General features: G+C 32.5%; 72 protein-coding genes (1 of these 72 running past the window's edge). 32 read left to right on the top strand and 40 right to left on the bottom strand.

Translation table 11 applies throughout. The features are described from left to right. Nucleotides 1-92 precede the first annotated feature (92 nt). The 6 genes from C1X07_RS17415 to C1X07_RS25400 all read left to right on the top strand — a co-directional run bounded on the left by C1X07_RS17415 (nt 93) and on the right by C1X07_RS25400 (nt 3535). Nucleotides 93-476 (top strand): hypothetical protein, encoded by a 384-nt coding sequence (locus C1X07_RS17415; protein ID WP_128755313.1) that lies wholly within the window; start codon nt 93-95, stop codon nt 474-476. Nucleotides 477-655: 179 nt separating this feature from the next. Continuing rightward, entirely contained in the window at nt 656-964 is a 309-nt protein-coding gene (locus C1X07_RS17410) for a hypothetical protein (protein WP_103071305.1), read from the top strand. A gap of 101 nt (nt 965-1065) precedes the next feature. Further along, nucleotides 1066-1593 carry a hypothetical protein gene (locus C1X07_RS17405; RefSeq protein ID WP_128755312.1) on the top strand — a complete coding sequence of 176 codons (528 nt, stop codon included), beginning with the start codon at nt 1066-1068 and terminating at the stop codon, nt 1591-1593. Nucleotides 1594-1825: 232 nt separating this feature from the next. Next, nucleotides 1826-2443: a hypothetical protein gene (locus C1X07_RS17400; RefSeq protein WP_103071303.1), complete on the top strand. Its 618-nt coding sequence runs from the start codon at nt 1826-1828 to the stop codon at nt 2441-2443. A gap of 248 nt (nt 2444-2691) precedes the next feature. Further along, nucleotides 2692-3315 (top strand): hypothetical protein, encoded by a 624-nt coding sequence (locus tag C1X07_RS17395; protein WP_103071302.1) that lies wholly within the window; start codon nt 2692-2694, stop codon nt 3313-3315. Nucleotides 3316-3403: 88 nt separating this feature from the next. Next, nucleotides 3404-3535 (top strand): hypothetical protein, encoded by a 132-nt coding sequence (locus C1X07_RS25400; protein ID WP_262494919.1) that lies wholly within the window; start codon nt 3404-3406, stop codon nt 3533-3535. A gap of 105 nt (nt 3536-3640) precedes the next feature. Here C1X07_RS25400 and fucP read toward each other — a convergent pair whose 3' ends face one another. The 11 genes from fucP to C1X07_RS17340 form a co-directional block, all read right to left on the bottom strand. After that, entirely contained in the window at nt 3641-4981 is a 1341-nt protein-coding gene (gene fucP, locus C1X07_RS17390) for an L-fucose:H+ symporter permease (protein WP_103071301.1), read from the bottom strand. 57 nt (nt 4982-5038) lie between these two features. Next, nucleotides 5039-7390, bottom strand: coding sequence for a GH92 family glycosyl hydrolase (locus tag C1X07_RS17385; RefSeq protein WP_103071300.1), 2352 nt, complete (start codon nt 7388-7390; stop codon nt 5039-5041). Between the two features lie 378 nt (nt 7391-7768). Next, entirely contained in the window at nt 7769-8155 is a 387-nt protein-coding gene (locus tag C1X07_RS17380; RefSeq protein WP_103071299.1) for a hypothetical protein, read from the bottom strand. 134 nt (nt 8156-8289) lie between these two features. Further along, nucleotides 8290-8682 (bottom strand): hypothetical protein, encoded by a 393-nt coding sequence (locus tag C1X07_RS17375; RefSeq protein WP_103071298.1) that lies wholly within the window; start codon nt 8680-8682, stop codon nt 8290-8292. Nucleotides 8683-8832: 150 nt separating this feature from the next. Continuing rightward, nucleotides 8833-9264 carry a nuclear transport factor 2 family protein gene (locus C1X07_RS17370; protein ID WP_103071297.1) on the bottom strand — a complete coding sequence of 144 codons (432 nt, stop codon included), beginning with the start codon at nt 9262-9264 and terminating at the stop codon, nt 8833-8835. Nucleotides 9265-9542: 278 nt separating this feature from the next. Next, on the bottom strand, nt 9543-10790 hold the full coding sequence (locus C1X07_RS17365; protein WP_103071296.1) for a DUF3570 domain-containing protein: 1248 nt from the start codon (nt 10788-10790) through the stop codon (nt 9543-9545). Nucleotides 10791-10844: 54 nt separating this feature from the next. Further along, nucleotides 10845-11054: a DUF4266 domain-containing protein gene (locus tag C1X07_RS17360; RefSeq protein WP_103071295.1), complete on the bottom strand. Its 210-nt coding sequence runs from the start codon at nt 11052-11054 to the stop codon at nt 10845-10847. Between the two features lie 27 nt (nt 11055-11081). After that, entirely contained in the window at nt 11082-11978 is an 897-nt protein-coding gene (locus C1X07_RS17355) for an FAD:protein FMN transferase (RefSeq protein ID WP_103071294.1), read from the bottom strand. Between the two features lie 88 nt (nt 11979-12066). Next, complete coding sequence (locus C1X07_RS17350) at nt 12067-12507, bottom strand: thioredoxin family protein (RefSeq protein ID WP_103071293.1); 441 nt, start codon at nt 12505-12507, stop codon at nt 12067-12069. 506 nt (nt 12508-13013) lie between these two features. Continuing rightward, a complete protein-coding gene (locus tag C1X07_RS17345; protein WP_103071292.1) occupies nt 13014-13520 on the bottom strand; it encodes a ferritin in 507 nt (168 codons plus the stop codon). A 683-nt stretch (nt 13521-14203) separates the two neighbouring features. Beyond that, nucleotides 14204-15070 (bottom strand): hydroxymethylglutaryl-CoA lyase, encoded by an 867-nt coding sequence (locus tag C1X07_RS17340; RefSeq protein WP_103071291.1) that lies wholly within the window; start codon nt 15068-15070, stop codon nt 14204-14206. Between the two features lie 295 nt (nt 15071-15365). Here C1X07_RS17340 and C1X07_RS17335 point away from each other — a divergent pair, with 295 nt between their 5' ends. The 6 genes from C1X07_RS17335 to C1X07_RS17310 all read left to right on the top strand — a co-directional run bounded on the left by C1X07_RS17335 (nt 15366) and on the right by C1X07_RS17310 (nt 23139). Continuing rightward, nucleotides 15366-18320, top strand: coding sequence for an ATP-binding protein (locus tag C1X07_RS17335; protein WP_103071290.1), 2955 nt, complete (start codon nt 15366-15368; stop codon nt 18318-18320). A 450-nt stretch (nt 18321-18770) separates the two neighbouring features. Beyond that, a complete protein-coding gene (locus tag C1X07_RS17330; RefSeq protein WP_128755311.1) occupies nt 18771-19130 on the top strand; it encodes a hypothetical protein in 360 nt (119 codons plus the stop codon). Between the two features lie 31 nt (nt 19131-19161). Next, nucleotides 19162-20421, top strand: a complete 1260-nt coding sequence (locus C1X07_RS17325; protein ID WP_103071288.1) for an OmpA family protein — start codon at nt 19162-19164, stop codon at nt 20419-20421. A gap of 4 nt (nt 20422-20425) precedes the next feature. Then, a complete protein-coding gene (locus tag C1X07_RS17320) occupies nt 20426-21679 on the top strand; it encodes a hypothetical protein (protein WP_103071287.1) in 1254 nt (417 codons plus the stop codon). Between the two features lie 50 nt (nt 21680-21729). After that, nucleotides 21730-22416, top strand: coding sequence for a TapB family protein (locus tag C1X07_RS17315; RefSeq protein WP_128755310.1), 687 nt, complete (start codon nt 21730-21732; stop codon nt 22414-22416). 204 nt (nt 22417-22620) lie between these two features. Then, nucleotides 22621-23139, top strand: a complete 519-nt coding sequence (locus tag C1X07_RS17310) for a collagen-like protein (RefSeq protein ID WP_103071285.1) — start codon at nt 22621-22623, stop codon at nt 23137-23139. A 68-nt stretch (nt 23140-23207) separates the two neighbouring features. Here the strand turns inward: C1X07_RS17310 and C1X07_RS17305 are convergent, their stop codons facing one another. Together C1X07_RS17305 and C1X07_RS17300 are read right to left on the bottom strand one after the other, a co-directional pair. Then, nucleotides 23208-23834 (bottom strand): LysE family translocator, encoded by a 627-nt coding sequence (locus C1X07_RS17305; protein WP_103071284.1) that lies wholly within the window; start codon nt 23832-23834, stop codon nt 23208-23210. 12 nt (nt 23835-23846) lie between these two features. Beyond that, nucleotides 23847-24878, bottom strand: coding sequence for a quinone-dependent dihydroorotate dehydrogenase (locus C1X07_RS17300; RefSeq protein WP_103071283.1), 1032 nt, complete (start codon nt 24876-24878; stop codon nt 23847-23849). Nucleotides 24879-24966: 88 nt separating this feature from the next. Between C1X07_RS17300 and pepT the strand changes: the two genes are divergently transcribed. Both pepT and C1X07_RS17290 read left to right on the top strand, forming a co-directional pair. Then, a complete protein-coding gene (pepT, locus tag C1X07_RS17295; protein WP_103071282.1) occupies nt 24967-26202 on the top strand; it encodes a peptidase T in 1236 nt (411 codons plus the stop codon). Nucleotides 26203-26332: 130 nt separating this feature from the next. Beyond that, nucleotides 26333-27211 (top strand): mechanosensitive ion channel family protein, encoded by an 879-nt coding sequence (locus C1X07_RS17290; RefSeq protein ID WP_103071281.1) that lies wholly within the window; start codon nt 26333-26335, stop codon nt 27209-27211. Between the two features lie 249 nt (nt 27212-27460). Here the strand turns inward: C1X07_RS17290 and C1X07_RS17285 are convergent, their stop codons facing one another. The 4 genes from C1X07_RS17285 to C1X07_RS17270 all read right to left on the bottom strand — a co-directional run bounded on the left by C1X07_RS17285 (nt 27461) and on the right by C1X07_RS17270 (nt 37673). Continuing rightward, nucleotides 27461-31327, bottom strand: coding sequence for a family 20 glycosylhydrolase (locus tag C1X07_RS17285; protein ID WP_103071280.1), 3867 nt, complete (start codon nt 31325-31327; stop codon nt 27461-27463). 154 nt (nt 31328-31481) lie between these two features. After that, nucleotides 31482-33050: a RagB/SusD family nutrient uptake outer membrane protein gene (locus C1X07_RS17280; protein ID WP_103071279.1), complete on the bottom strand. Its 1569-nt coding sequence runs from the start codon at nt 33048-33050 to the stop codon at nt 31482-31484. Between the two features lie 4 nt (nt 33051-33054). Beyond that, nucleotides 33055-36429: a SusC/RagA family TonB-linked outer membrane protein gene (locus tag C1X07_RS17275; RefSeq protein WP_164914188.1), complete on the bottom strand. Its 3375-nt coding sequence runs from the start codon at nt 36427-36429 to the stop codon at nt 33055-33057. A gap of 86 nt (nt 36430-36515) precedes the next feature. Next, the gene (locus tag C1X07_RS17270; protein ID WP_103071277.1) at nt 36516-37673 is read right to left on the bottom strand and encodes a FecR family protein; all 1158 of its coding nucleotides are present in this window, start codon (nt 37671-37673) and stop codon (nt 36516-36518) included. Between the two features lie 170 nt (nt 37674-37843). Between C1X07_RS17270 and C1X07_RS17265 the strand changes: the two genes are divergently transcribed. After that, complete coding sequence (locus tag C1X07_RS17265; protein WP_103071276.1) at nt 37844-38419, top strand: RNA polymerase sigma factor; 576 nt, start codon at nt 37844-37846, stop codon at nt 38417-38419. Between the two features lie 197 nt (nt 38420-38616). Here the strand turns inward: C1X07_RS17265 and yajC are convergent, their stop codons facing one another. From yajC to C1X07_RS17245, 4 genes are all read right to left on the bottom strand, one after another. Further along, a complete protein-coding gene (gene yajC / locus C1X07_RS17260) occupies nt 38617-38907 on the bottom strand; it encodes a preprotein translocase subunit YajC (protein ID WP_103071275.1) in 291 nt (96 codons plus the stop codon). A 6-nt stretch (nt 38908-38913) separates the two neighbouring features. Next, complete coding sequence (locus C1X07_RS17255; RefSeq protein WP_103071274.1) at nt 38914-39393, bottom strand: DUF1573 domain-containing protein; 480 nt, start codon at nt 39391-39393, stop codon at nt 38914-38916. 53 nt (nt 39394-39446) lie between these two features. Continuing rightward, entirely contained in the window at nt 39447-40391 is a 945-nt protein-coding gene (gene nusB / locus C1X07_RS17250; protein WP_103071273.1) for a transcription antitermination factor NusB, read from the bottom strand. A gap of 128 nt (nt 40392-40519) precedes the next feature. Continuing rightward, nucleotides 40520-41617: a Glu/Leu/Phe/Val family dehydrogenase gene (locus C1X07_RS17245; protein WP_103071272.1), complete on the bottom strand. Its 1098-nt coding sequence runs from the start codon at nt 41615-41617 to the stop codon at nt 40520-40522. A 139-nt stretch (nt 41618-41756) separates the two neighbouring features. On the opposite strand from C1X07_RS17245, the gene C1X07_RS17240 reads away from it, so the two are divergent. From C1X07_RS17240 to C1X07_RS17220, 5 genes are all read left to right on the top strand, one after another. Next, nucleotides 41757-43514: an ABC transporter ATP-binding protein gene (locus C1X07_RS17240; protein ID WP_103071271.1), complete on the top strand. Its 1758-nt coding sequence runs from the start codon at nt 41757-41759 to the stop codon at nt 43512-43514. 79 nt (nt 43515-43593) lie between these two features. Then, nucleotides 43594-43980 carry a PUR family DNA/RNA-binding protein gene (locus tag C1X07_RS17235; RefSeq protein WP_103071270.1) on the top strand — a complete coding sequence of 129 codons (387 nt, stop codon included), beginning with the start codon at nt 43594-43596 and terminating at the stop codon, nt 43978-43980. A 227-nt stretch (nt 43981-44207) separates the two neighbouring features. Then, on the top strand, nt 44208-46721 hold the full coding sequence (locus C1X07_RS17230) for a M14 family zinc carboxypeptidase (protein ID WP_103071269.1): 2514 nt from the start codon (nt 44208-44210) through the stop codon (nt 46719-46721). Between the two features lie 107 nt (nt 46722-46828). Continuing rightward, nucleotides 46829-47389 (top strand): thioredoxin family protein, encoded by a 561-nt coding sequence (locus tag C1X07_RS17225; protein WP_103071268.1) that lies wholly within the window; start codon nt 46829-46831, stop codon nt 47387-47389. Continuing rightward, nucleotides 47374-47940, top strand: coding sequence for a GNAT family N-acetyltransferase (locus C1X07_RS17220; protein ID WP_103071267.1), 567 nt, complete (start codon nt 47374-47376; stop codon nt 47938-47940). Before C1X07_RS17225 ends, C1X07_RS17220 begins: the two co-directional genes overlap by 16 nt. Before the next feature lie 71 nt (nt 47941-48011). On the opposite strand, the gene C1X07_RS17215 is transcribed toward C1X07_RS17220, so the two are convergent. Next, on the bottom strand, nt 48012-48806 hold the full coding sequence (locus tag C1X07_RS17215; protein WP_103071266.1) for a hypothetical protein: 795 nt from the start codon (nt 48804-48806) through the stop codon (nt 48012-48014). Nucleotides 48807-49125: 319 nt separating this feature from the next. Continuing rightward, complete coding sequence (locus tag C1X07_RS17210) at nt 49126-50058, bottom strand: peptidylprolyl isomerase (RefSeq protein ID WP_103071265.1); 933 nt, start codon at nt 50056-50058, stop codon at nt 49126-49128. Between the two features lie 207 nt (nt 50059-50265). On the opposite strand from C1X07_RS17210, the gene C1X07_RS25070 reads away from it, so the two are divergent. Further along, the gene (locus C1X07_RS25070; protein WP_164914187.1) at nt 50266-50442 is read left to right on the top strand and encodes a hypothetical protein; all 177 of its coding nucleotides are present in this window, start codon (nt 50266-50268) and stop codon (nt 50440-50442) included. Between the two features lie 91 nt (nt 50443-50533). Here C1X07_RS25070 and C1X07_RS17205 read toward each other — a convergent pair whose 3' ends face one another. Further along, entirely contained in the window at nt 50534-52738 is a 2205-nt protein-coding gene (locus C1X07_RS17205; RefSeq protein WP_103071264.1) for a RecQ family ATP-dependent DNA helicase, read from the bottom strand. Nucleotides 52739-52959: 221 nt separating this feature from the next. Here C1X07_RS17205 and C1X07_RS17200 point away from each other — a divergent pair, with 221 nt between their 5' ends. From C1X07_RS17200 to lptB, 4 genes are all read left to right on the top strand, one after another. After that, on the top strand, nt 52960-53946 hold the full coding sequence (locus tag C1X07_RS17200) for a KpsF/GutQ family sugar-phosphate isomerase (RefSeq protein WP_394335671.1): 987 nt from the start codon (nt 52960-52962) through the stop codon (nt 53944-53946). Next, entirely contained in the window at nt 53946-54779 is an 834-nt protein-coding gene (tatC, locus tag C1X07_RS17195; RefSeq protein ID WP_103071263.1) for a twin-arginine translocase subunit TatC, read from the top strand. Before C1X07_RS17200 ends, tatC begins: the two co-directional genes overlap by 1 nt. Beyond that, complete coding sequence (locus C1X07_RS17190) at nt 54780-55145, top strand: carboxymuconolactone decarboxylase family protein (protein WP_103071262.1); 366 nt, start codon at nt 54780-54782, stop codon at nt 55143-55145. Nucleotides 55146-55211: 66 nt separating this feature from the next. Further along, on the top strand, nt 55212-55952 hold the full coding sequence (gene lptB, locus C1X07_RS17185) for an LPS export ABC transporter ATP-binding protein (protein WP_103071261.1): 741 nt from the start codon (nt 55212-55214) through the stop codon (nt 55950-55952). 44 nt (nt 55953-55996) lie between these two features. Here the strand turns inward: lptB and C1X07_RS17180 are convergent, their stop codons facing one another. The 7 genes from C1X07_RS17180 to C1X07_RS17150 all read right to left on the bottom strand — a co-directional run bounded on the left by C1X07_RS17180 (nt 55997) and on the right by C1X07_RS17150 (nt 63308). After that, complete coding sequence (locus C1X07_RS17180) at nt 55997-56983, bottom strand: CapA family protein (protein WP_103071260.1); 987 nt, start codon at nt 56981-56983, stop codon at nt 55997-55999. After that, nucleotides 56952-59408, bottom strand: a complete 2457-nt coding sequence (locus C1X07_RS17175) for a DUF3160 domain-containing protein (protein WP_103071259.1) — start codon at nt 59406-59408, stop codon at nt 56952-56954. Before C1X07_RS17175 ends, C1X07_RS17180 begins: the two co-directional genes overlap by 32 nt. Before the next feature lie 20 nt (nt 59409-59428). After that, nucleotides 59429-59998, bottom strand: coding sequence for a hypothetical protein (locus tag C1X07_RS17170; protein ID WP_206604251.1), 570 nt, complete (start codon nt 59996-59998; stop codon nt 59429-59431). A gap of 3 nt (nt 59999-60001) precedes the next feature. Next, nucleotides 60002-60751 (bottom strand): CDP-alcohol phosphatidyltransferase family protein, encoded by a 750-nt coding sequence (locus tag C1X07_RS17165; RefSeq protein ID WP_103071258.1) that lies wholly within the window; start codon nt 60749-60751, stop codon nt 60002-60004. 172 nt (nt 60752-60923) lie between these two features. Continuing rightward, nucleotides 60924-61142 carry a hypothetical protein gene (locus tag C1X07_RS17160; protein ID WP_103071257.1) on the bottom strand — a complete coding sequence of 73 codons (219 nt, stop codon included), beginning with the start codon at nt 61140-61142 and terminating at the stop codon, nt 60924-60926. A gap of 285 nt (nt 61143-61427) precedes the next feature. Continuing rightward, nucleotides 61428-61607 (bottom strand): hypothetical protein, encoded by a 180-nt coding sequence (locus C1X07_RS17155; RefSeq protein WP_103071256.1) that lies wholly within the window; start codon nt 61605-61607, stop codon nt 61428-61430. Between the two features lie 90 nt (nt 61608-61697). After that, nucleotides 61698-63308 carry a vitamin K epoxide reductase family protein gene (locus tag C1X07_RS17150; RefSeq protein ID WP_103071255.1) on the bottom strand — a complete coding sequence of 537 codons (1611 nt, stop codon included), beginning with the start codon at nt 63306-63308 and terminating at the stop codon, nt 61698-61700. Nucleotides 63309-63882: 574 nt separating this feature from the next. Here C1X07_RS17150 and lnt point away from each other — a divergent pair. Next, nucleotides 63883-65472 carry an apolipoprotein N-acyltransferase gene (lnt, locus tag C1X07_RS17145; protein WP_103071254.1) on the top strand — a complete coding sequence of 530 codons (1590 nt, stop codon included), beginning with the start codon at nt 63883-63885 and terminating at the stop codon, nt 65470-65472. A 77-nt stretch (nt 65473-65549) separates the two neighbouring features. Here the strand turns inward: lnt and C1X07_RS17140 are convergent, their stop codons facing one another. Both C1X07_RS17140 and C1X07_RS17135 read right to left on the bottom strand, forming a co-directional pair. After that, nucleotides 65550-66773 (bottom strand): GTP-binding protein, encoded by a 1224-nt coding sequence (locus C1X07_RS17140; RefSeq protein ID WP_103071253.1) that lies wholly within the window; start codon nt 66771-66773, stop codon nt 65550-65552. A gap of 310 nt (nt 66774-67083) precedes the next feature. Further along, nucleotides 67084-68523, bottom strand: coding sequence for a C-type lectin-like domain-containing protein (locus tag C1X07_RS17135; RefSeq protein ID WP_103071252.1), 1440 nt, complete (start codon nt 68521-68523; stop codon nt 67084-67086). A 356-nt stretch (nt 68524-68879) separates the two neighbouring features. Between C1X07_RS17135 and C1X07_RS17130 the strand changes: the two genes are divergently transcribed. Continuing rightward, nucleotides 68880-70751 carry an ABC-F family ATP-binding cassette domain-containing protein gene (locus C1X07_RS17130; RefSeq protein ID WP_103071251.1) on the top strand — a complete coding sequence of 624 codons (1872 nt, stop codon included), beginning with the start codon at nt 68880-68882 and terminating at the stop codon, nt 70749-70751. Between the two features lie 37 nt (nt 70752-70788). Next, a complete protein-coding gene (locus C1X07_RS17125) occupies nt 70789-71364 on the top strand; it encodes a hypothetical protein (RefSeq protein ID WP_103071250.1) in 576 nt (191 codons plus the stop codon). Between the two features lie 96 nt (nt 71365-71460). Here C1X07_RS17125 and C1X07_RS17120 read toward each other — a convergent pair whose 3' ends face one another. Next, nucleotides 71461-72057 carry a PAS domain-containing protein gene (locus C1X07_RS17120; RefSeq protein WP_103071249.1) on the bottom strand — a complete coding sequence of 199 codons (597 nt, stop codon included), beginning with the start codon at nt 72055-72057 and terminating at the stop codon, nt 71461-71463. 246 nt (nt 72058-72303) lie between these two features. Between C1X07_RS17120 and C1X07_RS17115 the strand changes: the two genes are divergently transcribed. Both C1X07_RS17115 and C1X07_RS17110 read left to right on the top strand, forming a co-directional pair. Further along, nucleotides 72304-72990, top strand: a complete 687-nt coding sequence (locus C1X07_RS17115; protein WP_103071248.1) for an ABC transporter ATP-binding protein — start codon at nt 72304-72306, stop codon at nt 72988-72990. Nucleotides 72991-73134: 144 nt separating this feature from the next. Next, on the top strand, nt 73135-74574 hold the full coding sequence (locus C1X07_RS17110; protein ID WP_103071247.1) for a sodium:solute symporter: 1440 nt from the start codon (nt 73135-73137) through the stop codon (nt 74572-74574). Here C1X07_RS17110 and C1X07_RS17105 read toward each other — a convergent pair. After that, on the bottom strand, nt 74551-74913 hold the full coding sequence (locus C1X07_RS17105; protein WP_103071246.1) for a CoA-binding protein: 363 nt from the start codon (nt 74911-74913) through the stop codon (nt 74551-74553). The genes C1X07_RS17110 and C1X07_RS17105 overlap by 24 nt on opposite strands. Before the next feature lie 439 nt (nt 74914-75352). Between C1X07_RS17105 and C1X07_RS17100 the strand changes: the two genes are divergently transcribed. Continuing rightward, on the top strand, nt 75353-77728 hold the full coding sequence (locus tag C1X07_RS17100) for a TonB-dependent receptor domain-containing protein (protein WP_103071245.1): 2376 nt from the start codon (nt 75353-75355) through the stop codon (nt 77726-77728). Between the two features lie 243 nt (nt 77729-77971). Here the strand turns inward: C1X07_RS17100 and C1X07_RS17095 are convergent, their stop codons facing one another. The 4 genes from C1X07_RS17095 to C1X07_RS17080 all read right to left on the bottom strand — a co-directional run bounded on the left by C1X07_RS17095 (nt 77972) and on the right by C1X07_RS17080 (nt 82376). Further along, on the bottom strand, nt 77972-78979 hold the full coding sequence (locus C1X07_RS17095; protein ID WP_103071244.1) for a 3-oxoacyl-ACP synthase III family protein: 1008 nt from the start codon (nt 78977-78979) through the stop codon (nt 77972-77974). A gap of 247 nt (nt 78980-79226) precedes the next feature. Beyond that, nucleotides 79227-79478 (bottom strand): T9SS type A sorting domain-containing protein, encoded by a 252-nt coding sequence (locus tag C1X07_RS25485; RefSeq protein WP_103071243.1) that lies wholly within the window; start codon nt 79476-79478, stop codon nt 79227-79229. A 158-nt stretch (nt 79479-79636) separates the two neighbouring features. Then, nucleotides 79637-80269 (bottom strand): response regulator, encoded by a 633-nt coding sequence (locus tag C1X07_RS17085; RefSeq protein ID WP_241507278.1) that lies wholly within the window; start codon nt 80267-80269, stop codon nt 79637-79639. Further along, complete coding sequence (locus tag C1X07_RS17080) at nt 80256-82376, bottom strand: ATP-binding protein (protein WP_103071242.1); 2121 nt, start codon at nt 82374-82376, stop codon at nt 80256-80258. The genes C1X07_RS17085 and C1X07_RS17080 overlap by 14 nt, the downstream gene beginning before the upstream one ends. A 683-nt stretch (nt 82377-83059) precedes the next feature. Here C1X07_RS17080 and htpG point away from each other — a divergent pair. After that, on the top strand, nt 83060-84946 hold the full coding sequence (gene htpG / locus C1X07_RS17075) for a molecular chaperone HtpG (RefSeq protein ID WP_103071241.1): 1887 nt from the start codon (nt 83060-83062) through the stop codon (nt 84944-84946). Between the two features lie 65 nt (nt 84947-85011). On the opposite strand, the gene C1X07_RS17070 is transcribed toward htpG, so the two are convergent. After that, on the bottom strand, nt 85012-85667 hold the 3' portion of the coding sequence (locus C1X07_RS17070) for a Fic family protein (RefSeq protein WP_103071240.1). Its footprint extends 655 nt past the window's final position; the window shows 656 of its 1311 coding nt (coding positions 656-1311); its start codon lies off the right edge, out of view; it ends in the stop codon at nt 85012-85014.

Genomic DNA, 85667 nt, shown 5'->3' with positions numbered 1-85667 from the left:
GACCTATCCCCCCGCCATCTCTACCCAATGAGGAAAAATCTGTTTTTTCGAAAGAACAAATAGATTCTATTAGGAACCAAAATCAAAGTATAGTGTTATATCCGACATTTATTAAAACTAATAGAAAGTTTAACCAGAAGAAAGATTGGGAACCAGAATTTTATGATTTAGTACAAAAAATCAATCTTGCATATAACAAAGAAATTTTATATCTAGATAAAATTGATTCCCAAAAATCTATTAATCTTTCAATTATAGATACAAATAAGCTGAAATCTGATATAAGGTATATTAATAAAAACCATGATATGCTTATGAGATTTCCCCCCCCCTCTTTTAATCAAAAATATAATAAAGCTACTATAATAATTGGTGTTAGTAGGGGATTCCTAAGTGGAAGCGCTTCTTTAGTTTTTTTAGAAAAAAAAGGTGGAATTTGGAAAATCGTCTATTCTAATGAATTTGAGATTTCTTAATAACCTTAAAAAACTCTGTAGATATTAATCTGCAGAGTTTTTTAATCCAGATAACACTTTTAGTTTCACAACTCCCGTAATATGATTAGTTAATTGATCTTGTTCTCTTCAATGCCATATTATTACACGAAGGAATCCATGCCGAAATATATAGGTTTGTACACAAAAATGATCCAACTGTGAAACCCAAGGAAAGAAATAGAATATTACAATTATACTTCTTTTATCGAGGGGTTAATGATGGTAGTGGAGGGGTTATTACTGCACAACATGTCCATTTGCAACAAAAATATGTAACCCCAATAGCAAAAGCCTTAAGAGAACTTGATAAAAATCAATATTCATTAGATCACTATATGTGGCTTGCATGGCAAGGATTATTAGGAGATAATTTACCTAATGAACTTCAGCCTAGTCAAGCACAACTTTCCGAATGGGCTAACTTATCTAATAAAGTACTAGAAAACAATAATATACCATGTCAATAACAAGTAGAACATCGTACATCATTTTCATTTGTTTTATTATTTATTCTTGTAATAATTCTAAAAAACAGACTACCAATTTAGAAAATGAAAAATATAAAATAATGTCTTTGTTAATCGAAAGAATACCTCCCGGACCTCCACCACCACCGCCTCCGCCAGGGGTGTATACTAAAGATACTATTGCATTTAACAGATATGTAGATTCTATTTATAAATTAGATGTAAAAATAGGTGTCATAAATGAACTAAGCGATTACACGGATAATAGCTATAAAAGAGATATTGAGGATTCCTTATATCAAGAATTAATTGATCAGTATCATAGCTCTAAAACTAGCACATGCTGTATAGAAATTGGTAAAATAAATGTAAAAAGAAACAGAGAGCTTAAAGTTTTTACTGTGGATAGTGCAAGAATACATATAAAATCTGTAGAAAATATAATAAATCCTAAAGTAAAGTGTATTGTTAACTTTTCTGATGTAACACTTAATGAGGGTAATGACAAAGCCATTATTTACATGGGTAGATATTCGCACCCATTGAATGGAAGTACCAGTTTAATTCTTCTTGAAAAACTTGACGGTAAGTGGAAAATATACAAGAGAATTACTTTATCTATATCTTAATTTGATACAATTAAAAGACCGTCTACGGTCAACTTTAGGCGGTCTCTTAAAATGTAAAACCTATAGTATTACACAAATTAGATAAAAACCAATATCCAGTAGATGATTATATGTACTTCGCTTGGGAGGATTTATTAGGTGATGAAGTTGCTCAAGAACTAAAACCTTCTGATGAACAGCTATCAATTTGGTTAAATAAATCTATTAAAATTCGTGATAAAAATAATATACCATGCAACTAATTAAGGTCATAATTTTATGTTTATGTTTATTTTCTTGTAAGGAAAATAAAAAAATAGAACAATCTGATACATCTTTTGAAAATGATAAATATGATATTATTTCTCAACTCATAAATAACATCATTCCAGGTTCTCCACCGCTACCATCTGATTTTGAAAAACTTGATACTATTTATTACAAACAGTATATAGATTCTTTAAAAACTGTAGATATTAATATAGCCCTATCTGATGAATTTGTAATTATTGATAAACTTTCTAAAAATTTACCTAAAACCCTTGATAATGATTTTGTTTATTTACTAAAAAAATTAGAAAATAATGAGATCAATGAAAAAATTATTAAGAATAGTTTGAATTTAAATAGTAATTATAAAGTTACAATGATAGATATTGATTCATATAAGAATTTGAAAGACCTTTTCAAGGATAATTATTCAAGGTATATAGCTATATCAAATGTCGTTTTTAATAGAGTAGGTAATAAAGCGGTAGTTTGTTTTGGAGAGCATACCAGTTCGTTAAGCGGGTATTCAATAATTTATTTTTTAAGTAAAATAAACGATACCTGGAAAATAGTAGAATCAAAAAGATTGTCTATTTCCTAATTTACTAAGTTAACTCCGCAAAGTTGGTAGTTCTTTGCGGAGTTTTGTTTTTAGATATTGCTTTAAAAAACTGGCCCATCTAATACCTCAAAAATGCCATTTTATTTATAATATGGAAACGGACAATGACCTTATTATTACGGATAAGGTTTGATAGACCATGCCCCAGATAACATTAAACCCGATCCCCAACAATTGTCTGATTGGGCAACACTAGGAAATAAAGTTTTAACTAAAAACAATATACCATGTCAATAAATAGGGTACTAACAGGATTACTATTTTTCATATTGATTTCATGTAACCAAAGGGATACGAGTAATGATAAGCAGCAATCTGATTCTCTTGAAAAAGAGAAATATCAAATAATGGCTTTGTTAATTGAACAAATACCTCCTGGACCACCACCACCGCCAGGAGTGTATACTAAAGATACTATTGCTTTTAATAAGTATAGAGATTCTGTTTTTAAATTAGATGTTGATATTGCTGTTACAGAAGATTTTGTTAGATATAATAGTGATAGAGAATTCAATGATCTAGAAAAAGAATATCAAGTTTTGATAGAAAAACTTAAATCGATCAGTGATAGTACTAATCATAAAATTGAAATAGAGAAAATTCCAGTAAAGAAAAACAGAAAACTCAGAACTCTTACCCCAACAGATAATACAAGAGAACTTTTACTTGGAGATTCACTTGATTATGTGATAAGTTTTACAGAAATAATTTTAAATCCTGACAAGAATAAGGCAATAGTTATTTCTTGGGCATATAGCCATCCTATTAGTGGTAGTTCTAAATTATACTTATTAAAAAAGGAGAATGGGTACTGGAAAATCTTTAAACGTAAAACATTGAGTATTTCTTAATATCTTAATAAAGAGGCTGTCTTCGGTGATAGCCTCTTACTTTTAACATCAAAAGAATAGGGTAAAAACCAATATCCTTAATCATTATATGGGTTTTGGATGGGATGGTCTTAGAGCTTATGATTATCAAGGTCTTTTAACAGCAGATGATTACATGTACTTCGCTTGGGATGGATTGATAAAATATACACTGGATAACATTAAACCTTCTCAGCAATAACTGTTTGATTGTCTAACAAACTGAAAAAACATGAAAAAGATTACCAGCAATAAAAAAGGGAAGGATTAGTTACTTGCCCCTTCCCTATCTATTATTTTTTTCAAATCATTTCTTCTGATATTTTTTAAACACCATTAGTCCATACCAGGCTATATATACAAAACATAGAAGTGGTAATATAAATGAAAAATTCACTTCTGATACTCCTGCAATTTTTATATCATTTACCTCAGCTCCTCCGGCATCTATAATCATTCCCTGAGCTTTTGGCATCAAAGCTCCTCCTACGATAGCCATTACTAAGCCCGCTGCTCCGATTTTGGATTCTTCTTCCTTAAGCCCATCTAGTGCTATCCCATAAATCGTAGGAAACATCAAAGACATGCAAAATGAAACACCCACCAAGCAGTATAGACCATACACATTTTCTATCAAAATCGTGCCCACACAAAATAGTATAGCAATAATCGAAAAATACATCAGTAATTCTCCTGAACCTATAAAACGTAGCATGTATGTACCAATAGCTCTTCCGACAAGAAAGATTATAAATGCAATAAATTGATAATTGGCAGCTGTTTCACTACTTATTCCAATTCCCTCGGCATATTGATAAATATATGTCCAGCACATAATTTGAGCTCCTACATATAGTATTTGCGCCACCACTCCTAAAACATATTTTTTATTCTTTTTTAAAGTAGAAAATGTAGCACTTAGACTAGGAACTCCGTTTTCATCTTTGGCTTGTGGCATTTTACTTACTGCAATAAGTACAAATACTCCTATCAAAACGAGCCCTAGTATTACATAGGGGTCTCGTATTACTAATAAGTCCGAAGTTTTTATAAGCATCTTTTTGGCTTCTGCCAATGAGCTGTAATTTTCGATATCATCAGACTGCAGTTTCTTTAATACAAATTGCTGTGCCACCAGTAACCCTGCTATTAACCCTATTGGATTAAAAGCCTGAGCTAAATTTAATCGTTGTGTAGCAGTTTCTTTGGCTCCCATAGCAAGTATATAAGGGTTTGCTGTTGTTTCTAAAAATGCTAAACCAAAAGTTAATATGTACAGTCCTAAACAAAAAAACCAAAATTGTTCTGTAATTGCTGCAGGATAAAACAACAAGGCTCCTATGGCATATAATGCCAGCCCAATTAAAATCCCTACTTTATATGAATATTTTCTTATGAATAATGATGCTGGCAAAGCCATACAAAAATACCCTCCATAAAATGCCATTTGCACCCATGCTGCCTGAGAATTTGATAGCTCTAAAACTTTTTTAAAAGCCTGTACCATTGGATCTGTTACTGCATTAGCAAATCCCCATAAAGCAAAGAGAGAGGTTATAAGAATAAATGGAATAATAACTTTTCTAGAAACTACCGGTGATTTTGCTGGTTCACCGATATTAGTCGCATTTTTTGATAAAGAGCTCATGGTGGTTTTTTAAGTTTATCTTAATTATAAAATCAATTAGTACTTGTCCTATTTAATTTACTTCCCCCAATTTTTATTAGGCTCATTGCCCATATAAAAAGTCATAGTACCATCATTTACGATATCGCTATGATGTAATACGGGTTTAGAAAGCTCTTTATTATTAAGTTCTATTTTCTGAATGTAGACATTTTCTTTACTTTGATTAACGACATTAATTGTAAATACCTTACCGTTTTCTAACTGTACTGTTGCTTTATTGACTAATGGGCTACCAATAGCATACTCATCTGATCCAGGCAGTACAGGGTAAAAACCTAAAGAACTAAAGATATACCATGCAGACATCTGTCCTGCATCGTCGTTACCGCATAACCCATCGATGTCATTACTATACATAGTATCCATAATCATTCGTACTCGTTCCTGGGTCTTCCACGGACTACTAGTCCAGTTATATAAGTAAGGGATATGATGTCCCGGCTCATTACCATGTACATAATTACCTATAATGCCGTCTCTAGTGATATCTTCATTTTTTTCGATATACTTATCATCAATCTCGGTAGTAAAAATCTTATCCAAATGATTAGGAAATTCTTCTTTACCTCCCATCATGCTAATCATCTTTTCGATATCATGGGGTACATATAATCCATAGTTTAATGCATTTCCTTCAATAAAGCCTTGCCCATGAGTATCAATTGGATCAAAATCTTTTCTCCAGCTACCATCAGACAGTTTAGGACGCATATAATTTATTTTACTATCAAATACATTTTTATAATTTTGAGACCTTTTCATATAGTCATCATACCCTTTTTGGTTTGTTGCCTTTTTTGCAATCTGGGCAATACACCAATCATCATATGCAAATTCTAAGGTTTTGGATACAGATGATGAGCTCTTATCTTCTGGAACATAACCTATCTTCATATAATGATCCAATCCATCAAAATACCCAACTGTAGATGTATTTTTTGAAGCATTAAAAGCTCTGGAGAAATCTATATCTGTAGTTTCTTTGGCAATAGCATCTGCTATAACAGAAACCGAATGATATCCTACCATACACCAGTTTTCATTAGCATAGTGGCTCCAAATTGGCAACATGCTATGTACACTTTGATCATGATGCGCGAGCATAGACTTTATCATATCGTTGTTTCGTTCTGGCTGTGTAATATTAAATAAAGGGTGTAGTGCTCTGTAGGTATCCCACAAAGAAAAAATCGTATAGTTGGTAAACCCATCTGATTCATGGATGTTTTGGTCTAGCCCGCGATACTTACCATCTACATCTTCATAAACAATAGGTCCAAGCATTGTATGATAAAGAGCGGTATAGAATGTTTCTTTTTGCTCTTTAGTTTGTGTTTCAACATTTATTTTAGATAATTCGGTGTTCCACTTTTTTTGATTTTCTAATTTGGTAGTATCAAAATCCCAATGTGGTATTTCGGCTTTCATATTGTTGAGAGCTCCTGCTGTGCTAACCGAAGAAAGGGCAAATTTTATCTTAATTTGCTCATCTTTTTGGGTATCAAAATTAAAATATGCTCTTATGTTTTTTCCTGCCATCTCAGGAAAGTTCTCTTCTTCATTAAATCTACGATAGAAACCATTATACTGAACTTTATCATATTTTTTGTGCCCATAAGAATGAAATGGCTTCGAAAATTGCATTGCAAAAAATACTTTTCTGGTTCTTGCCCATCCATTGGTTTGTCGATATCCAGTAATAAGTGAATCATTTTCTACTCTAACAAAAGTCCATACATTTTTATCATCATAATGATAAATATTAGATATCAGATCCAGGATAATATGTGAATCTTCTGATTTTGGAAAAGTATATTGATGAAACCCAACTCTATCACTCGTAGTAAATTCTGATGTAATATTATAATCATCTAATTTCACTTTGTAATATCCTGGTTCTACATATTCGTTATCGTGAGAAAACTTGGAGTGGTATCCACTGTTAGGTTCATCTGCTTTACCAGGTTCTAATTGTAATTGCCCTACCGTTGGCATCACTAAAAAATCTCCTAGATCCGAATGTCCTGTACCGCTAAAATGCGTATGACTAAACCCAAATATTGTAGAATCCTTATGCTGATATCCAGAACAATATTCGTAAGTTTTACGATTGTATTTCCCTTCTTTAAACAATGGTTGGCTATTAGTTTCGGGACTTAGTTGCACCATCCCAAATGGTGTCGTAGAGCCTGGAAATGTATGCCCCATGTTTTTGGTTCCTACCAATGGATTAACATATTGTATAAAATTTTCTAATGGTTTAGTTTTAGAGACTTCTTTTGTTACATTTTGTTCTTGATTACAAGAGGTAAGGATAAGTACTAAAAGTAACAATACTCTAATAGCAATTGTTTTTAATGAAATCATGTCGAATAGAAATTATAAAAATATTTATACTAAAATAGATTGATGTACTTAAGAAAAATAGTTTCAAAAATTTGAATAACAAAAATCAAGATATGAGAATCTTTTAATCCTCTCCATCCATACTTTGCACTAATTTTGCATATCTTCTAGGTAATATGTAATGGTCCCAGATATGAAATATTATCCTTTACCTCTTAAGTCAAAAATCTGATAGCAATATATTTATAGTTTAAAAAGAGTACTCTTATTTTATAAAAAAAACACTCTAAAATTCATGAATTTTAGAGTGTTTTTTACATTTTATTCTACATCATACTATGCTAACAATCGTATTTAAAAATTGTTAAATAGAAAAATTTCGTAAGAAAAAATGCAATCTTATTCTTTTCTTACTCTGTCATACATTAGTATTTCATCATTTACATAAAGAAAAAGTGAAGTTTCTGTAGCTTCAAAGTATATGCATTCTGCAGTACCAATACAAACTTCTCTATCCATCGTTTTGATAGACCATTTATTTTCAGCAGTTTTTTCTTTGGTCTTTTCTATTACAGTAAAATCTGTCTTAAATTCGAAGCTTATTTCGGGATTATCTTGTTTCACCCAAGTACCTATTAGTCCTCCATAGTCTTTTTGAAGGTCTATAACCTCTATAAATTCAGTGTTACTATTTTGTTCTAATAACGGTTCTGTTTTAAAACCTGTTAATATACCAGCCAAAATAACAAGAGTAAAAATTACGGATTTAGATTGGGGTCTTTTCATAATTTAATTTTTTAATAAGGATATAAATTTAATGTTTTTTTAGGAATCAAAGATTTTAGCTTCTTTTTATGTATTCAAAATCATAAAAAAAATACTTATTTGAGGTATTGCAAACTTTATACCAATACTAAAGCTTATTCTTTAGTTCTTTCATAATGAAGTCTCATCTTATTCATAGTAAGAATAAGGATATCTTCGTTCAGTTCGTATTCCAAACACATTTCTGTGCTTCCTTCTACAGGAGTAGCTTTTAGACAAAGTTTATCGTTCTTTACAGACCAATATCGTTTTGACGGTTCTCCGATAGACTTTTCGATAGCAACTCCATCAGGTCTTAATTTGATATATGTATCAAAATCACCTTCCATCAACCATTTTCCTACTAATTCTAATTCTTTAGATGGTTCTTGATATAAACTATCACTATTGTTTACTGTAGGGTTTTCAGGATAATCCGGGCCGTTTTTAAAACTGGATAACATCAATATAGCAGCAACAGCAAGTAGTATGTTAAATTTTAATTGCATAATTTGGGTATTTAGGCAGGTTAAATTTAACACTTTTTTTGGTTTTATCTTTCCATTCTCCCTTCTTTAATTCTTTTCTTTTACAAAGTCGCGGATATACTATCCTGTCTACAGAGTTATCACAACTTGGTTTATTTTAATTCATCAAGATTACTTTTTTGCTGGTGTATCTTTTACTTTTTTATAAAAAATCTTGCTTACCACTTTCCATTCTCCATCAATTTTTAAAAGGTTCATATAGTCTATAAATGTAAATCCAGGATATTCAATTTCTAGTTTAGCATTTGCTGCATGACCAGTGATGTTTATATAATCGATATTGGTTTTCCTATTTTGTTTTGGTCCTGGTTTCATTACCTTTTCAAAAAATTCTAATGCATTAACCTCTGTATAACTGCCTTTTTTGATATACCTCATAGTAGCGGTTTTATGAAAAGCCTTTTTTAAGGTTTCAAAATCATTATTAGTTCCTCCCTCTAGATAATATTGCACTGCTTTTTCTACAAGAGCATAGTCAGAACTCTGGGCGTTGATAGTTGTTGTAACCGTAAATAATAACAGTAGTGTGAATAATCGCTTCATTTTGATGATTTTTATATTAAATTTTAATGTTTACTTTGTTTTTTGACATAGCACATCCCATGATATTAATATGAAATTCACCTAAAGTAGAAAGAGATTTTTTATACTTTTCATAAAAAAAGCATAATCCTTTATTAAATTATTTAAAAATAGAGGTGGGGTATTATCTGTTATAAGCGTTTTATAATAAAAATGCCCATAACTTATCTATTACGCAAATGGCAAAAAGGGAGTATCATCTATGTGTACTTCCTTTTTTTGATAAAAATCAAATGATGTTAATCCACCACAAAATTAAATCCTCCTGAAAACAGACTTGATGTTAATCCTGTACTACGCTCGTACTGTCTAAATCTAATATCAATACTTTTCAGACCGAGTTTCCAAATATGTAATCTTGTAAAAATATCAGTATAACTAACCCCAAAACCATATTGATTCGCATCAAAATCAGACAAATCGTAATCCGAGGTATAAAATAGTTGTGTAGACAAGTGCTGATTAAAAGGAGTAAAATAATCGGCAGCAGTTTGATTATAAAATCTATAAGAGGGGTATATAGTAAATTGATCACTAATTTTGATAGGTATCTCTATACTGGCAGTATGTGAATTGATTCCCCAATCATCTTTATAATATCTATAAAATGTTCGTATAGCAAAAATTTCATTTATATAGTAGTGTAATCTACCTCCGATAGCGATCTTAAACCTAGAATCCGGTAATCTTTCTATATCATCACCATAAGTAAACTCCTGAACAACAACATCTGGTACATCTGCAAACTGCACTCTTTGAAACGGAGTAGATAAAAGCCCATCTTGTTGGATAAGATCTAATGAAAGTGATCCCTGTAGTTTTTTAGATAATATTTGCGAAAACCCAAACCCTATTGAATACGAATTACGGGACTCATCATCAAATGGGATAAATGTAGGTTGATCTCTTAATTCTGAGGGGTAAATTGCATTCCAAGTATCCAAATACACATTTGCTTTAACACTAAGTTCAGTATTTTTTTCATTAAACAGCTTCGTATAACTCCCCCCAAAACCTATAGAAAAATAATCATATTCTGTTGCCAGAGCTAAATTAGCTGACCAAATATTATTTCGATCATCACTGCTATGACTAAAATTTCCGGATACTGTTGTTAGTACATCCTTTTTTGAAGCTCCAGAAGAGGCAACAAATGGGTTTGCCACGCTATTTCCATCAAAAGGATTAACATTACTTGAGGAGGCCGAAGAGTATGCAGATATTCCTGCATCTATAGTTAGCACATCATCATCATTTAATGGGATAGCAATAACGATAGTTGGAGTTAAATCTGTTAATTCTTCTGTACCCAAACCACCAGTTACGGCTGCATTATCACCATCCTGAGTATAATAACTCATCAAAAAATCTACTTCTGTAGATTCTAATACCCTTTTTTTGTATGTTTCTACACTATCGTGCTGTTTTTGCTGTGCTATTACAACTATTGTAGATAATAAAGCTATTACTAAAGGAAATCTTTTCAAAAGGTATTACTTTATATGTTTATATTTTATACTCTTATTAACAGATAGTCAATTTTAATTACAGCCACAACCTCCACCAGTTTTTCCTCCATTTGCTCCTGCAGCAGACTCTCTATACGCCTGAAAATTTGTTTCAAAACGATCGCATTTCTTTAAAGCTAACTCCATATCGGGGTCATTAATTTGAACTTTTTCGTATTCTTTTACAACTACACAAGAGTTAAGTAAAAAAAGTAATGCTGAGAATTTCAATATTGATTTCATCTATTTATTCTATACTTATAAATCTAATTATCGCGTACTTATCTTAATATTATTAGAAGTATGTATGTCTCCTTGATCATCTACAATGATACATTCGACTTCTTTTAATTGATTTATTCTATTTAGCCCTATTTCTATTCCCATAACAAAGATAGAAGTAGCCAGGGCATCTGCCAATTCTGCTTTAGGAGCAAAAACTGTTGCGCTTATGATACCTGTAGATGGATACCCTGTTCTGGGATCTATAATATGGGAATATCTTTTACCATCTAAAATTACATATTTTTCATAACTTCCTGAAGTTACGACCGCTTTATTCACTACTGGTAATAATGCGAATGCACTATTTTTGTTTAATGGGTTAGTAATAGCAACTTTCCACTCACTTTTATCTGGTTGTTTACCCCAGGTATTCATATCACCAGATGCGTTGATAATTCCTGCCACCACACCTTTGCTTATAAGAAGTTTTTTGGCTTTATCAGCAGCATATCCTTTTCCAATAGCTCCAAATCCAATTTTCATTCCTTTTTGAGCTAGATATACAGTAGATTTCTCTTTGTTTAAAACAATATTTTGATAACCTACTTTGGCTACCGAAGCTTTGACTTCCTCTTTTGCAGGCATTTCTGTCATGCTGTTGTCAAATTTCCAGATCCGATCCATCGAAGCATAGCTAATATCAAAAGCCCCATCTGTTAGTCTGGAAATCTGTACTGCTCTATAGATTAAATCAAAAAGCTCTGTATCAACCTCAACGGGAGTTATCCCTGCATTCGTATTAATTAAAGAGGTTTGAGAGTTTTTATCCCAAGAAGAAATCAGCTTTTCAATTCTCTGAATTTCTCCAATCGCAAGATCTATATATTGATTGGCGCTAGTACTATTATTTGCTACTACAGTTATATCAAAACGGCTCCCCATTAACAATACAGTGCGTTTATGTATTTGTTGTGCAAAACTGTTATTTAAAACAGAAATAAATAATATTGTAAAGAAAAGCCGCAAAATATTATTTAGTCATTTTACTTAATATTTCTAAATATGAATTTGGAGTTACTTTTTTATAGCCAACTTCTCCAAGTTTCTTCCCATTTTTATCCAAAACTACAACCAATGGGAAGCCTCCACTTTTATTATATATTTCTGCCAACTCTTTATTTTGGTTTTGCAATGTTTTAGACAATTGGTTTTTTTTCTTTCTGGGAAAATCTGCTTTTATTAATACATAATGTTTTTTAGCATATTCTAAAAACTCTCTGGTATCAAGAATTTGTCTCTCCAATTTAATACATGGCGCGCACCAATCTGAACCGGCAAAAACCAAAATAATACGTTTATCTTTTTCTATTGCTTCCTTTTTTGTTTGTTCAAAATCAGTAAGCCATTCTTGGGCACTAGCCAAATTGATCCCCAAAAATATCAGAAATACAATCAAAATATTCTTTTTCATATAAATGCATATCTAATGTATAGTAACTATCCATATTAATAATTAGTATCCAAAACTTACTTATCGCCTTCTAAACGTACTAAATCTAAATAATAATTTTATGGTATTCAAGAATCATACCCAAAACATCATATTTTATAAAGTATTACAATTAAATAAATCTCAAATAAAAAAGCGAATGTACGTTAACAACACATTCGCTTTTTCAGATTGGAAAAATCCAATCTAAACAGTTAATTTATAAAAGGAAATCTGTAATACTCCCTACAGTTTAGGGCATTTCTTACAGTTGGTCTTTCCTTTCTTTTTATATTTTTTACAACACTTTTTCTTTTTTCCTCCACAAGCTATGTCACAATTCACACCAGGACAAGGAGAATAAAGTGATACGGTATCAGTACTTTGCACTACTCTAATGTTTATTGAATCTAAATAAAGTACAAAAATATAAAAAAAAGAGTTCTAAAATAAAAAACCTTATTCTTTCTTTATTAACTTATTAACAATCATTTAGGAGGCTCCTCTACTACCTGAAAAGTGTTGATATCTCTATCGAATAAATAATGTCCTGATTTATCATTACCTATAATTTTTAATTTGTCTAGTAGTGTTCGTGCTACAGCTTCTTCTTCCAATTGTTCAGCCACATACCATTGCATAAAATTATGTACATTATAATCTTTATGCTGGAGACATTCATAAATTACATTATTAATCTTTTCAGTAACCAGTTCTTCACTTTTTAAAAAAGTTTCAAAAAGCTCCATTAATGACTCAAAATTATCTCTTGGTTTATCAATTGCAGGAATAACGGCAGTACCACTTCGTTCATTAATAAACTTAACAAGTTTGGTCATGTGTACTCGTTCTTCTTCTGATTGTGTATAAAAGAAGTCTGCAATACCATTATACCCATGAGTATCTGCCCAACAAGCCATAGAAAGGTATTGAACGGAAGCATTTGCTTCGTATTTTATCTGATCATTTAATAATTTTTCTATTTCTGGTATCATGTTTTAATCCTATTTTTATGTAAAACGAAAGTACATAATTTATTGCTTTTCTAAAGCCTTGTTATATCTGTTTTAGTCTATTCACATCTAATTACAAAAAAACTATAGTGTCTCGACGTATTTTATTTATGTAATGTTTATTGTAACTAAAAACCCCATAGGCTTTGGCAAAACCTATGGGGTAAAAAAAAAACACTTTTCAATCATTAAATATCTAAACTTGATTTGAATCATCAAGCTTCGTTGGTTCTCAATATTATTATTAAAAAAATCCAAAAATTCACAATTATCTTTTTTCACCAAGATTCATCTAATTAGACTTCCTTATTCTACAATAATTTTGACACTATCAAATATCTAATTTCCTATTTATAATATCTCCAATAAGAAGTTAGATGTTGATAATAGGCGAAACCAAAATACATATTTGCTTATCGTTAAAATTATCTCAACACACGCTATTAATCTAGTTCATTTATTCTATTAATGAATAGAAATCAAGGTGTAATTGAGTTTTTTCTAAAACCAAACCTCGACTTAACCTTATTTAGACTTAATATAAATAAAGTGCAAATATATCTATCAGCCCCAACTTGACAAAGTTTATTAACATCAAATAATAAATTAATTTAAAACACTAGAAAAACACAATTTTAAAGCATTACAAATAAGAAAATTACATCTTAATGATACATCGAAAATATTTTTGTTGCTTCATTATATGAAGACTCAAAGCTCAAAGTTCTAATATTAGTTTCTGCCTTAACAGTAGTAAAATAAGAAACCATACGCTCTGTAGGCATATTACCAGTAAGATCATCTTTTGCCATAGGGCATCCACCAAAACCTTGAATGGCTCCATCGAATCGCCTGCATCCTGCTTTATAAGCAGAGTCAACTTTTTCAAACCATGTCGTAGGAGTTGTATGCAAATGTGCTCCAAACTCTATTTCTGGGTACGCCGGAATTAAATTCGAAAACAAATAGTCGATAATCTCTGGATTAGAAGTTCCTACAGTATCTGATAATGAAAGAATCTTTACTCCCATTTTATTCAACTTTTCTGTCCACTCTCCTACTATCTCCACACTCCAGGGGTCTCCATAAGGATTTCCAAACCCCATAGAAAGATATGCAACCACCTTTTTATCAGCCTTATCCGCTATATCTAATATTTCCTGTAATGTAGCTACCGATTCGGCAATGGTTTTGTGCGTATTTCGCATCTGAAAATTTTCAGAAATCGAAAAAGGGTATCCCAAATAATCTATTGCAGTATGCTGTACTGCATCATTTGCTCCTCTTACATTTGCAATTATTGCTAAAAGCTTACTTTTTGTGTCAGAAAGATCCAATTGTGATAAAACATCTGCTGTATCCACCATTTGCGGGATCGCTTTTGGAGACACAAAACTTCCAAAATCTATGGTATCAAAACCACAACGCAACAAAGACTGAATGTATTGAACCTTTTTTTGGGTAGGAATAAACTCCTTAATACCTTGCATAGCATCCCTAGGGCATTCAATGATTTTTATGTTTTTGGTCATTTTAGAGTAGTAAACTAAGAAATATTCAATTGTGAGTATAAAAGTATGATTATTTTTTAAAACCTAATACCTTTCAACACTACTTGATAAGAATCATTAGAGTTCGAATAACCTAAAGCAATCCTATCTGTATTGATTTTAAGGAAAAGACAGAAAATCTTTAGTTAAAAAAATAAAACATATTTTTACAATACCCATATACACAAGACAAAGACCTGCTATCTAAGAATTTTAAACAATCTTAATTCTTAATATTTGATGTTACTGCATTAATTAAACTATTCAAACATTAAGCATGAAAAAGATTATTACAATGCTCATTATACTTTTTACGATAGGTCTACAAGGACAAAGTTTAAAGAAAATTGATTCATTGAAGACTATATTACTTAAGACAAATACAGATGATCAGCACTTAGAGGTCATAAATTCGATCCTACTGGAGTATTTATTTGTGAGTCTTGATTCTGCAAAAATTTATAAAGATAAAATTATTAAAATCTCTAATAAAATTGACAATAAAGACCTTGCTGTTAAAGGTTTTAATGTATCCTCAAACTATTTTTATTATAACTCTGAAATCGATAGTTCATTATTTTATGTAAAAAAGGCGCTTTCATTACTCAAGGATTCTGATAATTACAAATTACAATCTGATTTATACAGGAAACTTGCTATTTTGAGTGTTACTAATTCTGACTTTGAAGGTTATGAAAAATACAGCAATCAAGCAATGGAGCATGCAGTATTGGCTGATGACTGGACTCTATATTGCTCTGCACTAATTGTTTTTGCAAACCAATCCTTTAGAAAAAATGATTATTCAAAGGCATTAAAACATTATATACAAGTAGATTCAATCCATACAGCAAATGATAGCATTACACGAAATCTAACATTAGCTTATGAAAACATCTCTCTTATCTATATTGATTTAAAAAACGAAAAAGCATTAGAATATCTTGATAAAAGTCAAAAAATCCATGAAAAATCAAGCAATGAGGCAGGTATTAACAATACAAATCGTCTACGTGCATCATATTACAGCAAGATAGAAGATACCAAAAAAACAATATTTTTTTTAAACAAAGTTTTGCCATTTTACGAATCCTATGGCGAACCAACTAAACTTGTTGAAATTTATACGGCATTAGCCCGTAACTATTCTCTCACGGGAGAATTTGATAAAGCAGAACCGTTATTAAAAAAAGCTAAGCTTATTACGGATACTAACTCAAATAAAATTGCTAAAAATCAAATGCAATATAGCTATGGTGTATTCTATCTTAGGAAAAAAATGTTTCATGAAGCCATTAGGTATTTTAATGAAGCTCAAAATACTGCACCACCACAGGGAACAGAATATTATTTAGGAGAGCGTAAAGAAATTTCTCAAGGACTCTCTCTGGCTTATGCTAGCATAAAAAATTATAAAATGGCATACCAAGTTAACCAACGATTATTATCTCTTAATGATAGCATCAATAGTCAAAATAAAGAAAAAATAACAACTGAGCTCGAAACTAAATATCAAACAGCTCAAAAGGAGCAAGAAATTACTTTATTAAAATCACAAAACGAATTAGCAGAACAGCAAAAAAGAAGTCAGCGTAATCTTTTTATGGGAGTAATAATCATAACCACTCTAGCGGGGATGTTTCTCTTTATCTTGTATAGAAACCGACAAAAAACTAACAAAAAACTGAAAGAACTAGATACTGCTAAATCACATTTCTTTTCGAATATATCTCATGAACTTAGAACCCCACTTGCCTTAATATCGACTCCCATACAAAACAAATTAATGGAAGCTGATCTTACTGAAAAAGATCGTGCTGATTTTGGATTAGTATTAAACAACAGCAATCGAATCGCAGAACTAGTTAATCAGCTATTGGATATTTCTAAAATCGAGGCAGGTAGCATGCCTTTGTCTTTACAAAAAGTAAAACCTATACAACAAATTAATGCAATCATTAAAGATTTTGAGTATGCCGCAGGTTTAAAAAATATTAATTTTCTGACGTATCTAAACAATCATGATATCCAAGGTTGGATAGATAGAGATGCCATATATAAAATCGTTAATAATTTGGTGTCAAATGCCTTAAAATACACTTCAGAAAATGGTTCCATTATCTTCAATGCTCATATTAAAAAAGAAAAGCTCTCTATCCACATAAAAAATACAGGAGAAGGCTTAACTAAAGAACAACAACAATTAGTTTTTAAACGATTCTACCAAACACATAGTTCACAATCCGGATCTGGTATAGGACTGGCCTTAGTAAATCAATTAGTAAAACTACACCAAGGAACCATTACTGTAGATAGTAATCTGGGTGAATGGACAAGCTTTAATCTCAGCATATCCTTAGATAAAAAATCCATTAAAAATGCAACAATTATCAAAGATCTTCCAACCCCTACACCTACACATAAGCCCGTTACTGAAAAATTAATAGATCGTAGTGAATTAAATACTAATACTGAACTTCCAATTTTATTAATTGTAGAAGACAATCAGGACTTAAACAAGTTACTTCAAGACAGCTTTAAAGATCAATACCAAATTATTAGCTGTAAAGATGGTAAAGAAGGGTATGATATGGCCATAAAACATATCCCAGATATCATTATTTCTGATATTATGATGCCAAAAAAAGACGGAATCCAACTTACAAATGAGCTGAAAAATGATGAACGCACAAGTCATATCCCAATTATTCTATTAACAGCCAGAGCTGGTGAAGAAAATGAATTATCTGGACTACAGATAGGAGCAGATGACTACATCACAAAACCTTATAATCAAAAAATACTGGCTACAAAAGTTTCTAATCTTTTATCGATTAGAAAAAAACTACAACTACGATACAGTCAGGAAGTCTTTTTAACTACAAAAGAAATTGCCGTTACCCCGGTTGACGAAAACTTCTTAAACAGAGTACAAAAAGTACTTGATACCCAATTGGTAGAATCCTCATTTAATATTGAAGAGTTTAGCAAAGCTATAGGCATGAGTAGGATGCAACTTCATAGAAAAATAAAAGCACTGACTGGATTAACATCCTCAGAATTTGTTAGGTCTCAACGGCTTAAACTGGCAGCTCAATTACTTAAAAGCTCTGATACAAATGTATCTCAGGTAGGATACGCTGTTGGGTTCAATGATCACTCTTATTTCACAAAGTGCTTTAAAGAAATGTATAAATGTACTCCGTCTGAATACGCTACAAAAGTAAATTAGAACATACTTTTATCTTTAAAAAAGCAAAATTACTTCACTTTCTCTTTAGATATATTATAGAAGTTATTCTTCTTATCCTATAAAAAACACCCCAAAAACAAAGGGGTAACACACCTTTTATACTAATGTTACATAATTCATAGCCTTTGTTACATACGTTATAATGATCAGCTCCTTCAAACACTAGTTTTACTATCGAATCTAAAAATCAAGTCTGATTCATTTATTGATTATACAGACATGAATAAAAAAAGGAAAGTTCACAAAGGTCATCTTAACAGTTTCCCAACAAACAACATATACCTAAATATTAGCCATTTAGAAACGGGGATCTATACGTTAAGAATCATTCATAAAAACAAAGTAATTAAGAAAGTAAATTTTAAAAAGTAAGGAAATGAAACTATTAAAAATATTATGCATATTGATCTTCAATCAAAATCAAAAATCATGAAAGCAATACAGACTTCAGTACTAATCATACTATTTTTTATTACTCAATTGATTAGTGCTCAAAAAACAAAAGACACTGCTAAAAACCAGGAAAAAACTGCAAAAAAAAGCGACAATCTATTAGATAGGCAAGCCAATGTATTGTCCAGCATCTTTGGAGAGGATCTGAATGGAAAATCAAACGGTAAAACAATTGGTTTTTTAGAACTATTAGAAAAAATGGACATCACATCTGAGCAAAAATTAGAATACAAAAACAGCTATTACCTACAAGCAAAAAAGCTTACACAAAAACAAAAAGACTCCTTAAGTAAAGTTATAGAGAAAAAAATATTGGAAGCTCAGCAGGATCAATAAAAAATCACATAGGGAACAAAAACTGTAAACAATGAAAACTACAAAAGCACTTTGCATTATTATAGCAATATTAAGCATAACAACAAGCAATGCACAACTATTAAAAAGATTAGGAAAAAAAGCAGAAGAAGCTGCAAAACGAACCCTCGAAGAACGCATAGAAAGGGAAACAGAAAAAAATACTGACAAAGGTCTTGATGAAGTTTTTGAAAAGAAAAGAAAAAAGAAAAAAAACAAACAGAAAAAGAGTAAAAAGAAAAACGGAACCATTATAGGAAGTTCTACTGATTATGAAGTTAATCGTACTTCAGATTTTACAGCAGGTAATAGAATTATTTTTCAGGACAATTTTACGAACGACGCTCAAGGTGATTTCCCAGCTAAATGGGATACGAATGGTTCTGGTGAAATAGTAATTATCAACACTAAAAAATGGCTTCGCTTAGGAGGTAACTCCAAATATGTTCCAACAACTAAAGAACCATTATCCGAGAATTACACAATCGAGTTTGATCTTCTTACCCAGGGATTAGATAAGAAAACCAGTTCAGAGGCTTGGATCAAGCTTCTTCTAGAAGATAATACTGGTTTTCAAAAACCAAAAAACTGGTGTATGATAGAGCTTTCTCCTTGCCAATTTATCGCATCTCGAGGAGTGGTAGAAAAAGTAGTCAATGGGCAACGTCAAATTCGTAATGCCATTGGTAAAGACTATCGTACTCAAATAGACGGAAAGTCACATATCTCTATTGCAATCAACAAAACTAGGATGCGTGTATGGATAAATGAGAATAAAATAGTAGATGTCCCAAGGTTAGTACCCGAAGGAGCTCATGTGTTTAAAATCCACACCAAAGGACTGAGAGATACTGATGACAAAGACGAAGTCTATATTTCTGACTTCAAAATTGCTAAAAGTGACAAAGACAATCGAAGTAAGCTAATCACCGAAGGGCGATTATCCACCAATGCGATTCTTTTTAAAACAGGATCTTCTACCATCACCGGAGGAGGAGAAACTATTATTAAAGAAGTTGCCACAGCCCTACAAAGCGTATCAAATATGAAAATAAAGATCATAGGTCATACCGATTCTGATGGAAACACCGAAAGCAATCAAAAACTTTCTGAACAACGAGCAAAAGCTGTTAAGATGGTACTTGTAGAACAATACGACATACAATATAGCAGAATACAGGTTGAAGGGAAAGGCGAATCAAATCCGATTTCGAACAACACATCTATGTCTGGAAAGGCAAAAAACAGAAGAGTAGAGTTTATTAAAATATAAAGAAATGAAAACATCAAAATCTATTATATACGCACTTACAGTATATCTGTCTATAGCTTCGTTTTTATCTTGTTCTAACGATGATGACACCCCCAGAGTCGATCCCAACCAAGAAATCATACTAGCAACATTAGACTACTCAAATTTAAGTGTAAACAGCTTACCTAATATGATCATAGCCAACGATACCGAAGGTGAGATTTTAACTACGGTAGAAACCAATAAAGTACCAGGTATCTATACACTAACTGCTAAAGGGTATGCTTCAAATAACTTTACGCTTACAACTCTTTTAGCAACAACAGACTATAAAAGCTTAATCACCATCAAAGATATTCCTGTGGGCATTAGTGCAATTGCTCCAAACTACAACCCTACCAGAAACGGTAGCATAAAATTTACTCTAAACTTAATCGGAGCTAGCCAAATCAGACTTTTTGTTTATGGATTAAAAAATAAAACCAGTACAGATGGAGTAGACCCTTTAACTAGTGCCTCTACTAAAACCTATACTTATAACAAAGAAGACTCTGCTGATAGGATACTCCTCAAAATAAGGTATAAGCCAAATGATGTAGATCCTGTAGTTTATGGATATGCATGGATTGACAACTATAAAGAAATTGAAAATAGGACGTTAAGTTTGGCTGATTTTACTATAGTACCAACAGGCTCTATAACCATCAATGATACTTCAGAAAGTAGTTACACTGATCTTTACGCTATTTATGACACTAATAGAGTCGTGAGTCTCGAAAGTAATTACCCTCAGCATATGAAAATTACTGAAGGTTTTGAATATTACTTAATAAGATATGGAGCTTCTTATCCCGATGGAGTGCATCATAGTAAACCAATTAAAACTGATGATATACCTGAAACATTATCCATTACAAAACCAGATTGGAATTGCTCATACACCTCGACCTCAAATAGTCTGCAAGTGCAACCATCTGGCAATTATTTATGTACCATTGTTAGAACACAAATGACAAATCCTGATGGCAAAAATCTCTCTTGGGACATTACCTTTCCAAATAATGAGGTGAATACTATAACACTTCCAAAACTACCGGATAATCTTTCTGATTATATCAATTATTTCAAAGACACTTCAAGTTTCGAAGATAATGATCTGACTTTAATCAATTTACCCAACAACTTCAATTATACAGATTATATACAAGACGCAATTGATAGAAGAAATGAACTGGTGGAGCAAAATGGAGAATTTCTTTCAATTCGGTTAAATCCATAAATATCATGCCACTTATCAAAAAAAAATACTAACAGTTAACAAAATAATCTATGAAACATATCGCTTTTTTAATTGCAATACTGATGATTCAAACAGTAGCTGCACAGAATAACAATTGTAGCAAATTTTACGCTAGCCAGGAAGGAAAGACATTGACCATACATCAATATGACAAACGAGAACGTCTCGAAATCATTAGTCAGTATAAGGTTACTAAAGTTGAGAATACTGGTGAACAAAGTATTATTACTATTTCAATGAATTTGGCAGATGGAAGAAACAACAAACATATTATTTCTTCATCATTTAAAGCACGTTGCTCTGGAAAAACTACTCGTCTGGATCCTGAATCTTTTATTGCCCCTGGTATATTAGATCAGTATAATGACATGGAGTATAGCATTACGGGAGATGATATTTCTTTCCCTAATAGCTTAACAGTCGGTCAGGAACTACCAAATGCATCAGTACAAATGTCTGTAAATGCTGGAATCATGAACATAAACATGACCACCACTATGCAAAACAGAAAAGTAATTGAGAAAGAACAAGTTACTACTCCCGCCGGAACATTTGATTGCTATGTAATTACCTATACCAACGTATTAACCATGGGAATGACCAAAACATTACACTCTAAACAATGGATAGCAGAAGGTGTAGGTATGGTAAAAGAAGAAACTCGCAAAGCAAATGGAAGACTTGTTACTAAAAGCGTGCTAGTAGCAATTAACTAGGATGCATATTTTATTAAGTCTTTCTTTTTAACAAAGAAGCATTGAAAAACAACTGATTTACAACCAACCAACTCCCAACTAAAAACATTGGGAGAAGCTGATATTTTCATTGCCCAAAATCTGACATGACATTATAGAGACCTAGAAAACATTTATAAACAATACTTAAAACCTTAAACATTTTAAACATTAAAGCTTTACATTATGAAAACAAAAAAATTAAAACTACAGTACTTTTTTTTGGCAGTTATTACATTATTAACATTTTCTTGCTCTGATGGAGAAGACGGTGCTGTTGGTCCTGCCGGACCACAAGGGGAACAAGGAACTGACGGACAAGACGGAACAAATGGACAGGATGGAACAGATGGAGAAAACGGTAATGCCAATGTGGTTTCTGTTTTATTTGAGGATCAAACCATCTCTAATGGAGATAATGTTTTTGACATTCCTGAATTGACACAAGAAATATTCGATAACGGCTTTGTTTTTGGCTATGTAACGGTTACAGGTAATGACTATTGGGAAACATTACCCATTAGTAGTGGTGGTGATATAATATTGGAAATTGATAAAATTGAAGTTGGAAAAGCAACCTTACGCGCCACTTTTAATCAATCCAATCTAAGGCTTAGGTTTGTTTTAGTTGCTAGTAGTGACCTGGATAGTGCTAGTTTTTCAAATTTTCAGGATATCAAAGAATATTACAATTTAAAAGACTAATATTATTTAAACTTTGCCAATATAAAACCAAGGCTTATTGTCTTGGTTTTTCCTTATAAGTACATTAATTATTGTTCTGAAAGAAGAATAAAGACTCCAATACCGACAAATACGACTATCTGAAGCCATTTTAGTATAACACCTATATTGGAGTTCTTTTTTAAATATTCAGAAATGGATCCTGCCAAAATAGCTACCAATCCAAAAACAGTAAATGAAACCATAATAAAAAGAAATCCAAGCATATAGAACTGTGACACATTACTCATAGTCTTACTAAATAAAAAACCAGGGAAAAACGCCAAAAAGAATATAGACACTTTAGGGTTTAACACATTCATCACAAATCCTTGTTTGAACAATTGCCAAATGCTTTTTTTTGGCATACTCCCTTCTGTAAGATTCACCGAGGCTTCACTTCTAAATACTTTATACGCCAGAAAAAACAAGTATAGTGCTCCAAATAGTTTAATACTAAAAAAAAGAATTTCACTTTGTTTAATGATAACTGATACACCAAACGCTACAAGTGTAGTATGAATCAAACACCCAGACATTAATCCAGACACTACAGCCAATCCATATTTTTTACCATTTACCACACTTTGCATTAGCACAAATATATTATCCGGTCCTGGCGAGATTGCTAATGCCGAAGTAGCCAAAACAAAAGTGTAAAGAATCTCGTAGTTCATATTGCAAAGAACCTAACTACTTAGTAGTGCTTTGTTAATACGTTTAATCAATCTAGGACCTTCATATATAAAACCAGTATATATCTGCACCAAACTTGCACCAGCCTCTAATTTTTCTATAGCATCCTCAGCACTATGAATCCCACCTACTCCAATAATAGGAAAAGCTTTATTACTTTTTTCTGATAAATATCTAATTACCTCAGTGCTTTTATTTTTTATAGGTTGCCCACTTAGTCCCCCATTACCAATACTTTCAATTTTAGTGTTTGGAGTCTTTAACCCCTCTCTTGTAACCGAAGTATTGCTTGCAATCACACCATCCAAATTAGTCTCGGCAACTAATTCTATTATTTCATCCAGTTGATTTGTATTTAAATCCGGAGCAATCTTTAGCACAATTGGTTTTTGTTTTTCAAATGTTTTATTTTCTTGTTGTACAGCCAATATCAATTCATTCAAATACTCTTTATCATTAAGTTTTGCATGACTCCCAACATTCGGGCAACTTACATTCAAAACAAAATAATCAACATATGGATGTAATACTCTAAAGCACTTAAGGTAATCTTTGGTATAATTTTCTGGTAAAGTAGCTGTGTTCTTTCCTATATTGCCTCCAATAATAAGCTTTCCTTTATTTTTCTTAAGCTGCTTAATAACTGCATCGAGTCCTTCATTATTAAACCCCATTCTATTAATAATCCCTTGATCAGCCTTAAGTCTAAACAATCTTTTTTTAGGATTACCTTCCTGACCTTTTGGGGTTACAGTTCCTATCTCAATAAACCCAAATCCAAAATTAGCCAGTTCATTATACAAAACGGCATTCTTATCAAATCCCGCTGCTAATCCTACCGGGTTTTCAAATTTTAAACCAAAAACTTCTCTCTGTAACTTGGCTCCTTTAACTGCATATAAACTTCTGAATATCGAGGGTACCAAAGGAATTTTTGATAAAAACTTAACCATATTAAAAGTAAAATGATGTACTTTTTCGGGATCAAAAAGGAATAATAAAGGACGTAGTAAGAATTTATACATTAACTATAATTTTGCTTGTGCAAAAATAAGTCATCCAAGGTTCTAATAAAAGTGTATTTTTGAATTCTTCAGATACTAAAATATTATTATGATTTCAAAACAGCATATTATAAATAGATTTATAAGCTATGTAACCATTGATACCGAAAGTGATCCAGAAAGCAATACGACTCCAAGTACTTCAAAACAATGGGATCTTGCCAACAAACTGGTTCAGGAGCTAAAAGACATTGGATTAGAGGATGTAAGCATAGACGAAAATGCCTATATCATGGCTACTCTTCCATCTAATGTTGATCATGCAGTTCCTACAATTGGTTTTATATCACACTTTGATACTAGCCCTGATTTTACAGGAGCAAATGTAAATCCACAGATCATAGACAATTACGACGGAAAAGATATTGTATTAAATGCTTCAGAGAATATTATTCTTTCTCCCGATTATTTTGAGGATCTAAAACAATACACTGGGCAAACACTTATTACGACAGACGGGACTACACTTCTGGGAGCAGATGATAAAGCCGGAATTACCGAAATAGTTAGTGCCATGGAGTATTTAATACAACATCCCGAAATTAAACATGGAAAAATTCGAGTAGGGTTCACTCCTGATGAAGAAATTGGTCGTGGAGCTCATAAATTTGATGTTTCCAAATTTGGAGCAGATTGGGCTTACACTATGGATGGCAGTCAAATTGGAGAGCTAGAATATGAAAATTTTAATGCTGCTGGAGCTTTAGTTACTATTAAAGGTAAGATTGTACATCCTGGTTATGCTAAAGGCAAAATGATCAATAGTATGTACATAGCCCAAGATTTTATCAATTCACTACCCGAAACAGAAACTCCTGAACACACAAGTGGTCGAGAAGGGTTTTTCCATCTACACAATATAAAAGGGGATGTAGAAGAAACTCAGCTACATTACATAATAAGGGATCATGATAAAAAGCTTTTTGAAAGTAGAAAAGAAACTTTTAAAAATATAGCTAACAAAATCAACTCGAAACTTGAAAATGATGTAGTAAAAATAGAGGTCAAAGATCAGTATTACAATATGCGAGAAAAAGTTGAGCCGGTAATGCATATAGTTGATATTGCTGAAGAAGCTATGAAATCTCTTAATATTGAACCCATCATAAAACCTATACGAGGAGGAACCGATGGGTCTCAATTAAGTTTTATGGGACTACCTTGTCCTAATATTTTTGCTGGTGGTCATAATTTCCATGGTCGTTATGAATATGTTCCTGTAGAAAGTATGATCAAAGCTGTAGAAGTGATTGTAAAAATCACTGAATTAACAGCCCAAAAGTAAATTAACAACTTATCGGTATTTCTATACTTTAAACGATTTTCTGCATTTTTATCATCTAATCGCCCTAATGCGATACTCATGATAATAGTAGATTTATGTTGTAACTATAAATCACATAAAAACATAAATCATGCAAACAACAGAAAAAGTATTGGATACTGCAACAACAGTCACATCTCAAACAGGGAGTACTATTATGAACTCCCTTAGTGGCTTTTTTAACTCTATACAAGAAGGTGCTGGTCAATATGGATTAAAAATTGTTGGAGGAATCGTTGCTTTAATTATTGGTCTTTGGATTGTAAAAATGATCATGAAAGCCATTAAAAAGACTTTTGACAAAAGTAAGGTTGATCACACCTTAAAACCTTTTCTAGTAACACTGGTAAATTTCTTACTAAAAGTACTTTTATTTATTTCGATTGCAGGAATCGTAGGAATTCCTACCGCAACATTTGCAGCCTTGTTAGCGGCTGTCGGATTAGCTATAGGAGGTGCTTTTAATGGTTCTCTAGGACATATGGCTGCCGGAGTTATGCTTCTGGTGTTTAGACCTTTTAAAGTTGGAGACCTTATAGAAACCGGAGGAAAACTAGGGTTTGTAAAGGAAATTTCGGTTTTTGTAACTGTTCTTGAAACTTTTCAAAATAAAACAGAAATTATACCCAACGGAGCAATTACTGCAGGAACCATAACAAACCTTACGACGATTGGTAATCTAAGAGTAGACATGCCATTTGGAATTCAGTACGGAGCTGATATAGAAAAAGCAAAACAAATTGTTATGGAAGTAATGAAATCTGATCAAAATGTATTACAAAAGCCTGCGCCAAGAGTAGCTGTCAATAATCTGGGAGCTAATGGGATAGAGCTACTGGCTTTACCGTATTCTACCTGCGAAGATTACTGGGATGTGTATTGGGATACCCGTCAAAGAATTGTAGAAGCTCTAGGAAATGCTAGTTATGACGCTCCTTTACCTCAGCGAATTGTTACCATGAAGAGTTAATTAAAAATAATATGAGAAATAAAAAAGCGCGATAAAATTACATTAGTTTTATCGCGCTTTTAGAAAAGTAGGCTAGTTATTACTTCTTATCTGCCGGCTGATTTAATTTTTGACTCATCACCAATGAAATTGCAGACTTATAATTGTCAGAACAAAAATCAAAATCATTTTTTTTAACATTGAACAAATAAGAATTACAAGTACAATACTAGAGAACCACCTCTAGCATTTCATTCTTAAATCAAACAACTACCTAATAATCAGTTTTTTAAATAATGTCGAATTATCAAATTTCACAGTTACAATATACATTCCTTTATTGAAACCTCTTAAGTCTATCACTTTTTTAGAATTTCCTGTATCAGAATAAATCAACCTTCCTGATAACGTGTAGATATTATATTCCAAAGCTTTACTTTCATTAAGATTATAAACTTCAATTGAAACCTTATCTTTAGCAGGATTTTGACTAAAATCAAATTCAGATTCTATATTCTCAGTAGTATTGACCAGAATATTTCTTTCCACTGTTTTTGATGCAACTGGCATCTCACTAGTAAATGCACTAGCCGGAATCACTTCTACAGGTATACTTCCATTACCTTGACTAGGTTTGCGCCACCCCACACTTAAATTATCATTAAGACCTCCTTCTTTCAATAAAGCTTCTAAATAATATACTTGTCCGGCAACTAAATGTATTCCTATAGATTTTTGAGTTTCGAATTTATCCCATTGCTTATGGTTTGTCCATCTTGTATGGTGTGCAATTTTCCTCTTGTTTTCTACAGAACTATCTGTACTCAAGCTTAATTCTACATGATCATCACCAGCAACCCAAAAATAATAAGTTCCTGTCTCTGGAGCAGAAAGATATCCACTAACTCGTGCTCCATAATTATCCCCTGCACCCTGTGGAATATCGAAATTATTAAGAGTGATCTTAGATGAAGGGTTATCTGGGAAATTGGGAGCATTTAAAAGATCTGAAATCGTTATACCATTTATATTATCATAACGTTCCATAGTCAATATTCCTCTAGGTTTTTGAACCAATATACTACAAGGAACAACTTCTTTTGGCGTACTCGCATGACCATCACTAGGTTTTCTCCAACCAACAGTCAGATTATCATTACGTCCCCCTTCTTTCATTAATGCTTCTATGTAATATACTTCTCCTGCTTTCAAATTCACTGCATTAGATTTCTGACTAGGATATTTATTCCACTCTTTATAATTTGTCCATCGAGAATGATAAGCGATTCTTTTTTTATTCCCAGAGAAAGAATTGCTACTCAAATTTAATTCTACGTGGTCATCACCTGCTACCCAAAAATAGTAGTTTCCGGTTTCTGGTGCAGCAATATAACCACTAACTCTTACTCCATAATTATCCCCTGCATCCAGTGGAATATCAAAATTATCAAGAGTGGTCACAGATGAAGGATTATCTGGGAAATTGGAAGCATTTAAAAGATCTAAAATCGATATACCATTTATATTATCATAACGTTCCATAGTTAAGAACCCTTGAGGCCTGTGTGTAAATGCATCAATTGGAATTACTTCAACAGGAACACTTCCATCACCATTACCTGGTTTACGCCATCCAATTGTCAGGTTGTCACCACCACTAGCTTCTTTCATTAATGCTTCTATGTAATATATTTCTCCTGCAACTAATTTTATACCTTCAGATTTTTGGGTATCATATTTGTTCCACTGTTTATAATTGGTCCAATGATTATGATATGCGATTCTCTTTTTATTTCTTGGAGAAGCATCAATACTTAGATTCAACTCCGCATGGTCATCACCGGCAACCCAAAAATAGTAAATACCAGTTTTTGGGGCAGAAAGATAACCACGAACCCGTACTCCATAATTATCTCCTGAATTACGAGGAATATCAAATTGAGTAAGACTATTCACAGAAGAAGGTTTGTCAGGATAATTAGATGAATTTAAAAGGTCTGAAATCGCTAAACCACTTATATTATTATAACGTTCCATTGTAAGTATCGAATCTTCAGAACATCCTGGTCTTTCTGTAAAAACATGGCAAGGTATTACCTCTGAAGGAGTATTTCTGTTTTCATCCCCAGGCTTAAGCCATCCCACGGATAAAATATCCGCTCCACTTTTTTCTTTGAGCAGAGCTTCAATATAATATCTATTTCCTGCTACCAAACTTATTGCTTCCGACTTTTGGGTAGAATACTTGTTCCAATCCCCTGCTGCTGCATGACCATTATGATAAGCTATCCGGTTTTTGTTTTTAGGTAGTCCATCCAAGCTGAGATTTAACTCTACATTATCATCTCCAGTTACCCAAAAATGATAAGCTCCTGTTTCGGGTGCAATAAAATAACCACTTAATTTAGCTCCATAGTTATCACCTTTATTTACAGGAATATGAAATCTATCAAGATAGACCACCGAAGTAGGTCTTTCTGGATAATTAGGAGCATTTAAAAGGTCAGAAATACTTGATCCTTCAATATTATCATACCGCTCCATGATTATGTTATTTGATGAAGTACATGGAATTGGAGGGTTCAAATCGTCTTTCCAAACCACTAGTGGAGATTCATAGTAATTAACTTCAAGATTTTCAAATCGGTTTTTATGAAAACCTAAACGTTCCTTGTATTCATCCCAATTATTTAAAGATGCATCTGACCATCCAACTTCAGCTACTCCTACCAATCTAGGGTATGTTCTAAAGTCAATCTGATCTTCTGTCTCTGTTCTTTCTGTCCAAAGCGCAGATTCCACACCTACTATCTGCTCTGGTTTTATCCCTTTGAAAGCCTGAATAGTTGTTGGATTCCAGCTGTAAGAATGCTGCACATCACTTCTAGAGTAACTATAATCAAGATAAATGTTGCTCTGTGGAGACATAATAATTTTCGATCCCTGTTCTACTGCTCCTTCAATCTTTCCTCCACCACTTTTCCAATTTTGCACTATAGTTTCTGAATCAAGTTCAGAAAAACTTATTTCTGTCCAACCTATCATTTTCTTACCATTGGCTTGTACAATACGCTCCAATTCATTCACAAAATTAAGAAAGGCTTCTCTTGGTAAAGTACTTGTTGGAACCTCATCTCCACCAACATGTATAAATGGTCCAGTTGTCATATCTGCAAGTTCTCGAATCACATCCCTCATAAAATCCAAAACTTCTGGTTTAATTATATTTTGCTCATCTGCACAAAGCGTACTAAATCCAACAGCTGTTCCTGTATACAAAGACTTAGGTTGATTATCACAGTTAAGTTCTCCATATGAAGCTAAAGCGGCATTAATATGACCTGGCATATCAATTTCGGGAATAATAGTAATAAATCTGTCGTTGGCATACTGCACGATATCTCTATATTCTTCCTGAGTTAAATAACCTCCAGGTCCTCCACCTACTTCAGTAGAACCACCTATTAATGCTAAATTTGGCCAAGACTTTATCTCAATTCTCCATCCTTGATCATCTGATAAATGTAGATGTAAAACATTCATTTTATACATGGCCATTAAATCAATTTGACGCTTTATGACTGCTGGAGTAAAAAAGTGTCTAGCGATATCCAGCATATTTCCTCTGTGTCCATATTGTGGGTTATCGATTATGGTACCAGTTGGAATGACCCAGGTAGCATCGTGAACCGTTTTTTTTAAAATACTTGAAGGTAAAAGTTGAAGCAAACTCTGTGTTCCATAAAATAGTCCTGCTGCTTTGTTCGCTACTAAAGTAATCCTGGTCTCACCAATAGTCAGTTTGTAACCTTCGTCGCCTAAATTTGAATCATAGCTTCCATTTAAACTAAGAACAATACTCCCTGTTTGAATTCTTTCACCATTGGAGTATATAGGGATCGTATATCCTGTTGAAGGTCTCAGTCTGTTTCTAAAGATAGTGGCTATACCTATCGATTTACTCTTTTCAGAGCCTTGAACATGTATTGCAGATGTAGGTAATAAAGAAAAAAGCTTATTTGTCGAATTTACTTGATAAGGTCTGGGAATAATGTAATTAGAATCTAAAGATTGAGCAAATAGAGTTGTTGTAACTATTGTTAAAAATAATAGACAAAATAATAGTTTTCGTTTCATAATTAGTTTTTTAAGTTTACATTTAGTTATCAGATGTATATGACCCTCTATTAATTAAAATAGTATGCATCTATTTTTTTATATTTTAAAATCTTGATTTTATATTTTCTTCCCTAGCAATTAATTTAACATTGTTAACCCATTACAAATTTTATCAAAAATTTCCTCCATGAATATCCCACCATAGCCGGGTTCCTCCATTATCAGGACCTTTCAAATAACCAATAGCTTTTTTTACATTTTCAGTATTGACATTTACTTCTGTATCCGGAAAATTGAATCTTCTTATCTGAATATTTGTATCAATAAGACCTCCACTATTATTGATAACTACAGGAAAAACTTGGGGATACCCTGTTCTCCTGTATTCAGACCAAGCCTCCATCCCGTCTGGAAACATAGCTATCCATTTTTGAGTAATAATCTGTTCCAATTGTGCTTCCTTAGTCCCAGACTCGTCATAGGCTATTTTCAATTTACTAGGATAAGAAATATTATTACTTGGATTTAGAATATCCTTATAATCTCTTGGCGTACTAGTGTTGTCTGTCAAATATCCTCCCACAGGAATACCATGTTGCACAAAAGAAGCTCTTATTCCTTCTTCATAATTTTCTTTGGGAGTTCCTAGTACTCCAAACCAACCTCTCAACGCCGCTTCCGCTTTTAAGAAATCTACTTCAGCCTTTGTAAACCATACGACATCCTGACCATCCACAACACTGCCGATAGCAGAATGTCCTAAGTATTTTGCTTTAGCTTCTAATTCAATACCAGTACGTAACCCTTTATATACTCCTTCTAACAAAGGATCTTCTGCTGGCAAAAAATATGTATGAATTCTGGCATCATTAAATCCCTCCAAAATAGACTCCATCACTGCTCCCATTCGAATATCTCCCCAAGTATCACTAATCACATTTAGTGGATGGTCATATCCGGTATTAATAATAAAACTGCTTTCCAAAAAACCTGCATCACATGACAATGCCAGCTCAGCTTGTTTTTTTGCCAAAACAGGATCCACTTTTACTACTCGAATTGCCAAACGCAATCGCAACGAATTAGCAAATTTTCTCCATACAGAAATATCTCCATTTGCTAATGACATATCAAAAGGGGTAAACGATTCATCCGATTCGTATTTTTTTAATTCATCTACAGCCTGATTCAAATCTGAAAAAAACGCTTTATACACTACTTCCTGAGAATCATACTCGGCTGTAGTTTCTGGATCATCATATTTTGTATAACGAATAGGTCCATATATATCTGACACCCGTTGCATCGCCAGTACTTTAATAATATTAGCCAAATGAACGAATTTTCCATTGCTTGAGTCTTGACTTAATTCAACTGTATTCTTTATTTTACGTGAACTAGGCATTACATTTAGGTATGCATATTCCCATACTTTACGATTCCAACCATCAACTAAAGCATATGTTGTATTATTTATTCCTCCCCTAAAAGGTACAGGCGTCGCCATATATCCAGAATATAAATCCCCATTAAGGTTTTGTTGTAATTGATACTCAGTGACAATTCTAAACACATTTAAAAACAAAGAGGAAAATGCTCCTCTTATATGATTGTTCATTTGTTCTAGAGACTGATCAGAAATACCATGAGGATCTAAGTTAGTATCCTGAAAATCACTTGTACACCCATCTAATGTAAACAAAACTCCAGCAACCAAAATATGATAGATTACTTTTTTCACGTATTCAAAATTTTATATTAATATTTAATCCAATACTTTTTGATGTAGGTTGATTATATATATCCACCCCTTGTAATCCAATCCCTGTACTAGAAGTTATATTAGAATCAAAAGGAGCTTTCTTTAAAAGAAAAAACACATTATTGGCTATTAATGATACTTGCATCATATCTATTAGGCATTCTTTAAAAAACATGTTATATCCTATAGATGCTTCTCGTAAATTTATATTTGTTGCATTATATACATACTCTCCTAAAAGTCCATCTCTTCCTCCGATAGTCGTATAATAATTACGTGCGGTCATTTGCTGAAAATCTCCATTTTGGTCAATAACGTGTACTTTTCCGTCATTTTTGGATCTAGCATCCGCAGTAGCTTGAGAAACACCATAAAAATCATTAATCGCCTCAGTTACACTTACTACTTGACCACCTACCTTTGCATCAATTAGAAAATCGGCAAAGAGATTTTTGAAACTAAAACTGTTTTTCCATCCTATTGTAAAATTTGGTTGCGCATGAGCAATAGTAGAAACTGCTGTTGTATTCAAAGTCAAATTTCCATTATCATTTGTTACTAAAGGTATTCCCTGTTCATTTCTTTCTACAGAAAAACCGCGAATACTTCCATAATCTTCCCCCTCTATTAAAGAATATCCATATCCATTAGGAGCACCTGCCAGATTAATAATTGCTTCTCTATTATTAAGGTCTGGGTGAACAGAAACTACCCTGTTTTTATTCTTTGAATAATTAATTATAGTAGTCCAATTAAAGCCTTCAGTATTGACAAATGGTTTAGCCTTGACTATCAATTCTATTCCTTCATTTGTTATTTCTCCTGCATTCACTATATTCTGTGAGTACCCTTTTACGTTGGGTTCGGCTGTAATAAAAAAAATCTGATCTGAAGTACTAGAGTTATAATATGTAAAGTCCATTCCTAATCGGTTTTTAAAAAAACGCCATTCTGTTCCAAATTCCACCCCCTTCTGTCTTTCTGGCTTAAGTGTTTCTCCTTGCCTTAAACCAACTGTCGAGCCAATTACCGTATTCTGATCTTCCCCGATTCTATTAAGAGCGCTAGTTACAAATACAGGTAAATCCTTTCCGACTTCTGCATAAGAAAATCTTAGTTTTGCAAAAGAAACAATCTCTGAGAACCTAATCATCTCACTTAAAACCCCGGTAATTCCCACTGAAGGATAAAAAAATGATGAAAAATCAGTATTAACTAAGGTTGAAGACCAATCAGTTCTACCCGTGATATCAAGAAACAGCTTATCTTTAAATCCAAAGTTAACAGACCCAAAAAGTGATTGGACCTCTCGATTATTAACTTTCTGATAAATACTTCTAGAATCAGCAAAATTTGCAATAGTAAAAGAGTTAGGATATACAAGTCCTCCTTTTCCTGAATCCAAATAGGTTTGATCACCTATAGATGATTTAATAAAACTAGTACCTATTAAACTTGTTATAGATAATTTTTTCGAAATATTTGGAGCATAGGTAGCTATTAAATCGGCATATTGCTGGGTATTCGTTGTAGTTTCTAAAATATATCTTCCAGTTGGTGCTACTTCTGTTGGATTACTACTTGCGTAAAACCGTTTGTCATAATTAAAAAATGACTTATCATAACTTACTATGGATTTTAACGAAAACGTTTTCGTTAACATATAATCGAATGATAAATTTGTCATTACACGTTGAACAATATCTTTACTAGGTTCTCTATAAATAATCCAGTACGGATTTTCCTGAATGTTATCAATAGTTGATGCAAACTGTTCCATCATATTGGTAACTGGGTTAAAATATTCGAAGTTTTCTTTATAATGATTTAAATCTATTCCTACAGGATTAACATAAAGACCTGGTAATGGATTTGAAGCAAGCCCGCTTACAGGTCTGTTTTTAATTCTCTGATCACTCAGGTTTACATTTGCCGATATCATTATTCTATCATTCAGAAAAGAAGCGGTTTCTTTTATGTTAAAATTATTTCTTAACAATTTGTTCTCTGGGATTACACCAGATGCCTGAGTATTGGCAAAGGATAAATAGGTCTGTGTTTTATGGGTTCCAGCTGATAATGATACTGATTTAACAAAAGTAAAACCTGTATTAAAAAAATCATCTATGGTATTTGACAATCCTGAAGTTTTTACACCCCAGGATTGAGGATTAATTACGTTTCCATTAAGCCCTATTGGTTGACCAACAGAAGGTGATTGGTATGCTACCTGTAATTCTGGCAACGAAAACACTCTATCTACTGTCAAATTTGAATTCATTGTTACTTCAAGCTTTCTTTCTTTTCCTTTTTTGGTAGTTATCAAAATAACTCCATTGCTTCCTTGGCTACCATATAGAGCTGCAGCAGATGCTCCTTTTAGTACTGAAATATTTGTTATATCATTTGGATTCATGAGGGATATTATATCTCCTCCATCTCTATTACCAGTAACTGCACCAAAAACACTATCAAAACCACTACTCCCATTCTGTCCATTTCCTGAATTAGCCAAAGGCACTCCATCAATTACATACAAAGGATCATTATTAGTGGTTGAAGAATTCCCTCTCAAGGTAACTTTCAGTGCCCCTCCTATACCTGATGCACTTCTCTTAACAATTATCCCTGCAGATTTTCCTGATAAACTATTAATTAGATGAAGGTGTTTTACTTTATTTATATCTTCTTCCTTTAATTCCTGAGAAGCATAGGTTAAAGATTTTTTAACCTTGGATATTCCAAATGCAGCGATCATGATCTCATCCAGATCTTCTGTCTTTTTTTGAAGTACAATATTTATATGCTTCATATTTTCAACTCTTATCTTTTCCTTTAAAAATCCTATAAAAGAAATTTCTAAAAGTGCATTTTCTTGGGTTACCTCTATGGAAAAATTGCCATCAAAATCAGTTTGTGCACCCTTATTTGTCCCTTTTTCCTGAATATTAGCTCCAGAAAGAGGTAAGCCTTCTTGGTTTTTTACTGTGCCCATAACCACTCTCAGAACTCTAGGTTTAATGAGCTTCTTATCCTTATTTTTAACAGATTTACTGGCTCCTTTTTTTAGAATAATCTGTTTACCTCTAATTATATACTTTATTGGAAAGTTTAAAAAGAGTTTATCCAGTACAAACTCAATAGCCATATTTTCGACCCTGATATTTACTACATCATTTAATTTTATATCTTTTATTTTGTATATAAATCTATAATCTGTCTTCTTTTCAATATTATTAAGTACTCCTTCAATTGTGATATTCTCTAAATTCAGAGTAATTTGTTTTTTCTGTGCGTAGGAATTTTCTGAAAAAAGAAAAATCATAATTATGACAAAAAAGCCAAATAGTTTCAACATTAAATCTTTTTTGGTAAAGGAATATTTCCATATACATGGAGATATTTTATTATCATATACCATCCCTTAAAATGATTTATTTATTATTACTTAATTACAATTTTATTATCACTAATGGAATATTCTATGCCCAATACATCCTGAAAGTATATTAATATGTTATGAATAGATTCCTTTTTAAAACTAGCATTGAAGAGTTCTTTCTCTAATTTCTTGTTTTTGTTAATAATCTCAACATTATAATGACGTTCCAGTGTATTGACAATATCTTTGAATGACCTATGTCGGAAGATAAGCTCTCCATTGCGCCATGAAAGATATTCCTCAACATTTACCTTCTGAATAGAAAAATCCTCATTTTCTCTTTTCCATTCCCCTCTATAACCAGGTTTAAGCATTCTATCTTTCTTCCCATTGAATTTATTTCCCTTCTTAAATAGTCCTACACTACCTTCCACTAATACTACATGAGGTGAAGAAAAATCCTGAGAATATGACACTACATTAAATTTGGTTCCGACAACTTGTATTCCTATTTCTTTTGTATTAACAATAAATGGACGTTCTTGATCTGAAGCTACATCAAAATAAGCTTCTCCACTTAAAAAAACCTGTCGCGCATCCCCTTTGACAAAGTGTACTGGATATTTAAAAACACTACCAGCATTTAAATGAATTTTACTACCATCTGACAATATCAATTCAAATTGTCTACCATTAGGTATCAATAATTCATTATACATAATACTATCGGAAACAACACCTGATTGGTAATTTAACTGATTTCCATTCTGCTCAGCTAAAACTTTACCATTACTACTTATTAAGTTGAGATTCTCTTCTCTTTTTATAATTCTAGATTCACCATTTTCTAATCTTAAAATAATATTCTTTTCCTCTACAATTAATTGACTATTATCTACTCTTCTATTTTGTTTATCGACCAATATCATCTTAGCAAACAATCCTAATCCTAAAAAAACAACTACTATTGCAGCATATTTAATGATATCTAAAAACCTTTGTTTACTACTATTTCTTTTATCCTTCTCTATTCTATTTAGTAATAAACTCTTTGCTTTAAGAAGATCAAATTGATGCATCTTGAAATCTATAGCATAATTCAATTTCACGTATTCATTAAATGTTTTAACATTTTCCGTTTTAGTTAACCATTCCTCTAGTTTATCAAGCTCTTCTTTAGAAATTGAATTTGTGATAAATTTTATTATTAATCTTTCCATTAATTAATGTTTACTACATCCCTTCTATTGCCTATTACGAAGACAATTCACAATACCCTTACGTTTTTAACATTTTTTTTTAATATTTTTAACGTAATAATACATTTTTTAACATTTTTTTTATATTTACACAAAAAAAATAATTTGTATACCTTTAAAAGATTGATCGAATGAAGTTGGAGTTTGAAAAGAATAAAACATTAATTATTCAATTAAAAAAAGGGAATGAAAAAGCTTATGAATACTTAGTTAATCGTTTTCACAAAAAACTATGTACTTATGCAACCAGTCTTACAAATAATCCCATAATTGCAGAAGACATTGTTCAAAATGTGTTGATCAAAACGTGGGAAAAACGTGAACACCTAAAGACTGAGTATCTTATAGATCGATATTTATACAAATCTGTTTATAATGAGTTTATTGATCATTATAGAAAAAGACAATCAACCCTAACTTTAGAAAACAAATTTAATAATGCACTAGAAAGAACTTTAGAAGAAAACGAATTAATGATAGACAAATATATCAAACTGGTTAATAAAGAAATATGTAATTTACCTCCAAAATGTAAACAAGTCTTTATTCTAAGTAAAAAAGAAGGGCTAACTAATATGGAAATTTCTGAGTACCTGAATATCTCTATTAAAACAGTAGAAGGTCAGGTTACAAAAGCTTTTTCTATTCTTCGCAAAAACTTAAAACATATCCCTCCTAACATCTTGTTTATAACTTTAGGACTTTAACTTATTTAGTATGAAGCATACTTCTACATTGTTTTATTCTACGAGATAATGGATTAATAACCCAGACAAAATAGCTTTAATTAATAAACCCGATGTGTGTTATGCTATATAGCACTAGTTAATAAAAACATAAGAGATAAAAAAGCGCGATAAAATTAAGTTAATTTTATCGCGCTTTTAGAAAAGTAGGCTAGTTATTACTTCTTATCTGCCGGCTGATTTAATTTTTGACTCATCTCCAATGAAATTGCAGACTTATCATATGTTAATTTCCCCGAACCTGTTTCGATAATAACAGCGTTATTTTTTTCACTGAAGTCAAAGACTTTTCCATGAAGACCACTTTTTGTTACTACGCGATCTCCTTTTTTTAATTCTTCAGCAAATTTTTTCTCCTTTTTTGCTTTTTGCATTTGCGGTCGTATCATAAAGAAATACATCACTACAAATATTAAAATAAAAGGCAGAAATTGTTGAATTTGATCCATATTATATTATTCGCTTACTGGTGTTCCACTTACAGGCTTAGCCTTTGGTGTTACCATAGCTTTAATTTTAAGAATTTCTTTTCCAGCTTCTGTGTTAGCAGTTATAGTAACTTGCTTAGTTTGCTGATTTGGTTTCCCATTAGAGTTAAATTTAACTAACATCTCTCCTGTTGCTCCAGGTGCAATTGGTTCTTTTGGCCATTCTGGCACTGTACATCCACAACTACCTTTTGCACTAACAATTACTAAAGGAGCTTTCCCTGTATTAGTAAATGCAAATTTATGTTCTACTACATCTCCTTCATTAATAGTTCCAAAATCGTGCTCAGTTTGAGAGAAAGACATAACAGGGAAATCTGCATTCTTTGCATCACGATCTGCTGCTATTTCTACATTTTCTTCTTTAACTTTTTCTGCCGCCTTATCCTTACAAGACACAAATGTCATTGCAAAAACCCCGGCTAAAATTAAGATTCCTTTTTTCATTACTTGGGTTTTTTAATTATTGTTGAGGGTTAAAAATACTATTTTTTCTATTATTACATAAGTCCACGACCTACTTTGTTTAATTTACCGCTTTCTTGATACTCTTTAGAAATTTTATCCAAAATTCCATTGATAAAAATACTACTTTTAGGAGTACTATATTCCTTTGCAATTTCTAAATATTCGTTAATTGTTACTTTAACGGGTATAGAAGGGAACTTTACAAACTCACAAATTGCCATTTTTATTATAGCCTTATCTAGTTCTGCAATACGATCCTGATCCCAATTTGGAGTTTTACCATCTATTTCTTTTGCATATTCAGCTCCATTAAGTGTGGTTTTTTTAAAAATATCTGTAGCAAACTTTTTATCATCTATATCTTTATAAAGCTTTGGTAATGTCATAGTCTCATCATAAGATGCTTTGATTTTACGTAACATTTTGATAATAGATGTGTTCACCAGGGGTAAATCATCAATCCAGGTCAATTTCTTATCCTCTATATATTCATAGAGTTTATCATTGGGAGCTATGATTTCTTTAAAAACATCAAGTACAAAATCTTTATCTTCTCTAAAAGAGCTAAGTTTTGTACTCATATATGTACTATAGAGTTCGCTTTTTTTAATCTCTTCCCATAATATCGCCACATATTCACCATCTAACTCCCAGCAATTGAGTTTTTTTCTTTCAATTTCTGTTTCTAATTCTATGTTTTTCTCCAACAACAACAATACTTCATTATTAATGAATTTGGTGTTTGGATCTTTTTCTTCTGAAGTAGCTAGGTATTTTTTTTGACTTTTTTCTAAAAAATCAGCAGCATGCTTTCTAATTTCTACCAGAAGCTGAAGGTTTATAAGAAATAATTCATACATCTGATCTATACTATAAAGAAGGAATTTTTCTTCTTTATCAAGATTATCACTTTGCGTCTGCTCTATCGAATAGAGGGACTGCATTACTTTTACTCGAATATGTCTTCTGGTTAACATAGGAAATTACAAAGAACTTTATATTAAAAAAGGCAAAAGCATATTTTTTAGCTTTTGCCTTGCAAAAATACTATTATTTTTAATCTACCTGTCTAAAAATGACTTTTTTTATAAGGCAATTATTTTTATTATTTTTCCTTTTTTCGAGCTGCAATTCTATCTTCGGCAATACTAATTGCAGAAGCATTTGTTGTCATACTTGTTGCTTTTGCTTTATTTAAAATATCCAAAGTTGTGTCATAAATATTTTCGGTCTTAGCTACAATCTGATCTCTTCCGTACCCTTCGATCTCCGCGAATACATTTATAATACCACCAGCATTAATTAAAAAATCTGGAGCATAAACAATTTCCTTCTTTTGCAATAACTCTCCGTGAATATTTTCATTAGCTAATTGGTTATTAGCCGCTCCCGCTATTACTTTTACCTTTAATTTATTAATGGTATCATCATTGATAGTCGCTCCAAGAGCGCAAGGAGCATATATATCTGCAGGCTCTGCATATAAATCATCGCCTCTATAAACCTTTACTCCATATTTTGCACTTACGGCTGCAAGTCTTTCTTCATTAATATCGCTAATTACTACTTTGGCTCCTTCTTCTGATGTTAACCGAACTAGCTCCTCACCTACATGTCCTATTCCTTGAACCAAAATTCGTTTTCCATCAAGAGAGTCATTCCCGTAAGCAAATTTTGTTGCAGCTTTCATTCCCATAAAAACTCCATAGGCAGTAACTGGAGAAGGGTTTCCTGCACCTCCTTTTGCTTCAGAAATCCCTGTTACATAAGGAGTAACCTCTCTCACAGTATCCATATCAGAAGTTTCCATACCTACATCTTCTGCCGTATAGTATTTACCTCCTAAGGTATGTACAAATTTCCCAAAGCGTCTCATAAGCTCAGGGGTTTTTATTTTTTTGGGGTCTCCAATAATAACTGCCTTACCTCCTCCCAGGTTTAAACCTGTGATAGCCGCTTTATATGTCATTCCTCTTGATAACCTCAATACATCATTAAGAGCGTCCCATTCTGTTGCATAATCATACATTCTTGTTCCTCCCAAAGCCGGTCCTAAAATTGTGTTATGTACACCAATAATTGCCTTCAATCCTGTATCTTTGTCTTGACAAAAAACAACTTGTTCATGATCATCAAAAGATAGTTGACCAAATACTGGGGCTTCTTTTTTTAGTTGATTTACAGCAAATACTTCGGTTATCATGTTGTGGAAATTTTTAAAATGATATTTTATTATATTCAAAATTAGGGGGCTAAAATAACATATTTTTATCTATTTCAATTTTATAACTGTTAAACTTTACGAATTTATTAATAAATCTATTTTTAAATAATAATCTTTTATGCGTGCATTACGCCATTTAAACAAATATTTTTTTAAGTATAAGTACAGACTAATTATTGGTTTAATCATCACCATAATTGCAAGGATTTTTGCTACAATTGTTCCTACTTTAGTTGGTGATTCTGTTGATGTTGTGGAGCAATACATAAATAAAGAAGTCACTGACATTAATGAGGTTGAAAATGGTCTTATAATTAACATATCTCTAATTGTTGGGGCATTACTCATCTCTGCCTTATTTACCTTTTTAATGCGTCAAACATTTATTGTAGTGTCACGGTTTATCGAATATGATTTAAAAAATGAAGTATTCCAACACTATGAAAAGCTATCTCTTAATTTCTATAAAAAGAATAGAACAGGAGATCTTATGAATCGTATTAGTGAAGATGTATCCAAAGTAAGAATGTATATCGGTCCTGCAATAATGTATAGTGTTAATACCATTACCCTATTTATAGTAGTAATTGGCTATATGATTAGTATCGCACCAAAACTTACATTATATACCGTAACTCCTTTACCAATATTATCTGTTTTAATATATAAATTAAGTGTAGCCATTCATAAACGAAGTACTATTGTACAAGAGTTTTTATCAAAACTAACAACTTTTACTCAAGAAACTTTTAGCGGCATTACCGTGATTAAAGCCTCTGGTATAGAGTTACAAACTCAAAAAAATTTCGCAGAATTATCTAACACCAGTAAAGACAAAAACCTAGATTTAGCCAAAGTACAGGCTTTATTTTTTCCGTTAATGGTTTTGCTTATTGGATTCAGTAATATTTTAGTGATTTATATTGGCGGAAAACAATTTATAAATGGTACTATTGAAGATCTTGGTGTTATAGTAGAGTTTATCATATTTGTAAATATGCTTACCTGGCCAGTAGCTACAGTAGGCTGGGTTAGCTCTATTGTTCAACAAGCTGAGGCTTCTCAGGTTAGAATAAACGAATTTCTTAGTCAGGAGCCCGAAATTACTAGTACAGTGACGCAAAAAACTCCAATTAAAGGAGATATTGTTTTCGACAATGTATCTTTTACCTATGACGACACCAATATCAAAGCAATACAAGATATGAGTTTTGAGGTTAAAAGAGGAGAGACTATTGGCATTATAGGAAAAACAGGGTCCGGAAAATCTACTATATTAGATTTGATAGGTAGGCTTTATGATATCTCTAAGGGTGAAATACGAATTGACGGCACTTCTATAAAAGACCTCAATCTAACTGACTTAAGAAAACACATAGGTTATGTCCCTCAAGATGCTTTTTTGTTTAGTGACACCATAAAAAACAATATTAAATTTGGGAATGAAAAAGCTACTGATGATGAAGTGCACAAAGCTGCCAAGAACGCAGTAGTTCATAAAAACATTATAGAATTTAGTAAAGGATACGCTACCGTTTTGGGAGAACGAGGAATTACCCTTTCTGGAGGTCAAAAACAACGTGTCTCTATTGCGAGAGCAATTATCAAAAACCCTTCTATATTACTTTTTGACGATTGTTTATCGGCTGTAGACACTAGTACCGAAGAAGAAATTCTAAGCAATCTTCGTAAAATTTCTAAAGACAAAACTACTTTTATTGTAAGTCACAGGGTATCTACTGCTAAAAATGCAAATAAAATTATAGTACTAGAAGGTGGTAAAATAATCCAGCAAGGCACTCATAATCAACTAATAAGCGCTGAAGGGTATTACAAGGAGCTTTATTTAAAACAACTTAGCGAAAAAGAAATTTGAGTTTTTTTTGTCCGATTAACAATTTTTTTGGATTTTTGAAACCATCATAACAATATTAATTAATTAATAAATACGGATTATGAGTGATAATGAAATGATGGATAAAGAAGAAATTTTCTCAAAAGTTTTGCGAGCAGGAAGAAGAACATATTTCTTTGACGTAAGAGCTACAAAAGCAGGAGATTATTATCTAACGATAACTGAAAGTAAAAAATTCACCAATGATGATGGATCTTTTCACTATAAGAAACATAAGATATACCTTTACAAAGAAGATTTTGTTGGGTTTACAGAAATCTTAAATGAAATGACTCACTTCATTGTCGAAGAAAAAGGTGAAGAAGTAATAAGTGAAAGACACCAAAAAGATTTTCAAAAATCTTATGAAAAAGATAATGTTGACAATGTAGAAGAAGTCGTTGCTTCTACAGAAAGTTTTACTGATGTAAGCTTTGATGACATCTAAACAAAACAAGACTTAAGTTAAAGTTATGTAAACCGTTTCATTCACTGAGGCGGTTTTTTTTATATTCACACTCCCAAAAATGGTTTAAATCAAACAAACACTAAAAAATGTAAACATCTCCTCAAAAAGGGATTGCATATTTTTTTAACATAGAGAATCAGGTAGTACTTTATTTTCTCCTTTTCTCAATTGATTTGTTTTAAAAGTAATTATAAAATTTTATACGTATGAAATACATCTTTACTGTTTTTTTTGCATTATTGTGCTTTTCTTCATTTTCTCAAAATGACTTATCACTAGAATACTACCTACCAAAAGATGTCACTTACAATCCCAACATCCCAACTCCACAAAGTATACTTGGCTATGTTCCTGGGAAATGGCATGTAACGCACGATAAGCTCATTGCATACATGCGAGCTATTGCGAAAGCTTCCCCTAGAATAACAATTGAAGATAGAGGAAAAACCTTTGAAGATCGTCCGATCATACTACTAACAATAACTTCTCAAAAAAACCGAAGCAAACTTAAGGAAATACAGGAAAAACATGTTTCCTTAACTCGAAATGATTCTAATCTATTAGACATAGAAAATTTACCAGCAGTTGTATATCAGGGATTCTCTATCCACGGAAATGAACCAAGCGGCTCTAACGCTGCTCTAATTGCCGCATACTATCTCGCTGCAGCACAGGGACAAAAAATAGATGACTTACTAAACAATGTAGTTATTTTACTCGACCCCTCATTTAATCCAGACGGACTACAACGCTTTGCTTATTGGGCTAATACTAACAAAAATAAAAACATTACTACGGATCCACAAGACCGGGAGTACACCGAAGTATGGCCAGGAGGCAGAACAAATCATTACTGGTTTGATATGAACCGTGATTGGCTACCAGTACAATTACCAGAATCCAGAGCTCGTATCAAAACTTTTCATCAGTGGTATCCAAACATTCTCACAGATCACCATGAAATGGGCTCTAACAGCACTTTCTTTTTTCAACCAGGAATTCAATCTCGAACTCATCCTTTAACTCCAAAGTTAAATCAAGAGTTAACCAAAAAAATTGCTAATTACCACGCCAAAGCGTTAGACAACATTGGATCGTTATACTATACCGAAGAGAATTTTGATGATTTTTATTATGGTAAAGGATCTACTTTCCCTGATATTAATGGTGGTATAGGCATCTTGTTTGAACAAGGTAGTTCTCGCGGGCATGCCCAACAAACGGATAATGGTATACTTACTTTTCCGTTTACCATAAGAAACCAATTCACCGCAACACTCTCTACCCTAGAAGCTGCAAAATCAATGCGAAAAGAGTTAATAGAATACAAACGCAATTTCTATAACAACGCCAGAAAAGAGCCTTCTAAAGACGCATACATTTTTGGTAATGAAAAAGATGCCGCATCTTCATACCACTTGGCAGAGATCCTTAAAAGGCATAAAGTCAAATTATATAACCTCAAACAAGATATATCTATTGAAGGAAAAGCTTTTAAAAAAGAATATAGCTATGTTGTTCCAAAAGATCAACGGCAAAAAAGACTACTAAAGGCAATTTTTGAAAAAAGAACAACATTTCAGGATAGTTTGTTTTATGATGTGTCTGCATGGACCTTTCCCCTAGCCTTTAATCTGGATTATGTAGAAAATCTATCAATTTCTAATCTAGGTAGTGAAATATCAAAACCTGCACATCGAAAGGCTAGCACCGTTAACAAAAGTAATTATGCATATCTAATGCAATGGCATGAATATTATAGCCCAAGAGCTTTGTATCAAATTCTTGCTCATGGGTTACGAGCCAAAGTCGGAATGAAGCCTTTTTCTCTGGAAAATAAAAATTATGATTATGGTACCATCCTCATACCAGTTCAGAATCAAAAGCTAAGTAAAGAAGAAATACAGGCTTTACTTCAAGATATAGCGACAGATAATCATATTGATATTACTGGAGTTAGTACTGGATTGACCAAAGGGATAGATCTAGGAAGTAATAAATTTAGAGCCCTATCAATACCTAAGATTGGATTATTTACTGGTAAAGGAATCACTTCTTATGATTCAGGTGAAATCTGGCATCTTATGGATCAACGCTACGACATTCCTATAACAAAGCTAACAACTGATAACTTTAGCAGAGTTAATCTATCACAATACACTCATATCATCCTCCCTAATAGCAGGGAACACCCCTTTGACCAAAAAAAGTCTGAAAAGCTAAAAACATGGGTTAAAAATGGAGGCACATTAATAGGGTATAGAAATGCCGCCCAATTCTTTAAGAATAATGAACTTATGAAGATTGAATTTGTTACACCAGAAAATGAAGCCAAAAACATTTCATTCGAACAAAAACAAGACTTTTTTGGTGCTCAGGTAATCGGAGGAGCTATATTTGAAGCTAAAACAGACCGCTCTCACCCAATAAATTTTGGGTATAAAAACGATAAAATTTCTCTTTTCAGAAATACACGGCTATTTATTAAGTCGGACAAACAGAGTTATAACAACCCAATTCAATACACAAAAAAACCATTGCTAAGCGGTTATATCAGTAAAAAAAATCTAGACTCTCTATCGGGAACTGTACCATTTAGACATAATAATCTTGGAAAAGGAAATACAGTTTTATTTACAGATAACACTAACTTTAGAGCTTTTTGGTATGGCACTAACAAGCTTTTGATGAATGCTATTTTCTTTAGTGACGAAATGTAAAAATGAAAGACTAAAAATTAAAATTATTGTTTGTAACTAAGAAGTTATTTTTTAGACTTATAAAGTATAAAATTGTAATTTGAAATCTTTTACTAAAACAGATAATTATGGCTCGTACTCCTTCTAATATGCTACCTTTAGGCACTACTGCTCCAGATTTTACCCTTATCGATACGGTCACCAATAATATGGTTAGCCTAAAAGATATTACTGGAGAAAAAGGAACTGTTGTTATGTTTATTTGTAATCACTGCCCTTTTGTAATCCATGTAAACGAAGAAATCTCTAGAATAGCCAATGATTACCGTGTTCAGGGGTTTGGTTTTGCAGCCATAAGTAGTAATGATATTGAAAATTACCCACAAGACGCTCCAGAAGAAATGTGGAAAACTGCTCAAAAAAACAATTACACCTTTCCCTACCTGTTTGATGAGACTCAAGAAGTAGCCAGAGCCTATGACGCCGCTTGTACTCCAGATTTTTATTTATTTGACTCAGAATTAAAACTAATTTACAGAGGTCAGCTTGATGATTCGAGACCCGGAAATGGAATTCCTGTAAATGGTCGTGACCTCCGCCAGGCATTAGATGCGGTATTGCGCAATACAACTGTTTCTCAAGAGCAAAAACCTAGTATCGGATGTAATATAAAATGGAAAGAACAATAAAGAGATTGTTTTCTGTTGAATATTTTATGCAAGATGTAATATTTAAAAAGTGTTCTAAGGATGATATCCTTGATCTAATAGAAGTAAGTCAGCAATGCTATCCAGAACATTATTCTCATGTCTGGAAACGCAACGACCCCAGTTATTACATCAATCTAAGTTTTAATAAAAAAGCTTTTGAAGAAGATTTCAAGACTTCAAACATTATCTATTTTCTTATCAAAAAAGAGAATAATGTTCTGGGGTTATTAAAAATCAGAAAACATCAAAAGATTAAAAATTTTAATGATTCTGAAGCACTTCAATTAGAAAAGATATACCTTTTAAAAACCTCAACAGGTTTAGGAATTGGTAAAAAAGGGATTGATTTTACAAAAAAATACGCTTTTAACTTAGGTAAAAAAGCCGTTTGGCTAGATGTGATGACAACCAGCCCTGCACTTCCTTTTTACAAAAAATCAGGATTCAATACTGTTTCTTTTTACAATCTGGATTATCCAGACATAAAGGATGAATATCGAGAAATGCAAAGAATGATTTATCTCTTTTAATCCTTAATTATAATTTGATGATAATCTTTAAATGTGCAGATCGGATATTTTAGACCCATACATCTAGAAGTTTATTCTACCTTAGCATAAACAAATTCTTCTTGTGACGAAAGGTCTGTTAACGTAAGCATAGTATCATTAACATCATTAATTTTATACCTATATGTTCTGTCGTCCATAGGAAAAAAGCAGATCAACGTGTCGTCTTCTATCCTGGTTTTTAGACGATTTGCAAATTTTCCATTATAAAAATTAAATCGTATTGTACCTTCAAAAATTATATAATCATCTGTATTTTGGATAAAGAGCCATCTACCTTGTAATGATTCATACATGTCTCTATTATAAAATTTATTATCCAGTAACAATTTCATTTTATTGGCATATCCTACAAATTCTTTATCCGGAGCAATATCATCCAACGGTTTACCAATTACTTCTTTATCTATCATCTTATCATTATCAAAATAACGCTTAGACTCATACTTGGTATACGCATTAGAATAATCCAGAATTGTCTGACCGCTCTCATTTTTTGTTTCCAAATAGGGTCTTTGCTTGTAGTTCACATGGATTAACTGGTTATTCCAAAAATAAAAGGTAGTGATAACATCTGCAGTTCGCGTTCCTACTTTTCGCACCATCTTTTTAAGCCTTTCGTGCTCATAATAACCAGTAAGTTCTGCACCGTGATCAGCCATTTTATCAAGAAATTCCTCTGGATCAAGATAAAACTTTTCAAATTCTATATAACCATTAATAATCTCCATTTGGTCATTAATATTAACCAAAATATCTTCTTTTTCTTGTCCAGCGGCAATATGGAAGCCACACAGAACTAAAAAGGTAATAAGTCCTTGTTTCATAATCTAGGGGTATAGCAAATTTTGTTTAAAATATAAATAAAAGGGGATTTAACTATCTAAATACATTTTTTTAACAAAACATCATTAACAAAACAGAAATAAATTCAACATTAATATAAACATAAAACGCTAAAAATAAGACTTTTGATACAAAAATTTACTTCAGATATAATAATTTACTTTAATCATATCGTTTCATTTTTATCAAAAAACAAATAATAAAGGTTTTTTTTATTTATTTGACAAAAAAATAGTTTTAAAAAAAATCCCGGAATATAATCATATCCGGGATTTTTTTTAGATAATATACTTCAAAAAGCTATTTTACTTCTACCAATTCTACATCAAAAATCAATGTTGCATTTGGTGGAATAACTCCTCCGGCACCTCTATCTCCATATCCCAAATAGGGAGGTATCACAAATCTTGCTTTATCTCCTACTTGCAATAACGCAATTCCTTCATCCCATCCAGAGATTACTTGCCCCATTCCTAATGGAAAATCTATAGGCTGATTGCGTTTATAAGAAGAATCAAACACCGTGCCATCAGTTAAGCTTCCTTTATAATGTACAGAAACAGTCTTACCTTTTTCTGCTGTTACACCTTCTCCTTTTTGAACAATTTTATATCGTAAACCACTATCAGTTTTATCAAATCCAGCAGCTAATTCTTCTAACAATTCTTCTGATTTTTTCTTAGCAACAGCTTCTCTTTCTGCTTTAGCACCATTAAAACTTCTAAAAGTTTCAACCGCATTAAAGTTTTCTGCATCAGCTCCGACTCTCTGAATTTCTAAAGATTCTATCTCGTCTCCTTGCTCGATAGCATTTACCACATCTTGTCCCTCTACTACTTTACCGAACACAGTATGTTTTCCATCCAACCATGAGGTTTCTACATGTGTAATAAAAAACTGGCTTCCATTAGTTCCAGGTCCTGCATTAGCCATGGATAATACTCCAGGACCATCATGTTTTAGATCTGGATGAATCTCATCATCAAATTGATACCCTGGACCACCTGCTCCACTACCTTGAGGGTCGCCTCCTTGTACCATAAAATCAGCGATTACCCTATGAAATTTTAACCCATTATAATAAGGTTTTCCTTGAGGAATAGCTTGATTTTCTAAATTACCTTCGGCGAGACCAACAAAATTACCAACCGTTCCCGGTGTTTTTTTATATTCTAAATTAACAAGAATACTTCCTTTTGTTGTATTAAATTTTGCGTATAATCCTTCTTGCATAATAGCGTGTTTTTAAGCTTTTTAATTTAAAGAAGCAAAGATAAGTAATTGCTATACTTTTATTAAACAAAAGGTTATTATTATACATATCATCACGTCGATTTAATTAACTAAAGCTTAACTCATAAAAAACACTACAGTTTTTTTTCTTTCGTTTTTTAAATAGAAATCGAAAAGATTTATTAATTAATTTTTAAAACCTATACTATGTTAAAGAAAATTTTAGAAACTAGTGGAGTTCAAAAACTACACAAAAACCAGCAACGGTCAATTAAAGCTGGATCTAATTTAGGTTGTGCTCAGGCTATCTCGAGTGACGGCACTCTATGTTTATGCCTGGGGTGGATCCCTCAAGGAGGTATTTGTGTAAATACAAATCCTTAACACTAGTAGAATTTAATGTTAATCATACTGTAAATAAAAAATGGCTATACCCTAATATGGATATAGCCATTTTTTATTTTAATATTTTATATTAGTTCGCAACCTCACTAATAAATTTGATACGATATAGACGAAGTTCTTCATCATCATAATCTCCATCAAACTCTTCTATCGCGGTATCTATTTTATCATTTTCTGCTTCTATGAAATATTCATGAATTTCCTCTTGCTGATCTTCATCCAAAATTTCATCTATCCAATAAGCGATATTAAGTTTCGTTCCACTATAGACAATGGCTTCCATTTCTTTAATAAAAGCTGGCATATCCATCCCTTTTGCAGCAGCAATATCATCCAAGGGTAGTTTGCGATCTACATTTTGGATAATATATAACTTCAGCCCACTATTGGCACCAGTGCTTTTTACTACAAAATCATCTGGTCTCATAACATCATTTTCTTCTACATACTTAGCAATTAGAGTAACGAACTCTTTTCCATATTTTTTAGCTTTTCCTTCACCTACTCCATGAACATTCCCTAATTCTTCGATAGTAACAGGATATTTTAGAGCCATATCATCAATAGAAGGGTCTTGAAATACAACAAACGGGGGAACGCCTAATTTTTTGGCTACTGTTTTTCTCAGACTGCGGAGCATTCCTGCTAATTTATCATCACTCCCTCCCTTAGCCCCAGTTTTTGTAGCAGTTACAATAGAATCGTCATTAGTTTCATTATAGATATGATCTTCTGTCATCATAAAACTAACTGGGTTTTCTATAAATTCTTTCCCTTCTGGAGTAATTCTAATAACCCCATAAGTCTCTATATCTTTACGCAAGTATCCTTTTACTAATACCTGACGTGCCAAAGCCATCCAATATTTATCATCTCTTGCACTACCACTACCAAAGAAAGATTGCTGGTGTGTTCTATGAGAAATAATCAGCGCATTACTTTTACCAATAAGCGTATTAACGAGGTCTTTTGATTTATATATCTCACCTGTTCTACTAACCACTTCAAGCAATAGTTTTACTTCATCTTTGGCTTCGTGTTTTTTCTTTGGATTACGAATATTATCATCCATATCCGCACCTTCGCCATTTACATCATCAAACTCTTCACCAAAATAGTGTAATATAAATTTACGCCTAGATATTGATGTTTCGGCAAAAGCAACAATTTCTTGTAGTAACGCATGACCAATTTCCTGTTCTGCAACAGGCTTACCACTCATAAATTTCTCTAACTTCTCTATATCTTTATATGCATAATATGCCAAGCAGTGTCCTTCTCCTCCATCTCTCCCAGCACGACCAGTTTCTTGATAGTAACTTTCAATACTTTTGGGCATATCATGATGAATCACAAACCGTACATCCGGTTTATCAATCCCCATTCCAAAGGCAATTGTAGCCACTACCACATCCACATCTTCCATCAAAAACATATCCTGATGTTTTGCTCTAGTTTTGGCATCTAACCCTGCGTGATAAGGGACTGCTTTAACACCATTAACCTCTAAGGTCTGAGCCAGTTCTTCAACTCTTTTTCTGCTGAGACAATAAATGATACCACTTTTACCACTATTTTGTTTTACAAAACGTGTAATATCGGCATCTACATTTTTTGTTTTTGGGCGTATTTCATAAAACAAGTTCGGGCGATTGAATGATGCTTTAAACGTTTCAGCATTACTCATCCCGAGATTTTTAAGAATATCCTCTTGTACTTTTGGAGTTGCGGTTGCTGTAAGTCCGATAATAGGAATGTCTTCACCAATCCTTTTAATGATATTACGCAAGTTGCGATATTCGGGTCTAAAATCATGTCCCCATTCACTTATACAGTGAGCTTCATCAATAGCCAAAAAAGATATTTTTTGAGATTTCAAAAAATCCACATATTCTTCTTTAGTAAGTGATTCTGGAGCTACATATAATAATTTGGTTACACCGCTTATTATATCCTCTTTTACCCTTTTCACTTCTGATTTGTTAAGGGATGAATTAAGCACATGTGCTATCCCTTCCACTGACGAAATGCTACGAATAGCATCTACTTGATTTTTCATCAATGCAATCAAAGGCGAAACGACAATTGCTGTTCCTTCGCACATTAAAGCAGGCAGTTGATAACATAGGGATTTCCCGCCGCCTGTGGGCATTATTACAAAAGTATTATTCTTTTCCAGAATACTATGTATTACCCTTTCCTGTAGTCCTCTAAATTGACTAAACCCAAAGTGTTTTTTTAAAGCACTTTGCAAGTCAGTTTCATTCAAACTCATTAAACCTCTTAAGTTTTATATACCAATTAAATCAAAGATTCTCTATCACTACATCTATATTCCCCCAAGCATAGGTGTAGTGGATGTTTCGTTTTTTAATTTTAGTGTGTCAAAGATAAGCAAAGCATAAAATAATACGCTTTTTTTTATCAATATTTAAAATTAATAAGGTATTGTATACCTTTGCGCAAATTAAAGATAATAAAATCTTTATTTATAACATGCAAATTTTGAAAATTTTGAAGACTAAGGATACTATAATTTCATATGCAAAAAAAACTATCGCCGAAGAAGCCCGTGCGATAGCCCATTTAGAAGGACTTATTGATGAAGAATTTTCTAATGCGGTAGATACTATTCATAACTCAAAAGGCAGGGTTATAATTACTGGAATTGGTAAAAGTGCAATTATTGCTACAAAAATTGTAGCCACTATGAATTCTACAGGAACTCCTGCTGTCTTTATGCATGCGGCTGATGCAATTCATGGAGATTTAGGTAACATTCTTGAAGATGACATCGTTATTTGCATATCTAAAAGCGGAAATACTCCTGAAATAAAAGTGTTAGTCCCATTAATAAAGAATTTTAACAATACTTTGATCGGTATTACTGCTAATAAAAAATCTTTTTTGGGTATCGAGGCTGATTATGTGTTACATGCTTATGTAGAAAAAGAAGCATGCCCAAATAATCTTGCTCCGACCACCAGTACTACTGCGCAACTTGTTATTGGAGATGCCTTGGCTGTTTGTTTATTACATCTTCAAGGTTTTTCTAGTAGAGATTTCGCTAAATATCACCCTGGAGGTGCCCTTGGCAAAAAACTATATTTACGAGTAAGCGATATAACCTCGCAGAACGAAAAACCTGAAGTATCTCCTGACTCGAATATAACAAGTGTGATTGTAGAAATGACAGAAAAAAGGCTTGGAGCAACTGCAGTGACAGAAAACGGTGCTATAATAGGTATTATAACCGATGGTGATTTACGTAGAATGTTAACCACCAATATTTCTTCTTTTGAAGGATTAACCGCCAGAGATATTATGTCTCCAAATCCTAAACGTATCAATAATGATGCTATGGCTGTTGATGCTCTTGAAAAATTAGAAGAAAATTCTATATCACAATTATTGGCAGAAGAAGATGGAAAATACGCTGGTTTTTTGCATATTCATGACCTAATTAGAGAAGGTATTTTATAATGGCAAAAAATAGCACCAACGATCCTCAATCCATGTCTTTTCTAGATCATCTAGAAGAATTACGATGGCACCTGATTCGAGCAACTGTAGCCGTACTTATAGCAGGAGTTATAGCCTTTGTTGCCAAAGAGTTTATTTTTGATGTAATTATATTTGGTCCAAAAAAACCAGACTTTCCAACATATAAAGGATTATGCAACTTGTCTAAACTCCTGGGATTAGACGAAAGTCTATGCTTCAAAGAATTACCTTTTAGTGTTCAAAGTAGAAAAGTAGCCGGGCAATTTTCTGTTCATATCTGGACATCGATAACGGCTGGATTTATTTTTGCATTTCCGTATGTTATATATGAATTTTGGAAATTTGTTGCCCCAGCCATGCATGCAAATGAGAAAAAATATTCTAAAGGTTTTATTATTATTTGCTCTTTGCTTTTTTTTCTAGGGGTCCTTTTTGGATATTATGTGATCACCCCATTATCAATCAACTTTTTAGGAGGCTACCAAGTAAGCAAAGAAGTTCTTAATGAATTTGATATTGACAGTTATATCGCACTAGTAAGAGCATCTGTTATCGCCTGTGGGTTAATATTTGAATTACCAGTAATTATGTTTTTCTTAACCAAGATTGGGTTAGTCACTCCTGAATTTTTAAGAAAATACCGAAAATTTGCGTTGGTAATCGTGCTAATACTTTCTGCAATAATCACACCTCCTGATATTGCAAGTCAGGTTATTGTCGCAATTCCTGTTTTAATTTTATACGAAATCAGTATTTTTATTTCTAAAGCAGTGATTAAAAAAGCAAATAAAAAACTTCAAAAAACGACCTAAATGAGTGATATAGTAGATGATTTTAATGCATATAGAGAAAAAATGAATTCTCGAATCCTTGAGGATAATAATAAAATAATAAAAAGAATCTTTAATCTAGATACTAATGCCTATACAGAGGGTGCTCTAAACGTAAAAACCAAAGAGCTATTGGGATTAGTAGCTTCTATTGTGCTTCGCTGTGACGATTGTGTTCGTTACCATCTCGAGACTTGTCATAAAGAAGGACTAACCAAAGAAGAGGTTGTGGAGTCTCTTAGCATCGCAACCCTTGTTGGAGGAACAATTGTTATTCCCCATTTGCGTAAAGCTTATGAATTTTGGGATGCTCTTGAAGCAAAAGCTTCGCAAAGCTATTACGGTTAAAAAGAATAATGTAAATTTACCAGCTAAATTATAGCAACACCTCTATTATAAAGAAGTCATTCTAGCATGAAATTAAAAGCAGATAATCTTATAAAATCATATAAAGGCAGAAAAGTAGTAAAAGGAATTTCTCTAGAAGTAAATCAGGGAGAAATTGTTGGGCTTTTGGGTCCAAATGGAGCTGGTAAGACGACTTCTTTCTATATGATCGTTGGTTTAGTTAAACCAAATGGAGGAAAAATTACTTTAGAAAACACAGATATTACCAAATACCCGATGTATAAAAGAGCACAAAACGGTATTGGTTATTTGGCTCAGGAAGCATCTGTTTTTAGAAAACTAAGCATCGAAGATAACATCTTAAGTGTTTTACAACTTACAAAACTTTCTAAAAAAGAGCAGTTACATAAGATGGAAGCTCTTATAGAAGAGTTTGGTCTAGGTCATATTCGCAAAAACAGAGGTGACTTACTAAGTGGTGGTGAACGAAGACGTACAGAAATTGCAAGGGCCTTAGCTACTGACCCTAATTTTATACTTCTTGACGAGCCATTTGCGGGAGTAGATCCTGTAGCGGTAGAAGATATACAACGTATCGTTGCTCAACTCAAAAATAAAAATATAGGTATCCTTATTACTGACCACAATGTACAAGAAACCTTGGCAATTACGGACAGAACTTATTTAATGTTTGAAGGTAGTATTCTTAAAGCGGGTATCCCAGAGGAACTGGCGGAAGATGAAATGGTACGTAAAGTTTATCTAGGTCAAAATTTTGAATTACGAAAAAAGAAATTAAACTTCTAATTATAGTGCTTTTGTAAAAAACTGTTGTTGTCTTAAACGCTGCACTATAGTTTAGGTACACATTTTTCAATATCAAATGTGATGTCATTAAATACTGTTTTTGACTCACTTATCACCATCTCTACCATTAAACCCTTTGAGTTAATAGGATTAGATTGATCAAAAATAAAATTCCCTAAACTATAGTAGATTTGTTTTTCATTGTAAGTTTCTATCGATTGGATAGTATGGCTATGATGCCCAATAATAGCATCTGCTCCCGAATCGATTAATTTTCGAGCCTGTTGTTTTTGGATAGTTAAAGGAGTTGTAGTGTGTTCTGCTCCCCAATGCAATTGAATAATCACCACAGAGTTAGGCTCTATTTTTTTCAGTTTCTTTATTCGTATAGCTATTTCATCAAACGACTCTTCACATACACAAGGCTTATTCTCTAAAAATGGCCAATTCTCTGACGGTACTTGAAGTGATGATAATACATAAATTTTTCTTGGAGAATCAGTGATTAATTGTGCTTTACAGGCTTTCTCTAAATTCGTTCCATACCCTAGAGGAATCAAACCATTGTTTAGAATGTTCTTTTCTGTATCAACCAACCCTTTTCTTCCTTGATCCATTGCATGATTATTTGCCATGTTCAGGTGGGTAATCTTATGTTCTTTCAAACCTGATAACCACTCAGGTTCTGCTCTAAAAATAAACTGCTTATTAATAGGTTCCATAATTTTGGTTGCCGGGCATTCCAGATTAGCGATTATAATATCACTTTCTAAAAAAACAGAATCTATAGTCGCATCGAATAAATTATCAATTCCTAAGTGCTCTATTCTCTCTCTAACTCCTCTATCGAGAAGTAAATCTCCGGTAAAAATGATTTTTACCGTTTCTAATTCTTTTTTTGGGGCAGTATTGCAAGAAAACACAATCAATCCACCAAAAAATAGTATAAGAAACGGCATACAAAGCAGTACCCTCTGTATATTTATCGATACCTTCTTTTTAGCATCCCGAACTATAAAATATTTTTTCATTAGGTTTTGGAGAATCAATAGGAACTATAATCTCTTTAATCCAAGCTGGCATTTCTGGGGCTTGATTTTTTTCTAGCATTTCTTGCCACTCTTCGTCTGTCAATCGATTATCTAGTGGGACATGAAATTCATGATAGCCAAACACAGCTCCTTTGGTAAGATATAGGTATCCTTCGATCTCTACAATAACATAAATATCATTTACATTTCCTGTAGCAACATGCAAAATTCCTTTATCAGGGTTATTACTTCCGTTTGCGGTATAGATATCAGCCACCACGGCAACAGATTTATCAGGTCCTTTTACATTATCCCAGCTATCTGCTCGTTGCCCTTCTACGGTTACCACATCAAGTGTTAACCATTCGAATGTACTTCCAATAAGTTCAATCTGGGCATATTCTTTCTCAGAGAGTTTTTCTCCCGAAAGTTCTTTTTTGCTGGCAGAAAGCAAAAATTCTGCATTTTCTCTCATACTAGATGTTATACGAGAGATATCAGAATTAATAAGATTATTTTTTTGTAAAACCTCTTGAGTTAAATCGATCAATTCTATGACAGAGTTCCAATATCCTATATTTGGCTCAACATATCCTACTGTATATGGACTTGGTGGTCCCCCGTCTCCGCATTCTGCCGCCATAGGTTGTTCTGCATAGAGGATAGCATCATGCTTTAACTCTGCCCAAGAGGCTAATGATGCATTTAAATCCTTTTTTGCCCATTGCGGTGTCTGCATAAAATAGGGGTAATCCTTATTTGGCTTTTGTAATTGCAAGAGTCCTTCTATCCATTTATTATACACTGTTGAGCTCCAATCTAATTCTTTCATTTTATTTTTCATGGAGCCTAATATTGTAGGGTACTCACTCCAGTTCTCATCTTCCTTCAATTCATTAATTAAAATATTTTCTGCAGAAACACTACCAAAAGCAGCCATTACATCAAGCCCTTTGGGATATCCTCTCTTTGTTACTTCGCTCTTAACATCAACGAGCTCCTGTAAAATTTCGTTATCTGATAAATATCGTTGAGGAATAAAGTTAATCTTATCTACACAAGTTGAAGCTTCCTTGGCTTTTATAGCATTCTGATTATCTGCTATTTTTTTAACTTCTTTTCTAAACTTTTCTAAAGATTCTTTATTTGTAAGAAGATCATCTAATTCTACCTTATCTTTTTTAATAATTTCAACCAAATTTAAAAATGACACATTATCAGGAAGACCTATAATAAAGTTTATAGGTTCCATAATGGCATTGTATTTTTTTAAAGTTTCTTCACCATAATTAGGACTATTAACCAAAGTTGCAGCACTTAGAGCTGCTCTTTTTAAATGAGTATCATTATCCAAACAAAAAGGAGCAGTTTGTAACCACATCATAGATTTGAAATAGCGCTTCAAGCTATCTGTTCTTGTGTAATGTCCTCTGGGTTTAAAAAGGCTATATGGGAACCTTACATCTTTATAGTCCAAAAAAGCCGAAAAATCATCTTGGGCAGTATTTATATTTTCTAATTCTTCCTGATATTGATTCTTAAAAACTCCAGGAACTTCTACTGTTTTATCAGTTAAAATTGTATAAGCAATTGCATAATAAGTAAAATTATAAGTTGCTAATTCTTTAATAGACGCTTCCTGTGCTGCCGCTTCTATACTCTTCATATCCTCCATCATTGATGTACATATCTGAGAGACTAACGGAATAAACTCCTTCTCTTCAACAGTTCTAAGAATATATCCAAAATACATATGAAACAATTGCATATACATATCGGTAGTTACAAAATTAGGAAACTGCTGATAGTCATTTTGTTCATATACATGAAATAACTGAATATTATCATTAGGAACTATTGCAAATCCATTCTTCTTTAACATTGCCATCAGTTCTACGGGAGCCTCTTCCATCTGAAAAAGGTTTACTACATTATCCACGTTTATCGACTTACGACCGGCATTCTTTATAAAATTTTGTAATTTCAATTCATTCTCTCTATTCTTTAACTTTTCAATAAACTTTTGTTCTTCTTTGGTATATACTATAGGAGAAATTGATCCTTCTTCTTCTTTCCAATATCTATCTTCCATTTTTTTATCATACCAGCTAGTGGTACTAAAAATTGCTCTAAGATCTGCTTTCATAAAACAATACCCTTGTTTTGCAGCAAATGCATTACGTAAAATTCTAAGATCAGACAGGCTAAGACTTGAAACATCCATTCCTAAATCTATATTACCATTTAACAGTTCTACATCCAGTTGTTTATTAGCAATCAAAGGATTAACCCGTTCTTTATCTGCTTTTTCAAGCTCTACTACATCATCATCAGCTTTATTATCACGTTCTTTTTCTTCAGATTTCTTACTGTTACCACAACTTAGTAGCATTAAAGAAATAAATACTAAAATCAGTTTTTTCATAATACTTTGTTATCAGTTGATTAATTTTCTAATAGTGATAAAGCCGCAATGCTATCTATCTCTCTTTTTAAATACCTTGTAAACTCCAGTCCAAACTTACGCCATTTGTATTCTGCTACTAAATATTTACCACTCTTTTCTTTTTCAACGCTTCTTATCCTGGTTTGTTTTTCTGTTTTTTTAAATCTAAAGTCAACTAAAGGCTGACTCAGTCTTGATCCTAACCAAAGAGGACGCACCAGTCCTTTATAATTTTTAAAAATAAAGAGTCGTTTTGCTTTTTTAGGGTGAAAACGAGTTTGTTTAACTACTCCAACAAGTGCATCCTCTACCCCATCTTTATTAATATCACCTGTCTGAAACGCATATACAGGATAAGGTAACTTCCACCAAGTAGCGGTGTCAACTTTATTTACAGATAAGTAATGAAGTGAATCGTTTTGTTTTGAAAGAAGAAAACTCCCTCTTTTAATTTGCTCTGGAGAAGTTTTTTTGTCTGAGCAGGATATAAATAGCATTACTATGATATTTAGCACTAAAAAATAGCACAAATTTCTATCAAGTTTTTTATGCAAAATCTCAATAGTCATGAATTATCCCTTCTTCGAAAAAAATAGTGACATAAACACATAAAGTAAAATTATACAGGGGATAGCCAAAAATTTCAATAAGAAAATTAGCACTATTGCAAGAAGTAGAAAGATATACCTAACCTTATTCTCTGCAAAGCCCCATGTCTTAAATTTTAAGGCAAATAAAGGAATTTCGGCATTAAGGAGATAACAACTAATCAGCGTTAATCCAATCAAAAACCATTTGTTTAGAATAATCTCTACTATCCAGGGCTCTTGTTGAAACTTGAGAATAAGTGGCAAACTCATAATCAACAAAGTATTTGCAGGAGTAGGTAATCCAATAAATGACGTCGTTTGGCGTGTGTCTATATTAAACTTAGCCAGTCTATATGCTGAAGCTAGTGTTATCAAAAGTCCTAATAAAGAGAGGTATCCCATATTAATCCCCAATAGAGATAAATCTGAAGCTGTTGTGCTTTCTGCATAAAACGGATTTCCAAAAACTTGCGTAAGCATTTGATACATCGCAATCCCTGGTACAACTCCACTTGTTACCATATCTGCTAATGAATCCAATTGCAGCCCTAATTCACTTTGCGCATTTAAAACTCTAGCGGCAAAGCCATCAAAAAAATCAAAAAAAATACCCAATCCTACAAATAATGCAGCTAACTCCAAGTTACCTTTTACAGCAAAAATTACTGCAATACATCCAAAAAAAAGATTGAAGAGGGTGATGATATTTGGGATTTGTTTTTTGATCCACATAAAGTTTATTTTTTATGTAAAAATAACAAACTAAACCAAGATTTATTTGAATATATTTTTTAACTCGCAAAAGAATTAGCTAACCTATTACATACCACTGACTAATACTCTACATACAAGTAAAGGGGAAAGATATTGATCCTTCCCCTGTTTTTTTGGTTACTATATTACATTAGTAACATACTGATACTGCTCCGGCACCAGGAGAATAACATGTACTCGAAGCACATTGAGAACCTTGAGAACAAGGACAACCAGATGGTGTACTCCCTGTTTCATTATCACCCCAACAAGGATCTCCCTCGTGAGTAATAGGTATTCCTCCTCCAAAAATTTCTTTTTGTTGAGTCTTACTTAAAGTTTTCCCTAAGTTTAAAATTTGTTTTTTCATGATTTAGTTTTTAAAGTTCTTTTTAAAGAACATTTTTAGATTTTTTTATAAAAACTACTCTGCATGAGAGTCTTTTTGTTACAAGAAAAAGTTTTACACCTTTTCTTTTTACAGTTTATAACATTGGATCTCATAATTACACAAGAGAGTACTGTTCATCAATTAGGAAGGTAGATATGTTTATAACAATTCACCAACGAACCTTTCCTTTTCTGACTTTAATTTACTCTGCTCTGTTTACTACTCTTCCAATGTTTAAAATTCACTTTTAGAATGAATTAATATCTAACAACATTTAGCATAATTTGGATCAGTACTCATCCCACCATTATGCATCTGTACATAATTACAAGTGTATTCATTCCATCCTAATTCTTCGCAAGTAGCTGGCATGTATCCACCATTAATAGTTTTTTGTTCTGCTTTATTTAAAGCCTTTCCTAAATCCAAAATTTGTTTTTTCATGTTTTAATTTTTAAAATTACTGTTGTGGTGATCATTTTAAGACACTCACCAAATGTGTCTATTCCTCGCGAGAGAATATGTTTAATTTCTTTATAATATAGCTTGCTCTTCGGTTACAGGAGTCGTTGAGTACCGTATACTTTCTTTCAAATCTTCGATAAAAAAAATCAAATCTGACAGCTTGTACTCTGTTGGAAACGATTGCCCGTTAATCAATACTTTTGGAGTGAAATTGATAGCGTTTTTCATACACCAATTATGTTGTTTCTTTAATTCAAGGGTGTACTTTTCTTTTTCTTGACAATTCCCCCATTTCTTATACCAAGTATCTGGTTTTTCTCCCCCGTAAATATCTGTCATAGCCTTCATGCATTTTTTTTCTCCTTTGATGTTGTATACCTCTAGTAATCTACTCGTGATGCTAGCCACTTCGCTTTGTGTATTTTGAGCATTAACATTGAAACGGATAATTACTTTTACATCATTTTCATATCGGTTAAGGATTTCCTCAATATGCTTATGAACTGGTCTACAGTGACCACAAAATGGATTCGTTATCACAACAATTTCTAGATCTGAGGTAAGACTCCCTAAAACAATTTCTTGACTTTCATTAATTCTTGTATCCAATCCAGGGGATTTATTAAGCATTCTTTCAAACAAGGCAAAGTTTCTTCTAAATTTAACCCCTGCTATCTTCTCTTCCCTTAAATCTTTTACCTCAGCAATGATTGGTTTTATATAGCTCCATCCAAGTAATGAACTTACTCCGATTACCCCCAAAACAACTATATCAGTTAATTCAATACTAATAAAATAAGTGTTCGCTAATAAAGATATTAGCGCCTGTAACCATAACACTCCAACAATACTCAAACACAATAAACACCATTTTTTCACTACATTATGTTGGTAGTACAGAGAATATAAAGTTATTGGAACTACTAATAAACTTATTGAATAAGAAAGTACAGGGTTGGTTATTTGAATTAGAGTTAAAACCGTTATTATTGAAAAAAATAGAATACTAAAATCACTTAATTTGTATCCTCCTAAAATTTTTGCTCCTTTTGAATTTAATACTACGTCACAATCTTTTTTATCATCAGTTTCTGAACAAAAAGCATCTCCTATAGAAGTTTGTAGTCCCAAATCCTGTTTTACAATAGCGACACTTATTATTAATCCCAATATAGATAGTAATAGAAAAGTGGTGTTATATATAGAGTCAGTATTTCTTAAAAGTAAAAAAATCGTTAATACTCCCAACAACCCAAATCCAATGTATTGACGGTTTTTATTTGATTTTGATCCTATTAAAGTAGTATCAGTCTTTTCAACCGCCACAACAACCCCTGTGAACTTTTTTAGAAATTCACTTTCTGACGTATTCTCCTTCTTCTTTTCTGAATCGTATACTAGATAGCTTTTCCCTTTTTTCTCAATAGTCACCAAACTTTTTACATTATTTGAACTCACCTGTGCCAAAAAACAGTTAGGAAGTTGCTCAAGTGTAGAACTATCAACAGGAACCTGAGCGGCAATATTTTCTATATTAAAATGATCCAACACTCCTGTTATCGAATGTAAACTAGGATAAGAAGGGTGACTTTGAATCTGAAATGCAAGTTCTTCCTGATCAAAAGAAATTTTGTTTTTGTTGAGAAGTGTTTGTACTAAATTGACTAATGAATCTTTCAAAAAAAAATCGTTTTAGGGGTTATTTTTGTTTTCTTGTTTATTCTGAGCCTAAGTATTAAGTCTATCCTTTTTTTTGTCTAACAACGCATCAAAAAAATAGATTTGTTAACACTACAAGTCAAAAAGTAAGACTAAAAATGTATCAAAGAATTAACTCAAATATATAATAAAGAAAACAAGGAACACAACACAAAACCCCCTAAAAACCCGGTATTTAGATGTAAATTTATAAATCTTAAGCACAACTATATTTCAAAAAAATACAGTGATAAACAATAAAAAAAGCTTTAAGACAGATGCAAGTAAAATGATTATAGAATTCTAAAATCGAAGTATAAATTTATAAATTTTAAGCACTACTATATTTTGTAAAATTACCATTGAAAATAGTAGAATAAGAGTAATATTACTTTACAGAATCATAATATTTTTAAGCATTGCATTTGGTATCTTACACCCATATCTCGAAAAAACATTATCGTTACATAACTTAACAAAAAAGAAGTATTCAATTTTATAATTTGTAACTAAATAAGTTTAACTTCGTTATTACTAAGGAAGCCTTATATTATTTATGAAAAATATTTTACTGTCTATTAGTGCTGGTCTCTTGCTTTCTATTAGTTGGCCAACATATGGTTTTCCATTATTTCTATTCTTTGGTTTTGTTCCTCTTTTGGTTACAGAATATAATCTTCGCAAAAGCAAGTATAGCAAAAGCCTTGTCTTTGGTCTTTCATTCCTTACTTTTTTTATCTGGAATATGATTGCAACTTGGTGGATATATAATTCTACTCCATTTGGGATGTGGTTTGCTGAGATTGTAAATAGCCTGATAATGACTTTGGTATTTTTAGTGTATCATATTGTAGCCAAAAGAACGAAGTTTATTACGGGAAGTATATTTCTAGTATGTTTTTGGATGAGCTTTGAATATTTACATCTGCAATGGGAGTTTTCATGGCCATGGCTTAACCTAGGTAATGGGTTTTCAAATTATACCTCTTGGGTACAATGGTATGAATATACGGGAACTTTTGGCGGAACCCTCTGGGTGTGGATTGTTAATATTGGAATTTTCAAAAGCATTCTACTTTATATTGAACACAAGGATAAAGGTATCTTGTATAGATCTATACTTCGCAATGGATTGAGCATCCTTGTTCCAATCATTATATCTTTTTTGATTCTTAAAACTTATAAAGAAGAAGGCAATGATGCTGAAGTAGTTATTCTACAACCAAATATTAATCCATATACTGAAAAATATAACACTACTGATGATCGTATTGGCAAGTTATTAGACTCCTTAACCAATACCGTTATTACTCCTAAAACAGATTTTATCATCGCTCCAGAGACCGTTTTTGCTGATAATAACAGATTAGCTAATTTCTCCGTATCAATTGCTAAAAAGACAGCAAAAAAACTACTTGATAAATATCCCAATGCCCATTTCTTATCTGGAATATCATTAATAGATGTATTTAATAATCCTAATAAAATTCGAAAGCAAACAAACACATATAAGGAGGGTATCTATTATGATGATTATAATTCTGCTTTTTTTGTTCGATCTGATGGAACGGATGAATTGTATCACAAAAGTAAACTGGTTGTTGGTGTAGAAAATTTTCCATACCAGAGCGTGCTTAAACCAATTTTAGGAGATGCTATGATTGACCTTGGAGGGACTGTAGCCAAAAAAACCACTCAAGAAGATAGAGAAGTATTCTTTACCAAAGACAGCATTGGAGTTGGCACCTTGATCTGTTATGAAAGTATCTATGGTGAGTTCGCCACGGGTTATATAAGAAATAAGGCAGATTTTCTGGCTATTATCACTAATGATGCCTGGTGGGGTAATACTCAAGGACACAGGCAACATTTATCTTATGCAAAACTTAGAGCAATAGAAACACGAAGAAGTATTGCACGAAGTGCAAACACAGGGATTTCGGCCATTATTGATCAAACTGGAAATATTATAACCTCATTAGGTTATGAGGAACAAGGAACAATAAAAGGCACCCTCAAAACTAGTCAGAAGGTAACCTTCTATACTAAGGCTGGGAATTACCTAGCAAGGATCTCTATCTTTATAGCTATAGTTATCTTATTATTATCTGTTACTAAAAGAAAGTCAAAAACACCTTCTTTATAACATTTGTAACAAAAAAACTTTAATTGTTCTTTTTTGTGGTTTAGAAAAATCTAAATCCGACAAATTACTCTAGGAATCTATTTCAAAGGATAAATTCGCTGAACAGGCCATTCATCATTATAACCTTCTTCCCATTTTTGAGTAGCCAGTTCTTCATCCTTTGCCAAGCAAAAATTGAGTTCTGACTTAATTCCTTCTTCATCCATATTTTGACCAATGAAGACAATTTCATTTTTTCGATCTCCAAAGGTTCTATCCCATTGCGATTCTATTTGATTTTGATTTTCTACAAATGGTAAATACTCAATTCTTTCTTCAAATGGCATACTACTCCACCAAACACCTGCACTATCAGTTCTTAAAGAACCTCCTGCCTGCCCCCAAACTAATGCTTGATCCGGTCGCGACGCCACCCAAAACAATCCTTTACTTCTAATCACTGTCATTGGAAATCGATTTTGAATATAATCCAAAAACCTATCTGGATCAAAGGGCTTTTGATTTCGATACACAAATGAACTAATACCATATTCTTCAGTTTCAGGAGTATGTACTTCGGTATTTAACTCCTTAATCCACCCAGCACTTTGCTCTGCTTCTTCAAAATCAAATAAATTTGTGTTCAGTATTTCTTTAGGAGAAACTTTACTAAAAGAGGATTCAATAATTTTGGCTGAAGGATTTAATTTTTTAATAATAGAATTCAGAATACTTAGCTTCTCTTTTGTTACTAAATCTGTTTTATTTAATATGATAATATTCGCAAATTCAATTTGATCGGTTAGAAGATTAACAATGGTTCGTTCATCACCTTTTATATCTGTTAAATCCCTATCCATAAGTCTTTCGATACTACCAAAATCTTTAAAGAAATTAAAAGAATCAATTACCGTGACCATAGAGTCGATATAGCTAAACTTCGAAAGATCGATTCCGTTTTCTTCATCAACAAAACTAAATGTTTGAGCAACAGGAACAGGCTCACTAATTCCGGTACTCTCAATAAGCAGATAATCAAACCTGTTTTCATTGGCTAAGCGTTCTACTTCTATCATTAAATCTTCTCGTAGGGTACAACAAATACATCCATTACTCATTTCTACCAGCTTCTCTTCTGTTCTTGAGAGTGTGTTTTCACTTTTAATCAAATCAGCGTCGACGTTAACCTCACTCATATCATTGACAATGACAGCTACTTTTAACCCATCTTTATTATGTAAAACATGATTTAATAATGTTGTTTTTCCTGCCCCTAGAAAACCACTTAAAACCGTAACCGGTAGTTTATTTGAGATACTCATTCGATTCAAATGTTTTGATAAAAATGTAAATTCTATACAAATATAGCAAAAACACGCCAAATGCAACATCATTGCATTTGGCGTGTTTTTGCTATATAATCCCCAAATCTTACAGTATACAAAAGGAGATTGAGATAACAAATAATCACTGCTAGACTAATTCTTTTGAATAAATCAGAAGTTCTTGGCTTTGCTATATTTAAAGTAAAATTGGTATTCTGAATCTAAAAATCTCAAATGGATTGAGCAATCAATAGTAGGTGTACCTCAATCCCGTACAACTAAGTCCATATGTGCTATCAATAATAAGCTAATACTTTACTCTATATGTTCTTTGCCTATTGGTAATAACACTACAACTTATCCTCAATCGGGTAACTCCTGATATTTGTAAGGGAGTATCTCCTGGCATTCCTCCGTATTCTACAATATAACCCTGTGAGGCATATGATCCTCCTGGCGATCCTCCACCGATAGGTAAATCATTCCAGGAATTAGGTACTCCAATTCCTGGCGCAGTAATATGCGCATAATCTTCGCCTCCACAACAATTATTTGGCTCACCATTATTCCAAAATTCAAATTCACCTGCCACCGCAGATCCAGTTTGATTTCCTAACCAGAAAACCGTGCCTGCTTCTGGCCCTGTAACCCAGGTCCATTGCCCTTCTACCGCTTCATCGTTTGCTCCTATCCAGCCATTTCCTGTTATCTGTGAGCCTGCAAAAGCAGCCTCTCCTGCACTCGTTAGTGTTGCCAAATATCCTTGTAACCCGAAGTACGTTCTTGCTGCTGCATCATCACGGGCATCATCCCAACGAATACCAGGATCAGCTACAAATTCATAAAAGTGACCAGTTTCTGGAAGTAAAAGTGCATTTCCTATTACAATAGAAAACTCCTTCAATTCTGGAGGACTAGACCCACTTGCCGAGTATACTACACCCAAAATGGCCGCTTCAAATTCTGCAAATGTAGCTGGTCCCGTAAGAAAAAGTCTTCCCTCAGTTACATTCCAAGAGGTAGTGATATTCGGGTGGCTTCCGGTTAAAGTCAATAAATCCTGACCGTTTACATAACCGGATGATATTTGTATGGATATCTCATCTACTGTAGTATCATCTGGATCAGTAATTGTAACAGACTGTACAACTGGCTTAGAATTAGAAGCATTAGGACAAAAATGCTGATCTCCACTTACCACAATAGATGGTGGTTGGTCAGGTGTAAATGCCGCCAAAATCTGCACATTATCAATAAATGCTCTATCATTATTAGTACTCCAGTTATTTCCTACATTTTCAAAGCGTATAGTGGTATTAGCAGAGGTGTACGTTGAGATATCTATACTATAAAATCCAGATTGGGTTCCTCCAAATGATGCTAATGTAGTAAAGCTAGTACCATCACTGGATATTCTGATAGCTATCTCTTCTCCGGCTTCTAGGCTGGATGTTTGCCAATTAAAAGACAATGTAGCATTTGCAGCTGCAGACAAATCTGCAGTTCTTTGAATTCTTTCTGACCAAATATATCTAAACCTAAGACGGCTTCCATTTATACTAATATACCCTCCTGCAGGGTCATTATTTGTAGCAAAAGGCTCATTTTCACTCCAATTACCAGCCCAATTTAATGTACCATCATTATTGCTATATGAAACAGCTCCAAATTCATCTCTATACGTATCCTGGGCAAAAGATAAGAGACCGAAAAGCAATAAATATACTAGTAATAATAGTTTTTTCATTTTTTAAAAATAAAAAAACCTTACAATTACCATGAACATTTTAGACATATTAACTTTATGGTTTTGACCTGTATAATAGATAAGCAAAAAACATACATGAATAAGGCATTATAAATCAAAACATTATGACCTATATTTAAGTTTTACTTGAAAAATATTTTTTTTATAAAATTTCACCCCTCCTTTCTAAAACATAAAATTCTCTTCACTTACGGCGCCTTTTTTATTTTTAAATCATTCATTATAGATTAAAAATCATGTTATATACTCCCTTAGATAAATATTTAAGTAAAACACGATTACTTTATAAGCTTCTTACTTTACATCTTTGTACCTTTGCAACTTTATAAAAAATTGTGAATTACGTATCAGTAGAACATATTGCCAAAGGATTTGGAGAACGCATTCTCTTTAAAGATATTTCTTTCGGGATTAATGAAGGTCAGAAAATTGGTTTTGTTGCCAAAAACGGAACTGGAAAAACATCACTTTTAAATATTATAGCAGGTGACGAAGAACCTGATGAAGGGCAAGTAGTATATCGTAAAAACCTAAAAGTAGCCTTCTTACCGCAAGAACCAAATTTAAATCCCGACCTTACCATAGAGCAAACCATCTTTGCCTCAGACAATGATGTGCTTCAGGTTATTAAGGAGTATGAAAAAGCATTAGAGAATCCCGATGATGTAGAAGGGTATCAAAATGCTTTTGAAAAAATGGATGCTATTAATGCCTGGGATTTTGAGACTCAATACAAACAAATACTCTTTAAGCTTAAACTTGAAGATTTACAAAAAAAAGTAAGCGCATTATCTGGTGGTCAAAAGAAACGATTGGCTCTGGCTAATATTTTATTAAGTAAACCTAATCTATTATATCTCGATGAGCCAACAAATCATCTTGATTTAGAAATGATAGAATGGTTAGAGGAATATTTTGCCAAAGAAAATTTCACCTTATTTATGGTAACTCATGATCGCTACTTTCTAGAGAATGTATGTAATGAGATTGTAGAATTAGAAAATGGTCAACTATATAGCTACAAAGGTAATTATGCATATTATTTAGACAATAAAGAATCTAGGGTTGCCAATGAGCAAATTGCTACCGATAAAGCAAAGCAATTATATAAGAAAGAATTAGACTGGATGCGTCGCCAGCCTAAGGCCAGAACGACCAAATCTAAGTCTAGAATTGATGATTTCTACGAAATCAAAGAACGTGCTCACAAACGTCGTAATGATCATGAAGTACAGTTAGAAATTAATATGGAACGTATGGGGAGTAAAATCCTTGAACTTCATAAAATTTCTAAAACCTTTGGCGATCTTTTGTTATTAGACAAGTTTGAATATGTCTTTAAAAAAGGAGAGCGTATTGGTATTATCGGTAAAAATGGAACCGGAAAATCCACTTTTCTTAACATGATAACTGGCTCTATTACTCCAGATCATGGAAAAATAGTTATCGGTGATACTATAAAATTTGGATATTATACCCAGAGCGGTATATCTATCAAAGAAGGTCAAAAGGTCATTGATGTAATTAGAGAATTTGGAGATTACATCCCTCTAAAAAAAGGAAGGCAGATCTCTGCTCAGCAATTACTTGAACGCTTTTTATTTGATCGCAAAAAACAATATGATTTTGTAGAAAAACTAAGTGGTGGTGAACGAAAAAGATTGTATTTATGTACTGTCCTTATCCAAAACCCTAACTTTTTGATTTTGGATGAGCCAACAAATGATCTGGATATTGTAACACTTAATGTACTAGAAAACTTCTTGCTAGATTTTCCAGGGTGTTTGATTGTGGTATCTCACGATCGTTATTTTATGGATAAAATCGTAGACCACCTATTCGTGTTTAGAGGTAATGGAGTTATTCAGGATTTCCCAGGTAACTACACTGATTATCGTACTTATGAAAACAGCAAAGAACCTGAGGTAAAAATAGCCGAAAATACCGCAGAAACAAAGACTAAAAATAGCTGGAAAAAAGATAGTAAAACGGCACTTTCTTACAACGAGCAAAAAGAATACAATAGAATTGAACGGGATTTAAAAAAGTTAGAACTTCAAAAGAAAGAAATCGAAAATCTTTTTACAGAAGGTAACTTAGATAGTGAAAAAATTAATGAAGAATCTCTAAAGCTTAAAAAGATTATCCAGGAAATCGAAGAAAATGAAATGCGTTGGTTTGAGCTTTCTGAAAAAATGGAAGGGTAGTTTCTAGAAGTAAAAATGAGAAATTAAGATTAAAAAAATGCTCTTTAGAACAAAAGCATATTTCAAATTCCTTTTTAAGTCTACTAACCAGCACGGTGTGCACTCACCTTTTGTATATAACCTTGTTACAAAATGCTTTTATAATACTAAAGAGAAAACAATATACTCTACATTAAAATCAATACTCAAAAAGTCAGATCATAAAACTGAATTTAAATATCGTACCGCCAAACTTCTAAACCGGATTCCATCTTACCTAGAGATCAAAAAAGTACTTATTCATACCAATTACACTGATGTCATTACCCAAATTTTGACACTTGATAACACCATCTTAATTGACAAAATTGCTGATAACAAGAAAGAATATGACATGATTTATGTTGATATAAATCAATTGCAACATCCTCAGGAAATTGAAGCATTATTTATTAAAATGCATAACAACAGTGTAATTATACTAAACTCGATATGGGAGTCTGAATCTACTATTGCGGTTTGGAACCAAATAAAGGAAAATTCAAAAGTAACTGTAACCATTGATACTTTTTATCTTGGTTTTGTTTTTATCAGAACAGAACAAGCCAAAGAGCATTTTACTATCAGGATATAAAAAAGCCCGAAGATTATAATAATACAGTCTTCGGGCTTGGACAATTAAAAACTAGAGTGTTTACAAAAAGTAATTTTTGGGCATAGACAACAGCTTTTATCTAAACATTCTTACAAATAAGCCTTTACGCTTATAATATTGTAATTCTTTTAAATCGACTGGTTTCTTGGTTTCGGTCAAACAAATGTCTTCTATAAACTCATCATAAGTCATTTCTTTTTCTTCTAGATAGCCTATCAAGTATTTTTCAGCAACTTCTACTCCTCTAGCCTGTTCTATAGACAAAATTTTTCTATAGAGTTCACTTACTTTTTCGATCGTATCTCTTGGCGGTGCCTTTCTTCGTGCAAAAAATGAGGTAATTTCTCCTGATTCATCTTGCTTCACTTCAAAATCAGTAATTACCCAGTAATACCTTCCATCTTTTGCAAGATTTTTTACTAAGGCATGGATGTTTTCTTTCGCATTTAATCGCTGCCACAACCATTTAAAAATTACCTTTGGCATATCTGGGTGACGAATCACATTATGAGGCTGTCCAATCAACTCATGTTCCTCATATCCACATATTTCCATAAAATAATCATTCGCATACTCAATAATCCCTTTAGGATCTGTTTTACTCATGATTGTTTTTTTGGGATCTAACATTATTTCTACATTAATAGGCTCGGGGCGCTTTAGTGTTTTCATATCGCTTCTGTTAGTTAATAGTTTAATACAAAAATACTAGTAACGAAAAGTGCAAAACATGACAAAAATCATAGTCTAAGCAGGGAATTCAGAGGGTTTAAGTTTTAACTGTTTTTTAACCTATCCTGTTCTGAATACTATAAAAGCTGTAGACACGTAACATTCTATGATTAGAATGTAACAAGTTCTTATCTGCCGCGTCATATAGTCAAAAATTGTATCTTAATCCTTTACAAAGGTTATCATATGGGAAATGTTATAGAAATCAGAGGAATTGTCAGAAATTTTCAACTAGGTCAGGAAACTGTTTATGTTCTTAAAGGGATCGACCTAAATATTGCCCGTGGAGAATATCTGGCAATAATGGGACCTTCTGGTTCTGGTAAATCCACTCTTATGAATCTTCTAGGGTGCCTAGACACTCCTACCTCAGGAACATATAACCTAAATGGAAACGATGTAAGTATGATGACTGATAATGAATTGGCAGATATACGAAATCGGGAAATTGGTTTTGTATTTCAAACTTTTAATCTATTGCCAAGAACCACTGCATTAGATAATGTTGCATTGCCAATGGTATATGCAGGGATTTCGAAAAAAGATAGGGTGATCAGAGCAGAAGAAGTTCTTACTGATGTTGGTCTCTCTGATCGAATGGATCATAAACCTAATCAACTCTCGGGGGGACAGCGACAGCGTGTAGCTGTTGGACGGGCACTGGTTAATAAACCTTCGATAATATTAGCCGATGAACCTACAGGTAATTTGGATTCTAAAACTTCATTAGAGATCATGCAGCTTTTTGATGAAATTCATGCAGCTGGTAATACCGTAATTCTTGTTACTCATGAAGAAGAAGTAGCCGAACATGCACATAGAGTAATTAGATTAAGAGACGGTATGATTGAAAGTGATGTAAGAAACAAGTAGATATAAGCATGAAGAGTTGATTTGATCACTATTGCATTTTTTCTGTTTTTTTCATAAAAATATTTGACTGATAACTAAATTCTGGGTCAGCACAGTTAATACTTCTAAAATTTGTATTTTGGGGTTTCATTTTAACCAAGATTCATGCAGCCATTACACATCCTGCTTCTTATTGCAGCTTATTTTGGGATTCTTCTTCTCATTTCATATTTCACAGGAAATAATTCAGGAAACGATGCTTTTTTTAAAGCCAATCGTCAATCACCATGGTATATTGTAGCCTTTGGTATGATAGGGGCTTCTTTAAGTGGTGTCACCTTTATATCGGTTCCTGGATGGATCGAAGCCTCTCAATTTAGTTATATGCAGGTGGTTTTGGGGTATATTTTAGGGTACGCGGTTATAGGTACTATATTATTACCTCTGTATTATAAACTTAATCTTACATCGATTTATACATATCTAGATGAACGTTTTGGTAATTATTCATACAAAACGGGCGCTTCTTTTTTCTTACTTTCCAGAGTCATTGGAGCGAGTTTCAGACTATTTTTGGTTGCAAATGTTTTGCAATCAATTCTTTTTGATGCACTGGGCATTCCTTTTTGGGTTACAGTGATTATAACCATACTTTTGATATGGCTATATACTTTTAAATCCGGAATTAAAACTATTGTTTGGACAGACACATTACAAACTTTGTTTATGCTAATAGCAGTCGGAGTAGCAATCTACTACGTATCAGATGATTTGGGGATTAGCGGATCTAACCTACTTGGCTATATCTTAGAAAGTGACCTTTCAAAGATGTTCTTTTTTGATGATATAAAAAGTGCAAATTATTTTTGGAAACAATTCTTATCCGGTGCTTTTATTGCAATTGTTATGACGGGACTAGATCAGGATATGATGCAAAAAAATCTTACCTGTCGAAATTTAAAAGATGCACAAAAAAATATTTTTTGGTTTACCATTGTATTGACTATTGTAAATTTTATTTTTTTAGGTCTTGGTTTACTGCTCACTCAATATGCATCACAAAATGGAATTGATGCCCACAAAGACCAACTTTTTCCTGTGATTGCTACACAAAGTGGATTAGGTTTTGGAATTGCAATATTTTTTGTACTTGGTCTTATTGCGGCTGCTTATAGTAGTGCTGATAGTGCATTAACATCCTTAACGACATCATTTAGCATAGATATATTGGGTATAGAAAAAAAATACAATCAAACCGATCAGGTAAAAATGCGAAAAAAGATACATATACTCTTTTCTTTTATACTTGTTCTGGTAATAATAGCTTTTAAATATATCATCAGGGATGAAAGTGTAATTGCCAAGTTATTCGTCTTTGCGGGATATACCTATGGACCATTACTAGGTTTGTATGCCTTTGGATTATTTACAAAATTAAAAGTAAAAGATCGCTTTGTACCAATCATTGCAATCTTATCTCCAATTTTATCTTATATCATTAGTAGTAATAGTGATAATTGGTTTGGATTCAAATTTGGGTTCTTTATCCTAATTCTAAATGGTTTTTTAACTTTTCTGGGATTAATACTGATTCGTAGAAAGTAGTACAAGCGTACATGCCACTTCAGTCTTAATTCCTGCTGCATCAAGTTTTTGATATAGCTCTGGATTTTCTGTTCCAGGGTTAAAAATAACTCTCCTTGGTTTCAAGCTTATAATAAAATCATAATAAGGTTGCTGCCTAATAGGATTTAAATACAATGTAACAGTATCAATATTTTCTATATTCTGGGTATCGGTTTTAACCTTTACACCAGCAATTTCCCCTTTTTTTAGACCAACAGCGATAACTTCATAATTATGAGCAACTAATTTGTGTATCACAAAATTTGAATACCGCTTCGTATTTAGTGAAGCCCCTAATACCAGTGTCTTTTTGTTCATTAATATTATTTAGTTATGAGGTAATGAAAATAGATTTATAGTACCAATTAGTTAAAGATCTAAACGTTAAAAATAAGCTGAAAAATGTTAAAAACAAAGGAAGAATGTAACACAAATCGCTGCACCACGTCTTACTTATAAAAGGATATGATTTTTCATAAATTTAGTTAGTTAGTTACTTTATAATAATCGAATATTATTCATAGTTGATGGTTAGTGTTACTATTTGGTTATTATAAGGAAACCGCCCCAAACAGGGGCGGTTTTTTATTTTATGTAATATTATGTTAAAATCTAAATATGCTGTAACAGAATTTAAGAACTATCGTCTTACACTTATATACAATTAATCACTGTGTGAATTTTATAAACAACACGTGCTTGTATTATGTAATACAAAGTACATTGTATAACAATTATCAATCAAATAAACGTTCAAATGAAAACAAGCAATCAAAAGATTATTTTATTATTTTTCTCTTTTTGGTGTCTATTTTTAACAGCTCAACCAAGTAATAATGCTGTAGTAGGATCTATTCAAGGAAAAGTTATTGACAAGAATTTACAGCAACCAATACCCTATGCGACTGTTGCAATCCATGATGGAACCAACAAAATTATTAGTGGAGGAATAAGTACTGATAATGGAGAGTTTTTAATCTCAGATATCCCTAAAGGAAATTATACATTAAAAATACAGTTTATTGGATATAAAACATATTCTCAGCCTATCGAAATTTCGAGAAATAGTAAAGATGTTAATGTTGGGACGGTATCATTAGAAGAAGAAGCCGAAGCTTTGGATGATGTAACGGTAGTGGCAGAGCGAACTACAATTGAGCAAAAAATTGATCGCAAAATTATTAATATAGGTAAAGACCTTACTACAACCGGAGGTACTGCTGCCGAAATCATGAACAATATCCCATCGGTTAATGTAGATCAGGACGGAAATATAGCGCTACGCGGAAATCAAAATGTCCGTATCCTTATTGATGGTAAACCAACTAATATTGATGCAACTCAATTATTAAAACAAATTCCGTCTACTTCAATTAAGAAAATTGAGTTAATCACTAATCCTTCAGCAAAATACAACCCAGAAGGAATGAGCGGTATTATCAATATTGTACTTCATAAAAATAGTACTATTGGTTTTAATGGTAATATCAATTTAGGTCTTAACTACGATGAAAATGCCAGATTTAACAGTTCTATAGATCTTAACTATAGAACAGGAAAAGTAAATGTGTACGGTAATTACGGTTCAAATGTTTCTAAACAGAGACAAGGAGGGTTTATTTTTAGAAATGATGATAATACTAAACAAGTAATCGATATATTATCAAATAACAAATCTCATATTTTTAAAGTTGGTCTTGATTACTATATCAACGACAAAAACACTTTTTCTGTCTACACTAATCAAAATTTGTTTGATGGTGAAACCGATTTGGTAACAAACATTTTCTTTTTAAATAATGATCAAAATGATTTAAGACAACCTACTATTAATGTCGGAGATAATGTAGCGTCAACATATAACCTAGACTACAAACATGATTTTGAAAAAGAAGGACATAATATCGAACTAGAAGTAGATTACAATGTTTTTGAAAGTGAAAGTGATGATTATTTTAATGCTACAGGCGGAGACGGATCTTTTGTTCCTTATAATGATCTTATTGACAATGACAGAAAAAATACCATTATTAACCTAGACTATGTAAATCCATTGTCAGAAAAAACAAATCTGGAATTAGGAGCCGAAGCTCGTTTTAGAAGAACCAATAGTGATTATCACACTACTTCACTCTTATTTGAAAATATAGCTTTTAGCTATGATAGAGATATCTACTCGGCATATGCAACTTATGGGCAAAATTTTGAAAAATGGTCATATCAGGTAGGAGCACGTGTAGAAAGTTATGATGTTACAGCAATCAGAAATAATGAAACTGTATTCGAAGATGATTATATCACTGTATATCCATCTGCTTATTTATCATACAAGCCAGGAGAAAAAAACAGCTATCAACTAAGCTATAGCAGACGAGTTGACAGACCAGGACTAAATCAGGTAAGTCCGATACGAGAATGGAATACTCCCAGAATTTCGGGAAGAGGAAACCCTTCTTTAGATCCGCAATTCACGAACTCACTAGAAGTAAATTATACTAGAAAATTAAATAAAGGTTCAATCACGGGAGGAGTATTTTATCGTCAAATCAATGATGAAATTAATCAAACCTTATCCATAGACCCTTTGGATGATACTCGACAAATATTAACCCATGCAAATTTTGACGATAATTCTGCCTATGGTATCGAAGTAAATGGTAGTTATAAATTCACAAATTGGTGGAGCGTTAATACCAGTTTTGATTTATTCTCTCAAAATCAAAAAGGGGTAGTAAACAATATATCAAGGGATATTAGTTCTACAGTTTATAATATTAGAATGAACAACAGCATAAAGGCGACAAAAAGTTTGACTTTTCAATTGTTCGGATTTTATCGCAGTGCTCGAGACGAAATTCAGTTTAATCTTAAGCCATTCTATTTTGTTAATGCAGGAGCCCGTTATAATTTCTTAGGAGGCAAAGGTACTTTTAGCATCAACTTCAATGACATATTTGATACAATGAAATTCAGGATTGAAAGTGAGATTCCTTATCAGCAAAATGGAGAGTTCCAAGGAGAAACACAAACTGTATTTTTAGGGTTATCCTATCGTTTTGGAAGTGGTAAAAACAGAAAAGCTTCAAGAAAACGAAGAGACGATAATGAAAAATCTGGTGGAGGATTGCTATAACCCACCTCTAAAATCTCAAAAAAGCATCTATTTTAATGGCAATTTCGCAAAAAAACACCTTAAAGTTAAATAATTGCAAAAAATTCAAGAATTCTGTAACACATTAGATTTTACAACGTTTAATATAGTATAATCATGGTTATGATTTATTTGAATTAGCCTTTAAAAAATTGATAACCGAGTTATTAGATAAAAAAACGCGAAGCTTGATTGCTTCGCGTTTTTGTTTTTTTGTTTAATGAGTTACCATTTAATAATAGCACTACCCCAGGTAAATCCACTTCCGAAAGCTGCAAGAACCACCAAGTCCCCTTCTTTTATTTTTCCTTGCTCCCATGCTTCTGTAAGTGCTATAGGAATTGAAGCTGCAGTAGTATTACCATATTTCTGAATATTATTATACACTTGATCATCAGATAATTTAAACTGGCGTTGCACAAATTGAGATATTCTCAAATTTGCTTGATGTGGTATTAGCATGTCAATATCTGCTGCCGATAGATTATTAGCCTGTAATCCTTCATTAATCACTTCAGAAAAACGTACTACGGCATTTTTAAATACAAACTGACCATTCATATAAGGATAGTAAGGAATATTTTCTTGCGGGTTCTCTGAAATAATCTCAGGCACCCAATGTTCTGTACTAGGACCTTCTAGAGATAGTTCTTTAGCATGCGCTCCTTCACTATGCAAATGAGTTGATAAAACTCCCCTTCCTTTTTCTTCGCTTCTGGTTAATATGGCAGCTCCTGCTCCATCTCCAAAAATTACAGAAACTCCTCTCCCTCGGGTTGTCATATCTAAACCTCCACTGTGGTTCTCACTTCCTATCACCAGTACATTTTTATACATACCGGTTTTAATAAACTGGTCTGCTACGGATATAGCATATACAAATCCACTACATTGGTTACGAACATCTAATGCAGGAACAGTTTTCATATCCATCATTTCCTGAACTCTTACCCCTCCCCCTGGGAAATACATATCAGGGCTCAAGGTTGCAAAAATGATTAACTCTATGTCATCTTTGGTAAGTTTCGATCTTTCTAAAGCAATTTTCGCTGCTTTCACCCCCATAGTCGAGGTGCTATTACCATCACCTTTTTTGATGTGACGCCTTTCTTTTATACCTGTACGCTCTTGAATCCATTCGTCATTAGTGTCCATCAATTTAGAAAGATCATCATTGGTTACAATATTTTCAGGGACATAGTATCCTAAACCTGATATTTTTGAAGTATACATATATTGTGTATTGTGTTATTTTGTGCCAGACTAAAAACTGCTACACAATATATGTATTCTTAACATCTTGATAAAAGAAACCCTTATTATATTATATGCATGCATAATAAATAGATTTGCAAGCAACTGCTCTTCAGCAAAAAACACAAAGCTTATACTTCAAAAATCTCTTTATAAAACTTCTAAAACATGAAAAGAGACTATCAAATTAAATTGATAGTCTCCATTCCCCCCAATCTTCCTATAACTATAGTTTTAGAAAGTTTTTTATAACTGTTTCATTTTCATCCTGTACTTTGATTATATATGTTCCTGACGGAAATGAAGAAAAAGAAATCGTATTCTTAATTGACAAATTTTTATTCTCTCTTATTAAATGACCTTTTAAATTAAATATTTTACAGCTTGCGATAGATGTTTCAGATTTTCGATCTATATAAATCTCGGCCCTTAAAGGATTAGGGAATATAAAAAAAGAATTATATTTTGAGTTATTCATCTGAGTTACTATATCTCTTATTAGCTACTTATTTTTTTCAAAATCTTACAATAATTTTGATTGAAATATTATACAGCAAATATAGATAGTTTTACTTCTTTACAACATACGTAGCCCTACGTAATCTTAAAGAGGAAGAAGTATATACCAGACTTAATTTACAAGAATAATTGTTTGTTTTTTTGCGACCATATCAGCAGTGCATTTGGTTTTTGTTCCAGTGTGAGTTTTCTGATTATATTAGCTCGGTGCTTTTCTACTGTTCTTACAGAAATATTTAGAAGATCCGCAATTTCTGTACTGGTCATTTCCTCAGCAATTCGTTTAAGAATTTTAATCTCAGAAGGAGTAAGTTTTTCGATCTCCGAATTGGGTTCAGAAGTATGCGAAAAACGTTTATAAATTTTTGAACTAAAATAAGGCTCTCCCTTGCAAACACTCGTTATACAATCTTCAATTTCATTTAAAGCAAACTCTTTAAGTAAATACCCATGGATATTATATTTGATAGCCTGCTCAAAAAATTTCTTTTCTTTGTGAAGCGTAATCAGTATTATTTTGGTTTCAATTTGATGCCTTTTGCATTTTTTGGCAATATCAACACCGGTAAGGTTTGGCATTTCAATGTCCAAAATTGCAATATCGGGTTTGTTTTTAATAATTGCATTGTATGCAGAAAGACCATCGGTATATGTTCCTATAATAGGATATTTTAGATCTTTTAGAAACTCTTCAAGTCCTTTTAATAATAATGGGTGATCATCTGCTATAAGTATCCTAGGCCTCAGCATATTTTGGAATATTGAATATTAGTGTAGTCCCTTGATCCATCTTAGAAAATATCTTAAAACTGGCTTTCAAAAATTTTGAGCGCTCACTTAGTGTTTTTAAACCTATTTTAGAGGTTGATATTTTTTCTGAAGAAACATCAAAACCTATACCATTATCTTTTATAATAATCTCAACATTTTTCTCTTTATTTACAACTTTAATTTCTGCAGATTGAGCACTAGAATGCTTAAGTATATTATTGAAGCTTTCCTGAACCAATCTATAAATATTAATTTCCTTTTCCTGGTCAAAAACACGGTCAATATTATCAATTTCGGCAGATATAAAAATATCATAATTCTCATCAATCATCTCTACACCACTTTGCAAAGTAACGGTAAGACCAAGTTCTTCTAATTTAAAGGGGTGCAGACTTCTTGATATCTCGCGGACTTCATCAATAACTCCATCAACTACAATGGCAGTCTCGTTATCTTTATTTTTCAAAATTTTGTTTTTGACCAGCAATAAACTTTGACCAACACTATCATGCAAATCTTTAGAAATGCGCTTACTCACACGTTCTTGAGTTTGTAAAAGCTCTTGCAGAAAAGATTGTTGTAATTTCTTATTACGTACAAGTAACGTCTTATTTCTATATAGATAGATTGACAAAAATAAAAGGCTTAACCCTAGTCCTCCAAACCATATTAGGTTTTTCTTAGCACTATCTTTTGCTTCCAATACATCAATATTCGCTTTATGAATTGCTATTTCGTTATCCCTTTTTTCGGTTTCATAAAGCGTTTGATAATAAATAACGCTATTAGATTTTGTTAAATTATAGATAGAATCTTTTAATCTCAGATGCCTATTCAAATGATCTAATGCTACTGATAGCTTATTCATTTTTTTATTTGCCTCATAAAGTTCTTTTTCTAAATGTACCTGACCTCTTATATCTCCCGCCTTTCTAAAAATATTGATTTCTTCTTCAAAAACAGGAATAGCCTCTTTATACTTCCCTTCTGCAGCTTTGAATCGACCTAATGCCTTTAGATAAAATATTCTATCATAGGGACTGTTTATTAAATCAGCAGCAAGTTCTAGTGTATCAATGTATTTTTTTGCAAGTTCTAATCTACCCTGTTTTGAATAAAATTCTGACAGATATGCCCTTATTCTAAACAAACCTGTATACTGCTGGTCGGTATCCTTTTTTAATAATTTATATGCTTTAAGATATGCCTCTTCTTCTTTTTTATACTCCTTTTTCTTTACAAAATCACGAGCATCATTAATACTTAACTCTGAAAGAGCTGAATAATCTTTATTTTTCTGACTACTTAACAGGACTCTGATTTTTTTCCTTTCTTCAAAAGATTTTTCTAAAAGATAGAGTTGACTAAAAATTCCTGATACGGCTAGCCCAGTATACGCCATATATGTTGTATCTTTCATGGCGCTATATAATCTATTAGCTATCTGATACTTTAGTACCGCCTCAGTAAGCTTTCCTAGTCGTTCACTGGCTTGTCCATTAAAATAAATTGCATCTGCCTCAAAAATAGAATCCTTAGTCTGATGGTATACTCTTTCTGCATTGGTATAGTCTACGATTGCTTTTTCCAAATTATCGATTTGGTAATTAGCTCCTGCCTTTTTAACATATAAATGCCCAAGATTAATTCTATTCTTAATTTTGTTACTATCTTTAATAATAGTATTGACAATAGCAAGTGCAGAATCAGGTTTACCAACCATTTGGAGATAGTAATATGTAAGTTTAGAAGTTTTGAATGCTGCCAAATCAAAACTATCCAATCGCTTTGCTAAATCAATGTATTCTAAACTATATTTTGGATATTTTTGTTTATAAAACTCAAAATCCGAAGCTCTCATTTTATAAACTTCCTTAGATATCGAATCTAATAGATACAACCTTTCTTCATTATCTACTATATGATCAAGTTGATTAATCAAATCAACCACATATTCCTTTTGCTGAGCGAAGGAAAAAAAATGGTGTAAAGCAATAATAACGAATATATGTATATTTCTATTTAACATTATTGGAGGTAGCATTCTAGTTGTGAAGATACTGATAAATGCATTTTTATAATACATCTTCGAGTTCTATTTTTTGGGATTAAAATTATATGCTACAAAGATTAAAAAAATGGCTTAAATATCTAATTACTTAGCCAAACGAATTCAGATTACTTCTTTATTTAATACCATAAAACGAGAAAGATGCGCCAACCACAGCGCATCTTTCTAACAACCTAACCAATAAATAAACAAACCGAATCAGTCGAATGACTGATTATTGGTACTTTTAAAAAAAATTATTATCATTCCTATTCCAATCAACCAACACATTGATCTTTCTACAGGAGGTTTTTTTTTTTGATTATCCGTTTTTTATTCAAAACCTATACATTCATAAATAATATATTCTGATGGCGACAGAAATAACTGTCGCCAAATCAGAAACTATATCGTTCATAACTTCAGGGTACTAAATTTTTCACAGCAAGTTTTTCCCATCTTTATTAGCTCTGGATATGTAACCAATATCCTTAGCATATACAGATTGTGTCATAAACGATTTATAAACAGTATTTTATATTGCATCAAAAAAACAAAATATCTCTTTAATACTTACTTAGTCTATAATGCCAACTGTTCATTACAATCCTATGTAAAAAACTTTCCTAAATGCCAGTTTGGCAGATACTTGTTATTGGTATTTTTTTTGAATAGAGAAAAGTTCAAAAGATGACAATTAAATTAAAAATAGTATAGAAATGGCAACAGGAAGTATTAATGTATCTGTAGAAAACATTTTTCCTTTAATTAAAAAGTTTTTGTATTCTGATCATGAAATTTTCTTACGAGAACTAATTTCGAATGCAACAGATGCAACTTTAAAATTAAAGCATTTAACCAATATTGGTGAAATTAAAGTAGAATATGGCAATCCTTTTATAGAGGTTAAAATTGATAAAGAAAACAAGCAATTACGTATTATCGATCAAGGAATCGGTATGACCGCTGAAGAGGTTGAAAAATACATCAACCAGGTTGCTTTTTCTGGTGCAGAAGAATTTCTTGAAAAATATAAGGATAGTGCCAAAGATTCTGGAATAATTGGGCACTTTGGTCTTGGGTTTTATTCAGCCTTTATGGTCGCAGATAAAGTAGAGATCATAACAAAATCATATAAAGATGAGCCTGCGGCACATTGGATATGTGATGGATCACCTACATACAGTATTGAAGAGCACGATAAAGCAGATAGAGGAACAGAAATTATTTTACATATTGGCGAAGATGATGTCGAGTTTCTAGAAGAAAGTAGAATAAATGAGCTTTTAGTAAAGTATAATAAATTCATGCCGGTATCTATCAAATTTGGTACAAAAACTGAAACTTTACCAAAGCCAGAAGATGCTAAAGAGGAAGACCCTGCTCCTACTCAAGAAGTAGACAACATCATTAACAACCCTAACCCAGCATGGACAAAGCAGCCTGCTGATTTAAAAGATGAAGATTACAAAGGTTTTTATCGTGAGTTGTATCCAATGCAATTTGAAGAACCTCTTTTTAATATACATCTTAATGTAGATTATCCTTTTAACCTAACTGGAATTTTATATTTCCCAAAACTAGGTCAGGATATGAACATGCAAAAAGATAGAATTCAATTATACCAAAACCAGGTATTCGTTACCGATAATGTTGAAGGTATCGTACCTGAGTTTCTAACTATGCTGCGAGGTGTAATTGACTCTCCTGATATTCCTCTAAATGTTTCACGTTCTTACTTACAAGCCGACGGCAATGTAAAAAAGATATCCAGTTATATCACTCGTAAGGTTGCTGATAAGCTAAGTTCTATGTTCAAAAACAATAGAGAAGACTTTGAACAAAAATGGAATGATATCAAGATTGTAATCGAATATGGAATGCTGTCTGAAGACAAGTTCTTTGAGAAAGCTGACAAATTTGCTCTTTACCCAACCGTTGATGGATCTTTCTTTACTTATGAAGAATTACAAGAGAAAATTAAAGATTCGCAAACTGATAAGGATGGAAAATTAGTTGTTCTATATGCATCTAATAAAGATGAGCAACATTCATATATCTCTGCTGCAAAAGATAAAGGTTATGAAGTGCTACTTCTGGACTCTCCTATTGTTTCGCACCTAATTCAAAAATTAGAAACCAGTAAAGAAAATATATCTTTTGCTCGTGTAGATGGTGATCATATCGACAATCTTATTAAAAAGGATGAAGAAACCATTTCTAAGTTATCTGATGAAGAAAAAGAAAGTCTTAAAACTGATTTAGAAAAAATAGTTCCTAAAGAAAAGTATACTATACAGCTAGAAGCTATGGATAGTAATGCTTCTCCATTTATGATCACGCAACCAGAGTTTATGCGTCGTATGAAAGAGATGCAACAAACCGGTGGTGGTGGAATGAATATGTTTGGTAATATGCCAGAAATGTTCAATTTGATTGTAAACACAAACCACGAATTGATCAGTCAAATTAAAGACACTAAAACCGATAAGAAAAAAGAACGTTTGATCAAACAATCTCTGGATCTGGCGAGACTTTCTCAAAATCTATTAAAAGGAGAAGAATTAACAGATTTCATTAAGCGTAGCTACGAGATGATAAAATAGTAGTTAGATTACTAAAGCTTTTATATAGACCGCTTCATTGTTAGATACATTGAAGCGGTTTTTTATTACTTATTTTTTATTTCCTGGATTACATAATTAATAATTTCCTTCACTATTTTTAGATAATTATCATCGATCACCTTTTCATCATAATATTTAATACATGAAAACTCTTTAAAAGAGATTTTATAGTGTCCGTAATTAAATTTAACATCTAAATTTATATAAATCTCACTTTCATAATAGGTATAAACACCAGTAATAGCAAACAAGTCCTTATCTATCAAATATTTCTTATACTCTTCGAAGTTTAAAAAATTAAATTGTTTATATTCTTCTTCACTAAATGATTCTAAAAATTGTACTCCAGAATTTACTGGGTCTACAAACAAATCTTCAAATTTCTCTAACTTCTTTTTTAAAAAAGAAAAAATCTTAAAAGATATCTCAATTACGTCATCAGGATCTCTATTTTTCTTTCCATTTTTGACCCCTAACTCTTTTCTAAACAAAGCTATTTCCTTATCTATATCATCAGGTTCAGAAATATCTTCTCCATAGATTCCTTTTTGGTAAATTTTCAAAGAACTCTTTACACTCTCAGAAATATACTCTACAATAGGAATAATTTGTCCGTTATCTGCCTGAGAAAGACATGCATAATATTCATTCTTTGTTTCTTGCCTAATTACTGAGACTGGATATCCAAACTTTAAAAGAA

The sequence above is a fragment of the Aquimarina sediminis genome (assembly GCF_002895435.1).
In the GTDB taxonomy this organism is placed as follows: domain Bacteria; phylum Bacteroidota; class Bacteroidia; order Flavobacteriales; family Flavobacteriaceae; genus Aquimarina; species Aquimarina sediminis.
The sequence above is the reverse complement of the archived record's forward strand: the minus strand, read 5'-3'. Positions and strand labels throughout refer to the sequence as shown.

What these genes read in the sequence shown, in the direction of transcription:
- C1X07_RS17160 (WP_103071257.1), bottom strand. Translation starts at nt 61,142, where the DNA reads ATGAAAAAACAAATTTTAAACTTAGGGAAAACTTTAAGTAAGACTCAA.
- C1X07_RS17330 (WP_128755311.1), top strand. Translation starts at nt 18,771, where the DNA reads ATGAAAGCAATACAGACTTCAGTACTAATCATACTATTTTTTATTACT.
- C1X07_RS25070 (WP_164914187.1), top strand. Translation starts at nt 50,266, where the DNA reads ATGTTAAAGAAAATTTTAGAAACTAGTGGAGTTCAAAAACTACACAAA.
- C1X07_RS17300 (WP_103071283.1), bottom strand. Translation starts at nt 24,878, where the DNA reads ATGTATAAATTCTTACTACGTCCTTTATTATTCCTTTTTGATCCCGAA.
- C1X07_RS17180 (WP_103071260.1), bottom strand. Translation starts at nt 56,983, where the DNA reads ATGAAAAAATATTTTATAGTTCGGGATGCTAAAAAGAAGGTATCGATA.
- C1X07_RS17115 (WP_103071248.1), top strand. Translation starts at nt 72,304, where the DNA reads ATGGGAAATGTTATAGAAATCAGAGGAATTGTCAGAAATTTTCAACTA.
- lptB (WP_103071261.1), top strand. Translation starts at nt 55,212, where the DNA reads ATGAAATTAAAAGCAGATAATCTTATAAAATCATATAAAGGCAGAAAA.
- C1X07_RS17335 (WP_103071290.1), top strand. Translation starts at nt 15,366, where the DNA reads ATGAAAAAGATTATTACAATGCTCATTATACTTTTTACGATAGGTCTA.
- C1X07_RS17375 (WP_103071298.1), bottom strand. Translation starts at nt 8,682, where the DNA reads ATGCAATTAAAATTTAACATACTACTTGCTGTTGCTGCTATATTGATG.
- C1X07_RS17395 (WP_103071302.1), top strand. Translation starts at nt 2,692, where the DNA reads ATGTCAATAAATAGGGTACTAACAGGATTACTATTTTTCATATTGATT.
- C1X07_RS17270 (WP_103071277.1), bottom strand. Translation starts at nt 37,673, where the DNA reads ATGGAAAGATTAATAATAAAATTTATCACAAATTCAATTTCTAAAGAA.
- C1X07_RS17225 (WP_103071268.1), top strand. Translation starts at nt 46,829, where the DNA reads ATGGCTCGTACTCCTTCTAATATGCTACCTTTAGGCACTACTGCTCCA.
- C1X07_RS17125 (WP_103071250.1), top strand. Translation starts at nt 70,789, where the DNA reads ATGCTCTTTAGAACAAAAGCATATTTCAAATTCCTTTTTAAGTCTACT.
- C1X07_RS17165 (WP_103071258.1), bottom strand. Translation starts at nt 60,751, where the DNA reads ATGTGGATCAAAAAACAAATCCCAAATATCATCACCCTCTTCAATCTT.
- C1X07_RS17100 (WP_103071245.1), top strand. Translation starts at nt 75,353, where the DNA reads ATGAAAACAAGCAATCAAAAGATTATTTTATTATTTTTCTCTTTTTGG.
- C1X07_RS17275 (WP_164914188.1), bottom strand. Translation starts at nt 36,429, where the DNA reads ATGTTGAAACTATTTGGCTTTTTTGTCATAATTATGATTTTTCTTTTT.
- htpG (WP_103071241.1), top strand. Translation starts at nt 83,060, where the DNA reads ATGGCAACAGGAAGTATTAATGTATCTGTAGAAAACATTTTTCCTTTA.
- C1X07_RS17215 (WP_103071266.1), bottom strand. Translation starts at nt 48,806, where the DNA reads ATGAAACAAGGACTTATTACCTTTTTAGTTCTGTGTGGCTTCCATATT.
- C1X07_RS25485 (WP_103071243.1), bottom strand. Translation starts at nt 79,478, where the DNA reads ATGAATAACTCAAAATATAATTCTTTTTTTATATTCCCTAATCCTTTA.
- C1X07_RS17315 (WP_128755310.1), top strand. Translation starts at nt 21,730, where the DNA reads ATGAAACATATCGCTTTTTTAATTGCAATACTGATGATTCAAACAGTA.
- C1X07_RS17140 (WP_103071253.1), bottom strand. Translation starts at nt 66,773, where the DNA reads ATGAGTATCTCAAATAAACTACCGGTTACGGTTTTAAGTGGTTTTCTA.
- C1X07_RS17405 (WP_128755312.1), top strand. Translation starts at nt 1,066, where the DNA reads ATGTCTTTGTTAATCGAAAGAATACCTCCCGGACCTCCACCACCACCG.
- C1X07_RS17400 (WP_103071303.1), top strand. Translation starts at nt 1,826, where the DNA reads ATGCAACTAATTAAGGTCATAATTTTATGTTTATGTTTATTTTCTTGT.
- C1X07_RS25400 (WP_262494919.1), top strand. Translation starts at nt 3,404, where the DNA reads ATGGGTTTTGGATGGGATGGTCTTAGAGCTTATGATTATCAAGGTCTT.
- C1X07_RS17285 (WP_103071280.1), bottom strand. Translation starts at nt 31,327, where the DNA reads ATGAAACGAAAACTATTATTTTGTCTATTATTTTTAACAATAGTTACA.
- C1X07_RS17360 (WP_103071295.1), bottom strand. Translation starts at nt 11,054, where the DNA reads ATGAAATCAATATTGAAATTCTCAGCATTACTTTTTTTACTTAACTCT.
- C1X07_RS17105 (WP_103071246.1), bottom strand. Translation starts at nt 74,913, where the DNA reads ATGAACAAAAAGACACTGGTATTAGGGGCTTCACTAAATACGAAGCGG.
- C1X07_RS17240 (WP_103071271.1), top strand. Translation starts at nt 41,757, where the DNA reads ATGCGTGCATTACGCCATTTAAACAAATATTTTTTTAAGTATAAGTAC.
- C1X07_RS17200 (WP_394335671.1), top strand. Translation starts at nt 52,960, where the DNA reads ATGCAAATTTTGAAAATTTTGAAGACTAAGGATACTATAATTTCATAT.
- C1X07_RS17380 (WP_103071299.1), bottom strand. Translation starts at nt 8,155, where the DNA reads ATGAAAAGACCCCAATCTAAATCCGTAATTTTTACTCTTGTTATTTTG.
- C1X07_RS17255 (WP_103071274.1), bottom strand. Translation starts at nt 39,393, where the DNA reads ATGAAAAAAGGAATCTTAATTTTAGCCGGGGTTTTTGCAATGACATTT.
- pepT (WP_103071282.1), top strand. Translation starts at nt 24,967, where the DNA reads ATGATTTCAAAACAGCATATTATAAATAGATTTATAAGCTATGTAACC.
- C1X07_RS17305 (WP_103071284.1), bottom strand. Translation starts at nt 23,834, where the DNA reads ATGAACTACGAGATTCTTTACACTTTTGTTTTGGCTACTTCGGCATTA.
- C1X07_RS17355 (WP_103071294.1), bottom strand. Translation starts at nt 11,978, where the DNA reads ATGGGGAGCCGTTTTGATATAACTGTAGTAGCAAATAATAGTACTAGC.
- C1X07_RS17340 (WP_103071291.1), bottom strand. Translation starts at nt 15,070, where the DNA reads ATGACCAAAAACATAAAAATCATTGAATGCCCTAGGGATGCTATGCAA.
- C1X07_RS17320 (WP_103071287.1), top strand. Translation starts at nt 20,426, where the DNA reads ATGAAAACATCAAAATCTATTATATACGCACTTACAGTATATCTGTCT.
- C1X07_RS17230 (WP_103071269.1), top strand. Translation starts at nt 44,208, where the DNA reads ATGAAATACATCTTTACTGTTTTTTTTGCATTATTGTGCTTTTCTTCA.
- C1X07_RS17175 (WP_103071259.1), bottom strand. Translation starts at nt 59,408, where the DNA reads ATGAAAAAACTGATTTTAGTATTTATTTCTTTAATGCTACTAAGTTGT.
- C1X07_RS17220 (WP_103071267.1), top strand. Translation starts at nt 47,374, where the DNA reads ATGGAAAGAACAATAAAGAGATTGTTTTCTGTTGAATATTTTATGCAA.
- C1X07_RS17095 (WP_103071244.1), bottom strand. Translation starts at nt 78,979, where the DNA reads ATGTATACTTCAAAAATATCAGGTTTAGGATACTATGTCCCTGAAAAT.
- C1X07_RS17135 (WP_103071252.1), bottom strand. Translation starts at nt 68,523, where the DNA reads ATGAAAAAACTATTATTACTAGTATATTTATTGCTTTTCGGTCTCTTA.
- C1X07_RS17155 (WP_103071256.1), bottom strand. Translation starts at nt 61,607, where the DNA reads ATGAAAAAACAAATTTTGGATTTAGGAAAGGCTTTAAATAAAGCAGAA.
- C1X07_RS17370 (WP_103071297.1), bottom strand. Translation starts at nt 9,264, where the DNA reads ATGAAGCGATTATTCACACTACTGTTATTATTTACGGTTACAACAACT.
- tatC (WP_103071263.1), top strand. Translation starts at nt 53,946, where the DNA reads ATGGCAAAAAATAGCACCAACGATCCTCAATCCATGTCTTTTCTAGAT.
- C1X07_RS17120 (WP_103071249.1), bottom strand. Translation starts at nt 72,057, where the DNA reads ATGAAAACACTAAAGCGCCCCGAGCCTATTAATGTAGAAATAATGTTA.
- nusB (WP_103071273.1), bottom strand. Translation starts at nt 40,391, where the DNA reads ATGTTAACCAGAAGACATATTCGAGTAAAAGTAATGCAGTCCCTCTAT.
- C1X07_RS17345 (WP_103071292.1), bottom strand. Translation starts at nt 13,520, where the DNA reads ATGATACCAGAAATAGAAAAATTATTAAATGATCAGATAAAATACGAA.
- C1X07_RS17350 (WP_103071293.1), bottom strand. Translation starts at nt 12,507, where the DNA reads ATGAAAAAGAATATTTTGATTGTATTTCTGATATTTTTGGGGATCAAT.
- C1X07_RS17235 (WP_103071270.1), top strand. Translation starts at nt 43,594, where the DNA reads ATGAGTGATAATGAAATGATGGATAAAGAAGAAATTTTCTCAAAAGTT.
- C1X07_RS17190 (WP_103071262.1), top strand. Translation starts at nt 54,780, where the DNA reads ATGAGTGATATAGTAGATGATTTTAATGCATATAGAGAAAAAATGAAT.
- C1X07_RS17080 (WP_103071242.1), bottom strand. Translation starts at nt 82,376, where the DNA reads ATGTATTATAAAAATGCATTTATCAGTATCTTCACAACTAGAATGCTA.
- C1X07_RS17310 (WP_103071285.1), top strand. Translation starts at nt 22,621, where the DNA reads ATGAAAACAAAAAAATTAAAACTACAGTACTTTTTTTTGGCAGTTATT.
- C1X07_RS17205 (WP_103071264.1), bottom strand. Translation starts at nt 52,738, where the DNA reads ATGAGTTTGAATGAAACTGACTTGCAAAGTGCTTTAAAAAAACACTTT.
- yajC (WP_103071275.1), bottom strand. Translation starts at nt 38,907, where the DNA reads ATGGATCAAATTCAACAATTTCTGCCTTTTATTTTAATATTTGTAGTG.
- C1X07_RS17325 (WP_103071288.1), top strand. Translation starts at nt 19,162, where the DNA reads ATGAAAACTACAAAAGCACTTTGCATTATTATAGCAATATTAAGCATA.
- C1X07_RS17110 (WP_103071247.1), top strand. Translation starts at nt 73,135, where the DNA reads ATGCAGCCATTACACATCCTGCTTCTTATTGCAGCTTATTTTGGGATT.
- lnt (WP_103071254.1), top strand. Translation starts at nt 63,883, where the DNA reads ATGAAAAATATTTTACTGTCTATTAGTGCTGGTCTCTTGCTTTCTATT.
- C1X07_RS17385 (WP_103071300.1), bottom strand. Translation starts at nt 7,390, where the DNA reads ATGATTTCATTAAAAACAATTGCTATTAGAGTATTGTTACTTTTAGTA.
- C1X07_RS17290 (WP_103071281.1), top strand. Translation starts at nt 26,333, where the DNA reads ATGCAAACAACAGAAAAAGTATTGGATACTGCAACAACAGTCACATCT.
- C1X07_RS17085 (WP_241507278.1), bottom strand. Translation starts at nt 80,269, where the DNA reads ATGCTGAGGCCTAGGATACTTATAGCAGATGATCACCCATTATTATTA.
- C1X07_RS17210 (WP_103071265.1), bottom strand. Translation starts at nt 50,058, where the DNA reads ATGCAAGAAGGATTATACGCAAAATTTAATACAACAAAAGGAAGTATT.
- C1X07_RS17245 (WP_103071272.1), bottom strand. Translation starts at nt 41,617, where the DNA reads ATGATAACCGAAGTATTTGCTGTAAATCAACTAAAAAAAGAAGCCCCA.
- fucP (WP_103071301.1), bottom strand. Translation starts at nt 4,981, where the DNA reads ATGAGCTCTTTATCAAAAAATGCGACTAATATCGGTGAACCAGCAAAA.
- C1X07_RS17265 (WP_103071276.1), top strand. Translation starts at nt 37,844, where the DNA reads ATGAAGTTGGAGTTTGAAAAGAATAAAACATTAATTATTCAATTAAAA.
- C1X07_RS17170 (WP_206604251.1), bottom strand. Translation starts at nt 59,998, where the DNA reads ATGACTATTGAGATTTTGCATAAAAAACTTGATAGAAATTTGTGCTAT.